Source organism: Bradyrhizobium sp. S3.7.6, from assembly GCF_054061875.1.
Genome location: NZ_JBSSEQ010000004.1, coordinates 548423 through 660575, shown reverse-complemented (window position 1 = coordinate 660575; position 112153 = coordinate 548423). Strand labels below are relative to the sequence as shown.

The window sequence follows — 112153 nt, the reverse complement described above, 5'->3', positions numbered from 1 at the left end:
AAGACCTGCGCCATTCTGCCGGCGCGAGAGACGGTCGCCGAATTCGTGCACGCCTTGCAAGCAGAGCGGCATTTGCGGGATGCCAGCGTTGTCCTGCCCCATTTCAGCAAAGAAGAGGACCACAAGAGCCTGAACGAGGTTGGTCATCACCCTCGGTTTGCGAACCTGCCGATCGACGGCGTCTACATTGAGCGAGCTTATGACTCGGTCGACGCAACAACGTTGGAAAAGGTACGGGGCAAAATACCCGATTGGGGCAAGCGACGGCGCGCAATATTGGCCACCGGTGACAATAGGAACGCTGACTGGAGTCGGCTTGGGGTCCACAATTGTTGGATCAAGCTTGGGGAGCATTCGATCGAGGCATTTCGTCAGGCGCTCTTGGCCGACGAGGCGCGGATCGCCTTCGAGCCGCCAACATCACCGACGGAACATCTGGTTGAGTTGCGCGTGAAAAGCACCCTAACTGGGCCAGCGCCGGTGAGGATTACCTTCAATGACGGCTTCAACGCCATCATCGGCGGGCGAGGTTCGGGGAAGAGCGCGCTGCTCGAGTACCTACGCTTCGGCCTGGGACGCACAGACAAAGACTTCGACGCCAAAATCGACCCGGAGTTCGACCGCGAAGCCAAGCTCATCAACGAAACCTTGGCGAGCGACGGCTTTGTGGAGGTCGTATTGGAGAGAGAAGGCGTTAGGGAGACCTGGAGAAGGATCATTGCAAATCGCGAAATGATAACGGTCAGCGCCGCTGGTCGGACGGTTGAGCTGACTGCAAGCGGCGCCCGCGAGCGGTTCAGGTCGCGCGCGTTCCGGCAGAAGGGCCTCTCGAGCACAATGAACGACCCGGCCACAGCGTCCGAGCAAATAACCGGCATTGCTGCCGCTGAAGAGGTTGATCGAGAAAGGGACGTCAAAAGAGCCATCGAAACCGCCCAGCGCAGCGTGGGCACGGCTCTCAATAACCTAGCAGCGCTTTGGCAGTCACGGTTTGATTGCAAGCAGACCGCAGAAAAGGTCGAGGATCTTCGAGAGCGTATCGCGGCACTTACCAAGCGCCTCGAAGAGGAGGGCCTTTCCCCAGAAGCACTGGCGACTATCGAAGAGGGACCGAAGTACGGTAGGGCCAACGAATTTATCTCGGCCGTAGGAGACCAGGCGGAAAACGCTAAGGCCGCCCTGGATCGTCTTGAAAACGCGACGTTGACCGTCGACCTGGTGGCCTATGAAGGTGCCGCTGATTTCAATGAGGTTGCCGAGCTGGCACGCGACCTGGTGGTGGCAAAGGGAGCCGTCAAAACGTCGATTGAGTCTGCCAAAAGTATGCTGGACTTGCTTTTGGGAAAGCAACATATCGCGAAAGATGCGTTTGCGATCAAGCGGGACGCGTTCGCTCTAGTTTATACCGCTGCGGTCGAGGAGCAAGGCAAACACAGCAACCTGATAGACGAGGTCGCACGGCTTAACGGGGAGTTGCAGACTGCTGAAGCTGCTCGAGCCCGCGCCCGGAGTGCGGAGCTGACACAAGCTAACGCGGAGAAGAGCTATACGGATGCGGTCGCACATCTAGACAACTTGGTGAGCCAGCGGTACGCGATCTTAAAGTCAGCAGCCGACGCCGTCGCGGGGAAGTCCAGCAATTTGCTCAAAGCGCGGGTCCGCAGAGATCGTCTGCCGCTACAGTACCGCCTTGCCTTGCATAAGCTTTTTGAAGCGTCGGGCACGCAATTGGTCGAGGAGAGCTGCACGGACTGGGTCAAATCGACCCTTGAGGCGGACGAGACCGAGGGATGGGCCAAGCTCCTCCAGCAGTTCGTCGCGCTATATGAGGCCAAGATCATGGCCGGATCACCGCCTGACGCAAGTGACGGCCTACTCAGTGCACTGCAGGCCGTTATCTTCAATGGAACGCGGCAGCTTACCGAGCGTCAACGCAAGCGCATCTATCAGAACCTTACGGATACGACGGTCGCTGCCATCGTCGCAGCGGTTCCGGCAGATGCCATTAACATGTCGTATCTGGACGACAATAGACCGATTGATTTTCGAATGGCGTCACCCGGTCAGCAGGCCTCTGCACTATTGGAGCTACTGCTGAAGCAGTCGGCCGGAACGTTGATCATAGACCAGCCTGAAGATGACTTGGACAACCGTGTCATCATGCGGATTGTCGAGCTTTTGCGGACGTCGAAGTCCACGCGACAGCTCGTATTCACTACACACAATGCGAACATCGTCGTAAACGGGGACGCCGATAAGATCATTGCGCTCAAATCGCCCGAGCCATCGTCGAACCCGAACAACAACTCGCCTCGTGTACAGCTCGATTGCGACGGCGCGATCGAAACGCCGGCCGTCAGCAGCACGATCACATCGATCATGGAAGGTGGCCGCGAAGCGTTCGACCTGCGCGGCCGCAAGTATCGATTCGATGTATGACCGTGGCATTGCCTATGGGGTAAAGCACTGTCTGTAATATTAACTCATTGCCATTGTTCATAATATCAATTGTGGAATTTGTGCCGCGGGGGCGGTTCAGCATGGTCATCATCCAAAGCAGATTCATCGGCGATTTTGTTATTGGAGACAACATCGTTCAAAATCTTAGAATCCTGGCGCTGCAGTACGAGCAGTTCAACGCAGGCAATGCCGCAACGAGGCGCTTGCTTTGCAAACCAATCGTGGTCGCTCTAGGTTCAATCGTCGAGGCCAGCCTGCATGATCTGCATACGAGGATCAGAACTTTCACCATAGAAGGCGTCAAAAATATCACGACATCGGCGGCCAAAGAAATACGGGACCTCAAAAAGCTCGATGACTTTGGCAAATACATCAATGCAGCGAAAACGCATGACCTTTTCGACGCTGCTGACAGCACCTTATATGCAGACCTCGATAAGCTGCGACTCCTCCGCAACCGGGTTCACATTCAAAATCTCAAAGACAAAACATTGCCGGCGAAAGAATATCATGTCTTCACAACCGCGCAGAAAGATTTCGCTGAGCGGGTAACGGAAAAAACTCTCAAGACGTTGTCGCGAAAATTTTCGCGGGAGCATGATCATGTCGATGAGCTCCGGCGACCGTGGAACGCGTATTTCGTTTGATCAGACGATTGCTGCCCAACGAGATCACGCAGACCGAGACCGAAGCTGGTCGAGATGAAGCAGCCGGACCTCCTCCAAGCTGTCCGGGGGCAGTTCAAGCTGGTTTCAGTGGAAAAGCTGGTTCGCATGCTCACAACTTTCGACCAACTGTGAAAATCACGGTAAAGCCGGATCGCCAACGGGGCGAAGCTGGCCGGATCACGTTTATTCCGGCAGCGTAGCGCTAGGAACCAGAGGGAGGACTCATGAGCTTCAAAGCAACCGCGGCCGGCGCCGCGCATGAGCCCACCCTTCAGTGCCCCAACTGTAACCATGAAATTCGACTGACTGAGTCATTGGCGGCTCCTCTCCTTGCGGAAACCCGGCAGCGGTTCCAGGAACAGCTGGCGGCTAAGGATGCGGAAGTTACCCGAAGGACCGAGGCCCTGCGGCAGGAGCGTGAGCAGGTCCTGAAGGACCGTGAGGCGATCGAAGACCAGGTCAAGCAGCGGCTTGCAGCCGAGCGGAGCCAGCTGGTCGTTACCGAAGGCAAGAAGGCGCGCGAGGCGGCCGCGGCCGAGCTGCAGGCCAAGGCTAACGAAGCGACCGAGCTGCGGCAGGCTTTGGCTGCCAACAACACCAAGCTCGCGGAGGCGCAGCAGCAACAGGCCGATTTGATGCGCAAACAGCGTGCGCTTGACGACGAGAAGCGCGAGCTAGACCTTACTGTTGAAAAGCGGGTGCAGGCCTCCGTTGAGCAGATCCATACGAAGGCACGCCAGGAGGCCGATGAAGCCTCGCGGTTGCGGGTAGCTGAGAAGGATCAGACTATCGAGTCGATGGCGCGGACGATCGAGGAGCTCAAGCGCAAGGCCGAGCAAGGCTCGCAGCAGTCCCAAGGCGAAGTGTTCGAGCTGGAGCTCGAGGAGCTGTTGCGCGGACGATTCCCGACCGACTCGATCGAACCTGTCGCTAAAGGCGAGCTCGGTGCCGACGTCATCCAGCAGGTCAATGGCGCGGTCGGCCAGCCCGCCGGCATCATCCTTTGGGAAACCAAGCGAACGAAGGCCTGGAGTGATGGATGGCTCGCCAAGTTGCGCGACGATCAACGCCGCTCCGGCGCCGATGTAGCCCTCATCATCTCACATGCCCTACCCAAGCAGATCGAGCAATTTGATCTGATGGACGGCATTTGGGTGGCTCATCCGCGCTGCGCGCTGCCAGTTGCGGTCGCGCTTCGCCAGGCGTTGATTGACGTCAGCAACTCCCGCTTGGTCCAGCAGGGTCAGCAAACCAAAATGGAGCAGGTCTACCACTACCTGACCGGCACCAAGTTCAGGCAGCGCGTGGAAGCGGTCGTCGAGAAGTTTAACGACATGCGCAAGGACCTCGATAGCGAGCGCAAGTTCATGGTCCGCCAGTGGGCCAAGCGCGAAACCCAAATCTTCTCGGTGATCGACTCGACCGTCGGTATGGTCGGCGACTTACAGGCCATCGCCGGCAAGGCCATGCCAGAGATTGCAAGCCTCGATATGCCGCTTCTCGAAGATGGGATCGAGCCTCGACAGAAAGTCGGGTGATTGACAGACGTCGATGCTGAGTTGTCCGCCCCCTATCCGACTTCAAGATCGTGGATAATCGGTTTCAGTCCGTCGAGCGTGACTTCCAGGCTCGCAAGCGTGATCGGTAGCCTGAAGCGCCGGCGCCCGGCACTGCCAGAATTTACGTAGAGCACGCCGTCGACGGTGTTCACCTTCGGCACGTGGGAGTGCCCGGAAACTACGACATCGACGCCCTCAGCTACGGGATCGATCTTAATGGCGTTGAGATCGTGGAGAACGTAGAACAGCCGTCCCGCGAGCCGCACGAACTCGGTTTCGGCAAATTCGGTGGCCCACGCGCCCGTATCCACGTTGCCTCTGATCGCCGTGACGGGAGCAATTCTCCGCAGCGCGGTAATGATCTCGGGATCGCCAATGTCGCCGCCATGAATGATGTGGTCGACATGGGCCAGCGCGCGCAGCGCCTCCGGCCTGAGCAGGCCGTGCGTATCCGAGATGATGCCAACTGTGCAGTTCATGGAGCTCCGGTTGAAGCAAGTGGGCCTCGGACTGATGCAACGCCGGTGCCCGGGAATCAACCGCCGAAGCCGACTTCCGCCGGTGGCCAGCCACCACCCCCGCGGCTTCCCGCGATTTGCGACTCGACTCAAATGTTCTTGTTATGTTCTAATGCCTCATGACCGACCGCCCTGCCAGCTGGCGCTTTCCCACCATGAAGCAAATCCAAAAACTCGCATCCAACCTCAGCGGCGATCAAAAACCCCCGCCAGCGCCCGCCCTAGGACCGGCAGACGACCTTCCAGTCGAGTACTGGCGGGCGCTATTGGACGATTCGGGCGCCGAGGCGCGACCAAGCGGCTCCGGAGCGGCGCTGCGGCTGAGCCAAATTCCTCAGCATATTCTTAGGGTCAACTGCCGCCGCTGCGGGCGGGCCGTCGAAATCCAAAAGGTCGATGCCGTCAGGCTGTACGGTCCCGACGCCATCTGGCGGGATGTCGGCCAGCGCCTGCTGAACAACACGTGCACGCAGCGGACCGGGCGCCATGAGGAAGACGGGTGCTGGCCGTCGTACGAAACCTGACGCTCCGGAGAGACCGGGCGATGGCGCCGAAGCACCACCCGACGCCCCTGTCCGGAGGCGATCGCAAGGCGCTCGCAAAGGAGCTTGGCAAGGCCCGAGCGATGACGACGATTCTGGCCGCGCAGTCCGCCGAGGCCCGGGCCAAAGGCGAGGCCCTGATCCGGACGGCGGACAAGCTGCTCGCGGAAAGCTGGAACGAACGCATGTGGTCAGTAGGCGAGCCGATCGACCCGTCGCCCACGATCGACCAGGCGATCAACGGCGGCTATGGCTGGCTCCAGATCGAGTGCTCACGCTGCAAGGCCGCCCGCGACGTCGATCTGGCGGCGCTTACCCACCCATCGACGACTTTCGTGCACGACTTGGCCAGCCGCTTGCGGTGCCGGAAGTGCGCCAAAGCCGGCAAGCGCCCGCCGGCGACCCTGCTGCAGCTCGCGCAGCGGGCCCGGCATCCGGATCCGGAGACCTGACCACCTTGTGCAACTTGTATTCGATCACCACGAACCAGGCCGCCATCGCCGCGCTGTTCCGGGTCGTCAACCGGTACGTCGGTAACCTCGCGCCGATGCCCGGCGTGTTTCCGGACTACAGGGCGCCGATCGTCCGAACGGGCGCCGAGGGCCGCGAGCTCGCGATGGCACGCTCGCGGATGCCGTCATCATCGATAGCTTTGATGGATGCGACGAAGAAGCGGGCGGGGAAGCTGCAAGGAAGGGCAAGACCGTCGACTTCAAGGAATTGCTCCAGCTGGAGCCGGATTCTGGAACCACCAACATCCGCAACGTGAAGAGCAAACACTGGACGAGGTGGCTCGCCCCCGAGAACCGCTGCGTGGTGCCGTTCAACAGCTTCAGCGAGTTCAACAAGGCCGAGGGCGGCGACATCTGGTTCGCGCTCGACGAGACCCGCCCGCTTCTCTGCTTCGCCGGCATCTGGACCAACTGGACGTCGGTCCGGAAGGTGAAGGAGGGCGAGACCACCAACGACCTCTACGCGTTCCTCACGACGGAGCCGAACGCCGAGGTCGGGGCCATCCACCCGAAGGCGATGCCCGCGATCCTGACAACGCCCGAAGAGGTCGAGACTTGGATGACCGCGCCCGCGGCGGAAGCCTTGAAGCTGCAGCGGCCGCTTCCGGACGGGGCGCTCCGGATCGTCGCCCGCGGCGTCAAGGAAGATATGGTTGGGTAGACGAGGCGCATGACCGACATACGCGAAATCCTCAGATCTCAACCGCTGCGAATAGGCATTTCGACTCGCTCCTCTTCAATCTCGAAGAAGAGCACGCCGTCTTCCTGAGCGAAGGGGCTCAGGCCTGCGCAGCGTTGCAGCTTAACCACAAGCCGTTCCAGCTCAGCGCTCCGGGACGATCGGCTGCTGCTGGCTGGACAAACCATCTGAAGATTAGCACTGCCCAGCCTGTCCAATCACTTGCGATACTGCTCGTCGCTCACCTTTTCCATCCAGGTCACCGGACTTCCGTTCAGGGATTCCTGGATTGCGATATGGGTCATCGCCGTTGTCGGCGAAGCGCCGTGCCAGTGCTTCAGGCCGGGCGGAAACCAAACCACGTCGCCGGGGCGCACTTCTTCGATAGGTCCTCCGTTCCTCTGCACCCATCCAAAGCCGGAGGTGATGATCAGTGTCTGGCCGAGCGGATGCGTGTGCCACGCCGTGCGAGCGCCCGGCTCGAACGTCACATGAGCGCCGCCCACCCGCGCAGGGTCGGGCGCCTGGAAAAGCGGATCCACACGCACCGCTCCGGTAAACCACTCAGCCGACCCCTTGGTGGAAGGCCGCGATCCGCTTCGCTTGATGTCGATGTCCATGTCCTCATTCCTCTGCTTCGCGATCGACAGCTCCGCACCGACTCTCCTTGCGGCGAGCGCGGCGAGGCCTGCAGCCGTGGCCACTATGATGCCGCGGACATGCCTCGCCTATTGTGGTCGCTTCGGAGGAAGCCTCCGCAGTGCCCGGTCAAGAGACCTCCGGTAACCTGTCGAGGTGTTTGTCCAAAGTGATGGGATAATTACGCACGCGCACGCCCGTCGCATTGTAGACGGCATTGGCGACGGCCGCCGCGACCCCGCATATGCCGAGCTCGGCCACGCCCTTCGCCTTCATCGGCGAGACCTTGTCGTCGGCCTCTTCGAGGAAGATCACTTCCTGATGTGGAATGTCGGCATGGACGGGCACCTCATAGCCGGCAAGGTCGTGATTGACGAAGAAACCGCGTCGCTTGTCGACCGCGAGCTCCTCCATCAACGCGGCTCCCGCGCCCATCGTCATGGCTCCGATTACTTGGCTCCGCGCGGTCGTGGGATTGAGGATGCGGCCGGCCGCGCACACGGCCAGCATGCGGCGGATCCGGACCTCACCGGTGAAGCTGTCAACGGCGGCTTCCACGAAGTGGGCTCCGAACGTGGATTGTTGGTAGCTCTTGTCCAGGCCTCCCCATTCGATCTTGTCCTCGGCGACGAGTTCGCCTTCGCGGACGGCGTCGGCAAGCTTCGCGGAACGGTTTCCACTCATCACCTGGCCGTCCGAGAACGTCGCCTCCGCCGAGTTGAAGCCGAGTCGCTGCGCAACGGCTTCCCGAAGCTTTACGCAGGCCGCGTAGACGCCCGATGTCGAACAGTTCGCGCCGAACTGCCCTCCGGATCCGGACGAGACGGGGAAGGCGGAATCGCCCAGGCGAACCACGACTTTTCCGATGTCGACGCCCATCATCTCGGCGGCGGTCTGTGCGATGATCGTATAGCTGCCGGTGCCGATGTCGGTCATATCGGTTTCGACGATGACGAGCCCATCTCTCCCCAGCCTGACGCGCGCGCCCGAAGGAACCAGCAGATTGTTTCGAAAGGCGGCCGCGGTGCCCATGCCGACGAGCCAGTGTCCGTCCCGCACGGCTCCCGGAGTCGCGCTCCGGCGCGTCCAACCGAAACGTTCGGCACCCTCGCGCAAACAACGCACCAGGTTGCGCTGGGAGAAAGGACGGTCCGGCTTCTCGGGGTCGACCTGGGTGTCGTTGCGCACGCGCAGCTCGACCGGATCCAGGCTCAGCCTCTCGGCCAGTTCGTCCATCGCGATCTCGAGCGCCATCATGCCAGGGGCCTCGCCGGGGGCGCGCATCGCATTCCCTTCCGGCAGGTCCATGACGGCGAGCCGCATCGAAGTGAGACGATTGGGGCCGGCATATAGCAGTCTCGTTTGATTGGTCGCCGTCTCCGGCTGACCATCGGGGAGATCGCCGGAGCCGCTTTCGTGCGCGATGGCAATGATGCGCCCATCCGCGCCCGCCCCGATCCGGATGCGCTGCCGCGTGGCGGGGCGGTGGGTCGTATTGTTCGGAATGAACGGCCGGGATAACGCGACTTTGACCGGCCGGCCGGCCGCCTTCGCCCCCAGCGCGGCCATCACCGCGTCGGAGCGCAGGAACAGCTTGCAGCCGAAGCCGCCCCCGATGTAGGGCGATACGAAGCGGACGTTCTCCTTAGGAACACCGAGCGTGGTTGCGAGATCCGTCCTGCCCCAGTCTATCATCTGGTTGGACGTCCACACCGTCAGCTTGTCGCCGTTCCAGGCTGCGATCGAAGCATGAGGCTCCATCATCGAGTGGCTCTGGTCCGGGGTCGTGTATAGCTCGTCGAGCTTCACCGGTGCCTGAGCGAAGGCCTGTTCGAAGTCCCCGGTACGACTTTCGGGAGGCGCATCCTTTTCGGGACTGTTGGGGTCCTTTGCAAGAGGAGCAGTTTTCAGCGCCTCCTCGAGATCGAACCTGCCATCGGCGGGCGCGTATTCGACGCGTATCAGCGCGGCCGCGGCCGTCGCCTCCTCGAAGGTCTCCGCTACGACCACCGCGATTGCCTGGTGATAGTGATCGATCTCAGGGCCGCCGAGCAGTTTGGCCGTGTTGAATTTGCCCTTGCCGAGCTTGCCGGCGTTCTCGGCGGTCACGACCGCCAGAACCCCAGGCGCGCGCTCCGCCTCCGCGAGATTCATGCTGGCGATGCGGCCCTTGCCGATCGCGGACCCGACGATGGCCCCGTAGGCCGGATTGGTCACAACGTCGTGGTGCTCATAGGCGTACGGCGCCCTTCCCGTCGTCTTCAAGGGGCCGTCGATGCGGGGATGTGCTCGTCCCACCACCTGCATGCGGTCGATGGGGTTGGCTTCGGCGGGTTTGTCGAATTTCATCGCTGCCTCGCATCGTTCAGAGCGGCGGCAACCGTCCGCTCGACCAGGGGTATCTTGAACGCGTTGTCGTTGGTCGTTTTCGCATCGGCGAGCAACCGTGCGGAGAAGGCCTTGGCACCTTTGGGCAGATCGGCTTCGGCGTCTTCGACCCGCCACGGCTTGTGGGCCACGCCGCCGACGGCCACACGTCCGGTCCCGTCGCGCTGCAGGACTGCCGCGACGGAGACCAGCGCGAACGCGTAGGACGCCCGATCACGGACCTTTCTGTAGACGTGCGTCCCGCCGATCGGGGGCGGCAGCGTCACCGCGGTGATCAGTTCGCCTGAGGCCAACGTCGTTTCGATGTGCGGGGTATCTCCCGGCAGGCGGTGGAATTCGGCGATCGGGATTTTACGCGTTCGACCCCCGTCGTCGACGGTCTCCACCTCAGCGTCAAGCGCGCGCATGGCGACGGCCATATCCGAGGGGTTGGTCGCGATGCACGATTCGCTGGTTCCGATCACGCCCAATTGTCGGCTGAAACCCTCGATAGCTGCGCAGCCGGAGCCCGGGCTTCGTTTGTTGCACGGCTGATTGGTGTCGTAGAAGTAGGGACAGCGCGTGCGCTGGAGCAGATTGCCGGCCGTCGTCGCCTTGTTGCGGAGCTGGCCGGAGGCGCCGGCGAGGAGCGCGCGGCTGAGCACGCCGTAATCTTTCCGGACGCGCAGGTCGGCGGCAAGCGCAGTGTTTCTGACCAACGCGCCGATGCGGAGCCCGCCGTCCTGGGTATTCTCGATCTTGTCAAGGCCGAGCCCGTTGACGTCGATGAGATGTCGCGGCGTCTCGATCTCAAGTTTCATCAGGTCGAGGAGGTTGGTGCCGCCGGCGATGAATTTCGCGCCTGGCGTTTCCTTCGCCTTGGCCGCGGCTTCTTGGGCCGATGCGGCGCGTTCGTAAGTGAATTCCTTCATGTGCTGCTCCCCGCAACCTCGGCGATGGCTTCGGCGATGTTGGAGTAGGCGCCGCAGCGGCAGATGTTGCCGCTCATGCGTTCGCGCAGCTCGATATTCGTCAAGTGAGGTGAAGCGGTCAGGTCGGCGCTGACATGGCTCGGGATCCCCGCCTTGATCTCGTCGAGCACCGCCACCGCCGAGCAGATCTGCCCAGGCGTGCAATAACCGCACTGATAGCCGTCATGTTTGATGAAGGACGCCTGCATGGGATGAAGCCGCTCGGGCTGGCCCAATCCCTCGACCGTGGTGATCCTGTCGCCTTCGTGCATGACGGCGAGCGTGAGACACGAATTGATGCGCGTTCCATTCACGATCACCGTGCAGGCCCCGCACTGACCGTGGTCGCATCCCTTCTTGGTGCCGGTCAGGCTGAGATTCTCCCGCAGGGCATCGAGAAGCGTCGTGCGGTTGTCGACTTGAAGGCTGCGCGGCTTTCCGTTCACCTCGAACGATACGCCGGTCGGACGCTGCGAGGGCTTTTGACTCGAGGGTTGCGATTGCGCCTGTGCGCCGGGGACGACCCCGACCATCGCCGTCGCTGTGCCGGCAGCCAGAAGGCGCCGCCTCGATACTTCCAGTTTGACCGGTTTTGGCATGTCGTCTCCTAGATTTCCGCCGATCTGGGGCATGTTCCGACGTTAATTCCCATGTCGGGCAGGGGTTCGAATGCGCAGCGTTTGATGAAACGATGAGCCTTCTCACGCATGGAACTTCGTCGTCCGATATCCTCGGGCATTCTCATTCGGCTCCTTCCGGAGCTGTCGGATGCGACAACAGCCACAAAGCTACAAGCGCAGCGCAGAGCACCGTGCCCGCACTGGCGAGAAACACGGTGTTCAGCCTCGCGTCGGCCGCGATCAGGCCGAGCGCAGGACTCGCGAGTCCTTGAGCGAGATCCAGGAACGCCGTGTAGGCTCCCATGGCAAGGCCACGGCTCTGCGCCGGCACCCGGCGTACCGCCTCCACGCCGAAGCCGGGATAAACCAGCGAGAAGCCGAAGCCGGTAAGCGCGGCGCCGGCGAGCGCCATCTCCGGACGGACGGCCAACCAGATCAGCGTCTGGCCGAGGGCTTCAACCACCGCGAAGATCAACGCGACTTTAGCGCCGCCGATCGCGTCGGCCAGATGACTCAGGAAAATCCGCGCCAGAATGAAGGCGAGGGCATAGGACGTGTAGGCCAGCCAACCGTTGGCCCAACCTTGGTTCGCGAACAGCAACGCGACGAACGTCGTCACTGCGCCGAAGCCTACGCTGCCCAGTGCAGAGCCCAATCCCGGCACCCAGACGGCCCCGAGAACTTCGGCGAAAGAAAAGCGGGCATGGACAGCCGGCGCAACCGTCCGGAGCGGAGCTACGATCAGCAGGGTCAGCAGCGGCGCTGCGGCCGTAGCCGCGCCGATCGCGACAAACCCGTGAGAGGCGTAGAGTGCAGCGCCGGCCGGCGCCCCGATCGCGAAGGCCGCGAACATCGCTGACCCCACCCAAGCGATGACCTTGCCCGTGCTGCGGGAATCCGCGAGCGCCAGTCCCCAGCTCACGGCAGCCGTGATGATGAAGCTTTCGGCGCCGCCGAGCAGCCCTCGTCCCAGCAGAAGGATCGCCACCGAGATCAGAGGGATCTCGGTAAAGCCGAGCGAAAGCAGGTAAAGCACGCCGGAAGCCGCAGCCGCCAGCAGGCCGACGACCACACCTCGCTTTGCGCCCCGGCCGTCGGAGAAGTTGCCCGCCCACGGTCGCGAGACTAGAGAAGCGGCGAACTGGCTGCCGGCGACGAGCCCGACCACGAAGGTGCCTTGGCCCAACCCATCGTGCACATGGAGCGGAAGAACAGGCATCGCGACGCCGACGACGAGAAAGGCGACGAAAACCACCGCCATGATCGGCCAAAGGATCGTTGCGAGGCTTTGCGCCGCAGCGGACTTTGGCATCACTGTATCCGACATCGCGATAGCGCCTCGGCCTTACACCGTGAGCATCGTCTTGATCGCTCGCCTTTCGTCCATCGCGCGATATCCTTCCGCGACTTCGGAGAGAGGTAGCGAGAGATCGAACACTTTCCCGGGCTTGATTCTGCCCTTGAGAACGCGGTCCATCAGATCAGGTAGGAAGCGACGGACTGGGGCCGGGCCACCGAGCATGCGCCGCTGCGCGAAGAACATCGCCTGCCCGTCGAAGGTGACGCCATGCGGCACCCCGACATAGCCGATCGATCCACCAGGACGGACGGAATCGATCGCCTGCGTCATGGATTCCTGCGTACCGACGCACTCCAGGACGGAGTCCGCACCGACCCCGGCCGTGAGCTCTTTCACGCGCTCTATCCCCAAGGCCCCTCGTTCGGCCACGATGTCGGTCGCGCCGAAGTCTCGCGCCAGCTCCTGCCGGCTCCTGCCGGCTCTTAAGGTTGCCCCACGGTGCGTAGTAACAGAGATCGCCCGGGGCCTCGTTCGAGAAGGGACCGCCTCTTTCTTCCGTAAGCCTGCGCGGCAGGTAGGCGATTTTCTCGTTGGTCGAATAGTCCTCGATACCGAGATCCAAAGGCAACATCGCCGCGAATTCGCGGGCGGACGGATTGTCCTCCAGCGTTACCGTGAAGGTCTGATCCGCGAAACTGCAACGGATACGCATGGTCGCCGTTCCTCCGGTTTGTGCCTCAACAGCCGTCGTTTCGGCGAACGCGGCCTGCGGCATTAGATCGGTCGAGATCATCGCGAATACGAGCCGCCGGCGAGACAGTCCATTCTCAGTAGTCGGCTTCATGGATTACGCCTCCACTGAGCAGCTGGCGCGGGCATCGAGAACGGCCAGCAACGCCGAAGCTCCAAGCAGCCCCGCACTCGCGAGGAATGTCGTTCGATAGCCCGCAGCGTCGAACAGGATCCCGCCGCCAGCGGCGCCGAGTGTGATCGCAAGTTGAACGACCGCCACCAACAGGCCCCCCGCAGATTCCGCGTCGTCGGGAAATCGGCGCGCGACCCACGTCCACCAGGCGACCGGCGCACCGGTTCCGATCATGCCCCAGAGGGTCAGCAGAGCCGTCGTCGGCCCGGCGAAGCTCCCCAGCGCCACCAGGCCGCAGGCGATCGCAGCGAGAGCCAAGGGAGCCAAGATGAGGGGCGTCGAAAGACTGCGCGCCGCCATGCGCCCGATCAGCCAAGTGCCGATCACGCCGGCGATGCCCATGACGAGCAGCACCCCGGAGAGCGCGGAAACATCGAGACGCGTGACGGTTTCGAGAAAGGGCCGCAGGTATGTGAACAGGGCGAACTGTCCGGCGAACAGCAGCGCGACCGCGGCCATGCCCAGGCGGGCGTTCGGACGGCGCAGGACGCCCAGCGCACTGCGTTGCTCCTTGGCCGCCTCGGACGGCATCGACGGCAGGGTCAGCCACTGCCAGACGAAGGTGACGACGGCGAGCGGAACCACGAGGAAGAACGCGCCGCGCCAGCCGATGTACTGACCGAGAAAGCTGCCAAGGGGCGCGGCGACGGTGGTCGCGACCGCGTTGCCGCCGTTGAGCATCGCAAGCGCGCGCGGCACCTGCCTCTCCGGAACCAGCCGCATGACGGTCGCGGCGGACATCGACCAGAAACCGCCGATCACAACCCCGAGCAGGGCGCGCCCCGCCATGAGCATCGCGAAGTTGGGCGCGAACGCGACCAAGAGACCTGACGCCAGCATGAGGGCGGTCAACGAGAGCAGCAGCGTCCGACGATCGATGCCGCGGGTCATCGTGGAGATGGAGAGGCTGGTCAGCACCGCGAACAGGCCGGACACCGAGATCGCCTGCCCGGCCGCGCCCTCGGTGAGATGGAGGTCGGATGCGATCGGGGTCAGGATGCTGACGGGCATGAACTCGGAGGCGATCAGCGTCGAGACGCACAGCGCCAGCGCGAGTACGGCCCCCCATCCCGTCCGATCCGAACTCTGCCCCCGTGCCGAGGTCTCGGGGCTGCCGAGGATAGCTTGTTCGGTCACTTGCTCGCTCCGTGCGATGATCTGTGCACGGAACATAGGCCGCGAGGCGGTCGGGGATTATCCCGAACCTATGCGATGAAGCGTTGAGTTGCGCTCATCGATCAGCCGGACCCATATGGCCCGAGCGGCTGCATCTCTCGGATCAGGTCGATCAGCAGGCGCAAGCCGGTCGGCAGTTGGCGACGGCCCGGGTAATAGATGTGGAACCCGGGTCCCATCGGTGCCCAGTCGTCAAGGACGCTGCGCAGCACTCCCCGCGAAATCAGCGGGGCCGCACACGGCTGCGGGAGGTAGGCCACCGCAGCCCCTGCCTGGACAAGGGCGAGCGCGAACTGAGTCTCGTCGATCGTGATCGCGCCCGGCACATCAACGGCGACCTCTTCGCCGTCTTTCTCGAATTCCCAGTGGTAGATGCTGTCATCGCCCAGGCGGATACGCAGACATCGATGGGCGTGCAGGTCGCTCGGGTGCGAGGGCACGCCATGCCGATCGAAATAGGCTGGCGAGCCGACCACGACCCAGCAGATTTCGCCGGACAGTCGCTGCGCGACCATGTCCTCCGGCACCGTGCCGCCGTATCGAATCCCGGCGTCGGCGCCCTGAGCGACCACATCGATCAGGTGATTTGAGACGGCGACATCGATCTCGATGCCGGGATAGCGCTCGACGAACACCGGGAGGACCGGAGCCAGCAGCAACGAGCTCGCGTGCTCAAGCACGTTGAGTCGAATCCGGCCCGTGGGCTCGTCCCGATAGCGGTTAAGCGCTTCTATTGCCGTCCCGATTGCATCGAACGGGGCGGCCAGCGCCGCCTGCAACTCCTCTCCGGCGGAGGTGAGGGTGACGCTCCGGCTCGTCCGATTGAACAGCCGCACGCCCAGCCGCGCCTCCAGCGCCTTGAGCGAATGGCTCAGCGCCGAGGCGCTCACGCCGAGCTCGAGGCCGGCCCGGCGAAAGCTGCGATGCTTCGCGAGCGCCAGGAAATAGGCAAAATCGGCGAAATCGGTGCGGTTGATACGCATGTTTCGGACTCTGCCCCTTGCGCGGTCATGGTGCAACGATGATGAGTCAAACTCAACGATGTCCGCACAGGTCCAAGCTTGGCTAAAGCGAGACGGATGGAAGATCGTGCTCTGCGGGTTCGCGCTCGACGAGACCCGCCCGCTCGCATGCTTCGCCGGCATCTGGACGAGCTGGACGTGGGTTCGGAAGGTCGAGGAAGGCGAGACCACCCACGACCTCTACGCGTTCCTGACGACGGACCCCAACGCTGAAGTGGGCGCCATCCACCCGAAGGCGATGCCGGTGATCGTGACCACGCCCGAAGAGGTCGAGACCTGGATGACCGCGCCAGCCGACGAGGCCCTGAAGCTGCAGCGGCCGCTTCTGGACGGGGCGTTGCGCATCGTTGCTCGCGGCGTGAAGGAAGACCAGCGCCTATTTTGCTTAGGGTTCTGCACAGGGCCGCGGAAACAGGTGGACAAGCCTGAGCCTCTGCATTTTGGAATCCCTGACCCGTGCTAACCGCCCGGAACGAGCCGGCGATCTCAAGGATTCGTCCCGGCAGGAGCCATATCGATGCTGATGACGAGGGAAAGACCGAAGGCGATCCGGACCCTGCGCGGTTGGGCGATCCACGTGCTGCAGGAAGCCGGCGCCATCCACGAATGCGAGGAGCACGGCTGGGCAAAGGACCGTGCCGATCCGCATGCGCGCGAGCACGCGTTGGGCATCGCCAGGCAGGACCCCCCGATCGGCTTGTCTCCGGAGCAGGCGGTCGCCGAGGTGCGCGAAGTGCTGAATTCGATCGGCGATACCTGTCCGGAGTGTCCGTCTGAACGCTGAGCATGGCCTGTTTGCGCCCGGATGCCTGACACCCGGCCGGATGGGTGCTTCGGGCCTGCGACACTCGCGGAGGCCGGACCGAGAAGTGTGCGACCGCGCGTTCTGCGGGCTTCAACCGGCTGCCGCTGGGCGGGCCCTAGTCCGAAGCGCCGTCGAGAACGTCGCGCACCTTCGCCCCCAGATCGCCGAAGCTGAACGGCTTGACGATCAGCTGCACGCCCTTGTCGAGCCGCCCGTGGTGGATGATGGCGTTGCGCGCGTATCCGGTCGTAAAGAGCACCTTTAATGCAGGCCGAAGCGTTTTCGCCTGGGTTGCGACCTGTGCGCCTGTCAAGCCGCCGGGCAAAACGACGTCAGTAAAGAGGAGGTCCACGCGAGGTTGGCGCTCGAGCAATCTCAGAGCCGAGGGCCCGTCGTGAGCCTCGATGACGCGGTAGCCGAGTTCGCGCAGGGTCTCGACCGAATATGCTCTCACCTCGTCGTCGTCCTCGAGGACCAGGATGGTCTCTTCCTGTCCCGCTTCGGGATTTGGAGTGGACTCGGCTTGCTCAACACCTGCCGCTTGCGCCGCGAGCCGCGGCAAGTACAGCTTCACCGTCGTCCCTTCTCCCACTTCCGAGTAGATCTTGACGTGACCACCGGACTGCTTGACGAAACCGTATACCTGGCTGAGCCCTAGACCGGTGCCCTTGCCGACAGCTTTGGTCGTGAAAAAGGGCTCGAAAGCCTGCGCCACCGTTTTCGAGTCCATGCCGGCGCCGGTGTCCGTGACCGCGATGGCGACGTACTGCCCGGCCACGACTTCGGTGTGCGAGGCGACGTACGCCTCGTCGATGTGCGCATTGCTGGTCTCGATCGTCAGCCGACCGCCGTTCGTCATCGCGTCGCGGGCGTTGACCGCGAGATTGATGATCGCGGCCTCCAGTTCGGCCGGGTCGGCTTCGACCCGCCACACGCCTGCACCGAGGACAGTTTCCACGTCGATCGTTTCGCCGAGCGTACGATGGATCATGTCCGACAATCCGTTGACAAGTGCGTTCACATCGAGCGGCTTGGGATCGAGAGGTTGACGACGCGAAAACGCCAGGAGACGCTGGGTTAGGGTGGCTGCCCGTTGCGCGCCCGTCATCGCATTTCGCGCCGCCCGCTGCAGCCGACCCGATTCGGACGGAAGATTGCGCTGCAGGGTGTCCAGATTGCCCATAATGATCTGCAGCAGATTGTTGAAATCGTGTGCCACGCCGCCCGTGAGCTGGCCTACGGCCTCCATCTTCTGCGACTGGCGCAAGGCCTCCTCGTTCTTGCGCAGCTGTTCGGTGCGCTCGGTCACTTGCCCTTCGAGCGTGGCGTTGAGCTCGACGAGTGCCTCTTGGGCCCGCTTCCGCTCCTCGATTTCGCGCTGCATCGCTTGCGAGAGGCGGACGTTGTCGATAGCGACGGCGGCCTCGGCGGCAAGCCCGGACAGGCCCCGCTCCGAGCGCTCGTTGAACACGCCAGTCCGCGCATGCCCGAAGAACAGACCGCCGAGCACTTCACCCGTCCGGGATATGACCGAGACGGCGAGGTAGCTTCGGACCGGTAGGTGACCTTCCGGCATTCCCTTGCGGGGCGAGTTTTTCCCGTAGCGCGGATCCTTGGTGATATCTTCCGAGCGAACGATGCCTTGCCCCAGGAAGGTAGGCGCGAACACCTCGGTATTTCGCGGCATCGGGAATTTCGAGAACGCCTCGATCGGCGCTCCGGAGAGCGTATAGAGCATGTAGCTCTCGCCCGCGTTGTTGATGACGTTGTAGAAGAAGGCGCCGAACTCGGCTCCTGTAAGCGCCACGCCCGCATCCGTGACGATCTGAACGAGGCGCTCGAGGTCCGTCTCCGCGGCGAGCGCCGAGCCGGCACGGTTGAGCACTTCGAGCGCGTGGCGTTCTTCTCGGATAGCTTCTTCGGCGTTGCGTTGCGCCGTGCGGTCCCTCAAGATCTTGAGGAATCCTACAACGTCAGATTTGTCCCGGATCGGGCTGAGCTCTCCGACGGCCCAAAACCGTGAGCCATCTTTGCGAAGGCGCCAGCCTTCTTCGCCGCCACCCTTGCCCTTCGACAGCGCGTCCTCAATTTCACGGCGAAGTTGGGCTTCCTGGTCCTGTTCGGGGAACACTCGGGACAGGGATTGCCCAAGCATCTCGGCCGGCTCCCATCCGAGGATCTTGGAAGCTCCGGTATTCCAACTCGTCACTCGCCCCTGGAGATCAGTCGTAATGATGGCAGTATCGGTGGCCCCATTGACGATCTGCCTCCACTGCCACGCCGCAATCTGCGGCTCCGATTTATCCGTAATTTGGGTCATGAGCCTCCAAGGCGGGTCGAGCGGAAACGCCGTCGATCGCAATTGCCGGCCGTTAATGCTGGGTTGGTGGTTGGAATGGCCCCCGTTGGCGCATAGGCAACGAACGTCAGATGCGCTGGTTCCGCGCTCAGCGTACCATGACACCTCCCGGGCGGCCGGGCTCTTATGGTGCCAGACCACTAGGGACGTAGTGCGCCTTCGCCTTGGAGGGGCATGCGGAAGGTGAACCTAGTCTCCGCTTCGGACGAGGCGACGTCGATCGAACCGCCGTGAGCCTTGGCAATCTCGGCAGCGATGTACAGCCCGAGTCCCAGGCCTTGAGATGGCCCGTGAGCCTTTCCCCGGTAGAACGGCTGAAACAGGCGTTTGCGGGCCTCCTCGGGAATGGCAGCGCCTGCGTTGGCCACCGAGAGTTCGAACATGTCTGTCTTGGCGCTCGCTTCGACCCGCACGGGCTCGTCCGGCGCGCCGTGGCTGATCGCATTGCCGAGCAGGTTCGAGAACAACTGGGCGACGCGGGCGGGATCGCAGAACACCGGGGTCTCGACCTCGAAATTGCTCTCAATGCTGCGATCCGGATGGGCTGCAGCCAGTTCCGCCACGACCTGATCGAGAACGGGCTCGATAGCGGTGATGGCCTTCGACAGCGAGATGCCTCCGCCAAGCCGACCTCGAGCCAGATCCATGACGCTTTCGATCATCTTGGCCATGCGGGCCACGCTGCTCTGCATCATGGCCTCGAGCCGCAGCGCGTCCTCCGGCGTCTTGGCCTTCAGCATCAGCCGCGCGCTGGCCGCGATCGATGCGAGCGGATTGCGCAGGTCATGGCCGAGGACGGCGATGAACTGCTCCCGCAGTTCGGCATTTTCGCGCTCCTGTCGCAGGCGCTCCTCTAGAGCGGTCTTGAGCTCGTCGCTTTCCTTGCGGGCGTCGATCAGCCCTCGCTCATAGCGGCGCCTGTCTGTGGCCCGCATGATCGTCAGGCGCGTGAACAGGAGCGCATCAGCGTCGGTCCGCCGCTCACGCGCGTTGGCGATCGCCGGCAGCCGCGTTCCGGTTTTGGTCAGGAGATCGAGCGCGAACTCGTCGAAGAAGCCCTGCATACGCAGCAGCGGTGCGACATGGGTCTCAAGGAATATGCGCCCCGCCATGTTGAGCAGATCGCTAAGCCGCATCCCGGGAAGGTCATCGGGCTGGTACCCCATCCAGCCCGCAAGGGTCCGATTGGCCCGATCGATACGACCGTCCGGACGAACGGACAGGTAGCCGCAGGGTGCGTTTTCGTAGAGGTCTTCGAAATCGCTGTCGGCAGGATGATTGTTGTTCACTCAGACGAAATCTCGAATTGCGGCGACGACTTCGTCCGGCGCGCTCAGGTTGGGACAATGGCCGGTTGCTTTCAGGACCACCATTTTGCTGTTCGGGATATTGCGCTGGACGAACGCACCTACCTGTTGCCCGGCGATGATGTCTTCGCTGCACTGGAGGATCAGCGTGCGAGCGTTGACCTTGGCCAGGTCCGCGCGGTTGTCGGACAGGAACGTGACCCGGGCGAACTCCTTGGCGATCGCGGGATCCGTACGGCAGAAGCTGTTGGTGAGCTCCTCGCCGAGTTCGGGACGATCCGGATTGCCCATGATGGCAGGCGCCATCTGCGCCGACCAGCCCATGTGGTTCTCTTCCAAGAAGGAAAGAAGCTCCTCGATCTGTTGAGCGCTGAAGCCGCCGACATAGTCACCATCGTCGATGTAGCGCGCCGAAGGCCCCACAAGGATGAGGCTTTCGAAGAGTGTCGGATCCTTGATCGCGGCAAGCACTCCAATCATCGCACTGACGGAATGCCCCACGAATACGGCATCCTTCAGGCGCAGTGAGCGGCCAATCTCGACAACATCGTCGGCGTAGCCGGATAATTTGGAATACTTCTGGCGATCGTAAGCGGCGAGGTCCGAGCGGCCCGCTCCGACGTGGTCGAACAGCACCGTGCTGAAATCGCGCTCGAAAGCCGGTGCCACGAAGCGCCACATATTCTGGTCGCATCCAAAGCCGTGGGCGAACATCATGGCCCGCTCACCCCGACCCCGGACCTGCACGTTGTTGCGGAATTCGACGGACACTTCGACCACCCTTTGCGCGTGAAGCACGGCTTGTTGTTTTGCAGGCAGCCTACGTCCAAATAGCCGCCGGCGCATTCGTTTTCTAGGACGGGAATGACCCTGAACGGGTGAGGAGACCGGATATCGCCTCCACCAATTGCGCGGGGGCAAAGGGCTTGGCCAAGAGGACACTTTGCGGCACGCCGTCAGCCGCCCAGCGATGCGCGCTATCGCCGGAGACGTAGAGGATCACGCAGCCTGGATCGTTCTGCCGCGCGAGACGGGCGAGCTCCCATCCGTCCATCCTGGCGCGGCCCAGATTGATGTCGGTCACGAGCGCCCGCGGCAAAGGGGGCATGCTGAGCAGATTGGTTGCCTCCTCGCCGGAAGCGGCGCTTACGACGCCGTAACCCGCTTCGACCAAGGTCTCTTCCAGCATCTCACGAAGGAGATCTTCATCCTCGACCAGAAGGATTGTCGGTCTTTCTGCGGGGGCTTGGGAATTGCTCAGGTGCATCTCGCATCTCTCATTAAAACGGGCACCCGCAGGCCTAGGAGCAAACGTGCCACGCGCTCCAACGTAGCAAAGGGCGAAGTGTTCACTTTTTCAGCCATCCGCGCCCGAGCGACGAGTCCTTGCAGGAGAATTGCCGGTGTGGGCTCGATAACCACAGCCTGTGGTCAGGCCGATTTCCGCTGCTTGGAGGTCGCGGGCTTCTTTGCCGCTGCTTCCTTCGCCGGTTTTTTGCCGGCGATCGGCATCAGCATTTCCTTCTGTCCGGCCCCCGCCTTCCGCGGCTTCTTGGCCGCCTTGCCCACTTTCGCCGGCGCCGCTTCTTGGTCGACGCTCCGACGCAGCGCCTCCATCAGATTGACGACGTTGGTCGCGGCCGGCTTGTCCTTCGGCGTGATCGGCTTGCCGGCCCGCTTCTGGTTGATGAGTTCGATCAGCGCGCTTTCATAGTGGTCCTCGAACTTCTCCGGCTCGAAGCTGCCCGCCTTCTGGTTCACGATGTGCCTGGCGAGGTCCAGCATATCCTTGGTCACTTTGACGTCCTGGATCTCGTCGAAGTATTCCTGCTCGCTGCGAACTTCGTACGGGTATCGCAGCAGCGTGCCGACTAGGCCCTTGTCCATCGGCTCGAGCGCGATGATGTGTTCGCGGTTGGTCAGCACCACCCGCCCGATAGCGACCTTGTTCATCTCGCGGATGGTCTCGCGGATGACCGCGAAGGCGTCGTGGCCGACTTTACCGTCGGGGCGGATGTAGTATGGGCGGTCAGATAACGCGGGTCGATATCGGACTTGTCGACGAACTCGTCGATCTCGATGGTGCGCGTGGATTCCAACGCGATCTCCTCGAGCTCCTCCTTGGACACCTCGATGTACTGGCCCTTCTCGAGCTCGTAACCCTTGACGATGTCTTCGTTCGGCACCTCGTCGCCGGTATCGGCGTCGACCTTGAGATACTTGATGCGGTGTCCGGTCTGCCGGTTGAGCTGGTTGAAGGAGATCTTCTCGCTTTCCGACGTCGCCGGGTACAGCGCGACCGGACAGATGACGAGGGACAGACGCAGGAAGCCTTTCCAGTTCGCTCGCGGGGCCATGGTTACGCAACGCTCCAAGTACGGGACTTGGACTCAAGACGAACGGGCACGGCCGGTTCCGACATGCCCGTTCGCATCCCCAAGATTCGCCCGGAGCCTCCCTGTTGCGCCACGGGAGGGGGAGGGTCTCTTGACTCTTGAGAACAGACAGGGAACATAATAGGATGAACGCTACCTTCGATCAGGCCGGTCCGGCCCCGACGACCTTGAGGCCGCCACCGACCAGGCGATCGCGGCGTGCGGCGGCCACGCCCGGGAGACCGTGAAGGTCCTGCTGATCGCGAACGAGTTTCTGGAGGAGCAGCTGGACCAGCTCCGCTCGACGGTGTCGACCCGGCTACGCCCGGGGACGGCTTCCCAGGGCCCGCGAACGCAAAGACGAGCCAGATGTCTGATGTGACCTACTATGTCGCTCTACCTTTCGTTTTCTCCGACGACGGCGTGGCCGCAGGCGAGGCGGCGGAATGCCTGAGCGCCAACGCCGCGGTCATGCGGGCCGAAGCGCTCTCCCGCAAGCCGGGTTACGCCGGCGCCATCGCTTTCTCCCGGACAGGAGATCCGTCGAGCGGCGACTTCAGCGACGCCAAGCTGATCCGGAAGTTCGGCGACGTGCCGGACGACCTCAGTACCCTATGAAACTCCACCGATCCGGAACGAGATCGCCGGATGCGGGCGAGATCCGCGCCCAAGAGCGCGAAATCCGGACGCTGCAGCGGGAGCGTCGCGACGGCGCCGGCCGGGTTCCTGCTCGAGACGAGCCAGGCCCCGAGTTTTGCCATGAGCTGGGCGGTCTCCGGAGCAGACCCCGGCCGGTTGACCAGGACCCTGCTTCCTACCCGTTTCGTTGCGCGGTCCAATATCCCGAGCAGCGCGCGCCTGCTGCGTGGCCACTCCAGCTCCCACGACCCGCGTCTCGCCTCAGCCTCCCGAACCCTGCTGCGTATTTGTCGTGGACCGTAACCGAGGCGTGAACCGCGCCCGAACGTCCGACGTGCCCGGCAAACTTAACCAGATTGGGATGCGTGACGAAGCCGTCGTTTATGTTCACGGTAAAGCTGTAGGTCGGATCACAGCTGCCGCGCTGCGTGACGAAAAGGAGATTCCAGGATCCATCGTAAAAGGTTCGGGCCTCGGCGGCCGTCGCCATGGTAAGGCACGCACAGCCGACGACGCTCGCGATTAGTCGCTTGTTCATGATCTTCTCTCCAGATGTTTGTTGATGTTGGGTACGAGGGGTCGCAGCTGGAGCACCGCCGCTTGATCTAGCGCAGGTGTTCGCGAGCAATTTTTTTGCGGTCCGCTTCTCAGTCACTCGGCTATGCGGCCGTCCAGCCGCCGTCGACGGAAAGGTTGGCGCCGGTGATCTGGGCGGCGTCCTGGCTGCACAGGAACAGCGCCAGCGAAGCTACCTGTTCCACGGTGACGAATTCCTTGGTGGGCTGGGCCGCGAGCAGGACCTCGCTGATAACCTCATCCCTCCTCATGTTGCGCGTCACCATCGTGTTCGGGATCTGCTTCTCCACCAGCGGCGTCCAGACGTATCCGGGGCTGATGCAGTTGCAGGTGATCTTGGACCGAGCGAGCTCCAGCGCCACCGTCTTGGTGAGTCCGACGATGCCGTGCTTGGCGGCGACGTAGGCCGACTTGAAGGGCGAAGCGACGATCGAATGCGCCGAGGCCGTGGTGATGATCCGGCCCCAGCCGCGCTTCTTCATGCCGGGCACGGCTGCACGGATGGCGTGGAAGGCGGACGACAGGTTGATCCCGATGATCGCATTCCACTTGTCGACCGGAAACTCCTCGACAGGGGCGACGTGCTGGACGCCGGCATTGTTCACGAGGACATCGACGCTGCCGAAGGTGCTTTCCGCCAGCGCGATGAGCTCGGCGATCTGGTCCGGGCTGTCCATGTCCGCAGCCGAATAGACCGCCTTGACGCCAAATTCCCTCTCGATCGCGGAGCGCTCGTTCTCGACATCGGCCCGCGCCCCCATTCCATTGAGCACGACGTTGGCCCCGGCGCCCGCGAAAGCACGAGCATACGCGAGACCGATGCCGCTGGTGGACCCGGTCACGACTGCGACTTTACCTTTCAGAATACTCATTTGGCCTTTCCTTGTTTGATGTGTGAGGGTGCGGCTCGCCGCCGCGGTGTTTCCGGACCTACGCAGCCCGTCGAGCACTTAGGTCAGGTAACCAGAGCTCTCTCGTAGCTCCCGACCGGACGTCGGACCGGCTGCTGCAGATAATCGTGAACGACCTTGCCCAATCCCAGCGTAAGGTCTGCGCGGATGTGAACCGCGGACACGATCTCGAGCACCGGCAAATCGGACACCGGAGCGAGGGCATGGGGCGTCAAGGAGAGAGCGGCGGGTCCGGTCCACGCGCCTTTCAAGACAAGCTGCTCGAGGTGATATTCGACGAGTTCGCAGATCCGCGGGCTGCCGTCGACGTGCGGAATGATCTTGAGCAGGAAGTTCGGCTCCTGCAGCGCGGCCTTCACCTGCGCCACGTCGGCTTCGCGGTGCTTGTATCCCATCGTGCCGGTCGCTACCCGCAGCGGACCGTAATCCAGCGTACCGATCAGCGTATCGAGCTCGGTCCGCAACGTCGGCTGGCCAAGCTTTTTCGGAAAGCCCCAGAGCTCCCGGCCGCCCGCGATCGGTCCCTCATCGTTCAGGAACATGCAGTGGGTGTAGGCGCCCTTGCGACCGCGGAACGACACGGGGATGACTTGGCCGCTCTCCGCATAGTCGCCGAAACCGTTGGAATCCGGCATGCGGATGAATTCGTACTTGACCAGCGCTTCGCGCTCGTCGAGTTCGAGCGGAGCCGGGACGACCGATCGCAGCTTCGCCGGATCGGTCCGATAGGTGATGATCAGGTATTCGCGGTCGACGAAACGATACGGTCCCGGCGGATAGGCCGGATTCGTCAGCGGCATGGCGAACGCACGCCTCACGACTTCACTCTCGCGCATTTGAATTCTCCTGTGACTGGGAAGAGCCGGCCGGCCTATTCGCGACCGTCGTGCTCAAGATCGAACGTGGCGACGCCGTCCGCAGTCGTCGGGCGGGCCAGCACCTCGGGATGCCGAAGGGTGCGCAAGGCATCGTGATAGCCGGCGCGCCAATGGTCCTGCATGGACAGACGGGAAAACTCGTAGTCCTTCGAGTGGCCTTCGTAGTCCCGCGCGCGATAGATCAGGTGGACCAGGCTGTGCACGTTGTTAGAGGCAGCAGTCCTGAGCAGCTTGACGTCTTCCTGCTCGCGCAGGTCTTTCGGCAGCCTGCTCAAAAGAGCCGCCAGGTCTCGCTGCAACCGGTGCAGGCTCTTGAACTGGTCCGTGCTCGCCCGCGTGCGACTGGAGTATTGGATTTCCTTCTGACGAGTGATCACTTCCGCCATGTTGCCCGGGATCTGGCCGCGCGCGCTCCAGAGGTCGACCTGAAACACAAGCGTGTCCTGACGGGCGCCGCACTCGATCACCCACTGCAACGGAGTGTTGGATACGAGGCCGCCATCCCAATATTGTTCGCCATCGATTTCGACCGCTGGAAACCCCGGCGGCAGCGCTCCACTCGCCAGGATGTGCTCCGGCCGGATGGTATGGGTGGCAGTGTCGAAATAGACCATATTGCCGGTCCTCACGTTCACGGCCCCTGCGCTGAACCGCGTCACACCGGCGTTGATGCGATCGAAATCCACGAGACGCTCCAGCGTCGTCTTCAGCGCGCTGGTGTCGTAGATGCTGGTGGCGGCAAGCGTTCCACCCGCTTGCAGCCACGGCGCGAACGGCCGCGCGGAAAAGAATCCGTTCGCCCCGAACACCGCAGCAAAGCCCGCATTCACCTGATTGAGAAAATTGCGAGTGTGATCGCCGTTCATCAGATCGGTGAACGGCGCGTCCAGCGTCACCTGCGTCCAAAACTCGCGGAGCCGATCGACCCGGACGTTCGGCGGATTGCCGGCGATGATCGCGGCATTGATCGCCCCGATCGAAATGCCCGCGATCCAGTCGGGATGGATATCGGCTTCGGCCAAGGCCTCATAGACGCCTCCCTGGTAGGCCCCCAAGGCGCCGCCGCCCTGCAGCAGCAGGGCGATGCAATCGAACGGCAGACGCCGGTCGGCGGTCGCGAGATTTTGTCGAGGCTGAAAGTTCATGGTTCTTGCCCTTGATTTTCGGTTGTTCAAGCCGGCGGCTCGTTCCGCCGGCCGGCCCGCATAGCCAATCATTTAATGAACTATACGGTATAGTTTATTAAATGGTCAAGACACTCGCGTTCACATGCGCGTGCTGGAGCTGATGTGTGCCGGGTGCGGAGTCGTCAGCCACGCCGATCTGTTCGGCGGGCCGACGCGCCCCCAAAGGACGGACTTTCGTGGTCGTCAGTCGCAGACCAGAACGCGACGGTGGCGCGTATAGGTGTAGTAGCAGTCGCTGTCGGACGAGTAGCCGCGTCCGTACGCGTAACCCGCAGCGGCTCCCGCGTAAGCGCTCGCCGCATACGCACCGCGATAGCCGTACCGCGATCCATCGTAACGGCCATAGCCGCCGAAGCGGCCGTAGCCGGCCGATGCGGCACGGGTGGCGTTCGCCGGTCCGCCCCTTCCGACGCCGGCGAGATCGCCGCGCGGCGGAGGTCCGGCACCGAGACGAGGCGCCCCGCCGGCGAGGCCGGCACGCGGCGCAACGCCAGGTCCCATCGGAGGACGAGCCGCAAAGGCCGGAGGGCCCCCGGCTGCCAGCGGCGGCGGACCGCCGGCTGCAATCGGCGGAGGTCCCGCCATCGGGGGCGGCGGCGGAAATTGCGCGAACGCGGCGTGCGTCGACAGCGTCGCTGTTGCGAGCGTCGCGGTGAGCGACAGCATCAGTGTCTTTCGTTTCATGGTGTTCTCTCTCTCAGGACTGGGTTTCGAGGACCGGCGTCGGCTTGGACGCGGGAACGGGTGCCGGCGTCGGCGCCTCCGGACGGGGGGCGTCGTGCGCAGGCACGGCAGGCTCCTCAGCCGAAGTTTCGTGGTCGAGATCGGGCTGAATGCGGAACCAGGCCACGTACAGTGCCGGCAGGAACAACAGCGTCAGCAGCGTGCCGACGATGATGCCGCCCATCATCGCGTAGGCCATCGGGCCCCAGAAGATCTCGCGCGCGATCGGAATGAGGGCGAGACTTGCGGCGGCGGCCGTCAGCAGAATCGGCCGCATGCGATGCTCGGTCGCCTCCACCACGGCGTTCCAGGCCGGGCGTCCCTCCTTCCTGAGGTCCTCGATCTGGACGATCAAGATCACGGAGTTCCGGACCAGGATGCCGATCAGGGCCAGCACGCCGAGGATGGCGACGAAGCCGAGGGGCGCTCCGCTCGGCAACAGAGCCATGACGACGCCGATCACGGCGAGCGGCGCGACAGCGAACACCAGGAACAGGCGATGGAAGCTCTGCAGCTGGATCATCAGCACCGTCGCCATGACGAATAGCATGAGCGGAACGATGGCCACGATCGGCGCCTGGCTCTTGGCGCTCTCCTCCACCGAGCCGCCGATATTCACCGAGTATCCCGCCGGCAGCTCCTTCGTGAACTCCGCCACCTTCGGCGCGAGCTGATCGACCACGGTCTTGGGCTGCGCGGTGCCGACGATGCCCGCCTTCAAGGTGATGGTCGGGATCCGCGCGCGCCGCCAGATCGTCGGCTGCTCGAGCTCGTAACGCAGGTTGGCCACGGCGCCGAGGGGCACGGACTGACCGCCGACGCCCGTCAACTGCAGATCGCGCAGAGTATCGATGGACGCACGTTCCGCCGCGGTCGCCCGTCCCGTGACATTGACCAGGTAGATGCTGTCGCGCACCTGGGTGATCGGCGTGCCCTCGAGCACCGAATTCAGGGTGGTGGCGATGTCCTCGGAGGTCACGCCGAGTTGGCGCGCCTTGTCCTGGAGAACGTCGACCTTGACGACCCGCGCCGGCTCCATCCAGTCGAACACGACGTTGCCCAAATCGGGGCTGCTCCGGACGATCCCGGCAAGCTTCTGCGAAAGATCCCGCAGCTTGCCGATGTCGGGCCCGCTCAAGCGGTACTGCACGGGACGCCCCACCGGAGGACCGACCTCGAGCAGCTTGACGTAGGTGTCGGTGCCGGGGAACGTCTTCTTCAGGTACGCCTCGAACTGCGCCTTGACCTGGTCACGCGCCTTGATGCCGCCCTTGGTCACGACCACCATCTGGCCGAACCAGGTGTTCGCCGTCTGCACGTCGAAAGACAGGACGAAACGCGGCGAGCCGGTCCCGACATAGGTCGACCAGTGATCGACCGAATTGTTGTCCTGAAGCTGTTCGCGCTCGAACCGCGCCATCTGGACGTTGGTGTCGGCGATGGAGGCGTTCTGCGGCAAGTTCCAGTCGATCACGAGTTCGGCGCGGTCCGAGGACGGGAAGAACTGCTGCTGCACGAATTGAAGACCGAACAAGGCGACCAGGAAGGCTGCGGCAGTCACCGAGATGGTCGTCCAGCGATGATGCATGCAGAACAGAAGCAGACGCGCAAACATCTGCGCCACGCGGCCCTTCTCTCCATGATGGCCCTTCATTTTGGCGGGCAGGATCGTGACGCCGAGCAGCGGCGTGAACAGCACCGCGACGATCCAGGACACGATCAGGGAGACGGCGATCACCACGAAAAGCGTGAAGGTGAACTCACCGGCATTGCTGTTGTTGAGCCCGATCGGGATGAACCCGGCCACCGTGACCAGCGTGCCCGTCAGCATCGGAAACGCGGTCGACGTATAGACGTGGGTTGCGGCCTTCTCCAGGGGCTCGCCGATCTCTAGCCGCGCCACCATCATTTCGACGGCGATCATGGCGTCGTCGACCAGCAGGCCCAGAGCGATGATCAGCGCGCCAAGCGAAATTCGCTGAAGCGAAATCCCGGCATAGGCCATCACGACGAAGGTGATGGCGAGCACCAGCGGGATCGCGACGGCGACCACCAGGCCTGCGCGCAAGCCCAGACTGAGAAAGCTGATGCCGAGCACGATGATCACGGCCTCGAACAGCGCTTCCGTGAAGCCGGAGACGGCATGCTCGACGATGACGGGCTGATCGGCGACCTGGTGAACGCCGACGCCGATCGGCAGGTCGGCGATGACCTTCGTCATTTCCTCCTTCAAGCCCTCGCCGAAGTGAAGCAGGTTGGCGCCGGACTTCATGCCGATGGCAAGCGCGATCGCGGGCTCGCCGTTGTACCTGAACAACGTCTTGGCCGGATCCTCATAGCCGCGCGTGATGGTTGCGACGTCTGTCAGGGGAAAGAAGCGGTCGTTGATGCGGAGGTTGACCGCCTTCAGGCTTGCCTCCGAGGTGAACTGGCCGTTCACCCGCACGCTGATCCGCTCCGGCCCTTCCTGGAACACACCGGAGGGCGCGACCGCATTCTGCCCCTGCAGCGAGGTCATGATGGCGTGGACGTCGAGTCCGAGGGCCGCGATCTTCCGGGTCGAGAATTCGAGATAGATCACCTCGTCCTGCGCGCCGAGAATGTCGACTTTGCCGACGTCCGGCACGGTCAGCACCTTGGCGCGGATGTCTTCGACGTGATCGCGCAGCTGACGCTGGCTCAAGCCGTCGCTGGTGAACGCGTAGATGTTGCCGAACACGTCGCCGAAGCGGTCGTTGAAGCCCGGCCCGATCACCCCTTGCGGAAACTCGCCCTTGATGTCCGCGATCATGTTGCGGACCCGGATCCAGGTCGGTTTCACGTCGGCGGCCTTGGTGGTGTCACGCTGATAGACGAAGACGGTGGTCTGGCCCGCGACGGTGACGCTCTTGGTGTAGTCGAGCGATTCCAGCTCTTCGAGCTTCTTCTCGATCCTGTCGGTGACCTGCCGGGTCATTTCCGCGGGCGAGGCGCCCGGCCACTGCGCCTGGATCACCATGGTTTTGATGGTGAAGTCGGGATCTTCCTGCCGGCCCAGCTGAAGGTAGGCAAACAGTCCCGCCGCCATGAAGGCGATCATGAAATACCAGACGAGCGAACGATGACTGAGCGCCCAGTCGGAGAGGTTGAACGACTTCATGGCTTCTGATCCTGTTCGATGCGGACTTGTTGTCCTTGCTTGAGGCTGTGGATTCCGGCGGTGACGACGCGGGCGCCGGAGGCAAGACCGCCGATGACCCGGAGACCCGCGGGATCGGCAACGACATCGACCTTTTGCAGCGAGGCGGTGTTGGCGGTCTGATCGACGACCCAGACGAAATTTGCGCCCTCCTTGGCGAGCAGCGCCGAGGCAGGAACGTGCAGGGCCCGGGGTTGAGCCCTGTCGAGCCTGGCGGTCACGGTCGCGCCAAGCCGAAAGCTGTCGGGGGGACTGTCGAGGGCAATCCGGACGCGCCGCAATCGGGTGACCGCATCGGCTTGGGGCGCAATCTCCCGGACGGTCCCCTGCACCTGAACAGCGGGAAGAAGCTGCAGGGAGACCGTGAACGGCAGCCCGATCTCCAGCGGCGGCGGAAAGTCCTCGCCGATATCGACGACGGCTTCGCGAACGTCCGGCCGTGCGATCGTCACCACCGTTTGACCAGGGGACACCACCTGGCCGACTTCTGCGCCGATCGCTGTGACCACGCCGGCGAAGTCGGCCTTGATCTGCGAATAGCCGAGTTGCTCCATCGCCTTCGTCAGATTTGCCTGTTCGCGCGCTACCGTTGCTTCGCCGCCGGCGCGCGCCTGCTCGGCATTGTCCAGAGTCTGCTTCGTGGTGGCGTCGGTGGTGATGAGCGTCCGCTGCCGTTCTTCCGTCGCTCGAACCGTCGCGAACTGCGCCTCGGCCTTGGCAAGCTGTCCTTTGGCGGCGCGAACGGCGAGTTCGAGGGCCGTCGCGTCGATGGTGCCGATCGTCTGTCCCTCATTGACGAGATCACCGACGTAGACGGGACGGCTCGTCAGGCGTCCCAGCACGCGGAAGCCGAGATTGGTCTTGTAGCGCGGCTCGATGACGCCCACCGCGACCGTATCGGCGGAATGATCGGCTTCGAGAAGCATCGATTGGACGGGACGCGTGGGCTCGGGCGCCTTCGCTTCCTGCTGACATCCGGCAACGGCAAGCGCGCATGCCAGTGCGCCCGCCATAGTCACGGGGCTCGTCATGAGTGATCTCCTTCGTAAGTCACGGGCTGGCCAACGCTCAGGAGCTTGCCGCCGTCCACCACGACTCGCTCGCCCGGCTCGAGACCCGCCTTGATCAACACTTCGCCGGCCTCGTAGCCACCGACGATCACCGGCTTCAGGGAGGCGATCCGCGTCGCCGGATCGACGGTCCAGACCGCAGGCCTGGTGCCCGCCGCCATCAAGGCGCTCCATGGCAGGGCGACCTGCCGCTCGGCCTTTACCTTCACCGTTCCCGCGACGGCGCTTCCAAGCGTCATCGTGACGGGCGGAGCTTTGATCGCCACCTTCACCCGAATGGTCGAACTCCTCGGATCGACGGCCGGAGAGATCTCTCGAACCTCGCCGTTCGCGGTCACGCCCGAGTCGGCCACCAGCCTCAACGAAACGTCGCCGCCGTCGGCATTTCCAAGGAACATCGACTCGTAGACATCGAAGACCGCGTCCCGTTCGCCATCCTGCGCCAACGAAAAGACCGGCTGCGCCGCCTGGACGACTTGACCGGTCTCTAGGTTGCGGGCGGTGACGACGCCGTCTGCCTCGGCCCGCAGCGCGGTGTAGCCGAGGGCGTCCTTCGACGTTCCCAGCAACGCTCGCGCCGATTCAAGCGCGCCCTCCGCGGTTCGCAGTCCTTCCTGCGCCTGGTCGTAGGCAGTCCGTGTGGTGAAGCCGCTTGCGATCAGCGACTTCTGGCGCTCGAAAGTCGTCTTCGCCACACGCAGCTGGGCTTCGGCCGCCAGCACCGCGGCCGTCGCGGCGTCGACATCGGCCTCCTGCTCGGCGGGATCAAGGAGCGCCAGCACTTCGCCCGCCTCGACGTGGGTCCCGACTTCGACGAAGCGCGCGATCACACGCCCGCTGACACGGAACGACAGATCGGCGCGGAAGCGAGACTGGACTTCCCCGGTCAAGGTGAGGGAGGCTTGCCGATCCTTCGGCTGCACGATTTCCGTGCGCACGAAGGCGGGGCGTGCGGCGGGAGCGGCCGCGTGATCGTCGCAGCCCGCGAGCGCGGCTGCGGCGAGCGCGAGCGTCAGTCCGCCGATGGGCTTCATCGAGCGCTTCTCACGGACGAATTTCGGACAGGGACGTTTCATAGCGCGACCATGCGGTTGGGGGGTGAGAACAGCTGACCCAAGGGATCGGACGGTTTCGGATCCGGCTTGGCTGCAACGGGATGATTGGCCTGGTGCGAGACCGCGGCAGACGGGGTAAGAGACGCGGTGTCGGCCGCCTCGGCCTTGAGGGACCGCGTCAGCCTCATGCGGCGCGTCGCCATCCCCCAATTCGTCTGCCGCTCTCGCTCGGTCAGCGGAAACGAGAGAACGACCGACGTGAACTCGGTGCCGAAACCCTGCTCGATCCGGCCGCCCAGGCTCCTGGCCAGGTCGTTGTCGATCCGAACGCGCCGTCCGGCATCCGACCGCACGGAACGCGAGCCGTTGTCCAGCACGACGCAGTTCACCAATGCGCCGCGACGGGTCAGCTTGACCTTGATCTCACCGGCACGCGCATCGAAACAGGCGTGTTTGGCCGCCGTCGCGATCAGGTCATGGACGATCAGACCCAGCCGCCAGCACCGCTCCGACTGAAGGGGGACGCACTCGGTGTCGAAGATCAGCTGAATCCTCATGCCGTCCAGTCGGGACCGGCGCATCGCGCAGCCCAACTTATGGACGTGCGCTGCGGCATCGACGAGGGCTTCGCCCTGAGGCCGCGCGAGCATCAGATGCACTTCGGCATGTCCGTGCAGCAGGGAGGCCACATCGTTCAAGACGGCCTTCGCTTCGGCCCCTTCGGCCCGGACGATCGCAGCCGAGACCAGATCGAGCGCCGTCCGCGACCCTGTGATGCGACTCCCGCAACAGGACGCCTTCCGGCAGACGATGCGAATCTTGGCTCAAAACCAGCACTGCGTTCTCCTGAAGTGGGATCGGATGATCGGCCTCGGCGCGAAGGCTCTTGCGGCCCCGATCACCCGAAGGCGCTGCAAAGCGTTAATCAAACTATACCGTATATTTTCTTTTTCTTGCCTTTCAGTGCCGCCTATGTCAAGTGGCTTCTGCGTACGCACAGACTCGTGATTGGGAGACCGTCGATGACGAAGAAGACCACCCCGAAACGGGGCCGGCCGGCGAAGGAATTCGCCGGCGATGTCCAGGCCCGGATCCTCGATGCGGCACAGCAGCTTTTTCTCGACAAGGGCTACCGCAGCGCCAGCATCGACGACATTTCCGAACTGGCCCCTGCGAGCAAGCCGACGATCTACGCGCATTTCCAGGGCAAGGAGGCGCTGTTCGCGGCGGTGGTGGCCCGGACCATCAGCGGCCTGTCGGATTTCGAAGGCTTCGAGCCGGAGGGCCGCACCCTGCAGGACAAGCTCATGAGCCTGGGCACCGCGATCGTGGAGAAGGTCATCGAAGAATCTCTGGGGATGGTTCGCGCCACCATCGCGGAAGCGCAGCGTTTCCCGGAGTTGAGCCGCAACGTCCACGACGCCGCGCGGGATCGTTCCGTCGGCGCCATTTCTCAGCTGCTGAACGAGACGACCCAGAAGGTCGCACGCGCACCGAAAGGTCCCTTCACGGGCAAGCGCAGCATCGCCACCGCTCAGATCTTCCTGGATCTGATCCTGCTCCCGATGCTTTTCCGTTCACTGGTGGGAGAAACGCCGAAAGACTTGCGACGGGAGTTGCCGTCTTTCGTGCGGGAACGCGTCCGGTTTTTCCTCTCGGCGTGCGAGGCGGATTGGACGCCTTGAACCGCACCTTCGCCAGCCCCTAGGCGCGGCACGTCGCGCGGTAGTGCAGCGGCTGGCTGGCGACCTGCGCCGGCGCGGCGCTGCGGAGCGCGCCCGAGCAGAAGCTCATCATCTCGTCGAAGGCCGCCCTACCAGCCATCGTTCTCATGCGCGACGGATCGAGGTACGCACCCATTGCCTCACACGTGCAGCGAGCCAGCGCCGTCGGGCTCCCTGCCCGAAACTCGCCACTCGCCTGCCCGGCCGCGATGATCGACCGGACCAGGCCGCGGACCGTGTCGGCATGGGACAACACGACCGGCCAATCCGCTTGTCCTGCTGCAATCACCAGCTCGTGCAGCCTCGCATCGTGCGCCAGCCTATGTTCATGCCGCTGGCAGATCGCCCAAAAAGCGGCCTCCAGGCGCTCTTCGCCCGAGACACCGCTGCGGGCCTCGATTCCCGCATCGGCGCACATCTCGCCGAGGAGTCCTGCCACCACGGCCTCCTCTACCGCCTGGCGGGAAGGAAAGAACCGATAGATATTTGCCGGGGACATGGAGGCGCTGCGAGCGATGTCCGCAACGGTCGTCTTCCGATAGCCGATGGCCCGGTACAGTCGAATGGCGGCCTGCACGATTCTTTCGCGAGGGCACGGCGATCCGCCCGGGGATGCCTGGCTGTTGTTCATCTTCGGGCTCAATGCGGCGGAATTGCCTGCACCTCGCGCCGGCAAGCCTCGCCGAATTCACGCAGCGGATCCATCTCCTCGAGGAAGCCCGGCAGGTCGACAAACGAGGTGTTCGGTGCCAGGTAGGTCTCGATGATCAGCCGTCCCGCCCGCTCTGCGGCATGGACCACCTCGTCGTCGGACAGTATCCGCATGCGCCCGATCAGCGCATAGAGATTCACCAGTGCCGGAATCTCGGATTTGTCGCTGGTCAGCGCGTCCGCATACAGCCGGGACGCCTCCTCGATGAAGCATCGATACAGCTTTTCACGTTTGACGAACGCGTGAGCATGATGGCGTTCGCGGACCCTCCGACGGCGGGTCGCCCACCCCGTGACGATCGTGGAAATCGCTCCGAAGGCCGAGCCTCCGAACGCGGCGAAAGCGGGGAAATAGATCGTGTTCATGCGATCAGTCCTCATCTTTTGCGCCGCGATGCCGACGCGCTTCCATCGTTCTGATCGAGGCTGCAGCGGCGGCTGCCTGGTCGAAGACGGCCCCGCAAGCTTCGCTCAGGTCCGACCTTCTTTGCCGAAGACAGGCTTCCACACCGGTGGGGTCGGGAATGTAGCCGATGCACAGGCGAAACGCGTCAGGCGCGCAGGCGGCCCTCTGCTCGGCCGTGCCCCGGCCCTCCTGCGCGAACGCCGCACTGGCCACTGAAACTAACGTCACACCGACGAGCGCTACTCGCTTCCTAAACATATCCGACCCTTTCACCGGTTGATTCATTCGACGGCGCAGCGTCGCTCGGCCCGAAGCCCCGCGGCCGAGCAGCGCGAACACGCGCTTGTGAGTCTCTGCACTTGACACTTTCGCGACCTATGCGAAATATACGGTATAGTTTATTTAATGGTGGAACGATGTCAAGCCTGCTGTTGACGCTCGCAAGGGAAAATCCCTGGCCCGGAATCGCACTCGCATCTCTCAATTTCATGGTCGCCTTGTCGCTCGTGGGCATGAGCCTGCTGCTGACGGTGACCATCGCGGCACTCGCCTGGCTTCACGAGCTTGCCGACCGGGAGCCCGCGCCCCTGCGATGTGGCGAGCCGACCGGGCTCCGGATGCCTTCGACGACGCTCGGTTGCACCCCACGACAATCCTGGCGGTATTTCTGACATGCTCGACGTGATCGAGGTCTTCGACGTCATGCGCCTGGATCCGGCCACCGGCCATCCGGTGTGGACCGGTCTCACGGGCACGCGGACGGCCCTCAAGCGGGACGGGCACGAGATCTATCCGAAGGCCACGGCCTATTGCCCGATCGAATGGATCGACGAGCGCGGCTATCTCGATGCCCAGCTCGCGCGACGGCATCCGCGGCCCTGGGGGATCTGACAATGAGAAGGTCTCGCGCCGTGTCCAGGATCGGGCTGCCATGAGCAGGAAATCCATGCTGTCCCGGAGTGCGAGCGGCCTCGTCGAACCGGAGCTACCCCTGCGGGGCTATTTCCTCTGGGTCGGAGGCGCGCTGCTCTTGCTGCTTCTGGCAGCCGGTTGGGCGCTGCCTGCTCCTGCGCCGAGCCCACTTACGGACGCGCATTCTGCGCTGCCGCCGATGCGGATCCGCTCAGACACAAAGGGACCGGAGGCGGTCGTCATCGATACCAGCGGGCTTGAACAGCGCGCGAGACCCGCCGAGCATGATATGGCCGCCGAAGCTCCATCCCGGCTGTCCGAAGCTCACCTCGAAAGTGGTGACGAGACTCCGACGCAGCCGACTGATCTGCGCCTTCGGCAAAGCCTGGCTCAATCGGAGCCTGACGTTCACGACCACGCAGGCGAAACCGCCATCGCGGCGCGAGAGCGCAAACGCGATCGAGCCCATCCCGTAAAACGGCGGCACGCTCCGCATCCTGCTTTCGCAAACGGCGACGGCGCCTGCGGTTCCTCGATCCGCGAGCGCCGCGACTGCCGGTACGCGTGGGCGCCGAACTAATCCCCAGCCATGAATGATAACCATAGGACTTATTCGATGCCAAAAATACAGTTGCTTGCCCTCCTGTTTTGCTCCGCGGTCGTGACCGGGACGGGGGCGATGGCCGACATCACTCGGGCTCCTTCCGACGCGGCACGGCAAAGCGCCGCCGCGCAGGACGATGTCGATGAAGCCACCATGCGCCGTGTGCTCGAGCAGTTCCATGCCACCCGCGTGCCGCTGGATCAGGCGATGACGATCGCCGAGCGCCTGCACGACGGCTCAAGGACCGCTGACGTCAACTTCGAGATATCCGGTCCGGCCGTCTACCGCGTGCGCACGATCAAGAACGAGCATATCTACGAGAATGTGATAGATGCCAGCACCGGAAGCGTGTCGCAGCGCGAGGTTGCGTCGTCCTTGAAGGAGCTCGATCGAGAAGATCTCGCCAACGTCGTCGCCCTGAAATGGATCAAGCAGGAGCTGTCCGACGCGGTACGGGTCGCGGAGAAAGCGGCGGAGGGAAAAGCGCTCGCTGGCGGGCTGATGAAACAGGACGACAAACTCAATTTCGTTGTCGTCGTCGCCACCGGTGACCGTTTGAAGGAAGTCCTGCTCGAGCCGCCCAAGGTCGGGCGGCAGCCAACGCACCGCTAGGCCGCTGCACCGGTGGTATGCGATCGTCGACGGCGCGCCTGTGCCGTTCGCCAATCCCCGTCGGCCGGAGCCGAGCTCATCCGCGTGTTCGAAGACGTGCCGGACGATCTGAGTGCGCTCAGAGCGCGAGGCCTACGGAGGAACCCGGTACGACCTACTTGCCGCTGAGGGATAGGCTCATGCGGGTGACGACGTCGTCCCAGGCATGCTCTTCCTCGGCGGGATAGTTGATCAACACGCAATGGACCAGCCGCCCGGAGAAGTTGCAGCGGTCGTAGAAAACCTTGTCCCCCTTGTAGCTGGAAACCGCGAAGAAGCGCGACGTCACGCGCTTGTACTGGATGCGGGAAGGTGGGTGCTTCTTGGCGAGAAAAGCGGCTGGTGAATCGTTCTCGAGGTTGGGCGCAGCCTGGATCGTGAGGTCGGCGCGGCCGTCTGCGGTTCGGAAGCGTTGGCCGTACCCGTCGGGTCGGCCGGCTTCTTCCGTGAAGATCGAGACAGGGAAATCTACCGCGGTGCCGGTCTGCGGAATGGTATACTTGGTCCATCTCACCGGTTGCGCCGAGACCGTCGATGTCGAGGCAGCGAGTGCCAAGGCAAGAGCCGCCATCGTTGCTTTCATTGCATTTCCCTCCGGGTCGCGTTCCGACCCCGTCCTATCCTTCCTTCAGCGCCGATTTGACCTCACCTATCGGCCAGCTTTTGCCCTCCGCGATCACCCGGACCTTTGCGTCTCCGCCGACCAGCATGTGAGAACCGAGATCATCATCAGTTTCCGTTTCGGGCTTCCAGTTCAGCGTCAGATCAAGATCGCCAGGGAACACCTGCCAGCGCGAGCCATCGTCGAGCTCTACGAGGTGGCTCTCGGAGTGCGATCTGATCCTCATCGCGCAGTCCGGGTGCCAGCGCGTTACTTCTGCCCCGATGGCGCTTGAGCGTTCGAGTTGTTCGGATTCTGCTTGTTCGCTTCGTGATGTCCGACCGCGCATCCCGCAGCAGCGCCGAGCTTGCCGTGGCCTGCCATGTGGCCGGCGACACCGCCGACGATGGCGCCCTTGATGCATCCTTTGGCTTCCGCCGGGGACGCCAAGGCGAGCACGGACAGACAGGTGATGGCCAAGATCGCTTTCATGGTCGTTCTCCGAGTTTAGACGCTTCGGGGATTCAAGTCGCATGGAGCATTGCCGTTCCGCTCGAGCGCGTGGTGCTCAAGCGAGACATGGTTCGCAGGAGGGAACACCGCGGATGTCTCTCGTCGCCGCAGCGCGGTCGCTCTGGACCGCCGATCGCTCGCTTGTTCCGGCGGACCTCGTCACGCCGTCCGGAGGACGGGCAGGCTTCTTGACTCCAGGAGCGCGGGCTACTCAACTCTCGGCAGTGATGATGAGGGGGTACGTCATGGAGCAGGAGTTCTATCTAGGTCTCGCGCAGCGGATCCGGGTCATCGCCGAAAAGGCCGATCCGTTCACCCGGCGTCGTCTGCTGGATCTCGCCAAGCGGTACGACGCCAAGGGTGGCCCCGCGCGCTCCGGAGCAACCGAACGACGGTTGCCCCTCCCGCGCACCACGCCACCGGCTTCGGTCTTCTCCGGACCGGGCGAGGTCTGACGCCCACGTCGGTCGTTTTTCAACCGTGCCGCAGCGCGCCACCGGTCGATCCTCGTCGGCTTCAAGAAACGCGCGAGAGCTGACGGACGCCCCTGAGAACGGACGTTACATGCCCAGCCGCTGGTTCTGGCCTCACCGGCGAGGATTTGACGCCGTAGACGCGAACGGCGGAGCAGTTTGTCCTAGCCGCCCAAGCTCGGCTCTTTAGGCGCGCTGTGTTCAAGTCCAGAGGGTGAGACTGCGAACTGAGCCGTTCGGCCGCCGCGGCTGCCAAGCGCGCAACACGCCCCAACCGCGTCAACATGCCCGAAAAGCCCGTGAATTGCCTGTTTTTCGGATACCTCCCGACCGGCGCGCCCGGTATCGTGGGCATCACGGCCAATCGGTAGGGACACCACGAGAAGAGATGTTTCAAGACGCTTCGGATCTGGCCGCGATGGCCGAGACCTTGAGCCAGTCGACGGACTACCGCGTGCTGCGGCGCCTCGTGCCGCGGCCGTCGTCCATCCCGGCCCGAGGACAGGAAACCCGGACCGGCATCCTGCTGGACACCGAGACGACCGGCCTCGATCACGCCAGGGACGAAATCATCGAGCTCGGGATGGTCAAATTCGACTACTCGGCTGATGGTCGGATCGTCAGCCTCCGCGACACATTCTCCGCCTTCAACGAGCCGTCCGCGCCGATCCCGCCCGAGGTGACGGCGCTCACCGGCATTACCGACGACATGGTCGCCGGCCACAAGATCGAGGAGGCCGCGGTGAACGCCTTCGTCGACGGCGCGGTGATCTCCATCGCGCACAACGCGGGCTTCGATCGCAAATTCGCCGAGCGGTACTGGCCGGTCTTCGAAGACATGGCCTGGGGTTGCAGCGCGACCGAGGTAGATTGGCGGAAGCACGGATTCGCAGGCGCGCAACTCGCGTACCTTCTGAACGGCGCCGGATTTTTCCACCAGGCCCACCGGGCGGTCGACGATTGCCACGCCCTGCTGGAGATCTTGGACTTCACGCTTCCTGCGACGGGAGCGCCGGCGCTCGCCGTCCTGCTCGAGACAGCACGAAAAACGACGACGCGTATCTGGGCCGAGCAGTCGCCGTTCGAGCTCAAGGATTCGCTGAAGAATCGGGGTACCGGTGGAACGACGGCAGCGACGGTCGGCCGAAGTCCTGGCACATAGACGTCTGCGAGACCGCTCTCGATGACGAGCTGACGTTCCTGCGGACCGAGATCTACCTGCGGAACGTCGAGCCCCGGCTGCAGACCTTGACCGCCTTCTCGCGCTTCTCGTGCAGGGTCTGATGGCCTAGCCGCCCCCACCTGGTTAGGAGGGCGAACCTGCCTCAGCGGCCGAGGCGCTTCTCGACGCTCTTGCGGGAGTTGCCGACTTTCTTCAAGGCCTTCTTGACGGCGGCGGCCGAGCGGCCGGTCTTCTTCGCCTCATAGCCGACTTCGTACTTCTGCCCGCCGGCCACACGAGCGCGTCGCGCACAAGAACATCTGGGTCGAGCCGAAGCTGCTTGCCGAGGTGGAGTACCGGGCCAAGTCGGCCGAGGGAAAGGTGCGGCACCCGTTCTTGAAGGGACTTCGAGAAATCGCGATGACGTGCGCCGACACCTCCACGGCTCCCGCACCCGATGCTCCCGATTTATTCCCACTTGGAACAATTGAAGCGAATGGGCCGACTGTTTGCAGCCATTCGATCATAATGTACGTCGGGAGGAGGAGCCCGCGAGCGACGCCTGCTGCAAGGGGTTTTCCGAAAAATGTCACGGGTAGCGGACAGCAGGTTCATGCGAGGGCGCGATGGTAAGCTTTGAATTGAACGGACGTGCCGTAAGCGTGGACGTCGATGGCGCAACGCCGCTTCTCTGGGTGTTGCGGGACGAACTCGGTCTTACAGGTACGAAGTTCGGATGCGGGGTCGCGCAGTGCGGCGCCTGCACTGTTCACGTGAACGGACAAGCGACCCGGTGCTGCGTTCTTCCGATTGATTCGATCGCGGACGCGAAGATCACGACCATCGAGGGCATATCGACCCACAGCGATCATGCGGTGCAGACGGCATGGGTCGAAGCCCAGGTACCGCAATGCGGCTATTGCCAGTCGGGGATGATCATGGCGACGGCGGCGTTGCTCGCCGAGAACCCGTCGCCGAGCGACGAGGATATCGATACGGCAATAACCAACATCTGCCGATGCGGGACATATCCGCGTATCCGGGCGGCCATTCATGCGGCCAGCAAGACGATGAAGGTCGGAGCCACGAAATGAGCTTCATCTCGAGCAGCCGCAGATCCTTTCTTAAGGCGTCCGCCGCCGTCATCGCCTCGAACGCCTTTGTTCTGCCGTTCGCCCACGCCGCGGGCGGGCCTGCGAGTGCCAATTCTTTCGAACAAGGATACCTGCGCATCGACCAGGCCGGTACGATCACCGTGGTCTCTCCGGTTGCGGAAGTGGGGCAGGGAACGACGACGACCCTCGCCATGATCCTGGGCGATGCGCTTGACGCCGATTGGTCCACGATCGAGTTCGAACTAGCGGGCGTCGGTCCGCAATTCGTCAAGCCCACATACGGAATGCAACTGACGGGGGCCAGCACTGGGGTAAGCGGCTTCCACGACACGTTTCGTAGGTCCGGCGCTACCGCACGCGCGATGCTCATGGGAGCCGCAGCGAAGCGCTGGTCCGTCACTCCAGACGAATGCGAAACGGCTGCAGGCCGCGTCGTGCTCAAATCCGGCGGAAAGAGCCTGTCCTACGGAGAACTCGCCGCGGCAGCTTCGACGCTGGCCGTGCCGTCGCCGGAGAGCGTCGAGGGCGCGGCCAGCCGGTTCGTCGGCAAGCGCGTGGCCCGCCTCGACATCCCCTCCAAAGTGAACGGATCGGCCAAGTACGCCATCGACGTGCGCATGCCGGACCTCCTGTACGCGACCGCCGTGATGGCGCCGGTCTTCGGGGCGAAGCCCGCCAAATACGATCGTGCAAAGGTCATGGGTCGCAACGGCGTGCATTCGGTGTTGGAGCTTCAGGATGGCGTCGCCATCGTCGCCAACCGCTGGTGGACGGCCCATTCGGCCGTCGACGATTTGAATGTCGAATGGACGGCGACTGGCAACGATAAGACCTCCGACGAGACGATCAGCGCGCAGCTTTGGCGGGACCTCAAGGAGCAGAAGCCTTTCCTCGCCAACAAGGCAGGAAAGCCGGACGAAATCTTCACCGGCGCCAAGAGCGTCATGACGCGGGGCTACGAAGTGCCGTTCCTGGCGCATACGACCATGGAGCCGATGGCGTGCGTAGCCAAGGTCGATGCCTCTTCCTGCGAAGTATGGTTCGCTTCGCAACGGCCGGACCACGCGCGCGAGGTCGCCGCGAAATACCTGGGGCTTCCGGAGACCGCGGTGACCGTCCATCCGACGCTGGGGGGCGGCGGCTTCGGCCGACGTCAGGAGTCCGACGTCGTCCTTCAGGCCGTCACGATCGCGAAGTCGGTACCCGGACGGCCGGTCAAGCTTCTTTGGCCGCGCGAGGAGGATGTGCAGCACGACTTCTACCGGCCTGCCGGCGTGTCCGAGCTATCCGCGGTGATCTCCGGGGGCAGGTCGAAGCCTTGCGGCATCGCCAGGCGAGCCCTTCCGTATTGCCTCGCGCGTTCCCCGCGGTCTTCTCTCTCGTCCCATACGACCTGTCCGTCGCCGACGGCGTCTACCCGATCTATGGCTTTCCGAACCAGGATGCCACATGGGTCCGGAGCGACACGCACGTGCCGGCGGGGATGTGGCGGACGGTCGGTGCGTCGCAAAACATATTCGCCATCGAAAGCTTCATCGACGAACTCGCCGCGGAAACCGGGCAGGATGCATTCGCCTTCCGCAGGGAACATCTGAAGCACGACGCGCGCGCCCTCGCGGCGTTCGACCGGCTCGGCGAGCTGTGCGATTGGCCTTCGGTGTCGAGCAAGGGCCGGGCGGTTGGACTTGCGATCAGTCACAAGAACGACGACTGCCTGGTCGCCCAGGCGGCCGAGATCTCGATGGACAAGGGCAAGCTTCGAGTCCGGAAGATCTGGTCGGTTGCTGACTCCGGGAAGGTGTTCGCTCCGGATATCGCCCGCGGCCAGATCGAGGGTGCAGCCATCTGGGCGCTCACTGCGGCGCTCTACGGCAAGATCACCATTGCCGACGGACGCGTTCAGGAAAGCAACTTCGACGGCTACCAGATGGTCCGTCTCGACGAGACGCCGGAATTCGTGACCGAGTTCATCGAAAGCGGGGCGAAGGTCGAGGGCATGGGTGAGGGCGGCGGCCCCGGAGTGGCTCCCGCGGTATGCAACGCCTTGTTCAAACTCACCGGCAAGCGGATACGGAGGCTGCCGATCATGTCGCAGCTCGGCTGACCCGCGCTAAACCGGATGGGCATGATCCATTCGATGCCACGGAAACCCAGATCGAGACAACGCGAAGGTGTCGGCATTCCACGGCGTGCGCACAGTTCTTCTCAAGTGACGCCCCAGCCGAGGCGCCGCCGGCCGTCCAGGTCTATCTGTCCGCTGTACGGCGGCTGCGACCACGTTTCGTCTCGAGGGCGGCAGGTGTCCGGATCCTGAGCATCGATTTCGGAGTGCGACGTAGCTCGATACCGAGCTCCTCGTCCCACGGCGGGGGAGTACGGAACGCCTCGAACAGCAGTGACATGAAGGCTTTGACGTTGGGGTTTCCGCGTCTGCTCTCGGGCCAGACCGCCGATATGTTGGATCGTTCGTAAGTGTAGTCGATGAGCACCGGCACGAGCAGACCGCGTTTGACGTAGCCCGCCGCGACGTAGGTCGGCGAAATACCGATGCCGCCGCCGGCGATCAGAATTGCCGCTACCGCATCGCTTGCGTCGGCGACGATCTTCGCTTCGGGTATGAATTCGAGGACCCGCTCGCCGTCCTTGAAGGGCCAGCGCAGCGATTGTCCCGAACTCTGATAGCGGAAGTTGATGCAATCGTGCTCGACCAGTTCGTCGGGATGCACTGGCGTTCCCCGCCGCTTCAGATACTCCGGTGAGGCGAACGCGCAGACGCGGTGCGGCGCCAAATGCTTCGAGATCAGACGCGAATCTCCGAGGTCACCGACGCGGATCGCGATGTCGATGCCCTCTTCGATGAGGTCGATGAAGCGATCGCCGAGCCTCAGGTCGATCGATACCTTCGGAAAGCGATCCCGAAATCGCGGGAGAAGGGGCGCGATGAGATGTACCCCCACCGGAACCGACGCCGTGATCTTGAGCGTGCCGGATGGCTCGGATCTCGCCGCGACCGCCGCCTGGTGGATGTCCTCGACTTCCTTCAGGAGCCGCAGCGCCCGCTCGTGCAGGTTACTGCCTTCTGGCGTCAGTACCAGCGAGCGTGTCGTTCGGCTGAACAGCCGAAGACCCAACTGCTGCTCCAGTCTCTGAACGCTCTTGCTCACGGCCGACGGGGAAATTCCCAAGGATCTTGCCGCGGCCGTGTAGCTTCCCAAGGACGCCGCCCGAGCGAACGCCACAATCCCGGTCAGACGGTCCAAGCCGATATGTTCTGTCATGGAACAAGTGTAGTGCTTAACGGCATGATTTTCAAATCGGCGGAATGAACTACTCTGACGGCATCGTTAACGCAACGGAGGAAGCCATGCCCGATGCCATCTCACCGGTTCGGCTCGAAGCCAATCTCAATGGGAAGGTCGTGGTCGTTTTCGGCGGTACGTCGGGAATCGGGCTGTCGGCAGCCATTCGCGCAAAGGCGGCGGGAGCCGGAGTGTTTGTGATCGGTATGGACGCGGAGAAGGCCAAGAAGACCGCGGCGCAGTACGGTTTTGTTGGTTGGCGCGCGGTCGATGTCACCAAAGGGGACGCCGTGAAGGCAGCCTTGGCTGACATTCCCCATGTCGACCATCTGGTCCTGCTTGCAGGCTCGTTCGTGGCGGGCAAGGTCGTGGACGCTGATATCGAATACCTGCGCAAAGCCTTTGACGAGCGAATCTGGGCAGCCTCCTATGCGATCCAGTCGCTTGGCACCCGCCTCTCTTCCGATGCCTCGGTCACGCTGATCTCGGGCATCTTGGCGGATAGGCCAAATACCTTCGGCACGGCCATTTTGGCCGCCGCATCTGCGGCCATGGAGGCGTTCGCGCGCGGACTGGCGCTCGAACTTGCCCCTCGTAGGGTGAATGCCATCTCTCCCGGCACAGTCGACACGCCCTTGCTCGGAAAGGTCCTCGGGGAGGGTCGCGATGGATACGTCGCAGCGCTCGCGGAGAAGCTCCCCTTGAAGCGTATCGGCACTGCGGACGAAGTCGGCGCGGCGGTCGTCTTCCTGATGAGCAACGGCTTCATGACCGGGGAGACGCTGCACATCGACGGCGGCGCCCGCCTGGTCTGATCCGCCGACGAGGATGAGCATGCCGAGTCTCCTGGATCCGATAAAGATCGGTGCGATCGAGGCACCCAACCGTATCATCATGGCGCCCATGACCCGGGCCCGGGGCACGCGCGGGCATGTGCCGACGCCCATCATGGCGACCTACTATTCCCAGCGGGCATCGGCCGGCCTGATCATCACCGAAGCGATCGGGGTCAGCCGAGAGGGACTAGGTTGGCCCTTCGCGACCGGCCTTTGGACGGCCGAGCAGGTCGCCGGCTGGGCGATGGTCACCGACGCCGTGCACGAAGCCGGCGGACGGATCATCGCGCAGCTTTGGCATATGGGCCGTGTCGTGCACCCGAGTTTCCTGGAGGATGCCCAACCGGTATCCGCTTCGGTGACGAAGGCGCCGGGTCATGCCCACACCTACGCGGGTACTCAACCGTACACGGCTGCGCGCTCTCTGCGCGCGGACGAGATCCCCAGACTGCTGCAGGATTTCCGCGCGGGCGCGCGCAACGCGATCGAGGCCGGGTTCGACGGCATCCAGCTTCACGCCTCGAATGGCTATCTGATCGACCAATTCCTGCGGGACAGCGCCAACTTCCGGAGCGACGGCTACGGAGGGCCGATCCAAAACAGGATCCGCCTGCTGCGCGAAGTGACCGAAGCCGTCGCCCACGAAGTCGGCGTAGAGCGCACGGGGGTACGCCTTTCTCCGAACGGAGAGACGCAGGGTGTGCGGGACAGCGATCCCCTTCCGCTCTTCTGCTCCGCAGCAGAAGTTCTGTCGTCCATCGGAATTGCACATCTCGAACTCCGGGAACCACCATTGGACGGCACCTTCGGCGTCGGCTATCTGCACCCGCTGGCCGCCCAGATACGCCCGCATTTCAAAGGAACGCTCATCCTCAACTCCGACTTCGACCCCGTCCGCGCTCAAGCCGAAATCGATGCCGGCGCCGGCGACGCCATAGCTTTCGGTCGGCCCTTCATTTCAAACCCGGATCTCGTCGAGCGCATCGCAAGCGGACTCCCCCTTTCTCCGGATGACCGTGAAACGTGGTTTACGCAAGATACGAAGGGCTACACGGATTATCCGGCTGCCGGCCAGGATTTGGCGGCGCCAGCTGCGAAGGGCAACGCATGAAAGACGTCTCTCGAAACTGCGCGTTTCCCGGCTCCTGGCGGTGATCCGGAAGATGGACGTTGCCGCGCGGACGATCGCGAGGGGGGGCGGCCTTGCGGGGCTCTTCGCGACGGCATGCGCCGTCGAACTCATCAGCGAGTGGACTCCGCTGGCGCGGCGCTCTCTTTCGTTCCCACCTCGCTCTATCGCGCCGAAACTTTCAAAGCCGCTGCGGCCCCAACCGCTATCGAAAGGATACGAAAATGACGGAACTCGACTACGACCACTTGTTGCGACCGAATCTCGAGCACGTGTTCAACGAGCGCGACTCCGGCAAGCGAAAGGCGGCGATAGCTGACCTCTACGTGGAGGAGCCCGTGATGTACGAGCCGACAGCAATCGTGCGCGGGAGAAACGAGATCGCGCGGATCGCAGGCGAACTTCTCGAGCGGTTCGGACCGACCTTCACGTTCGTGCCCGATGGAATTGCCGTCGGTCACCACGATATCGGGTGTCTTCACTGGCACGCCGGCCCGAAGGACGGCCCCGTCGCCGTCACGGGAATGGACGTCGCCGAAATCGTCGAAGGCCGCATCTCGCGCCTCTGGGTCATGCTGAATCCGTCGTCCTGAACCTGCTCGGATGTCGTCGTTCCGGCGAAGCATTCGCTCTTCGGGACGCAGGGGACGAAAGCACCGTCCCAGCTTTTCTGAGAAGGTGCCGTCCGGATCCCGATGGATTTACGAAATCATATTCGAAGGGTCTTTAAGGGCTGCGCGAGGACGTGTGATTCACGCGTGCTGCTGAGCATGGCGACATTCGTCCTGCTGGTGCGTTACAAGCTGCCCGGCGCGGGTTGATCGACGACCTGGTCGAACGTCAACACACGAGCGTGCGTTCGAACGTTCAGTAACGGCCGCGTCGTCCGCCCCGACCGCCTTCAGACACTCGAAATCAATCGAGTTTGACCGCCGAATCGGCCGCGCGAGTGGTACACAGAGGTGGTCACAAAACTCGGCCGGGCTTTTTAGGAATCCTTGTTTACCGCGGGTTTTCGCGCGTTTCTGGCATCGGGGGTGAGATTCCCACTCTCTCCGCCAGTAAATTGTTCTCCTCTGTTCGTAGTCATTCGGACTCCACAGCAAAATCAGTGACTTGCGCCGAAAAGCTGTACTTCGCAGTTCGTCGGTGTTCTTCCTAATCTGCTCACTAACCGTAGTTTTTACCCGTGGGTTCGGAGGACGGTTTTCCTGGAGGAACAATGGCTGGAAGGCTCAAACCACTCGACATAGAACGCCAAACCAAGCCCGGACGCTGATGGTGCTGGGCTCTACTTGATCATCACCGGCCCAACATCGAAGAGCTGGTCATACAGATATTGGAAAGACGGCAAAGAGCGCTGGCACGGCCTGGGCTCGTTGAAGGACGTGTCGCTCAAGGACGCACGTCTTGCGCGCGATGCGGCTCGGCTGCGCGTAAAGGGCGATCGCAGCACCGCCGGCGTGGATATCGTGCAGGAGAGGCGAAAAGCACGCGACGAAATGAAAGCCGTCGAGGCAAAGGTTGTGTTGCCGACGTTCGAAGAATGCGCGGAAGCCTACATCCGGGCGAACTGGTCGAGCTGGAGCGAGAAGCATCGCGATCAGTGGCCGTCCTCGCTCAAGCGCTACGCATACGGACGTGTAACGGTGCACGGATTCCGGTCGACCTTCGCAACTTGGGCCGAGGAATGCACCGACTATCCGGATGGCGTACGCGAAGCTGCACTGGCCCACAAATACAAGAGCGAGACGACCGCAGCCTATCAACGAGATCAAAAGCTCGAAAAGCGCCGGGCGCTAATGAAGGATTGGGCCGTATTCCTGACCGGCGCCAATGTGACCCAATTTGAGGACCGGAGGACAGGATAGGCCGTCGAGCCAACAGTGAGGGTCAAAAGCGTTGGTTGCGTCCGATCCAAGGCTCCCGGTCTGCCCCAAGAGTAGCAGGGCGCTCGGCAAACGGCTGGCTCAAGGCCAGAAGCGGAATTGGTGTCGGTCTCTATCCACCGCAAAGCCAGACAAGCCGAGACTGGATTGCATGTGAGCGAGGGGCTGCGGTTCCCGGGCTCGCAGGCACCGAAGTAGCTCGCACAACAAAGAAGGACCGCTGTCGTCCACAGCGGCCCCTCACGCTTTCCGGGTTTCAATAATTCCGAAATGAAATGGCTTAACCAGCCCCGGAATGCCACTTTGTCCCGGTTAATAAATCCTTTCCATAACCTATGTGAATCGCGCGCCCCTAATTCTTGAGTGGAGGCCGCCTTGTTCGGATTAGCCACCGGCGGCACTGGATCCTGAGGCGGCCGGTGCACGACGTAAGGATTGCTCGGCGGTGTGGGGCTATCCGTAAGCGAGGCCACCTCCTGGAGCTCCGGCGCAGCAAGATTCGGGGAGCGATCCACCATCAACGTGGTGGCTTGGAGAGCGGGAGGTCCCTAGGAACTTTCGGAGGTGCAGCCCATTGAGCGGTCATTCAAGTAGAGGACAGCTCTTGAACCACATCGCAGTTATCTTGATCTTGCTCGTTGGCGGCTCTTCGCTCGCTTCGGCCCAGAGTGCGAGTGGATCGAGCAGCAGCGGCTCGGCGGCGAGTGGAACTGCGACCACCGGCTCGAAAGGTTATGCGGGCGGCAATGGGCGCCGGGGCCGGTCGTGTTCACAATTTTGAGCCCGGTCGAGCCTGTGGCCGTGCCGCCGTTGATGACCAGCCTATCGGACGGCGCGCCGTCGTTCCCTAGATAGGTATTCATCGTGATGGTGCCGCCGGTGCCACCGTAGCTATTCGCTGTCAGCGTCTTGTAGCTCGACAGCTGTGTTGGATCGCTGGTTGGCGCAGCGTAGATGATCTGGCTGTTGTTGTTGGTGACGTTGGTGGCGATCGAATTACCCGTCATCGTCCAGACGGTCCCTTGCGTGAGATTAACCGTGGCGACGCTGGGATCTGTTGTGATCACCCCCCTCAAGGTCGATGCCGCCGCGTTGAAGGTACTGTTGCCCGACGACAGCGTCTCAAGCAGGGTATTGTTGTTCGCGACCGCAATCGTATTGGTGAGACTGATGTTAGCCGTAGAGCCTTGCACCGAGAAGGACGCGCCGCTGGCCGTAATGGTGCCATTGCTGTAGGTCAGCGTGTTCGCGTTGCCGCCGCTGTTGAACAGAAAGCCGAAGCCGCCGCTACCCGAAGCGGTCACATTGGTGCCGACCATTGTTGCAGTGCCACCGCCTTGCAACAGCCCGCCCGCCCCGTTGACGACGGACACAGAGCCGCCGCTCGTCGTGACGGCTCCGCCTGTCTGTGCATTCACTCCGGCATCCCCAGCGGCGCCTGAGACCTGGATTGTCACATTGGTCGCCGTGGCCGAGCTGCCAGCGCCGATGGCCGCCAGTCCCGCCTCGCCGCCGCCGACACCCGGAACGGTAATGGTGCCACCCGTCAAGGTTACCCGGCCGCCGGCGGTAGCGAGTGCGCCGGCGTCACCGCCGCCGGTGCCGTCCTGTATGACCAAATTGTTGGCCGAGATTGAGCTGCCTGTTCCGGTAGCCAACAAACCCGTATTACCACCTCCCTGGAGCATCGTGACGCTGCCACCGTCGCGAATTTCGACTGTTCCGCCGGCCTGTGCCCTGACTGCGCTGTTTCCATTGCCCAGTCCCAGTCCCGTGATGGGACCCGCCGCTCCGATCTGGATAGTCAGCGAATTATTGGCGATGATCCGACTTCCGGTGCCGTCGGCATTCAGTACGCTGGGCACGGTGCCGCTTGGAATGTTGATCGACGAATTGGTGAGTTGGATAAGTCCGCCGTTCGTCGCCTGCACCAGAGGTTGGCCAAAGCCGTTGGGCCAGGTCATGGTGACGTTGTTCAGGAAGATCGACGCATTGTTGGAGATCACGGCCCTCGCGCCGCCGCCGGTGTTCCCCAGCGCGATATTGTTGGCAGTGATGGTGGCACCACTGACTGCGGTGAGGGCGGTATCGGCGGCGTTGACGTTGCCGTTCGCCGTGACCATTGCGCCCGTGCTGGCGCTAATGCCTGTTCCGCCGCCATTGGCCGTCACGGGGGCGTTTGTCGTGAGCGTAACATTGGCGTTGCTAGTCGCGCTGACCGCTGTCCCAAAGCCGGTGTTCACAGGGCTGTTGACCGTGCAGGGCGGCCCACCGCTCTGAAGAATACCGCCAGGGGGATTGTTGGTTGTGTTGCACGCCTGCGCGCGAGCGGCTTGCGGCGTGCCGGCGAGAAAACCACAAGCCAAGAAAACGGCAAGGTGAGGGGTCCAACTTGACGCTAGGGCCGCGAGCAATTCGCACGACCTGCGCAGTTTCAAGTTTACCTCCGTCCTAGTTGCGTGTCTGCGCGCCGTCGCGGAAAAGGTGACAAAGCGCGACGATCACTGCGCGAAACGCCGCAACTGTGACAAGCACACTGACAATGCCATTAATGTTGGCCGCTGTGGCAAGCGGGCAACGCAGGGGACAGCGATGCTGACCGATTGCGTTTCGCGAATTAAAGAAATCGTAGTCCGGCTATTTGAGGAACTTTCGCCGCGCGCCGACCGACAGCTGAATAGAATCAATATTTCCGGCTAACCCATTTTGTCATGGATTAGGCCGGGCGTCGCTGCGCCTCAGGTTGGCGCTTCCGGCCTTTCTTGCTGCTAGCTCTTCGGCGCTGAGGCGATGTCGGCAGCGGCGCACGCTCGCTCGTCGCCTCTATCAATTCGCCACGACGTCCTCGGCAACCACAGGTGCCGACTGCTCAAGTGACGTCAGCAGCGCGCGGCCCTCATCGGCAATGCGCTCCCAGCTCGCGGAGCACGAGCTTTTGGCCAAAGATATCGAGGCGCTCGGCCCAGCGTTTTGCGCTTGCTCAGTCAGCCGCCGCATTGCGAGATGCAATTTTCTTGTTGTCGTTTGCCCGATGTGTTGGGCTCCATCTGCAGGGAAGCGAGGAGGTGGCCTTGACCTTCACGATCCACTCGTCAAAGGACGGAAACGTCCAACAGACGTTGAGAATTAATTCTCGTTCAGCAGTCGAGCGCGCGCTCGCGCTTCACGACGCGGGTTGGGACGTGTACATAACTGACGCGGCTGGTCGTCAATATCAGCCCGAGACCTTTGAAACTCTTGCTGCGCATGGTCCGGCGCTCACGATTGCAGATCAGATGATCCCGCGCGCCAATTTGGAAATGCGCATCTCGCGCCGCGAAGTTCCGTAAATCGACGATTGCACAACTGGACATCAACGGTTGGGCGTGGTGGCTTGCGGCCGACGCGCGTCGTCGTCGACAATCGCACGAACCCCGACAAAGGTCTCTCCCGCCAACCGCCTGTAGCTCCGGCCGGGTCAGTAATCGCCGACTGCCTTGGCTCGCTCCGGTAAGGTGGCTAGATATTGAGGCGATAAGCGCGTTGAGAACGTGGTGTACAACGGCGGTCCGTATAATGCCGCATCTATGCAGATGGTGGCGGCGCGGCGTTCGACATCAACGTCAAATTCAAGAAAGTGTTCTTTGTCGGCCAGGGTTTTTCTAGCCGCCAGCGCCATTGCGCCAATAGCGCTTACCAAAATCTTCTTCATTGCTTTCCTCAAATCCGCTTCCGTTGTCCCCGAAGGGGCTAGGCAGGAATGCCTGCGACTCCAACTGTATTGGTAGATGAGACAAGGCGGAGCGGCCGTAGCGTGGAAACCACACTCGCTAACCAAAACTCGGGCAAAGTCTTAATTCCGCTTAAGAGTTCCATGCGACCGTTTCGTGACACGCGCTGGTATCGACTGCCGGAAACTTAAAGTAACGAGCTGCACGCTGGAAAAGCGGACTTCGCGCAAGAGGGCCGTTCGTGAAAGCATCGTTGTCTTCATCGCGTTAGCGCTGCTTCCATAATTTCATGCACTTGCGCCCATGCCAGGATGGCGTGCCTGGTGCGAATTTTTACAGTTACGATAGATTTGCGTGCAGGGGAGTGAGCGGCCCCGCGCGAAGGCCAGCCCCCGCCGGGGCCGCTTTCATTCCTTCTGATCGGGCGGGGGCGTTTCCGTCGTGCCCTTGAGCAGCTCAACTCCTACACAATCACCGGCCCATAGCTTTGTGCCTCGGACCGTTCCAACGAGTTTGCAGCCGGTCTGCTCTTTCGGCTTTGCCTGAACCGCCGGCCTGTTGCCTACCTTTGGGGACGCGCTCTGAGCGAGCGCTGTTGTCGAAAAGCAGATGGCGACGAGAATGAGCAACGACCTGAACGTCATTTTTTGCCTCTCCGACTACCGGAATTCCCGCAGAGCATTCGCGCCCTGCGGGATTGCCGGGCTCCTCAGTATTGATTGCTTGCTCAATCGGCCCGCCCGGTCCATCGCAAAGCTTGCACCGAGCAAATCGGAGCGCGAGTCCAAAGTATGCTCCTCCGAATGAAACAAAAGAGGTGTTGCGACGAAGACACTGTAACATTCGCGACGGGTAGCAAAGGTGCCAGTGAACAACCGGTGAAGCAAAGCCTGAAGCCGAAGACCCCCGACCGGGATGGGTCAAGTAGGCAGGGCATGTACTCAATGCGCAGATTGGAGTCCGCTTTCGGAGGATATTGTTGCAAAACTCTTTTTGGTGCGTCGAACAAAAATTCTTAGAACCACTAATTCGTTTTGCGGGCGCCGACGTGAGGGATCATATCGACTGATCCAAAATCGATCCCCGATCTCCATAATGGCACTGACAACCGATGCAGCAGCGGAGAGGCCTTGAGATTAGCTTTCGCGATTTTTACGGTTGTTCGATTTTCGACTTGTGCAACAACGTCGATCGATAATTCGGATCAATCAGAAAGACCGTGTTGTTTCAATTGGTTATCGCATTTCTCAAGCGACGTTTCTCGACGGCGAGGCCGCCAGCGATATACGTTCCAGACAACAGCGCGCACGGCTTTGCACAGGAAAGATCGCAGGGCTTCTGGCTGTGGTTGCAACCTCCCGATCTTCAGGCACTGATCCCTCTCAGGGACGCGATCTAACGCGTTTGGGACGCGCTCTGGTGCGTCTGCGGGCCGTGCGCGTCTTCACATGTGCGACGGGACAGACGCCCACCAGGGCGTCCCCTGCGAGTCCGCGCATGCGATCGACCGGATTGCCCTCTTGGGCGCTGGCGGGGTTGTTCGGGCCGTCCTGTGACCTTGGTGTCTGACGAATCCGCTTTCTTCGGTTCACTTTTATACTTTCGCTGCGGAACGGAAACTCAGGCTGCAGCGTTAGTGCGCCAAACTTTGGGGCTGGCGAACCTTGTCCAAAAACCACTACCACGCGCGCGAAGCGGCAGCGGCGCTGCTGAAAATGGCAAAGGCCACCTCCGATCCGGCTGTTGCTGTCGGGCTTATTGAAGCCGCCTCCAAACTTAAAGACGAAGCTGGCGAGCTATCCCCGCCAGTGACCGTCCAACCGCCAGACGTGTACCCCGACGACGTGCAGCCAAAGGAAGATTGAGACAGTGATGACGACGGCGCGAACCTCCCGTGGTCCCATGGTGGGTGGCGGGACGCCCGTTATCGTCGCCTGCCGCTCTTCGGACGTTGTCCTTCGGGACATCTTTCCCGTGGCCTTGTTTCCTGAGTTGATGGCTCAACTGCTTCGCCGTTCCCGGTCCCATCCGGCCCCATGAGGTGCATCATGCCACGCGCTCAGTTCTTGCGGATCAATGCTCTGATCTGGGCAATCGCCGCTCTTGGTGTGGTTGCGATAACCTCCACGATCTGGCGATGACGCTGGGCGCGATCTTGGCCAACTAAGTCGTCGGTTGGACACGGTTGTGGTCGCTCAAAATGCCGACCCGCTCGGCCAGCGAAACAAGCTCCGCCAAGCTCTGAGCCTGCATCTTCTCCATCACCATGTGGCGATGGGCCTTGATGGTCCGCTCGGTCGCTCCCAGCGTGTGGGCGATCTGCTTGTTGAGTTTGCCGCGAATGACCAGTTCGAAAACCTGCCGCTCGCGCGGGGTCAGCGTCGCGAGACGGCCGCGAGCTGCCTCTAGTTTGCTCCGTCGCTCGTTGAGCGTCTGGTGATGTGCAAGCGCACGTTCAATGGCCGGGAGAAGGTCGTCGGATGAAACCGGCTTCGTAAAAAAATCCTCTGCACCCGCCTTGATGGCGCGCACCGTCGCCGGGATGTCGGCATAGCCAGTGAGAAATATGATCGGTAATGTGGAGTCGACTTCGCCTAATCTTCTTTGCAGTCCCGGACCGTCCAAGTCGGGGATTTGCACGTCGAGAAGGATGCACCCCGGAATGCTGTCGCTGGGCAAGCGATCCAGTAACTCTTGCGCCGTCGCATAGACCGCGACGTCGTACCCGGCGAGTCTCAGCCGTCTTTCCATCGCTTTCGCGAATGCCGCATCGTCGTCAACAATATGCACCCACCCCGCCAACCCAGCCACTTCCTCTGTCACAGGTGGAGCGTATCGACCAAGTCACGCTGAGTAAGTTACCTTTGTTGGTTCTCTAGGGCATGGCTGGTCTGCTCCACTGAGAGGGGTATATGCACTTTGTGCCAGACCTGGGATGGCGGCCATGAATGAGCGCGACCAAGCGCGCTTCGTGGAGATGATCACCCGGTTCGTCGACGCACGATGTCGAACGCATCAGAGCGGACGCGAAAGGCATCAGGTTGAACATGCTTCGCCGTTTTCGCAGGACGGCGTCGTCAAGTCGGCGCGGATCACGGTCGTGGTGGCTCGGACCGTGTCGCAATGATGACGTGATGGCCGCTCCAAAAGTGGGGTCATACCCGCGACGAGTGATCGGCGATCAGAACGGCGGAAGACCCGGTGCACGAGCCGCTCCAGAGACGCCTCTAGCGCGCCGGGAAACTTCGGACGCTTATTTGAGCGGTGCTTCGCGCGCCGACTTCATGAGCAGCGCAACGTCGGCCTTCGAAATTGCGAAGCGGGCCGGATCGACCGGCGGGGCGAGCGGTGGTTCGATCAGCCGGCGCATGAGCCATTCGCGGAATTCCTGGCGCTCAAGGCGCAGCGCCGCCTTCAGGCCCGCCTGGAAGAACCGCTCGCGCTGCGCTGGGTTGAGCCGCGCCCATCTCTGCATCGTGGCCTCGAACAGATCACGCGCCATCTCGCGAGCCTTTGAAAGGCAGATGCGGCAAACAAACATCGAAAAACGAAAAACGCAAATATGCTGAAGGGGCGCGGTCACGCGGTCCCGGCACCAATACGCCTTATCGGAAGGACCCTAACGACCTGGGGAGGGTCCGCCTTCTCTCGATGCTCCCCGCCAACGTCATCTCGACGCGGCGGCGCATGGGTGCCGAGAACACGGCGTTGGCGCGCGCGTCACGTCGCGTGGGCCACGCCACAATCAGCCCAAGCGTTGATCTAACGCAAGCACCTCCAAATTGGGTTCCGATCCCATGGATCCTATCTGCTCGCCTACATCGAGAGGAGAACGCAAATGAAGTGGATCATCCTGTTGTGGACGTCCTTCGTTTCTGTCTTGATCGCGATTTATGCCTATGCTTGGCGCGACATGCTCAAGACCAAGCGGGTTGTGCGACCGTACATCGACGACATTCCGTTTCGGCCTAATCGCTATCGTCAGAGCGACTGACTTAAAGCGAACCAACCGGGCGCGGACAGGCGATCGATCGCGGAGGGCAACCAACGGAGCATGGCTGATGATGGATAAAACCCAACGCGCCATTCTAGAAAATCAAGTCATCCTTGCCGAAGCGCTGTGGATGCTCCTGCATTCGCAAGGTATCAGTTCGGACGCAACGCTTCAGAACGTCTCCGCCCGCATCAAGGCTACGCGGAAGCTGCTCGAAGAACACAGCGAGGAGAACCCTTAGCGCGGCGTCGCCTCATCACCCGTCGAGCGCGGCAGCACGTCACCGCAACGGCGACAGGCGGCCAACGGCACCGCCAAGGCCCGGCAAAGGCCGTCCAGTGCGCCGCCAGCGCCGGGCCATAGGACGGACACCGGGAGGGGCAACAGTGCACAGACCCTCCGTTGATCTACGTCAACGTTAGCGATCCTTTAGCGCTCACGCTATGTTCAGCCGCACCTGAGGCGGCTCCCGTCACCTTTCAGTGACGCAAGCGCGAAGAGGGAGGTCCAACATGCATCCGGAGAAGCGTCTTTCGATCAAGTCAGCGACTGTTGCCGGGATTGCTGCTAGCGCCCTGTTGGGGCTTGCAGGTGTCACTCTCAATCCAGCGCCAGCCCAGGCGGTCGTGTACTGCCAGTACGTTGAATATCCGGTGGGTTGCGTTTCCCGGACAGGCGTCGTGCTGAGGCCTCGTCCGGTGGCGCGCGCTGCGGTCCGTCATAACGCCGGTGGCAATGCAAATGGCGGCGTCAATCGCGTTGGGGCGGGGCGGTAAAGGCTTGTTCGCGGTCACGAGCGAGAAAGAAGCCGTCACCGCTTCGTCCCGGTGGCGGCTTTTTTATCGTCCCGACGCGGACAGGCGACCGAATAGCGAACGGGCGGGACATCACAGCCACGTGGCGGCGACTTTTTGGAACCAAGTCAATACATGCGCAGGAGCTGCGGCGCACGTGCGCCGCAAGGCTATGCCGATGGCCACAGGCAACAGACCCAATGTCCGGCGCGGGCAGCACTTCAGGATGAGATCACGAGGTTGACCGCCTTGGGGCCTTTGCCCTTCTTGTCCGGTTCGACCTCGAATGTAATGCGCTGTCCTTCAGTCAAGTCCTTCAGTCCGGCCCGCTCGACTGCGGTGATATGAACGAACAGATCACGGCCGCCGTCATCCGGCTTGATGAAGCCATAGCCACGCTCTCCATCGAAGAACTTGACCGTACCAACCATGGACATCGCGAAACCCCTCCCCCGTATTGTAGGCTCGCCCTGAAAGCAGACGACCTATTCTTCGCCGAGCCAAACCGAAACGCCTTCTAGGACAGGCCGCCTGACCGGAAAATTGGCCCTTTGGGACAATTGTACGCTTCGGTGTTGTCGCCTTTTATGGACGCGGGAATGGCGTCGCACAAGGACAGGGAGGCGCTCATGGGATCGATGGAAGAGTTCATCCACTATGCGAACTTGATCATCGCCAAGCGGCAGCTTGCTGATCCGAGCATCACGGACAGACAGCGGCGGATGCTCGCAAGGCTGGTCGCGCAGGAGGAAGCGAAACGCTTTCACGAAGAGGACGGCGGTCACGCTGAATGCTAGTCCGTTGCCTTTCCCAAATTTGCTGGCTATCGCGTCAATTTTCGCTCATCAGGAGTTTTAGCATCGCATCGCAGGCAGCTTCGGCCTCGTCGAAAGTTTTAAAGGGCGAGCCGGTGATCCTGATCGCGCTGCGGCCTTCATAAACAGGACGCCACGACGCCAGATAACCGGCGCGTCCGTGAAAGCCGGGACGGCAGGGCTTTCATAGCTGATCACGAAAGAATAGCCGTCGCTGTTCGCGCTCCATATTTCCATCTTCTCGACGGCACGCTCGAACTGCAGGGGCATGGCTGTTCACGAGTATTCAAGCAATTCCCGAAGGATCCAAGTCTTTAAAAATTCCCTCCCGGCGTGGTCTGAAGAAGTCGTGCCGCACCGATGGCAATTCAGCTTGCCTATTCACTACAGGGCTTGATCTGGATCAAGCTGCGAGCACCTGCAGACGCTCGTGCCTGTTGGGCCGTCACGCTATCCACCGCAATCTGTGGCGGCTTGCCTGCCCATCGTGTCCGGGCGGAGTTGCTTGCTATCTCTGCGCCCCGCGATATTCTCGATGTGTATCTGAACACTAAGCGTGATCTGTTGGTTGTGCGCAATGGTCTGCCAATTCCTGACGCGTCAGGTAGATGGCGTAAGAAGAAAAAAGTAGCGAGCGTTAGCGAGGACATTAAGCTCGCCGTTGAGAGGCAGGGCTACTACATGCGGAAGCTAACGGACTTCAACAAGTGTTAGTCCGCAAAGCGCATGTGCAACCTCTTGTCTGATTGCGGTTGCTGGCACAAGGGTTCAGCTCGTTACCGACAGCCTGCGAGGCTCGCTCTTGTCTACGAGGTCGACGTTCATAGCCGCCTCACGATGGTAGTCCGAAGATCGGGAGCTGCTATCTATTAGGCGCGTGCTGCAGGCACAGAGGTTGCAGCGCAGTCACCCCGACCTCGTCCTCGCAGGACGTCGTCCCGCCTTTTCGGCGGATCCGCTGAATTGCTAATTGATCATGCGGTCGCCTCCTCGCGGGTCCATCGGAACTCGCTTCCATCTGCCCAGATCCGATGCATCACGATCGCTAATTTTCGTGCGACTGCTACGACCGCTCGGCGAAGGCCGCGTCGCTTGGCCACCCTTACACCCCAAGCTTTCAATGCGGACCAACGCTTGGTGCGGGTTAGAAGTGCAAGCGCGGCCTGATAAAGTATGGTGCTGAGCATCACATCGCCACACCTCGAAATAGCGCCATTCCGATCGGTTTCCCCAGATGCGTATTTGCGTGGCGTAAGGCCAAGATGCGCGCCAACATCGCGGGAGCGTTGAAAGCGATCCGGGTCATCAATGGTTGTTAGAAACGTGATTGCCGTCAGTGCACCTACGCCCGGTATCGTCATGAGCCGCTGACATGTCGGTTCGCGGCGTACTATTTCAAGTACCATCTTGTGCAGGACGCCGTACTGTTCACGCAGCGCGGCTCGAGCCACAAGCATTGGGCGCAGCATCGCCGCGAGTCGTGGATGGCCATCTGTGAGTTCATTAGTCTGCTGCTCAAACGTCGCTTGAGGTATACGACCAGATAGCTTTAAGCCGAAGACGCGTAAGACGCCGCGAATTTCGTTCTCGATATCGATCTGCTTGATCAAAAGCGTCTTGCGATTGTTGAGAAGCATTCGTAGCTCCTGGCTCACGTCACCCTTGATATGAACAACGGTGTACCAGCCGACCCGCATTACCTGTGCAATGGCGCGAGCGTCGTTTCGATCGGTCTTAATCGGCATCGTCTTAGTCACGCCACGCAGTCTTCGGGGATCGATGCAGACTGCGTGTAAGCCGGCAGCACGCAGTTCGCTGTACAGCCAACGAGCGAGACCACCAATCTCAATCCCGATCTTGACAATGGGCAATCCGCTTTCGTTGAGCCAGGCAACAATAGCCTCCGGTTCCGAAAGTGCCTTGCCCTCGCGAATGACGACGCCATTCTCGTCCACAACACAGATAGCCGTCTCCTTTAGCGAAACATCCAGACCGACATAGTGCTTCATGTTCCCGCTCCTGCTGCCACCGGCTCGCCGGCTTCCCTTCCAGGCTGAGCCTTTCGAGCAGCAACCGCAATCACCCCATCTACAGCATCACCACAAACCAAGCCGCGATCATCGCCCTATTCCGCGTCGTCAACCGCTATGTCGGCAACCTCGCGCCGATGCCGGTCGTGTTTCCGGATCACCCGGTGGTGCGCAACACCGACACGGGCCGCGAGCCGGCCATGATGCGCTGGGGCATGCCGCCGCCACCAAAGTTCGGCGGGCCACCGGTCACCAACATCCGCAATGCCGTCACCGCACTGGCCAGGCTGCCTGAAGCCGGAGAACCGCCGCCTTGTCCCGGCTAACAGCTTCTCCGAGCAACGTCCGCTGCCGGATGACGCGCTGAGGATCGTGGCGCGTGGCGCCGAAGGAGAACTAAGGCCGTCAAGTGAAAGTCGCCGTCGATCGACCTTACCGATCCCCAAGAGCTGCCCGCAAAAGTCTTGAGATCGCTACGCAGTCCAGCTCGGCGAGCGCGCGGCATCGCCGATTAGTTTCTTGAAAGCCGAGCATTTCAGGCGCTCTAGGTCCCGTTCTCCGTCCGCCGCACGCGCCAGAAGATGTTCAGCAATTTCAAGCGCCGAAGCCGACTTCCGCTGATGGAAACGGGCGTCAAGCAGCACCTCGTCCAACGCGCGGCGCAATGTGGCTATCGTGGATGGATCGTAGCTCATGTCGGTCGTGTAGCCGACGCTGACAACAGTGAGATGACTGCCAAAGGACGCTGGGTCCGTTTGGCCTCTTTACGGCCGCGGTCACACTGAAGATCAAGAATTGTCCGGATTTCATACCCGTTCAGTCGTTTGGTTGTCGCAGATCGATGCACCTACAGCGCCGCAGGCCTCCAATCAGCGGATTTTCGCTTCAGCGCCAGCGTATGCGGCTCGTGCGAGATCGGATCGAGGGGCGGGCCTCTCCGGGGGCGTCGGCCGCCTCAACCCGAGTCGTCGCGCCCCTGTCCGATTTAGTAGGCGCGACGAGGCCGTCGATAGGCTGGTTCCCGTGGCACTTGTGCGTTCGCAAAATATGGATTGGTAACGCACATGGCGGAGAGGCCCGATGCATTGGCGTGGCACTGCGCCATCGAGCTATAGCCGCAGTAGAAAGTTTCGCCTCCGCCCCAGTACCAACGTTGTAGGCAGATCGGTGCATTCCCGCCATATGTTTGGGCCTGAGTTGGTGCGGCGGTCAAAACCGCGATCGTTGCCCAGATCGCCAAAGCTGGAATGCGCATCAGAATTTCCTTACGGATCGACGCCATCGCATCAGCACCTCGAACCAGACAAAGCCTATTGCTTCAGATCAATTCACATTCGCGCCGACAACATTGCTGGGCCGGAGAAACTCGCAATGCAGGATGATGCTTACTGTCAGTCAATCGGTGCTGCCAAAGGCACCCCACAATATACGAATTGTCGACTGACGGTAACTCAGCAGCGCGAAGACAAACATAATACAGCGTGGGCAGCAGCAGCAATCATATCGGAAGGGAACAATTCCGACGGGAAGCATGCTTTTTGTTGGGGGGGCGGGTGTCAAACCATGCCGCGATTTACGTGCCAACCGGTCTTGTCGTGATGGCGCTGCGAAATGCGAGAGGCGAATTAACGGTGGAAATGGTTTGCGTACCCTCGCCGACGCCCTGAATGGTGAGGTCGCCATAGTTCAAAAGGCGGCCAAGAACGCTTTGATTGACATCGACGCTCTCAACTTTGTCGAGGCTCATCTCAAAGGTCCGCCTCTTGATGAAACCGGTCTTGTGGACGACCCGCATGTTGGTAACGTCGGTCTCGGTGGTCCAGCGGTGGAACCAAGCCGTCGCCGTCCAGTACAATGCCGCAAGCCCAGCGACCGCCGCCAATACCAACCAAACCAACGTCAGCGCGTCGGCGGCGGCCAGGCGCCACAGCACCAGAAATGCGACCGCCGCGATCCACGCCCCGATTGCAGGCAGAAAGTACACCCAGTGTTCGTTGGTCGAATACAGCACCCTTTCGCCAGGCTGTAGGATTTCGTCAATATAGCGCCCCATACGCCTACCCTGAGTTTACCTATCACCGCAGTAATATGCGCCATTTTAAACCGAGACAGACCTTGATCTATCTCAAGCCTTCCAACGGCCAGCGCCGGAAACTCGCGTTGCTTTCACACGAGAGCCGGACCCATCTCCTGCCGTGAGAAGTCGGGAGGTTAGGGACGGTTAAGGGAGGTGCAGAATGATTAGGTTGATTGCTATTGCTGGCTTCGCCTTATCGGTCGCAGTATCGGCGCAAGCCATGACACCTGCGCCGATTACTCCTCCGCCCAACGGCATGATCACGGAAGTCGCTGCTGCCTGCGGCGCGGGTAGGACACGAGTTAACGGTGTGTGCGTCGCAAGAACGACCGTCCGCCATACCCGTCGAGCCGTCCGTAGATGTGCGACCGGAATGACTTGCTAGCGCGCTGATGGCTTAAGCGGTGCAACCATGAGGGCTGAGACGACCCGAAACTGTCCCTAGCGGCATTCTGCGCTCAATGTTGCCCGAAGCCGCTGAAGGAGCGGCTGCTGGGTGCGATGGTCGCCGCACATGATCCAGATCAACGCTGTCGCTCGACTGCCACCAAAAATGGCGCATGGCATTTAACCCAAGACGGGTATTCACCGTCGAAGCGGCGGGGATCGCCACCCTCGTTCCCAGCGTGGCTGCGCTCTCCGTCGTCCTGTTTTGGTAGGTTCAGCCAAGAGGAAGTCTGATCCGGAACATCGCGCCGCCGTGATCCCGTTTTTCTGCTCATACTGCCCGCTGTGCGCTTCAAAACAATAGTGCGCGGCGATCGACAACCCCATGCCCATGCCCTCCGTCTTGCTGATGAAAAACGGCTCAAACACCGCTTTCATTTGTCTTGGGAATGCCCGAGCTGCGATCCGAGACAGATAGCTCGGCAATGTTATCGACGCGCGAAGTCCGGATGCTGATGATGGTTTTCGGTAGGCGTCCTTCATCGCGTCCATCCCGTTCACAACAAGGTTCAGAATGACTTGTTGAAGTTGAATATGGTCGCCAAGGATCGGAAGCGCATCCCGCGTGATCATGTTCGCCATTTTGAAGTTCCGGCTAACAGCCAACGCGGAAAAAAATCTGATCGTCTCTTCCACAACTTCATTGAGGTCGAAGTTTTTCAGTTCGAATGGTGCCTTTTTCAGCAGGCTGCGCATTCTACGGACAACTTCGGTAGCGCGCTGGTCATCCTTTAGAATGTCTCCCAAAATTTCGCTTAGTTCGTTGATGTCTGGATTGGGAGACTTCAAGATCGCCTGCGCAGTCTCGGTATTCGTCAGAATAGAGCCGAGCGGCTGGTTGATTTCGTGGGCAATTGACGCGGTCAATTCGCCAGCCGTTGAGAAGCGGTTGACATGCGCCAGTTCCGTCATGCGCTGCCGCGACTGCACTTCGGCAAGTTGACGCCGACGATGTTCGCGCAGCAGACCGGCGATCAGCGCGGTTTGCGATAGAATAATCGTGGCTGTGAGTGCGACTTGCCACCAATACCGTTCCCAGACGGTTGGTTCTCGGAAATAGACGGTGCTGCCGGGCGGCAGATTGCTCTCGGCAATTCCCCACCGCTGCATTTGCCGCCAGTCGAACATAGGCGCGGCCAGTTGAACAAACGTCGGCTTGATGTCGGCAACATTTTCGCCGTCAAGGATGCGGAGCGCGACTTCCGCCGCCTGCTTGCTTTGTCTGGCGACGATCTGCATTGGCCCACCAACGATGCCCTCTCCAAAAAAGGCTTCGTCGTGAAAAAAGATGGGTGCGTTGGCTGTCCGGTAAAACCGGGCGAACGCACTGTTACCCTCATGCGCCACTCCCGCCGCATCGACATTCAACCCAATCCAGAAAATCGCACTGTGTGGCGGAAGGTTGGCCGCATCCTTGAGCATCTCTTCAAAGGAAAGTTCATTGTACCATCGAAATCGCACACGATCCGCGAACCGCGCAGTGGACTTGGCGACCTCGTTGCGCCACCAGGTTTCGCTCGGCGAAGCACCGACAACGATGGCGATGGTCGTTGTTCGAGGCAGGACGTGCAGGATATTTTCAAAGAAAACAGGATCGTCGTTCGTGATCGCCACGACAGTATCGTACTTGGTCAATTTATCGAAGTCCACGCGGCGTCGCTCTACCAGAGTGTACAGCATGGGCGTCGTTGGAAAGAGGTCTTTGCGGTGGGCCTGCACGAAATTGGCCGCAGGCGCGCCGATGGCGATGATCAGATCGGGCGACTGGTCAATATTAAGAGTGCGAAGATACTCGACGAATGGAGCGTCTGATTTGTCGCTGCTTCGCCGGGCATTCAATAGCGAGTGATCTTGAAACTCAATGGATGCCCGTCGGCTTAACTCGGCGCGAAGGGCTTCGGAATAATCAGTCCACGGCCTAAAGCGAAGACCGAATGAATGCAGCATCATTACCCGCTTGGGTTCTGGATCAGCCGCCTGACTTTGGCCCTGCATCGCCAGCAATAATGCGACGGCCAGCACAGCGATGAGGGTCCGCGCGCAAAAAGATCGCCAAGATAGAGCAGCAGTCCAGAAAAGCATTCCCGTCCTACTCCGAAGTCCGCAGTCCGAATACCGTAGCGGCTCGACCAAACGATTAATAGGCAAAACCGGCGCTGTGAGCCGTGCTGCGGCTGCTAGGGATCACAAGGCTCCTGTCCTTTGGACCGCGTGCGGGCCGCGCGGGCCAGGCAAGCCGCTACAGATTGCGTGGATGACGAGACGGGCACAACGGAGGCGGCGACGCGGCCAAGGTCTCACGGCAAGAAGCGGACATTCGGGCTGGCTTCAGCAGGTCCCCCTTGGGCAAATGAGCGACATCCCAGTTTTGCCCCCGAACATGAAAGAGGCCGCCAACTGAGGCGGCTGTCAGGCACAGCGTAATGGCCAAAAGCGACCGCGCGGCGTGCAAAGAGTTCCAAGCCGTCGGAATCGAAACTGATGGTCCATTTGGACGTTGGCACACCGAGGAAAAAGTACGTCTGTGGCGGGAACCATGAAAATGGAGCAAACGCATGTCGCAGGAAAACTGTGTTTACGTCGTTGATGACGACGTCACGCTATTGCAAAGCTTGGGGCGACTGCTGCGGTCCCTCGGCTATACCAGTTTATTGTTTCCCTCGGCGGAAACTTTCACCAAGCACGACGATTTTGACAAAGCCGCCTGCATCCTGCTGGACATCAATATCGGCGAGGTTTCCGGCATCGAGGTCGCTCACCGTCTCAAGGCGGCAAACGTCTCGGTGCCTATCATCTTCATGACGGGAAACGACCAACCCGTCCTTCGCGAGGCAGCGCATCGATCCGGCTGCCTCGCGTTTCTCACCAAGCCATTCTCCGCTACGGCACTGGCGCAGTACCTACAGAGGACACATGATCGCGTGAGCCGTGGCCGGTGCGATGGTGAGTGCCAACATACGCCGGATGGCCGTTGATCGTCCGGGGGGCTCTCCGTGCGTTACTTACTAGATTGAGGACGTTGGCCTATGATCTTTGGCCGCCTCATGCTTTCCCGTCTAAGCTCGCTTTCAAAATGATCAGCCCAACCTTACCCAGGCGCGTGCGGATGGTTGTGGATGCAGCCGTCGTGACGGCCGTCTGTGGCTCGTCCTCGATCAGTTCGTTCGCGAGGAGTTTCCAGAGCACGCGCGGCGAGACGCCATTGCGCTCGCTCTTCCAAGCGCTGCCGTTCGGCCCATAAGTGCGAAACACTTTCTGGTCATTGGTCGCGATCATCGCGCGACGAACCGCAGGCGTGAGCTTGAATCTCTTGTGCTCTGACTGCCCCATCAGGCAAGCAAGAAAGGAGATGCCAGTTAGTTTGTGTTGATTCAAATCAAACGACCGCTTGGGGTCAAGATCGGACGACCCGGCCTTGCGGCGGATGTCTGCTTTGCCCCGGTGAGCGACGTAATGGCATGACTGTCTAGGTGATGACACGCTGGCGCGGACTGTCGCGCCCCCGGCCGGATTTCCTCCACCAGTGCCGCCGGTCGTCAACGATCAGCATCTTTGCAATTCTCGATTTTTGAGTTTCATTTGCTGAATTCTCGTTTTTGAAAGGCCGCGAGATGCCGCGTGATCTGTTCGAGGCAACGATGCGGGGCTGGGCGCGGCTCAACCCATCCCAGCGCGAACGGTTTTTCCAAGCGGGCTTGCGGGCGGCGCTGCGCCTTGAGCGGCAGCAATTCCGCGAAATGGCTCATGCGGCGGCTGATCGAGCCCCGCTCGCCGCGCCGGTCGATCCGAACAGCTTCGCAATTTCGAAGTACGACATTGCGGTTCTCATGAGGTCAGCGCGCGAAACACCGGGCAAATCGTCTCCGAAACGCAACTCGGAAAACCAAAAATGCTAATGTCTTCAAATGCTGCCGTCGCGCGGTCCCCCCACATACACACGCCCCTCAGAGGACCCCAGTGCTGAATTGCGCGAATGCGGGACCCAAACGCAACGGAGGCCAGCCGCTGGGGTACACAGCCTGTAACTCCGGTCTGGGCAAGGTTGCCGGCAGCATCGCCGGGTCATTGTCATCACGTCAGGCGACGGGACGGCAGTCAGCGAGGCATCGGGTTGGCACAAACTGCATAGTCGCGTTCGGACTGACAGATCAGCCATGCCCCAAATGAGCGTTAAACGATACTTACACACTTTGAATTGCCCGGTACCCTCTTTGCAACGAAAGGGGACCGGTGCAGGGGCTTGTGCATATTGTTGACGACGATCCGTCCTTTCTGACGGCGATGGAGCGTCATTTGAAGCACGCCGGTTATGAGGTCGCGGTCTATGCGTCAGCACAGGCGTTGCTGGACCGACTGCCGAGCGACAGTGTTCCGAGCTGCATCCTCCTCGACGTACGGATACCTGGCATCGACGGTCCAGCACTGCAAAAGCGATTAAACGAACTCGGTTCGACGCTGCCGATCATATTCGTCAGCGGTCATGTCGATATTCCGCTCACGGTGCGCGCCCTAAAGGAGGGCGCGGAGGATTTCCTGACAAAGCCGGTAACGTCCGACGGCCTTCTTACTGCAATTGAACGGGCGTTCGCACGCCACCGAGGCTTCCGCGAGCAACAGTCCAGGCTGGATGTTGTTCGCGCCCTCATCGCCAAACTAACGCCGAGGGAGCGGCAAGTATTTGAACTCATCGTTGCCGGTAAGACCAATAAGCAGATCGGCAGCATCTTGGGTACGACCGAACGCACCATCAAGGCCCACCGCCAGCAGGTCATGGAGAAAATGCAGGTTCGGACCTTGGCTGAACTTGTGGCGGTTGCTGAACGAGTCGGTGTCATTGGCGATAAGCCTAATAGCGGACCTATGGCCTAGGCCAATTCTCAACCATTTTTCAAGTTATTGGCCTATGGGACACTTGTGTCAGACTCCCGAATGCCTATTGGTTCTCGTCATCACTGGGTCGCCAGCGGCTACCATCGGTGACTGAGAGAGCCGGTGCGCTCCCGCTTGTCATCGGAGCGCAATCCAATGGGTAGAAGCGACCCTGTTTTGGTGGTCGATGACGATCCCGGAATGCTGCGAGCCTTCAATCGGCTGCTATGCCAGCATGGCTTCAAACCAATCCTCTTCTCGTCTGCCGAAGAGCTGGAGCAGCACGCCGACATCGCCAACGCACTCTGCATCATCTTGGACATCAACCTCAACGGGGGGTCGGGGATCGACCTCCGGCATCAACTCAAAGCCAACGGCGTTGCGGTCCCCGTCATTTTCATCACCGGCAATGAGATTCCTTCCGTTCGCGAGGCCGCACTGCGGTCCGGATGCGTCGCATTTCTAACTAAGCCGTTCTCAGCGCACGAGCTGATCGAGCCGCTCAAACAGGCTGCGGCAGGCCACTAACCCATTCACTGAGCGCGCCTGGGCTTGCTCCCGTTCCCTTGATCTAGGTCAACGAGACTGAACTTTCGTCCTGAATTGTACAAAGGTGCAGCGCTGCGGTCAGCGCCAGGCCTTAGGAACATCGATGAAGACGCCCGTAAGCGAGCTGCGCCGTTTGCGCGGAGAACGCATTGACTGGCTGCTCTCGGTGCTCACGGGAGTGCTGGCATTACTGATTTTTGTCTTCGCCCCGCTACAAGCAATGGGCATTACCGCCTTTCACCTGTTTGCGGATGGCCTGTTGCTAGCGATCATCGTCAGCATGGTGATCATCTCCAACAATCCGACTGCTCTCGTTCTGATGTCGCTCGCGCTCGTTTTCAACGTCGCCGTATTCTTCCTGCGCATTTACTACCCAGTACCGTACCACCTTCACATTTTGGCCGGCGCATGGCTGGTCATCGCCTGCACGTTAGGTGTTGTCGTGCTTCAGGCCGTATTCAGGCGAGGTCTCGTTACATATCACCGAATTATCGGAGCGATCCTTCTGTACCTTTTAATTGCGGTGGCCTTTGCAACGCTGTTCCTGTTTGTAGGGCTGGCGGCTCCCGACGCAATCAAGGGAATAGCTTTCGAGGACGATCATTCGGTCGCCGCATCGCTTTTTTACATGAGCTTTGTCACACTTACATCAACCGGGTATGGAGACATCGTTCCGGTACATCCCTTGGCACGAAGTCTCTGCAACATCGAGAGCGTGATCGGTCAGCTTTATCCGGCGACCCTTCTGGCGAGGCTCGTTACCCTCGAGCTCAGCAGCACCGGCTCGGCGCGTAAGCCCACCCCTACCGCCTGAGCCGCAGGAGCTGCACCGACACGTGTGCGCTGCACTCGCGTCCTGTGAGGTTCCCCGCGTCGCTAGGCAAACACTCGATTGATCTATGTCAACGCCGGCGCTCCTTTGGCGGACACGCTGCGTGCAGCCGCACCGGAGATGGCGTCCGTGCATCTGTTGCGCAGGCACGAAAAAGGAAGACCCGCACCATGCATTCCAAGAAGCGTCTTTCGATCAAGTCAGCGACTGTTAGCGGGATTGCTGCTAGCGCCCTCCTGGGCCTTGCCGGTCTCACGCTCAATCCAGCGCCCGCCAGTGCAGTGGTCTACTGTCAATACACTGAGTACCCAGCTGGTTGTGTTGCCCGGGCGGGCGTCGTACTCAGGCCTCGCCCGGTGGCGCGCGCTGCGGTCCGTCACAACGCTGGTGGCAATATGAATGGTGGAGTCAATCGCGTGGGGGCGAGGCGGTAAAGGTCTTGCCTGTGGACGCTTGGTCACCCAGGCCGGCGCTCTTGTTCCCATAGTCCCGACTCTGCACCAAACGACACGCGTATCGGCAGCCAGATCAGTGTTTGAGGCTATCCGCCAAGCTGGTTGCCGGCCCATTTGCGGAAATCGCGTGACTCAGAACGCACCTCGCGCCCCTTTGGCTTAGGTGCGGACATCAAGTTGCAGCAGAATTGCGGTCGAACAATTCAGCGGTTGCGCAGCAGCGTCGCCTTGTTGGCGGGTCGCGTCGCTGCATCAATGCGTTACCACGACAAAATCCGTATCTTTTCCCGTCTCGTGGCTAATTCCGTAGTCGGAAACAATCAACGAAGAGGCCGGCGTCAGGAGTTCAGAGATCTTCTCAACCGTATCCTGTGGCATTTCGATGCGGTTGAGCGCAGCGTTGGCTTTGTCGGGTAACGGTCCCGACACGGGTTGCTTCGCGGGCGCTTCTCGCCCTTTTGTGGCAGCCTCGGATCTACGGGGCAATTCCTCTGGAATCGACACGACGCTCCAGCGCATAGCCGTTCCCTCCTTCTGGAATTCCATTGCGGTAAACACGTGCGTTCCCAGCGGCTCCTCCGGATTTTCGATCTTGACCGGGACATCAAACAAGGGCGTGAAGCCCTGACGCACGAACAGCTTGCTCAACTTACGACTGACGAAGATGGAGATCGGGACAATCTTTTTAGGCGCGCTTGCGGCGGGAGCCGAGCCCGGCACCTGGAGATTGGCGGCTTCTGGAGTCTCGGCGTTTGACACCAGCGTTCCCTGCGTTGCCGCGGCTGCACCGATGCTCTTGGTTGCGACGGTGGCACTCTGGAGTTCGGACGAACCGGACGCGGCTTTCGGTTGAAATAGATGCGGATTGGTTATCTCGACCGGCTGGACATCACCATGCGCAATGATCACGCGCGTGCCGCGCTTCGTGAGGTGCCAGAGTCGAACGGCGAAATCGTTGTTCAAACGGATGCAGCCGTGTGACGCTGGATGCCCAGGCACGACACCGGCGTGCAACGCTATCCCTGACCAGGTGATGCGTTGCATGTAGGGCATGGGGGCGGCGCTATAAATATTTGAACGGTGCCATCGTTGTTTGCTGATGACGCTGAACACACCGAGGGGCGTCGGATGCCCCTCCATTCCCGTGGACACCGAAGAGCGTGCAATCAGCACCCCGTTGTCAAAAAGCGAGACCCGTTGGTCTGCTATCGAGATGATGATCTGGAGCGGGCCCTTCGGAAGGGGCTCCGGCCGAGCGCTCTTTGGCGTTTCAGAGTTTCTCTGCCGGTGGTGGTGCTTGTGCTTGTACGGAGCGTATTGGCTTCGCCAGAACGTGTGTTGGGGTCCAAACAGAAATTGAGCGTGTGCGATCCCCGGAGGGAGCATGGAAATGGCGAATACAGCAGTTGCTATCGTGCGCCGCATTGCTGGTAATTTCTTAACGAGCATCGCCCGGTCCCAATAGGCGCAATTCCTCTTTTCGAGACGATGCGCGAAGCCGACGCCTGATGCGTCATCCTGACAGCGCATCAAGCCTCTCCTCCAAATCTGGTCGCAGTGGGTCGAAAATGGGACCGTACTCACGATTACAGTGCGAGTTGCCGTTGAGGCGGGCACAATGGCTTGCGGTCGACGCGTCGCAATCGGGCAACATGCTTTGGAAATATCGACGAGCGGCCGTTTCCGCCATTGCGCAACGCACATTGATCCCAAGAATGAGGCTCTTCGCATGCTTGGCTTTTCTACACGGCTCCGGCGGAGCCTATGGAGGCGACAGCATCATGAACCCGCGGCGATTTACGATAGTGGCGCCGGCCTTTTGCGGAACGGTCGTTCTCGCGGGGTGGATCGTTGGCTGGCTGGCTTCGATTCGACCGTCACCGAGAACGCCCGCGCGGTGCCAATCCAGGACCGCGCAGCATCTCTCGACGCCAACGCCAAGCCCGCGGATGAACCACAGGCAATCGCAATGGGCAACACCGGCCCCGCGAACCCCGCTGTCGCTAGCGCCGACGTGGCGACGGCCGCTGAGCCCGTGGCGGGGACGGCCACCGACACGACGGTGGCCTCGGATAAGTCGGAATCGATTGTCGTGGCCGCGTTGCCCGATCCGTCGCAGACGCTGTCGGCCGATTTACCGCCTATGCACAAATCCGCTGATCCCGGCCACCGTGATCCGGCGCAGCTGGTGCCAACAACGTGCGGTGCATCCGGCGGTGTGTCCAAGTCGGGGTCGCAGGATTTCAGGTACCTCATTTGTTATGTCTGGTCCGAACTGCCGCCTGCCGAGAAGGCGGCTGCGATCGTCCTGCGTTCGTTCAAGGACATCCCGGTCGGAACGCCGATGGAAGAGATCAAGCGCGCGTCCGACGCGTTCGGTCTGGAGTTCACTTTCATGAAGGCGGTGGCCAAGGTCGAGTCCGGTTTCGACCCCAAGCAACGCACCGGGTCATATATCGGGCTGTTCCAGCTGAGCAAATACGAGTTCGGCAAATTCGGCTCCGGAGACATTCTCAATCCCCGCGATAATGCTGTTGCGGCAGCCTACAAGATCATTACTGAAGGCATTCTGTTCGAGTGGGTGACGCACAGGAAGCCGGACCTGAACGATCTCTACCTGATCCATCAGCAGGGCTGGGAAGGCGCCGCGGAACACCTCAGTCAACCCAATCGCATTGCCTGGAAATCGATGTGCGCCACCAGCGAAGGCAGAGAGAAGGGCGAAAAATGGTGCAGGCGCGCGATTTGGGGCAATACGCTTCCGGCCGTCAAAGGGGCGTGGAAATCGGTGGAGAAGCTGACGTCGGAGGCGTTCGTCGGAATGTGGCGCGAGCGGGTTGCTCATTTCCAATCGAAATACATGGGGACCGCGACCGCCGAGGCCGAGCGGGTGCAGGCACCACTGAATTTCCGTTGAGTGGCTGGCAGGAGTTGCCGCACCCGTGGGCCGAGGGGGGTTCACCGCCGCTGGTCGCGTTCAGGAAAAGCGCGCTGCAGCCGACCATGTACGGGAGGCATTTGAGCAGCATCAGCATCCAGGCTTGTATGCCTGCGCCAACTGTCTGACCTGTGCCCGCCCGTGGTGCGACCATGGCCACGATCAGGTGCGTCCAACTCGGGTGCTCCAGTCCGGCGGAAATGTACCTGAAACCGGAAAAGTCGTGGGTCTGCGAATCTCACTCCGTCGGTGATCATTCCCTGAGATGAGAGACACTAGGCAACCCACGCGCTAGCCGGCACCGACGAAGTTGCCGACCGCGCCGCGGCCGTCGACGTTCTCGCCAATTGTGGAAGCTTGGGGAACTTGAAGAACTGACAAGGCGCGCTTTGCACAGACAGACGTCAGTGTTTGCCTAGTTGCCAATGCCGCACGACCGCATGCGTGAAGTCTGGCGCGATGTTGCGATGAGGCCGGCTGACGATTCCTACAGCGGGTTTGCCGATAGCCTAAATCTACTGATTACTTCCCAGCGTGCGCCCTAGTCGTTCGAGTTCCAGCGTTACGCAGAATAGGGCGAACAACGACGCGAGGAGTTGCAGCCCACGACGGAGCATGAGCCAAAGATCGGCGCCTTGATTGATCTCCGGCAAATGTCTGAAGAATACGACACCGAACAGGCGAGCCGCCGAAAATAAAGGCGAGACGCCCCAGAAACAGAAACAGGTGACTCAGGATCGGATTCGAGCGCGGAGGTGGGAGCGGAACGCGTCGCAGGCGATACCAATAGGCGACCTGCATCGCAATGATAATGACGGGCCTAGCAAGATTATCGGACCGTTCGAACGGCAGCTGCTCACCGGGATGGATTATCAAGTGCCTAAATTCGGGCAGGCCGTCCAAGATTATGAAGAGTGCTCCTGTCAGTTGAACCACGAGAAGAACCAAATAAACGGCTCTGGATTTTAGGTTCGTCATCTCGAACACCCGTCAACTCCGCTGCGGCCGGCCGCACTTAGCCTGCTTCGAGGGCACTCAGCTTCGTCCTGAACTGGACCTAATCTGGTGGATCGAGGTTTGCCAGCCGCTCTCGGTCGAGAAGTACGATTTCCCGGTGACTACCAGCGGTGAAATCAAGTACGCCCGCTCCATGCAGCCTGGATAGAACACGACACACCGTTTCGAGTGCTAAGCCGAGGTAGTCAGCTATATCGCGACGGTACATGGGGAGTGCCATTGAGTTAGTGGCGGTCAGGCGCTTGTCCATCTCCAGCAAGAACGCGGCAACTCTCTCCGATGACGATTTACGGCCAAGCAGCAGCATATGATTTTCCGCGTGCTCGAGGTTGCTGGTAGTCATACGGAGTAGGTTGCGCGAGACAGCTGGATCGGTTTCGGCGACCATTTCTAGAGTTTGCCGTCTGATCAGGCGAAGCGTCGTCTCGACCACCGCCTGGGTCGTAAATCGATGCGTCCCACTGTTCTCCAGCCCGAAAATATCTCCGGCCAAATGGAATGCGCCAATCTGGCGTCGACCGTCAGAGAGCAGTTTGTAACTGCGCGCCGCTCCCCTGATTACTTGATAGACGTATTCGGCAGGTTCCTTCTCACTGAAAATTGCTTTCCCCTTTTTGTAGATCAATACACTCGAACTGACGCCCGGATTTGATTCGCTCGTGATGCCAAGGTCAGTGAGCGAATTAGGGCAGAGGGACCGCCCCGTAGTATTACGCACAAACATGCGGGCTACTCTTTTATTGATTTTTAGCCAATCGAATACGTCTCGGTGCGCGGAACGATAAGCTCCACCCCAAGGTGGAGTGAAGCATAGTATTTGGCGACTGACGCGATGGTACTGTACCAAGGGACAGTGGAGCATTGTCACTGTTGCCGTCAGCGCGGTTGTGCTCGCTGGCGTCGTGTATCGGTCTGGTGACGGGCCGCCGCATCGTGGGGCACGGCAAAGCCCCATAGCTGCATCGCGGCTTCTCCTGATTGTGTCGGCTTCCTTGCAATGGTGATGATCGTCTCATCGCCATCGGTCACACGACAGTGACACTGATGCGCACAAGGGGACAACGTGCCTACAGCTGAACAATGCCGCGCTTATGCCGCCGAGTACAAACTACGTGCCGCTGATCCGAGGAATTCACCCCGCCGAGCGACCGTGCTGACGAACATCTCACGGAGCTGGGCAGCGCTTGGGAGCCAGCTTGAGAACCTTGCAGAGATCGCGAAGTCGGAAGGCAAGTGAGATCGCCTCCCGTCAAAGTGGGCTGGCCCGTGCGTCCTCATCCGCACTTGGCGGCTATCGCTTCGTGACCCGCTTGTTGAGTGCTTTGCGCATCGCCGTTTCGTCCGCGATGAATTTCGAGACCTGATGCTGCTCAGCCTGGGTCAGCCACCGGGTCAGCTTGTCGGCGATCATGGCCCTCTCGCTGAAGCTTGCGTCCCGAGCCGGGTGGGCCACCGTCCATGCGATTAATGCCAGCTGGCGTTTGGTCGGACGCTGGCGTGATCGCGAGCTTATATTTGTTGACCGTTCTGCGGTCATTGGTCTCCCGAGGGCGTAGACCCTTCTAGTCGCGCAGCTTTTTGCCGAATTCCTCTTACTGTTTCGGTCAAGCTGGCACGAACTGCAGCCCCCTTGGGGCGCGGCCCGTTACGATTACCCATGTGGCGGGAAGTCTCCTTCGGATCGCAGTCATTGCTGTCGGCATGCTGCCGGTGGCGCTGCTCTCTTTCGCGCTTTTTAGAATGTGATTAACGACGTTCATTGATCTGGCTCAATGGCGCAGCTGCCTATCGAGCGGCCTCCTCATGCGAGGAAGGCGCGTCATGAAATCGCCGTCGGTACTGGATTTACCAATCACTGGTCTGGGCATCAGCCGCGTTTGGTCTCGCGTTGATCGCATCGTTGACGTTGTGAAGCCGAATTGCAACCTCCGGAATAAAGCGTAAGATTCAAGTGATTTGCGAAATCGTGGAGGGCATCGTGGCAGCGCCAGACCTCGTTTTCAAAGTCGCCATTATTGGGCTGAGCGTTCTTTCAGCATCTTTCGCGTATACGCTGGTGCTGGGTCTGTAACGGCGTCCCAGAGGCCGGCCTCGCAGAGGGCAATCTTTGTCCTTCAGAACGGTAACTTTGCGGGTTGCCAAGCCTCGATGTCACGTCCATCGCCGGTCAATGCAGCGCCAAGATAGTCGGCGGCGTTGAACTGGAGGACCCAGCCGTCAGCGCTGGCGTCGACATGCTGGCAGCAGCCATAGTCGCGGTGTAGTTCAGGACGTCGCGGGCGCCGGAGGCGCGCATCTCACCGAAGGTGATCTTTTGAAGGCAGGTTCGTCACGGTTCCCGCTCGCGCTTTTCTTCGACGTCATGAGCGCCATTGGTCGAGGAGCGATAAGGTAGTCGGGAGCTCTTATGCCGATCTGCGCGTTCGTGCGACCCGGCGTTGGATGCCGCGGCGACGCTTGTGCTCTTCTAGACGACGTTGCGGGGGCGGGGGCGGCGAGGCAAACTCGCTGGCCGGCAGATTCTCGATCAGCTCGCCGAGCGTAAGATCTTTAGATACGGTCGTAGGTGGCTGCTCAACCGCCGAGAGCAAGTCCCGGCCCGCGTCCGTGATACGCCACTCGCCTGGCTCGCGCGCGATCAGCTTTTGGCCGAAGATATCGAGGTCTGGTGCCCGCGCAGCCAGAAGCTTCATGCGACCGGTCCACTCGGGTCCGCTGGTGTAGAAAAGAGCCAGGTGTTGCTTGACGACGTCAAGACTGGCCCGGCCATCGGGCTGGCCGGCGAGGATTTTGAGTATCGACATCTGAAAGCTCACGTCCGCCACCAGTACGCGACTACCAAACTATCGGACTAACGTAGCGTGTGCATCGGTCGTGTCTAGCGCCATCTTCTTTATGAACGGAGCGACCGAAACTCGGCGGGGTAAAGTAAAAGCGGGGCCTGATTGCTAGCCATTCTTAGATTTTCCGCAGAGGACTTGCCTCGGTTTTCCTTCTCTTTGTAGCTGACATTGGTCCCTTCGTTGAGGGTATTTCGCTCCGCAGTGAGGGCGTCCGCCAACAATCTGTCGAGCACCCGCCGGTCCTCGGCGTCGGCCTGGTGTGAGCCGCCGGTGATGCCGGCGCGCCTGGCCCGGCGCTGTGCGCCGACAGCCTCGATGAGGCGATCGCCTGGCTCAGAGGACACTGGCGAGGGCCTCGCGCAGCCGAGAAAAAACCCCGGCCTTGGGTTTGGGGCAGGCCGGGGCTTGGAGGTTGTTAAGGCCAGGCCTCGGGCTGAGGCTCGAACGCGCATCGACCATCGATGACCTTGCGGCGCCTTTCAATTGCCCTTATGGGCAGGCTTTCCCGCGCCATGCAAATCGCGATCTTGATCCTCAATGAGGCAGATGCTCGGCGTTATCGGCGTCTGCACCGCCTGAGTGGTCCTACCGGCTTTTTCCTAAGCGGGACCGCCGCGTTGTCGAGAGATAAAGAAAAGCCCCGGACGACGCCGGGGCTTAAGTTCGCTGGAGGAAATCAGTAACGCGCTGCGATCGGGGCGCCATAACCGCCGAAGCGGTAATTGAAGCGCAGCGTGACCATGTCCACGTCCTGCGTGATCCGGTCGTTCACAAAGGCGGCAAGTCGCGGATCAGCGACCGTGAACGAATTATTCCGGTGCCCCATGAACAAATGGTCGTATTCGACACCCACCGACCAATTCGGGGTGAAGCCATACTCGTATCCAACACCAATGACACCACCCCAGCGGGTAGCGCTTTGCGCGGCGAGCTCGGTGCCGAAGGCATTATCGATGACGCTTAGGCGGTTGTCTGTCACCGCCGCGCCGCCCTTCACGTAGAACAGTGACGCATTCCAGGCGTAGCCGATCTGGCCGGTGAAGAGGCCGATGGCACTGGTTTTGGTGCGAGTGGAGAGCGAAGCATCGATCAGGCTGACGCGCTGGTTGCTGAGATCCGCCCAATCGCCCTGAGCTTCCAAGCCAAACACCCACTGGCTGGCCTGCCAGCGATAACCGAGCTGGCCGCCGATGACGCCACCGGACCGATCGCGGCAGCCGGAAGCGACGGCTACGCCAGCCGCGTCAAGGAAATCCACGCAGTTGTGGTTCTGCGCCCAGCCACCGTTGCCGCCGATATAGAAGCCGGTCCAATCGTAAATCGGAGCCACCACCGGCGGCGGGGCCTTAGTGTACGGACGCGCCGCCAAGTCAGCCGCCGACGCCGGAGCGGACAATCCAGCGGCCATCATCCCGACCGCAGCAACCAGAATCTTTTTCATACGAGTAATCTCCCCAGAAAGCAGTTCGTTAAGGCGATAAGCCCACCCGACGAATCAACAGTAGTTCGTTCACCCCGTGGTTGCTGTAGCCGGGCTGCAACACTTGCTTCGGATCACATCTTCAAATTGTTTATGTCCGTTAAGGACTTAGCGGAACCAAAAGCCCTCTGGCGTGCATAACCCCGATTGACCCGAGACGCGCAAAATCACTCAGTGCACTGGTGGGAGCGACCGCCGCCAGCCTTCACCGCCATCCACAGGGGTTCATAGGCATTCATATATATTTTCGCGTCCGAACCGTCACCGGATCGCGACACAAATGTAGACACAACAGCCACATGGCATTGATTTACCTACATTTTTTGCGCATGAATTCTTCCCTGCGCATGAACAGATGATCGTACTCGATGCCGGCCGACCAGTTCGGTGCGAACCCATACTCCCAGCCGACACCGACGGTCCCACCCCAGCGGGTTGAGCTTGCAGCTGCCAGCTCAATTCCGGTGAGCGTGTCAAGGAAATGCTGAAGCGGTTGCTCGTCACGGCTGCGCCGCCTTTGACGTACAGCAAGGAAGCATTCCAAGAATAGCCGATCTGGCCGGTGAACAGCCCGATGCCGTCCGTTTTCGTGCGAGTCGAGAACGCGGGGTTAATCAAGCTGACACGCTGGCTGCTTAGGTCCGCCCAGTCACCTTGAGCTTCCAAGCCGAACACCCACTGGCTTGCCTGCCAACGATATCCGACCTGACCGCCAATAAGCCCGCCAGAGCGCTCGCGACAACCCAGCGAATACCACGCCGGCCGCGCCGACGAAATCCCAGCAATTGCGGCTCTGACCCCAGCCACCGTTCGCACCGATGTAGAACCCGGTCCAGTCGTAGATCGGAGCCGCCAGCGGCGGCGGGGCCTTGGTGTACGGACGTGCCGCCATGTCGGCAGTGGAAGCGGGGGCGGCGAGCCCCAAAGCAAACAACGCAACGGTACCAAGCAGAAACGTCTTCATCAGAGTTCTCCATCCCCATGGGCCTGCGATTGCCGACGCTGTCGCAAGTTGTAGCAGTAGAACTATACGACTCGTGGCAAGCGGGAACCAAACGCACTCTACCGAGCTTAGGAACTCGTTAACTTATCCGACAACGCACGTGTAGAAAATAAGACGGGCGTAGCCCGGATGACTGAGGCGGTGGGGCGTCGACGTACCTTCGGGGTCGGTACTCTTCAATCTCGATAGACCATTTGAGTGTGGCCCTCGCGACGGACGGTCGCGGAGTTTCTCGGTTGGGGCCTCGTCCGTACAAAGACTTAAGATAGGTCAAGCTATCTCAGAGCCGTCTACGTGAAGCAGCCAGACTGCACTCGGGAGTGAGACGCCGGTAGCGGTTGGCGCTCAAAAGCAAATCATTGGCTTTCTAGAACAAGCGCTCACCCGCACTGCTTGCTATGGCGCTCGCCGGTAGGAACGTTGAAGTTCCTGTCAGCGCTGGCTGCCGGCCAAGGGTTTTGTGAGCAAGGTCGTTTCCATTATGTCCCTATCACGGTCTAGCAGAATCGCAGCTTTCATCGACGGTCCTAACCTCTACGCTACAGCGAAGGCCCTCAATTTTGATCTCGACTACAAGCGGCTACTGAATGAGCTTCGCAGCCGCGGGACGTTGGCCCGAGCCTTCTACTACACAGCGATCATCGAAGATCAGGAATACACGTCCATCCGCCCGCTAGTCGATTGGCTCGATTACAACGGCTTCACCGTGATCACAAAAGCCAGCAAAGAATTCTTCGACGCCAATGGCCGCCGCAAGATCAAGGGCGACATGGCTATTGAGCTCGCGGTGCATGCGATGGAATTGGCCCAGCAAGTTGATGAGATCATTCTGTTCTCGGGAGACGGAGATTTCCGTACGTTGGTCCAGGCATTGCAGCGGAGTGGGGTGCGAGTGACGGTCGTCTCGACGGTTTCGAGCCAGCCGCCCATGATCGCAGATGAGCTGCGGCGCCAAGCAGATGTTTTCACCGATCTCTTAGAATTGCGAAATAAGATTGGCCGCGATCCGTCAATTCGTCCGAGGCCGCGATCTGCTGAACGTCCTGCGTCGGACGGGATCGCGTGAACACTACTTAAAGCCTGCATTTGGGTTGGTTCAGTTCAGTCTTGTCCCGCTTGTGTAGTGCCTGGCGCGGAGGAGAGGATTGGGAGCCGCCAGTGATGGACTACAACCGCAGGAAAACTGCAGCGTCCAAATAGCAGCGCGCAAATATTGTCTGCAACTGGGCCCCACGGAGGAAGATTGTGTTAGGCGACAATCCACCTCGCGCTGAGATCCAACTCCGAACTGGAGCCGGGTACATCGAAAAGATCATCCGTGTAGCTTCTCGATTCGTAATATGACGTCCGCCAGCGCCGAGATCCCAAGCTGCGTGGAAAGCAAGATTTGCCCTTTCAGTCACGCAAACTCTATCTGATGGAATCTTCGCTAATACGATCGTACAGGCGGACGCGCAAAGGCCATCGATTACCACGGTTTGGCCCGTGCCCTTCAACTCATCATAACGATCCAGGTAACGTTGGATCAAGCCACCTCGATCGTTGGCAATTCTCACTACCGCGTGGCTATCGCAGGCGCATGCGAGCAAAAATGCCGAAGCGAGCGACAGTGTAAGGAGTTTCATTTGCCTCTCCGACTGAGACATCGACTAGCAACGATCATGACGGCTCTTGACTGGCGCGAGAAGGACCGCTCTAGCAGCAAATCGTCGCGTCCTGCCTTCCCGATTTCCGCTCACAGTGGGAATCCCGAACGAGTTTGCCTGCGGGTCGGGAGAGAAGTTGATCTAAGTCAATAAATCGGCGAAGCGGGAAAGCGACTGACGTCTGGATCGTCGGAAGCTTCATTGCATCTGATCCAGCGCGTCCGCAAGAAAGTGGTCGAACGTTTCTATGCGGATAAGACCGAGGCGCGGGTACTCCATGTCGATGACGATGTAGAGTGCCACTGTAAGTGTCCCCGCGAATAGGAGCATGTGTAACCAGCTTCGCGCACGGCTGGCGGACATGCCAAAACCAGCGAGGAGAGAACATCCAAGACCGAGACCAAACAGCATAACGTGAACAATTTGGGGGGATGCTTTTCAGCCGCACCAGCCCGGTTCCGCGAGACCTCAAACAGGGTGTTCAGAGCTGGTAGTGTCACTCCGCATGCTGGTTGATACGCGCTCTTAGGGCAGGCCGCGAGTGCTGCATCCCACAGATGGCCCTTGTGGTTTACGAGCTGGGTTTGCTGCTCGCGGGAAAAATCCTCCATTCTGTGCCATAGCAGGAAGTCGTGCTGCATCCGGTACAGCTCTACCCGCGCGCGGACGTATTCCTTGAGCTTGTTGCGGAGGTCTCGACCGGTCTTGACCTGCCCCTGCCGATTTCCTCCAGTTGAAGTTAGAGTCCGGCCTTCTGAAGGACGGACAGATGAAGCGAGCCAGGTTTACGGAAGAGCAGATTATTGGCGTGCTGCGTGAGCATGAGGCGGGTGCGAAGGCTGCCGATTTGGCGCGGAAGCATGGCGTCTCTGAAGCGACGCTGTACAATTGGAAGGCGAAGTTCGGCGGTCTGGACGTCTCCGATGCCAAGCGGTTGCGGCAACTCGAGGACGAGAACGCCAAGCTGAAGAAGCTGCTGGCCGAGCAGATGCTGGATGCTGCAGCGCTACGCGAGCTTTTGTCAAAAAAATGGTAGGGCCCGTCGCCAAGCGCGAAGCCGTCGCGCACCTGCAGGCCGTCATGGGTCTGGCGGAGCGGCGGGCCTGCGGCATCGTCGGCGCTGACCGCAAGATGGTTCGGTACCGATCGTGCCGACCGCCGGACACCGAACTACGCGGCCACTTGCGCGAGCTTGCTAATGCCCGTCGGCGGTTCGGCTACCGCCGGCTGTTCGTGCTGCTTCGCCAGCAGGGCGAGCCGTCCGGGCGGAACCGGATCTACCGTCTGTATCGAGAGGAAGGCCTCAGCGTGCGCAAGCGCCGGGCCCGCCGCCGCGCCGTGGGCACCCGAGCGCCGATACTGGTCGAGGCTCGGCCGAACGCCCGGTGGTCGCTGGATTTTGTCCACGACCAGTTCGCCAGCGGCCGTCGCTTCCGGGTCCTGAATATCGTCGATGACGTGACCCGGGAATGTCTGGCGGCCATCCCCGACACCTCGATCCAGGGGCGGCGGGTGGCACGCGAACTGACGGCGCTGATCAATCAGCGCGGCAAGCCGGGCATGATCGTCTCCGACAACGGCACCGAGTTCACCTGCAATGCCATGCTGGCCTGGTCGGAGGAGAACAAGATCGACTGGCACTTCATTGCGCCGGGCAAGCCGATGCAGAACGGCTTCTGTGAAAGCTTCAACGGCCGGATGCGGGACGAGCTTCTCAACGAAACCTTGTTCTTCGGCCTCGATCACGCCCGCGCCAAGATTGCGGATTGGGTCGGCGACTACAACGGCCAACGCCCGCATTCCTCGCTCGGCTATCTGACCCCTGCGGCCTATGCCGCCTACCTCACCGCAACGTGCGATCGGCTGCGCAACCCCGACCAGCTCCGCCGATCGCACGTTGCTCACACCGCGCCAAACGGCGTAACATCCGCCGAGACTCTAACCGCTACTGGGTGAAACTTCAGGGGCAGGTCAGTCTCACCCTCGAACAAACCGAGCCGGTCGAAAGCGGTCGCCGCTGCAGCCGCCTCCTGGAGGACCAGTTGTCGACGGTCGTCGAACCGCTGCAAGGCACCCGAGATGGTGAATGCCAGAAGCAAGCCCATGATGCCGAAGATCGCCCCTTCGACCGTGCCAAGCCCAGCCATGCTGTCGCTGCCGACTTCGTGCTTTCGGTAGCGCAGTCCCAGAGCCGGCCGTAGTGCAATGCAAGCAGGGAAGTGACAAAGAAGATCGTAGAAATCCCGGCTGCGAAAAACAGGAAGACCATCGGCACAGAGTCCCAAGCTGCCATGATCGGCGCACTCCGGAACAACACTTGCGAGCCAAAGGTGTTTCTCAACTTACTCGCTTGTAGGCCGGAACCCGATCCTATGTGGTCGGTTACCTGCCTTTGACATGAAGCCGGTCTTCAATGCTAGCTCCACGGCAGCCGCCAGCGTGTTGAGATGTTCCGCAATCATGGCGAAAAGTTCTCGCTTCTGTGGCGATGTCGCAAGCGCGCTGATCAGCGCAGCCTCTGCTGGCAATTGTGAAGGAGCGCTTGCAACTGGATGTTTCTATTATGAAGTGCGGGGATCGCCCTATGATGGCTCGCCATAGATGTGGGCTTTGACGTCTTGAGCGGGGCAGGAGCGAGCTATGGAGTCGGCGGGACAACTGAGTGCGATACCTAGCGCGACGGGCGGTATTGCTCGGCTGGCCTGCGCGCGCGTCGCTGCCTCTGGCCAAGACACAGCTGCGCTACTGTCCAAGGCGGGATTGACGCTGAACGACTTCCGCGACCCTGCGGTCCGGCTCGAAGTGCGAACCCAGATCAAGATTCTGGAATTGGCTGCCCAAGAGTTGGAGGACGACATCTTGGGCTTCCGTCTCGCCCGGAGCTTTGATCTACGTGAGATCGGCCTTGTCTACTACGTTATGGCTTCGTCGGAGAATGTCGCCGATGCGCTTCGTGCCGCCGAACGGTACAGCCGGATCATGAATGATGGCATCCAATTGCGTTTCGAGATGGTCGGGCTTACTGCGACCCTTGCGCTCGAATATGTTGGTGTCGATCGACGGAGCGACCGGCATCAGATCGAATTCTGGCTGGTGACGCTGGTTCGGATCTGCAGGCAGGTGACCGCCGGTCGTCTGGTGCCGTCGCGGCTGCAGATGAGGCATCTGCGAGGCGGGACGCCCGCAGAGTTCCGGACGTTCTTTGGCCGTGACGTCGAGTTCGGCGCGGATGGCGATGCGATCTCCTTTCCGGTACCAGTGGCACTCCTCCCGCTAGTCGGCCGCGACGGCTATCTGCACGATTTGTTGCGACGCTATGCGGATGAAGCGCTGATACGGAAAGCGCCGCACGGTGCGACGGTCCGTTCAAGAGTCGAGAAGACGCTTACCACACTGCTGCCTCACGGTAGAGGCGTCGCGAAGGAAGTCGCGCGGCAGATGGGACTGAGTACCCGCACGTTGTCGCGCAAGCTTGGTGAAGAGAAGACGTCCTTCGCTGAAATCCTTGACCAGTTGCGGGCCGCGCTCGCCAAGCGCTATCTCGAAGAGGAGCAGCTACCCGTTTCCGAAGTTGCTTGGCTGCTTGGTTATCGCGAACTGAGTTCACTCACACACGCGTTCAAGCGATGGACGGGAATGACACCACGACAGTTCCGATCCACGCGGTCTCAACCAAGCTGAGCAAACTCATCGCTTGACGCTATGTGTGCTGCTAAACGCACAAATGCACAGGGTGACAGGCCAGAGGACTTCAACCGGCTCGTGCGGGGCTGCCCATGCCTCGACATCATGGTCGGCTATACAGATTTCGGCCATCTGTCGGCGCTAAAGGCAACGCTCTGGCTGCAGCGATAATCCACGCAAAACGCCGCGCACGCCGGCGCTGCGCATATCGCCGAAAGGTAATCGTCTGAGGCCGCATGCCGCCATTGAACCGCGCCGGGTTTGCCGGAGGCTCCAACTCCTGAGAGGATGGAGCCATGACGAGCAAGACGACGAACAAGTTCTCGCGTGAGGTCCGGGCCCGTGCGGTTCGGATGGTTCTGGATCACGCCGGCGAGCACCCTTCGCGCTGGGCGGCGGTGACATCGATTGCGGCCAAGATCGGCTGCACACCGCAGACGCTTCATGACTGGGTCAAGAAGGCCGAGATCGACAGCGGGCAGCGGACCGGCGTTCCGACTGAGATGGCCGAGAAGCTGAAGGTCCTGGAGCGGGAGAACCGGGAGCTTCGGCAGGCCAACGAGATCCTGCGCAAGGCGAGCGCTTATTTTGCGATGGCGGAGCTCGACCGCCGGTCCAAGCCATGATCGCCTTCATCGATGATCATCGTGGGGCGCATGGGGTCGAGCCGATCTGCAAGGTCTTGCCGATCGCCCCCTCCACCTACCACGCCCATGTGGCCAAGCGGCGCGATCCGGCCAAGCGGTCGGCGCGCGCCAGGCAGGATGCCGCTCTGAAGGTCGAGGTTCGTCGCGTCTTCGATCAGAACTTCTCCGTCTACGGTGTGCGCAAGGTCTGGCGCCAGCTCAAACGCGAAGGCTTCGATGAGCCCGTTGCACAGTATCGCGATTGATGCGGGATATGGGTTTGCAAGGGGTCATCCGCGGCAAATCCGTCAAGACCACGATCAGCGACAAGGCGGCGCCATGCCCGCTGGATCACGTCAACCGCTAGTTCAAGGCGCCACGGCCGAACGTCCTTTGGCTCTCCGACTTCACCTATGTCGCGACCTGGACCGGCTTCGTCTACGTCGCCTTCGTCATCGATGCCTATGCCCGCAGGATCGTCGGCTGGCGGGCCTCGCGCACGGCGCATGCAGGCTTCGTGCTCGATGCGCTGGAGCAGGCACTACATGATCGACGGTCGGTCCATCGTGGCGGGCTCGTGCACCACAGCGACAGAGGCAGCCAAGGCGGATTCAAACGATCGTCGCAACACTCGGAGGTTGGAGGTTGCGATGAACGTTGTAAGGCGCCGATCGGCGCGGTCGGGACGAGCCCCATTGCCATCGCCAGGACGGCCGTCTGTTGCAGGACGCGATGAACAGAATAGATTTTGGCTGGCGATTGCCGCGGGGCTAAGCAGCGAGGATGCTGCGCTGGAAGCCGGATTGTCACAACCTGTCGGAAGCAGATTATTCCGAAAGGCGGGCGGCATGCCACCAGCGATGTTCAGATCTTCGGCAAAGGTACTCTCCGGGCGGTACCTCTCATTGGTAGAGCGCGAGGAGATCGCACTCCTCAAGGTGCAGGGCCATTCCAGGCAAGAGATTGGACGTCGCCTGGGGCGGGCTGCTTCGACAATATCCCGTGAACTGCGACGCAACGCGGCTACCCGCGGCGGCGGGTTGGAGTATCGGGCAACAACTGCCCAATGGCATGCGAATCGATCCGCCCGCCGACCCAAGCCGACCAAGCTTGCGCTCAATGCAACCTTGCGCACTTATGTGGAGGAGAGACTTGCTGGCGGCGTCGTAGCCCCGAGCGGCGCGCTCGTTCCTGGTCCCGCCGTTCTGTGGAAGGGCCGCCGGCATGGCCCACGCAAGGATCGGCGATGGGCCAAAGCCTGGAGTCCCGAGCAGATTGCCCGACGCTTGCCGATCGACTTCCCGGACGACAAGACGATGCGCATCAGCCACGAAGCTATCTATCAAGCTCTCTTCGTTCAGGGCCGTGGGGCGCTGCGCCGCGAGCTGACGGCCTGCTTGCGAACCGGGCGTGTATTACGGATGCCCAGGGCGCGCGTACGCAGGCGAGGCAAGGGGTTTGTCTCGCCGGAGATCATGATCAGTGAGCGCCCTGCTGAAGCTGCCGATCGAGCAGTGCCGGGACATTGGGAGGGAGACCTCATCCTCGGTCTTGGCAGCTCGGCAATCGGCACGCTGGTCGAGCGCACGACGCGCTTCACGATGCTATTGCACCTTCCCCGGTTGGCGGGGCACGGCGAAGCTCCGCGCGCGAAGAACGGACCTGCGCTCGCGGGACACGGGGCCGAGGCCGTGCGCGACGCGATCACGCGCACCGTCATCACCTTGCCCGAAGAACTGCGTCGCTCGCTGACCTGGGATCAGGGAGCCGAAATGGCTCAGCACGATCGTCTCAAGATCGATGCGGGTATCCAGGTCTACTTCTGCGACCCGCAAAGCCCTTGGCAGCGCGGTACTAACGAGAACACCAACGGGTTGCTGCGACAGTACTTCCCGAAAGGCACAGACCTCAGCATCCATAGCGCCGACGAGATATCCGCTGTGGCAGCGGCCCTCAATGCCCGTCCGAGAAAGACACTAGGCTGGAAAACGCCGGCGGAGGCGCTTGACGAATTGCTGTTATGAGTGAAAACAACTGGTGTTGCGACGACCGTTTGAATCCGCCCAATACGTCTCCATTAAGTACACCGAGCGCCTGGCTGAGGCTGGCGTCGAGCCTTCTGTCGGCAGCGTCGGAGATTCCTTTGACAATGCTCTCGCCGAAACCATCAACGGTCTCTACAAGGCCGAGGTGATCCATCGGCGCGGGCCATGGCGCAGCTTCGAGGCCGTCGAGTTCGCCACTCTCGAATGGGTCGACTGGTTCAACAACCGGCGGCTCCTGGAGCCCATCGGAAACATCCCGCCGGCCGAAGCCGAGCAACGCTACTACGCCATGCTGGAACAATCGGCCATGGCGGCATAACTTAAACCAAATGGCCTCCGGCAAACCCGGCGCGGTTCAGACTGTTCATTTGCGGGCATATCGGCACTCCGATGGGTTGGAACCGAAGGCATTCCGCAACCGGAGGGCGAGCGCAAGGGGCTTCGCCTTCAACGAGCAGTGGATTGACACCATTGATCCTTTGACCCGCCCCGACTCAGGCGCCCTTCCTACCCAGCGCAATTCTGGATCAGGGCCTCGCAAGAGCCTGAAGGCCGTACTCGCGCCATTCTTTCACCAACGACGCAATAGGTGGGACCGACGAGCGGCAAAGCTCTGTCAGCTTGTCGCTGAGGCGCCCCACCAACAGGATTAGATCCCGCATCTCGCCGTATTTGATCGATTTCCAGTTCTTGCGATCGAGAAGATGGACCACTCCGAAGTTGCGGAAGTGAATGAGCGTGGAATGGATGCCCCAATCGATCTCTTGATAGATCGAAAGAAAATCAGCAACCATCTGCGTTGGTGACGAGCCGAACATCGATTGAAACTCTTCGTACTCGCCGAAGACCTTCTGAATGAGAGCGCGTTGCGTCTCAGGCTCTTTAAGTCGCTTGTAGACGCCTTGGAAGCTCACGGTCTTTTCATCGCTGTCAAGCAGGATGCATGTCCGAACCACGGCCATCATGAGCGTGCCGTCCTGAAAACCTAGCGCGGCCTGGTGCCATTCTTGGGGATACTTAGCGTTGCCTTGTGCGTGTCTGATGGCCTCACTCGCTCCCTCGCCAAGCCCAAAGGACATTGAGGCCAATGTAGCGATCGAAGATAACCGCGGAGCAGCCTGGATTATGAACTCGGCATCGGCCGCCGTTTGATCGCTCGTCACCTAGTGTGTCCAATAATAGAGAGCCCAGCCAGCAAGTGCGAACCATTCAATGCGGTGGCTTTAAGTACGCCACAATTGCAACCACGGCCTGAGCAATTGCCCCCAGTGCAGATAGGCCTGCTGCAACTGCCGCCCAGATAGTTGCCCATTTCATTGCGTTGTCACGGCGTTGCTCGGCGACGGCCTTTTGTTGATCAGTCCATGCTAACCATTCTTGAGCGAAACCGACCGTGAAAGCCGATTCAGTTCCGATCGGAATAGCGGCGCCTGATCCAATCCGCCCGTCGAGGTTAGCTAATTTGCCTCGGACGTTCTCTGGTCCGGTGCGCTCTAGTATTTTGACCCACGCAGACGCGGCGCCCACGGTGGGAGGCCGGAACAGCTATAGTCAAATTGGTTTGTCGGCTTAGGTTGCACGCGACTTTTTCTCCCGAATCGGGAGTGAATTCTAAACCAAATCAGTGATGGAATGTCCGTGGGTGTCAGAACCCGGACCAGAGCTATAGCCGCATCATGCCTGGTCCGCATACCGTCCCGATTGGCGTTGGGAGGATCGCGGCCGAATGCAAGCGCGTTAGGACCCGCCCCGACTCAGGCCGCGCTGGTTCGCGGCAGGCTTTTCGCTATTGTGGCTCGCTCGGCTTATCTCGTTCATGGCTTTCGGCTTCGGCGGCCGCGCACGCGTCCATGCCATGGCACTTGCTTAGATAATACTGGGCACTCGCGGCGATCGAGCAAACTATCATCACGGAAACCAGCAGGAAGATCACCCACCGTCGGTTCGACATGACTATGCCTTCTGGGGAAAGAGGTGGAGTTAACTCAATCCTTCGGCTTCGCCTTCAGTCGAGCCTCGCGCTCGAGCCGTTCGGCTTTTAGGCGCTTGAGATTTTCTTGAAACTCTGGAGCGGCCTGACTGTCCGCTATGGTCTGTCTCGACCCCACCGGGTTGAGGGCCCTTCGATCGGCATCGTCCGCAACCTATTGCTTGGCGGACCGCGTGGGCTTGATCATTTGCTTTTTGCCTTCTGGCCGATATCCACCAACAATCGTGGCCTCCGTTAGTTCATTTTCGATTTGGCCGGTCGCGTCGGATGTTTTGGAATTCCTCGGGCCCTTTGACGAGCCGTCGCTTGCGGCTGACCTGGTCATCCGGACTGGCCTTGGCGTCTTTGAGCTTGTCGATCGTGTTACCTGCCATCTCCCGAGCTCTGTCTGATGAGGCTTTGGCCGTGGGCGTAACCGCGCTGGCGCGAGCGGATTTGCCCAAGCCAAGCTCGACGAGGCGGCGGATTGCTTCGGAGCGAGGAGGTTCGTCCCTCTGTTCCTTCGCCCAGGCGTCGATGGCTGCAACCGTACCCTCAGGCCAACGCGTGCCAATCTGAACGCCTTGACCGGTAGCAGGTCTGCCTCGTCTTTTTTTGGTACCATTTTTTCTCGTGGGCTTCATTTAATTCTGGTACCAGAAAAACAGGCCGAGGGGAAGCAGCAACTTCCGCCTCGACCCTAACCTCGATCACAGAAGGGTATTCAATATGACCGAAGCTGACAGCGTGCATAGCACGCCACCCTTAAACTCGCCCTCAATTCCGGACGGCAATCCCACGCTGGAGCCGCGAGCGGAGTCCGTGGATTCGTTTTCGCCCGTCACCACTGAAGGTCAGCGGGAAACCGGAAAACGCACCAGCGAGTCCCGCAGGCCCGTTACGAGCCAATCCAACGTCGTCACGTTCCCGGGCAACCGTCCCGCGACCAACGTCCGCGAACTGCGCAACCCCTTGTTCCAATTTCCGACCGAGGATGTCGTCGAGCCGACGCTCCGCGATGCGCGGCGGCAATGTAGGCGTCAATCCGAGTCGCAGACTGAGACCGGCAAGAATGCCAAGCTCCGCCGGCAGCGGCGTGAGGCGTGGTGACAATCCGAGCGGCGGGTGGAATACTGGAAGGCCTGCATGAAGATGCACAGTGCCCACCCGTAGCGCCCAACTTGCCGGCTTGCCCGAGGGGGGGCAACCATCAAAGGGCCGAGAATTGGCATTGGCATCCGATTATCGACAGCTATCGAAAGGCGATCGCCGAGCTATTGCTAACCCCGGCTTCCACGCTCTTGAACGTGGCTTGGAAGCAAAAGGCGCTCGCGGCTGAAGAGCATAAATACACCGACCTATCGTCCGAACGAGTCGAGGCCGCCATCGCCCGGGATCTTAAATTCTTTGCAGACCACCCGACCCGTCGTAAGCGCAAGGAACGCTCAGCATGAAGCGCGGCGCGGAGCCGACAGGAAGCGCGACCGGCAGCGGCTGACGGCTCATGCGAGGAGGCGAAGGAAACAGAGTTAGGACAAATACGCCGCCGGGCTCAAATACATTGTCCCGGCGGCGGTGTTCATTCCAGCCCCGAGATGGGATAGCAAAAATCCCGGATACAGATAGGTACGCACAGAACCTGCGAAGGTTTCAGTTTGTGGGGATGCCAATTCAAAGGCCGCCGGGTCACGCTCGCGAGGCTATCACGTCGTACTAAAACGCCACGCCTTTGACGGTCATTGGTCCCTCTCCGGCCTTGGGAGTCAGACTTGCGATTGATAGCCGCCGCCCTTGCACCAGCCATTTCATTTGCCGTCCCGACCGCGGTCCAGCGCCGCGTGGGGAGGCGGGGACTGGCACTAGGGAAATAACCGTTCCGCCGTTGGAACCGCTCCACCGCAATATCGTTTCCCCAAAAACATTGGAGGAACATCATGATTTCCAAATATCTCGCAATAGCCTTCCTGGCCACCGCGTCGATGACCGGCGCGGCGGCGGCTCAAACAGCTACAAACCAAGCGGCCTCGGCAACCAGTGCTACCACGCACAAGGAGGGTGAATGGCGCGCTTCCAAGCTCGCCGGCATCGATGTGTACAATGAAGCAAACGAGAAGATCGGCGACATCCACGACGTGATTGTGGATAGGTCAGGCAGGGTGGCCAATGTCATTCTGGGTGTGGGCGGCGTTCTCGGCCTGGGCGAGCATTACGTGGCGGTCGCCTTCGATAAGCTGAAGTGGGTTGACCAGCCGGTGACCTCGACAACTGCGTCAACCACGTCCCCACAGGGGAATGCGCCTGCAACTACTTCCGCTCCAGACAGCACCACGCGAACCACCACCGGTGCCGCAACTACCACCACTACAACCATCACAACCAGCGCCAGTGCGCGTTGGTATCCCGATCACGCGGTGTATAACGCCACCAAGGACGAATTGAAGGCAATGCCGGAGTTTAAGTACTAACTTTGGTGCGGGAATGCGCCTGATACGGCTACTGATCGCCCGTTACTGAGAAAGGGCCCGCCGGTTCACGCTGGCGGGCCGTTCTGGCCGGGCTCGTGCGTTTATGGGCGCCGATAGTTCCCGAGTGCGCCCAAGAGGATGATCAAAATTGCCCAGACTTGGTCTGCCACAAGTGTTAACAACCTTTATCACCGTCCGGCTCATGGCTTCTATCGGTGACGAGAACGCCAGTTGCGCTCCCGCCCATCCGAACAGGGAGCACCCATGTTCAAGCAATCATCGATATTTCAATACCGCTTAGAGGACGAGGCAATTGACTTGCGCAAGCAGGCTGAGGGTATGCCTCATGGCATTCGACGCGACGAACTTCTACGGATGGCCAGCCGGATCGATAACTCGGTTACCGTCACTAAGTGGCTGGATTCACCCGGTCTGCGCGCTCCGACATAAGCCTCCCAGCGCAGAGAGGCCGCCTCAGTGATTGCAAGCCGTGAGTTGCCCCGATCGAAGTTGGGTCGGACGTCGGCACCTCGGCTCCCGCACCCTGACAGACGAACTGTGGCTCGAGATCGGAGAGCCTTACGCTGTCAGGCCAAAGGTCGGCGTCCAGAGCGATGTGATGGCCACAATGGCAATAGACCAAGACGCCGCGCACGCCCATCTCGCGCATCTCGCCGAAGGTGATCTTGAGCGGTCGACCGTCAGCGTGCGTGGGCGTGGCGGCGGGCAGGGCGAGGCATGCCGCGATCAAAGCGGGCAGGCCCTCGCCTTTCCGGTAAGACGGGCATAGTCCTTGGGGCAGGGGCTCTCGCGAGTCAGGTAAAAGTACTCTTAGACGGGTCGAGGCGCTTCATCACGCTGCATGCTCGCTATGTCGAGTTGACTGGAAGTTCGTCGTCCTAGTTAGGCTCTGGAAAATCTACGGGTACTCAGCAGTCGATTCCGCTGGGGGCGTGCGTTGTAACTGGTTGTGTGATAACAAGGCTCAATCGAAAATTGTGATTGGAGGCCACATGATTTCTGCCGCCCAATGCAGAGACATTGCTAAGCAGTACAAGATACTTTCGTCAGTCCCCAACATTTCTGAAGATCGAGCTTTTTTATTGAGGAACATCGCGAGGACTTTTGCCGGTGCAGCTGGTCAACTGGATAGACTTGAAGCTCTAACAAGGGGCGAGCAGGCCCCGATGCAAGTAGGCAAAGCAGGCAAACGCTGACTTATCGCGTCCGCCGGTTCACAGGGCAGCTGAACAAGACGAAGGCCGCAGCGAGAACATCGCTGCGGCCCGCGCGTGGTCAAAAAGAAACCGGGTGAGAACATTTAAGTGAAATATGCAGCCAGCCCCGGCCAAGGGATTTTAAATCGGGCTCTATGGGCAGCGCGAGTCTTTTATAGAGTTGGAGAACTCCAAAATCCGGAGTTCCTTAACGTACGATAGGCGGCTGAAGGAAGGCCCGCCGGGGCTGGCTGAGCTGGCGGGCCCTCGCCTCAAGCACGAGACCGTGCATTCTCCCCACAGGGCCCGTCCCAAAAGCCAGACTGCAGGTGTTTACTTAACGAACAGCTAAGAACCGGCCCCAGAAACCTTCTCGGGTATGCAGCATTTTCGAGTCGCTTCTGGCCTATCTGCAATCCCCGTAGGTCGGAAGCTATGTGACAGCGCAGCCCCAGCTTGCCAATGGCTGGGGTCGTGGCTCACTTCGAGAGTGCAAACCGCGGCTTGCCGCTTTCGCGAAATCTGGCCGAACCTCCGCACCGCGCTGGCCGCAAGCACCCGTAGTCCGCGCAATAGACCAGGATGCCGCGCAATCCCATCTCGCGCATCTTACCGAAGGTGATCTTTTGAGGCCGCATGCCTGCATCAAAGCGGCGCGCGAGGCGATCGGCGGCGTAGGAGCCGGTCAGCGTGCCCAGCGACACGAAGATGACGCTGGAGGGATGCCGTCCGAGCAGCAGGAAGCCGCCGAGCAGCAGCGCGAAGGTGAGGCCGATGATCGTGCCGGCAGGGAGCACGAGGAAGCGATATTGCATGTACCTCGCAAATTATCGGTTCCTAGCGTCCCGCGACGCGCTCGAGCTACTCCCGGTCGTGGCTGTGGAAAAGGTGTCGCTTTAGTCTGCCTATCGTCGGAATCGCTTAGGTTGCCTACGGCGACGGAATCCAGCCGGGACTGGACAGTTGCACCCGAGGGCGGCGCGGCTTAGATCCCGCGTGCTCTCGGGCAAGAGATGTGATGTGGGGATTCAGCCACAGCAGCAGAGATTAAGACTTTGACTGGGGAACGTCCGGACGGTGCCCGGCTTATGTTCCGCGGTCACGGTCTCTGTCCACAAGACAAGAGACTGTCCGGTGGCCCCAGCATCATCATGCCCCCCGGCTCGACGCTGGGGCCGCCACGGAATACGAGGCGCCGATTGGATGAGACTTGGAGAGTTGTGTTCGCGCTTAGTGCGACGGCTATTGTCGCCGCCGGCTCCTTCTTTGCCATCCGGTTTATCGTCGGATTTAACCTCTGATCAGCGTGCCACGATGGCAACCCGCTAATCGCTACGCTCGAAGTCGAGTCGAATCGCGGCTAAGCCGCTGAGCCGACTCCGCTTTAGCCTGAAATGACGCAAAACGAATCGCGACTAAGGCCCGCCGGTCACGCTGGCGGAGGGGGACTGAGGAACGGTCCAGCCCGCCAGCCGTTGGATCGACTTCGGGCTGGTTCTGCGGTTAGGCCCGAAGCATCGTGGGAAGATAATCCTCGGCCTCAGGGAGTCTCTGCTTCCTGGGGCCGCTTTTTATGCCCCTAGACGTTACCGTGAATTGGCTCAGCTTCTTTAGGAACGACCTGCTTTCCTCTCTGTTTCCGCTTTTTCCCGGTCGAGCGCGGGGTGGCGTAAATGGCATTAGAGCGGATCGGCGAGGAAGCGCCGGAAGCATCAACGAAGGACAGATACACGGACATAGCCATCGGCCTAACTTTCGGGTGCAGTATCCTTATTGTTATGGCGGCCTGGCTGTACATTTTGGGGTGCCTGCTTGTGCGGGCGATAGTTTGGGCTATGTCCTAGCAAGCGCCGCCTTGCGGTAGTTCTCGGCAACTCCCAGAAGCGCAGCTCGACTGGGCTCGTGCTGAACGATCTCTGCCCATTCGCGGCAGATCTGCTGCGTCTGATAATGGCTCCGGACCCGAGATTGCGGGGGCCCGACCACAGTTCGCGTCCGATGATCCCCAGCATCATGCCGAGTACGATCCCGAGGAGCGCGGTCGAAGTTTCGCTCCCGTGTGCATGGCGTGTGCACAAAGGAATTTGAGGACGAGGTTGGTGGGTAAGCGCTGTTTCGGTCCCACCTTCCATTGAAGGCGTCGAGCGAGGAATGATCGATCTCTGATTGGAGATCGGCTTGTGTCTAAGCTTGAACATATGCTTGAGCCCAGGACCTCGGTTCGTCTGGTCGAGGTCATCACGGAGAGCGGCCGACGCCGGCAGTTCTCGGCCGACGACAAGGCGCGGTTCGTCGAGGAGACGCTGGCCCCGGGAGCCGTGGTATCGGAGGTCGCGCGGCGGCACGGATTGTCGCCGCAACAGCTGTTTACGTGGCGCCGGCAAATGCGACAGCCGGTTGCGATCCCTGTGGCTCCCGAGCCGCAGACGTTCGTGCCCGCTGTCGTTACCCCATCGTCCACGCCGCCGGAGCGCTCACCGCGGCAGCGCCGACGCCTCCGGAAGGCGCTCGAGGGCGCCGAGAACAGCAGCATCATCGAGCTCGAGATCAACGGCGTCGCGGTCCGGGTCGGCCGCGGCGCGGATGCCGCGACGATTGCGGCCGTGATCCATGCGCTGAAGACCTGCACGTGATCGGTCCGACGGGCGCGGTGCGGGTGATGGTGGCGACCAGGCCGGTCGACTTCCGCAAGGGTGCCGAAGGGCTCGCGGCCCTGGTGCGTGAGAGCATCCAGGCCGATCCGTTCTCCGGCGCCGTGTATGTGTTCCGCGCCAAGCGCGCCGACCGGGTAAAGCTGATCTATTGGGACGGCACGGGTGTGTGCCTGTTCGCCAAGCGGCTTGAGACCGGTTCGTTCTGCTGGCCCAACGTGCAGGACGGCGTCATTCGCCTGACCGCGGCGCAGCTGTCAGCCTTGCTCGAAGGACTAGACTGGAAGCGCGTCCACGCCGCGCGCGAGACACCGTCGCCGATCCAAGCGAGTTGAACTGCGGCACAGTGAATCAGTATGCATGTCGCGCTCGCGGGATGCCGCGACGCATGGTGTAATCGCATCATGGCGACGACGGCCGACACGCTTCCGGACGATCCCGGCACGCTCAAGGCGATGCTGCTGGCCGAACGGGCGCGCGCCGCGCGGCTCGAGCAGATCATCAAGGAGTTGCAGCGTCATCGCTTCGGCCGCCGGGCCGAGACGCTGCCGGAGGACCAGTTGCTGCTCGGCCTGGAGGAGGTCGAGCAGGTCGAGGCGAGCAGTGATGCGGCGACCGATGCAGCCAATGCTGCCGAGCGATCGAGCCGAGCCGCACGGCGCCGCAGGAACAGAGGAGCGTTGCCGGCGCATCTGCCGCGGGTCGAGATGCTGGTCGACCTCGACGATCACGCCTGCCCGTGCTGTCAGCAGGCGCTGCACCGGATCGGCGAGGATGTGAGCGAACGACTGGATATCGTCCCGGCCCAGTTCCGGGTCCTAGTCGTAAGGCGGCCGAAGTATGCCTGCCGGGCCTGCGAGACCATGGTACAGGCACCGGCGCCAGCGCGGCTGATCGAGGGCGGGCTACCGACCGAAGCCACCGTGGCGCAGGTACTCGTCGCCAAATATGCCGACCATCTGCCGCTGTATCGGCAGGCTCAAATTTACGCCCGCCAGGGCCTCGAGCTGGATCGCTCGACCCTGGCCGATTGGGTCGGGCGGGCAGCCTTCCTGTTGCGGCCGGTGCATGAGCGACTGCTCGCGAGGCTGAAGCAGTCGCCAAAACTGTTTGCCGACGAGACCACCGCCCCGGTGCTCGATCCCGGACGCGGCCGCACCAAGACCGGCCAGCTCTGGGCCTATGCCCGCGACGACCGGCCCTGGGGCGGCACGGACCCGCCCGCCGTCGCCTATGTCTACGCTCCCGATCGCAAGGCCGAACGGCCGATCGTCCACCTCGCGGGTTTTGCCGGCATCCTCCAGGTCGACGGCTATGCCGGCTATCGGGTCATGGCCGAGCGCGGTGACGTAGAACTGGCGTTCTGCTGGTCCCATGTGCGCCGGCGCTTCTACGAACTCGCCGCGGCCGGTCCCGCACCGATCGCCAGCGAGGCACTCGAACGTATCGCCGGGCTCTACGTCATCGAAGCCGAGATCCGCGGCCGCACCGCCGACGAGCGTCGCGCCGTCCGCCAAGAGAAGAGCCGGCCGATCGCCGACGAGTTCGAACCCTGGATGCGCGCCAAGCTTGGTCTGATTAGCCAGAAGACCAAACTCGCGGAGGCCGTCCGATATGCGCTGTCGCGTTGGGACGGGCTGACGCGCTTCATTGCCGACGGCCGCGTCGAGATCGATTCCAACGTCGTCGAGCGCGCTATCCGCCCAATCGCGCTCAACCGCAAGAACGCCCTGTTCGCTGGCTCGGACGGCGGCGGCGAACACTGGGCCGTCATCGCCTCACTGATCGAAACCTGCAAGCTCATCGGCGTCGAACCCCACGCCTATCTCGCCGACGTCATCACCCGCATCGTCAACGACCACCCGAACAGCCAGATCGACGAACTGCTACCCTGGGCCTATCTCGCTACCCAAGAACGCTGGCGCGTGGCCTGAGAACATCGCTTACGTTGGTGGTGACTATTCGGCTATAAGTCTTTGATTTGGCTTGGTGAGCGCGCTGGGGCTCGAACCCAGGACCCCGTGATTAAAAGTTTTAATTGACCTATTTTTATAGCCATTCCTGACGTTGGATGAAGCTCAATAAACCTCTGTAAATCCAACGTAATCCAACCGATGCCCACTTGATTTTTTCTCGCCAATAGCGAGATTGCTGGCTATATAGTGGCTATAAATTGGGGTGGGCATGGCAAGCGTCAAGATCACGACCGACAACGTGGCGGCACTGATGAGGTCGGCAATCCCGAGCAAGACCGCGTATTATTTCGACGACGACCTAGCTGGCTTTGGCCTGTATCGAACCACGACCGGGACCGGGACCTACTTCGCGGAATTCCGGCCTGTTGCAGGCGGCTCCAAGAAGCGCCTGAAACTCGGACGCGTTGGTGTCCTGAAGGCGAACGAGGCTCGCGAGGCGGCCCGCAAGGCCATCGCTAACGCCACGCTTGGGACCGACCTCGCGAAGTCCCGCGCCGACGAGCGGGCTGGAGTGACGGTGGCTGAGCTGATGAAATTATACATCGCGCGCACACGCGATAAGCGCAAGGCCTCGACTGCAGACAGCTATCAGGGAATTGCCGACGTCAACATCATTCCGCACATCGGCACACACAAGGCCGCTACGGTAGCCCTTAGCGACGTGCAGCGCATGCATAGCAAGCTCGGCGCGGCCCGCGGGGAGTATGCGGCAAACCGTGCGGTGGCTGTTCTCAAGGCCGCTTACGCCTGGGGTGGCAGGCACGGCCCACCGAAGTCGAGGGGCGCGACCTACGTACCTAAGGGCATCAATCCAGCATCAGGTATTGACCGCTATGAAGAGCACGCGCGCGACAGGCCGCTAACTGCTGCCGAACTGCTTGCCATCGGCAATGCCATGATAGAGGCGGAGACCATCGGCCTGCCCGTGGACGCCGGCACGGCGAAGCACGCGCCGAGGGGGCAGAGGGTTGTCATGTCACCCTACGTCACTGCCGCGATCCGCTTGCTGATGCTGACCGGCGCTCGCCTGCGGGAGATACTTCATTTGCGGTGGGATGAGATCGACCTCGTGCATGGGGTACTTCGGCTGCCGGATTCCAAGACCGGCAAAAAGATCATCTTTTTGCCGACCGCCGCTACCGACATCATCAACGGCCTAACAAGACTGGGCGCATTCGTTATCGCGGGAGAATCTGCCGGTGCGAAGTACGAAAGGCCTCGCTCCGATTTAAAGAAGCCGTGGGCCTCGATCCTTAAGCATGCTGGCGTGAGTGGAGTCAGAATCCACGATCTAAGGCATGCGTTCGGCGCGGCCGGCGTCGGTGAGCAAATGGGCCTCCCCGTCATCGGCGCGCTGCTCGGGCACCGCAACGCCTCGACCACGAAACGCTATGCCAATGCGGCTGACGACGTTCGTAGGCGCGCAGTTGAGCAGATCGGCGGGAAGATCGCTGCCGCGTTGGGAGGCGGGTGATGGCGCCGCCGGACGATGATGGTTTCGATCCGGTAGGAGAAGCGCTGTCGCGATCGCCCATTCGCGTTGACGACTCCACCACCCCGGAATCGCTAGAGCTTGAATTGCAGGAACGTCTTGACGCGCTGCTTGCACATCACAACGGGTTGGAGCCAACCCTTGAGGGCTGGCGCGATTTAGCCTTGGCCTTGGCGCTTCGATATGAGCCGGCCTTCCAGATCGAGACGCCGGTTGATCGCGACAGTATGGGCGGTCGCCCGGCGGGTTGGGCGGGGTTTACCATCCGCTCAGCTACGAAGGCCGAACTGCGAAGGGGCGCCAAGAGCCAGCGCGCGGCGGCTAAGGTGGTGGCGGAGAGGTTCGGCCTGTCGCTGAGCCGAGTTCAGAACATAATGTCAGACCCGCCGTCGCCCCCTGATGTACTCCGGCGGCGCAAGTATGAACTGGTGGTCGAGAAGGCCTGTGGCATGGCCGCCAAGAAAGTGTCCCGAGAATAGGGGAGTTTTATCGGGACACCGCGATGCGTAGTTTGCCTCCATGGCAATCCAATGGAGGCAACCGTGGCGAACATCAGGACGGCGGAGGCGGCCAAGTATCTCGGCCTCAGCAAGAGTTTTCTCGACAAGGCCCGCATCTACGGCGGCGGCCCGGCCTTCATGAAGTTCGGGACCGCGGTGGTTTATTCGACCGACGACCTCGACGCCTGGGCGGTTTCGCGCAAGGTCGCGAACGACAACACCAAGGCAGGCGAGGTGGCGGCGTGAGCGAGACGGCAATCAGCACACCAAGCATCAGCGAACTGCGCGCTCGGGCTGCTGGCCTTGGCTATTCCAAGATCGACAAGCACGGCGACGAATATTGGCTCATCGGTGCAGACGGTGAGCGCTGCTGCGTCGTGGGGCTGGATGGTGTTGCGAGCCACCTTGATGACGTGGAGGCAATCCGGGGCGGCGCGGTCAGGGTGGTCACCACGGCCTGCGGCACGCCCACGTATGCGCATGATAAGGACGGCGAGGTGCCGCTTGATGATCCGTGGGTGGTGGAGGCGCTCGGCGCTGAGGGCGGGACCGAGAAGCCCGATTTCGACGCGATGAGCGATGAGGATCTGGCGCGACATGATCAGCGTATAGGCAACGTTGGCATGAACGCCGACCAACACAAGCGGCTGGAACGTGCCTATGCGTCACTTCGCAAGAAGGCGGAAGGTGCAGAGATATTTTCTCCATCGCGCCGCCGCCCTGCGAAGGAGACATTATCTAGCCAGGCAATCGACGACATCCACATCCCTCCAGGCCGCCGTGCGCTGGACGAGAACACCGTAGTCAACTTGATGCGGTCGATTGAACGCCTCGGATTACAGTCACCGCCGTCCATCCGCTTCGCAACCGTGATGATTGACGCCGAGGAGTGTGACGGTTGGCCGGTTCTCGTCGCCGGCCGCCACCGACTTGAGGCAATGCGCCGCCTCGGACATATGTGGATCACATGCATCGCGCTCAACATCAGCGACGTTGACGCCGAGCTTACCGAGATATCCGAGAACCTACATCGCGCAGAACTGACCGTCCTCCAGCGAGACGAGCAGATCGCTCGTTGGATCGAGTTGACCACCATCAAGCCCGATATCTCGGATGACGATGCTAAACCTGCGCAAGCTGCACAGGTTTCTGGCGGTCGCGGCAAGAAGGGCGGCCTCAGCGAGGCGTCTCGCGAACTTGGCATTGAGCGCACCGATGCTATCCGCGCCGCCAAGGTCGCGGCGCTCTCGCCAGAGGCTAAGGCCGCTGCCGTAGACGCCGGTCTCGATGATAACAGGTCGGCGCTCCTAGAGGCGGCTAAGCAGACTGAGCCGGAGAAACAGGTAGAGGTGATCCGGGAGTTGTTTGAGGCCAGGGCGGTGAGGGCCGCAGCCAGCGCAAGCCGCGCCTTGGACAAGCTGGCGTCGCGAGAGCGAGACAAGGCGGAGTGCGTACATCTCTATAGGAATGTACAGGATGCTGAGGCGGCGGCGGATCGAGGCAAGCTGGCCGACGACGAGGACGTTGGTCAAGCAAACCTCCGCAACATCCTGCTCATGAACATCGCGGCGGCGATCCAGGCGGCATCATATCAGGGACCGGTAGATGACGAGCTTGTCGCCAAATGCGGTCGCGTCGCGTCTGCCTGGCTTGATCTCGCGGATGAACTGCGAACGCGCCTTACCGGCGAAGACCAGCAGCAAGCGGCCTAAAGCTCGATCGGCCCTTCTGCCGAGAGCATCGCCCAATAGGGCAACCCCATAGAGGGGACCCCCGTGAAAATCCTAAACATCCGCCCGGCACCGCCTGGCTCAACGACGATTGCGCACGTCGACATCGAATTAATCGACGGCGTCAAACTTTACGGGCTTCGCATCTCGCGGGCCGATGACGGCGCGTATCGCGCATTCGGCCAGAACTCCGAGCGCGGACGAACCTGCGCATTCTCACGCGATATCGTCGCGCAGATCGCCGAAGCAACTCTTTCAGAACTCTCATTGACGGGCCATAGCACACATGACCGCACTCGCCCTTAACAACGACGACACCAACGACATCGCCGACCTTCGCCGCAAACTGATTGAGAACGGCTATCCGCACATTCCCGTTCTCGATAAAGGCCCGCGCATTCCAGGCTGGGCGAAGAAGCGCATTACCGCCGGTCAGGTGGACGGATATCTTCGCCAATACCCGGACCACACCCGAACTGGCATCCTCTGCGGCAACGATCTAGTTGCAATCGACATCGATACTCCGTCGGAGGCAGTCAGCGAAAAGCTGATTGAACGGATGACCGAGATTGTGCCGGTGGCTGCGCGGGCGCCGCGCCGTACTGATAAGGCGCCGAAATGCTTATTTCTGTTTCGTGCCACTGAGCCCGGCGACAAGAGCGTCACGCCGGAGTTCATGATCGAGGGCGCTAAGCACCAGGTCGAGGTTCTGCGCGACGGCCAACAGTTTGTTGCGATGTGAGGTCAGACGAGTTGCCCGCCATAACCAACAGTGAGATCGCCGCGTTTCTTTCCGAGGCCGAAACTATTCTCGCTGGCCTTGGCGAGCGGGTGAAGGAGAAGCCTAAGACGAAGCGCGCGTCGGCTGGAGATTCGTTCTGGCAGCAGGTCAACACCGCGGCTATTGCGTCGCCAGACCGATGGGTGAAAACGCTATTTCCTGGCGCACAGTACCAACCTGGCACGGGAGCGTGGCGAGTTTCCAGCCAAGAGCTTGGCCGGAAACTTGAGGAGGATATCTCAATCCATCCCGAAGGGATTCAAGACTTCGGCCGCGAACATGGTGCCACGCCCATTGAACTCGTGAAGGAGTTTGGTGGTGCGCCCACCACCAAGGATGCCGCATTCTGGCTATGCGAACAGGTTGGCGTCGATCCCGCCGATCTTGGATGGCAGCGGCGCCAGGCTGTCGCGATCATCACTGGCCCAGTCGCGCTGCCGACGCCCGCCAACGATGACACCAGATCGCCTGCGAACCGTCGTCATGACGAGGACCCTTTCACGCCTGAAGCGTGCGGTGGTCTCATGGCAGACATCTCACAGTGGATTCTCGATACGTCTCGGCGCAAGTCACCCGAGTTTGCGGTCATGTCGGCAATCGCCTTCATGTCAGTGTTCTATGGGCGGCGCGTTATTGGCCCGACCACTTGTGGGGTGAACCTCTATCTCGCCGGCATCGCCGGTCCGGGGTTCGGTAAAGAGGCGCCGCTGCAGCGGTTGGTGAAGTTGCTGCAGGAGACCGATATGGCGTTCCTCGTGGGAGCCGGTGAAGTATCCAGCGCCAGTGCGATCGAGAAAATCCTCCGTCGTAAGCCCGTCGTCATAATGCCTTGGGACGAAGTTGGTGACGTTCTGGAGTCGATCAACGCAAAAGGAAATGGGAACTGGGCGTCGACAATTCGCAAAGCTATGTTGGAGCTATACTCGAAATCGACCGGTGTCTGGTTCGGCAAGGAAACCATGGATGACGATCGGATCGGGGCGCCGATCCATTGCCCGTCGTTGACAGTCATCGGCACGTCGACACCAACACGATTTTACGGTGGTTTGTCGGATAAAAACCTGTCGGACGGCTTCGCCGCCCGCATGGTCTTTATTGCCCCAACCAAGCGACCGGAGCGCGGCAATCCTCGCGACGGCGGGCTGGTGGTGCCGGAGCCATTGCGGGAGGCGATCAAGGAAGCGCAAAAGAAGTTCCCGTGGCCATCCATGAACTCGCAGGGGAATTGGCGGACGCCCGATGTTCAGCCCCATCTGTACGAAGTCCCGTGGGCTGATGAGGCGGCCGAAGCCGCGTGGTTGGCAATCGAAGATTGGCAGGAATCTGAAATCGAGCGTGACGAAACCAGGGATGGTCTCGTTGGACGATTGGCAGAGAACGCAATCCGGTTGGCCACTTTACGCGCGCTCAGCCGCAGCCCCTCGCGGCCTTCAGTCAGTGTCGAGGATGTGCGGTGGGCACACGCGATCATGTTGGCCTCCGTCCGGTCGCTCGATGATGGCGTCGACAAGTATATGTCTAGCAGCCAGTTTGAGCAGCTCTGCCAGGCCATTCTGTCTTCGCTCCGCTCCAGTCGCGGCGGCTCTATGTATCGAGCTGAATTGCTGAAGCGCCGCGGCATCAGTGGCTCAGATACCAGGACGTTTGATGCTGCGATCCTCCGGCTTCAGGAAACCCGCCAGATCGAGAAGACGGACGGCAAGCGGTTCGTTCTCTCACCCGCCAGTGGTGGGTGAGGGACTTGCAGAATTCTTGCAGAAGAACGGCAATTGCAACGAGGTGGTACTGGAAATTGTGCCACGGTGTTGCAAATGGCAAGAGTTTGGCGAGTGGTGTGGTAGGTCTAAGTATATGATATATATAAATATTATCTATTCACTTGCAGAATTGCAGCATTTGCAATCACTCCCGCTTTTTTCGGATCACTCCGAGAATCCCTATGGGTTGCAAATCTGCAAGTCGGTCTCGGAGGATGGGGTGTGATGATCGATCCAGACACAATTGAAGATGCCGACGAATGCGATGGCGAGTTGCTCCACGCCTACGGGCGCGACACCTCGACTGGCGAGTGGCAATGGCAGTGGGTGCCCGTTGATGTGCTGATCGAGGCAGGTCGCGGCGACTTGGTGCCGTGGTTAGGGTAGGGGGCCATTCCGAAGTTGCCAGCCCACCCCCTTGCCTACCGGCCCCACAGTCAGACGCGCGACGCCGCAGATATGCGGCTTATTTTAGCCCGGTGACACAAACAGAAAACCTGCGGCGTCGCGTCCGCAGGTGCGGCCCGCAAGAGATTATCGGCTTTGAAAAAACGGACACCCCTCCACCGCAGCCCAATCGGCTTAGCGCCGAATAGACCGCTTGCCGGCAAGGCAGGAGGCGAGAGGGATGCTGCTTAGGGGCGGCCGCCCATTGATGCGGCCTTACTTTTCACCCAGCTTCGGTCCACTAGTGAACACAGGCTATCAGCAAGACACTGAATACTAATCGCAGCGAGCGGTAAACGATCGTCCAACTTACAAGCGGTTGTAGGAGGACGAATGGCTGCCATAATTTGCCTCACAGCGTCCACTTGGACAATCTAAAGAAGTGGTGGGGGAAATGGTCCGTACCGGGGCTTCTAAAACTTCGACAATTTGGTCCGCAGAGGACGAAGAACAGCTTTTACAGATGAAGGCAAACGGGGCGTCATTCAAAGACATTGCAGCTGCACTCGGCCGGAGCCAGGCGTCAGTCGAGTCTCGCTTTTCGGTATTGAAAAAGCGCGACTCTAACGAGGCCGTCTGAATTATATGGCCGGTCGCTAGACGAATTGCAGAAGCCTTCTCCTTCCTGATGCGGCAGGAGTCACTCCGGACTTGGACGAGGACAATGTCCTCGATCTGGCTGTTGCGTTTGCCTCTGACACCGAACTGCACAACACGGTACCGGCGTCGGAGCGCCTCCATGTGATGGCTCGTTGGCCCTATGGCCGTGGGGCGGGTCGGTTTTCTTCCACAATCCGCCCGTGGCAACCGGCCGCCCCCGAAAATTCGCGCAGCTGCAATTCAGAATATGAGGGGTAGTAAGAGTATGGACAACCTCCTGAGAGACCAAAGCTAACCAACATCCCACAGCTGATCTTCAACTTGAGACGCGAAATCGATGAGCTCTGAACTGTCGGAAAGTTGATTGCGCGCGCCGACCAGGTGCTTTGAATAACTTGCACGCCATCTCGACTTTCTGCCCCATCCGCATGTGCCGCATGCTCCGTCAAAGTCTGTTGAAGGGGATTTAGCGAACTAGATTTTCGCTCATGGAAAGATCCTGCGCCCGGTTGTGTAGGTCAGTCAGCTGGTCGCCAACAGCATCTTAGTTGCTTGCACGTACGCTGTCCGGCTCGATCCACACCCAGCCAGCGAGACCGGCCAGTGCGGCACAACTCGCGGGCACCAGCATTGTCGCATGTAGCGCGCGCTCGAATGCAGCAATCGCTTCCGTGCTAGCGCCGGGCTGCCCTGACATCACGACGTTTAACGCTTCGATGGCTTGCGCATTCGTCGTTCCGGCAAGATGATGCGAAAAATCATCAAAGAACACCGCCCCGAGCGCGGCAATCGCAAGCAATCCAGCTACCCGAGCGACCGCGTTGTTAACGCCCGACGCAATGCCGGCGTGGGCTTTACCGGCGGCGCCCATCACGGTTGACGTCAGCGGCGGAACCGTGATTGCCATCCCCGCGCCCAGCAAGAGCATCGACGGAAAAACGCCGACCCAGTAAGATTGTTGCCTGAGATCGATAAACGCGAGCATCGCTAGCCCGCAGGACGCAACGACGGGCCCAACAGTCAGCAGTAGGCGCGCTCCCAAACGGTCAGCAATCGCTCCAGCGAACAATGACCCGAATCCCATTATCAGGGCAGAAGGCAGCAACGCCGCGCCGGCTTGTGTCGCCGAGTAGCTACCAAGGCGGATCAAGCCGAACGGCAGATAAAAGAGCGCGCCTCCGAGCGCGAAGTAGAGCAACAGCGTCAATACATTCGTTGCTGCAAAATTGCGTGATCGATAGAGCGACAACGGCATCATCGCCTGCTTTTGGAGATGAGCTTCGATTGCGACGAATGATGTTAGGAAAGCGCTTCCTACTCCCAGGGCGGCCAGCACTGTTTTGTGCTGAAATCCCGCCGCTGGGATGGCGCTCAAACCCCATGTAATCGCAGCAAGGCCAAGCGCCACAGAGGCGGCACCGCCCCAGTCGAGCTGGTTCGCCCTGGGATCTTTGCTTTCGCAGCCGAAACGAAGCGCAAGCCCAGCTGCGGCAATGGCGAGCGGGACATTGAGGAGGAAGATCGCCCGCCAGGATACCTGATCGACCAACCAGCCTCCCAACAACGGACCCGCTGCCATCATCAATGCTGCTGCGCCCGCCCATATCCCGATTGCCTGACTCCGCTCTTGCTCGCCGAAGGTTGCCCCTAGCATCGCCAAGCTAGCCGGCACCAACAGTGCGGCCCCCAAACCTTGAACGGCGCGGCTGACGACAAGCACCACATTGTTCGGTGAGAGCCCGCATGCGATCGAGGCGACGATGAATACCGCAACGCCCAGAACAAAAACTCGACGTCGGCCATAAAGATCTGCCGCCGAGCCACCGATAAGCACAAACGCGCCGAGCAAGAGCAGGTAGGCGTTGACAATCCACTGCGTCGCGGTCGCATCAGCATGCAGCGCCTGCTGGATTGCCGGTAACGCGACGTTCACTACTGAGCCGTCGAGCAACGCCATGCTAGACCCGATTATCGTGGCGATCAGCGTCAACCACTTGCGTCTCTGTGATAAGGCTGCACCAAAAGCCGGTGTCGTCTTGATAACACCGGCGTCGCAGGGCGCTCGTATGAATCCAACCATTGGACGCTCGAGAAGGAGGTTATCGCCGGCTAGCGTGCACTTGGCGTAGACTATCCGCACCTGTTGGTCGTTGCCGCCATGTCTGACAAACAACCCACTCAGTTCAGCTCTTAAATGTCGCCTTTTAGCACTGAGCTGAACAACGCTAAAGCCGTTGCAACGCCCGCTCTCGGCGGCAGAGCCTGTCAAATAGATGCACCCCTGCTGACCAGTTCCTGACATGTACCGGTGGACGTTCACACCGACGGTTGACACCGTCCAAAGGCACCACCTTGATGTAGGCCCGGTAGAGGGCGGCCGATCATGACCGGTCGCCTTGATTTCGTGCGCGGTGTCCATGTTGAGAACCACCTTCCAGGCGGGGCTCGTCGGCCCTCTAACATCATGTGCGCGTCTCGCGTATCGCTGAGAGGCAGGACTGCACCTACGCATGTATTCACTTCGCCACTATCAATGAGTCTCGGCGATTACGCGCCGCCGCTCTGTGGTCACATCCTCCCTGGGCGACGCTCGACGTCGCCGCCCACTCTGATCATGCCTAGCCCCGTGCACTTGGCTTGGCATCTCCAGCCTTGCAGAGAGACCTCAGGGTTTTCGCGTCGGATCGTCGGCCGGCTTTTCGTATACTGTATCGGTTGGCCCGGTACCCGTGAGCATGACGATCACGGGCTCATTGCCGGTCATCGCGAAATGCGGCTCGTTCGCGGGCTCGGTATAGACCGAGCCGACGGGCAACGTCTTTAGCTTGGTCTTATCAAATTCAGAGCCATAGCCGAAGTGCCAGGTGCCCTGAAGCACGGTTCCGACACGATCTCCGGCATGATGGTGCGCCGGGATTTGCGCTCCTGGACCGACCTTGAGTAGCTGGGTGTAGATCCCCGGTTTGGAGGCATCGCCCAGGATAGTGACCACCTCGACCTTGGCATTGCCGGATCCACCCGCACCGCCGGTCGCCGGCGTAGCCGATAGCTCCGCTGGTGTCTTTGCGTAATCGGGAAGCTTGACGCCGGCGTTCTCAGCTGACGCGGCCGTCGCAGCCAGTGCAATCGCCACGCTGGCCATGAATTGCGAGATCTTCATTACTTATCCTTTCTACTCTGGTTGAAGCGAGATGTGGACTCGTGCTGTTGCTCATCCTCTTCCGGCATGTTGGGCTTTCGTCTTCCTATTTTGGCGCGTCATCTGGAAGCTGAAGAAATTCGAGCGTGACCCCGTCGGGTCCTCTCACGTAGATCAGGCGAAGTCCCTTCCGTTCGCCGGCCTCAACGGTCTGGACCTCGCCCACCGGCCGCCATCCAAAGCTTGCGATCCGTGCAAGGAGCGCATCGATGTTCTCGACGTAAAAGGCCAAATGGACGGAGCCGACGTCCGACGATCTCGGCCTATAGGTAGGCCGGTCAGGGGGCGAGGTATATTCTAGCAACTCGATGCTGTGGCCCGGTCCCTCGACCATCGCGAGCCGCGTTGCCGCGCCCGGCACACCGACCAGCTGCTCAATGAACGGTCCGGTTTCGAACGTCCAGGTGTAGAGGTGACGGAAGCCCATCACATCGACCCAGAATCTCAGCGACTCGTCCAGCGACGAGACCGTGAATCCAGTATGGTCTATGCTCTTTATCCTGAACGCCTGGCCGCCCGCCGACAGGTCGGCCATGGATGCACCGATTGTCTGGCTGCTGTTCATGGCGATCAGCCATCATATTTCGGCCAGAACTCCTTTAACTGGCTGACGACAAACTCCGGATTCTCCTCGAAGACCCAGTGTCCGCACTGTTCGATGACGCCGCCCTGCACGCTGTTGGCGATCGCCTTGGCGCATTCGAAGCAGTGATCGCCGAACGATCGCCGGCCACCCCACGACAGCATCGGCACGGTAAGCTTGCTGCGGGTCAACTCCTTCGTCTGTTCGGCCATCTGCGGAATGTAGCCATAGTGATTGAGACTCGCGCGAAGATTGCCCGGCTGCCGCATCTGCATGACGTAGAACCGGACTTCGTCCTCGGACACCGCATTCGGGTTGTAGGCGAAGTCGCGGAAGAAATGCCGCAGATACTGCTCTTCGCGTCCCTCAATCAGGAACCTCGTGATATCCATGTTCATGTGCATGCCGAGGTGCCAGTAGGGCACACGCGGATCCACGTATCCGGGGTGGCTTAGTCCGAAGAACGGGGTTTCGATCGTGGCGAGCGACAAGGCTCGGTCTGAGGCCAGATACGCCAATGCCACGGACGGCGGGCCGCCCAGATCGTGACTGAGAATGTGAAATCGCTTCACGTTCTCCGCATTCAAGAGCCCGATCATATCTTCGGCGATGGTCTTCGGCTCATAGCCCTCATTCGGCTTGTCGCTGTCACCGTAGCCGCGAAGATCCGGCGCGATGAACGAATATCTGTCACCAAGCCGCTCGATGATCGGAAGGAACTCGCGGTGGTTCTGCGGCCAGCCATGCATGCAAAGCACAACCGGGCCGTGGCCCGCCGTGACGTAGTGAAGCGTGACACCATTGGTCTTGGCGCGCTTGTGCGCCAACTCGACCGGGCCGCTGCCGGATTTCTGCATTGTCGAACCTCGTTGCTGGATTTGCTCAGAGCGCGAACTACTTGGCTTTCGCATTGGTGATTGCCGGTTGCGGATGGAGCGCGAACGCCGCGATCAGCAATGCGCCGGCCGCCATCGCGATTGATGCGTAGGGCGTAGCCAGCAGGCCTGCGTCCCTCAATAGCAGTCCCCCCAGGAAGGACCCGCTCGAGATCCCGAGATTGAAGGCTGCGATGTTGAGACCTGACGCCGTTGCGAGCGCATTGGGCGCGACCTGCTCAGCCGTGGCGACGACGCCAGCTTGCATGACAGGCGGGATGGCGAATGCAAACACGCCCCACACGGTGATTGCCGCGAAGATGGCGGCCTCGTTGTGGACGGCCACCGGAATCAGGGCAAAGGAGACAATCAGCCCGCACAGCAGCAGCAACATCGCCTTGCGGGTGCCGAGAGCGTCGCTGAGCATGCCACCCGAAAGATTTCCAACAACCGTCGCTGCGCCAAAGAGCAGCAGCGCGATGTTGACTGTCTCCTTCCGCACGCCAGTGACATTGGTCAGCAACGGCGACAGGAAGGTGAAGACCACAAACGTGCTGCCGAATCCGATTGCCGTCAGCAGGTACATGGTTGCGAGCCGCCGATTGCCGAGGAGGCTCAATTGCGTGAGGAACGGCGCGGGGGGCTGATAGTGGATCTCGTGCGGCAACAGCCAGATCAGACCGATCACGGCTACGGTGCCCATGCCGGCGACGACGAAAAAGGGCGTCCGCCAGTTGAATAATTGACCGATCCAAGACCCCAGTGGCACGCCGATGACCATCGCAATCGTCAATCCTCCCATCATCACGGCAATGGCGCCACCGGATCGTGACCTTGACACCAGGGAGGTGGCACACGCCGCTCCGACACCGAAGAAGACGCCGTGAGCGACCGCCATCACGATGCGCGACAAGAGCAACGTGCCGTAGCCAGGAGCAAGTGCCGCAGACAGATTGCAAGCCGTGAACACCACCATGAGTGCAATTGCCAGCTCGCGCCGCGCAAGCGAGCCCGTCAATGCGGAGAAAATCGGCGTACCAAGCGTGATCGACAGGGCATAAAGGCTGACCAGGAGCCCGGCACTCGGGAGTGACACGCTCAGATCGGCCGCGATCCCCGGAATAAGACCCACAACGACGAATTCCGTGGTGCCGATAGCAAAGGTTGCAACGGCAAGAGCATAGAGAGCAAGAGGCATGACGCTTGTCCTCATGCGAGTGCGCGATGCCGGAAGCTTCCGACGGTACGGCAACACTCATTCACGAACGCGATCGCATCTGGCGAACGCTGTGAACCCACCGGCGCTGCCTTCAAGCTGACCCGCGCTAGTGTTGAATTGGCATTCCAAAAGACAGCACCCCGATTCTAGTCGACCCTCGTCGGAAGTCTTTCGGAATCGCACTCAATCCGGAGATTGGAGTCGCATCGCATCAGGATCGCGCATCACGGCTCGTTGCCTTACTTGCCCTGGATAAAAAATGGCCTGTTGAGGTTGCTCCTCCATGATGAAGTGTCCAGCATTTGTTATGACAGCGCCCTTGACGTTGCTCGCCACAGCAGGAGAGCTGGGACGTCGCCAACCTGTTCGTCATGGGTGCCACGGCCTTCCCGCAGAACCCCGGGTATAATCCCACGGATACTGTGGCCGCGCTGGCCTATTGGGTGGCAGACGCGATCGTAAACCGCTACCTGAAGAGTCCCGGCCCACTCGTGCAGATTTGACAGCCAGCACCGCTGAAGTATCGGCATAAGAATGCGCAATCTGATGACACTTGCGCTCGCGGCGGATCGGCCTAGCTGCGGCGCGCGCGGCGGAAGACAACCAGGGGTTCGAGAAGATCGAGCGGGGGTGGTATCTAGCGGTGCTCGGCGATTGCGTCGGCTGCCACACAGCGCCGGGTGGTAAGCCTTTTGCTGGCGGCGCTGCGCTGGAGACGCCTTTCGGGAAGGTGGTCGGTCCAATTATTACTCCCGATGTTGGGACCGGGATCGGTGACTGGACCGAATCGGATCTTTGGCGAGCGATGCACGAGGGGATCGGCAGGGATGGGGTTCGCCTGTATTCGGCAATGCCGTATCCTGCCTATACGAAGGTCACCCGCGAGGACCTCTCGGCCATCTGGGCCTTTCTGCGCACCCTCGAACCGGTGCACAACGAGGTTCGGACCAACCAGCTTGTGTTTCCGTTCAATGTCCGCCGGCCAGCAACATCCGCCTGGGATTTGATCAATTTCAAACCCGGCTGTTCCGATCCGGCAAAGTCGAATGTGTGGAACCGGGGGGCCTATCTGGTCGAAGGACTTGCCATTGCGGTACCTGTTATACGCCTAAGAGTCTCACGGGTGGTGAACGGGGTGGAGAAGCCCTGCAGGGGGCATTGTTGCAGGATTGGTTTGCGCGAGATCTGACACCGCGGATTCTCGTACGGGCATCGGGGATTGGTCTACGGAAGACATCGTCCGCTATCTCAAAACCGGTGCCAACGCTTTCGACCTTGCATCCGTCCCGTCAATTGCATCCGTCGCGTCAATGAACGCGTCGAAGTGTCCGGACTTTGGACTTTTCGCAACCTTCCCGCGTAGCCTTGCCCGCCGCCTTCCCGCGCCCGTAGTCTCCGCGCGGCCCTTGGCGCGCTGGCTAGGCGCGGTCAGAGATTAGGAACATAGCCCGGTTGACAAGCTTCTCCACGTTAGGGGTACAGATTGCGGAGTTCCATTCCATGGCTACCCAGATCGTATTGGATCACACAGGCGACAGCAGGCATTTTTTTGAACAAGACCCGAAGGGGCTGGCCCAGGCTGAGCAGCGCTTCAAGAAGCTGACGGGCAAAGGATTCACCGCTGCCACTCGGACGGCGGCCGGCGATCTAAAGGTCGCACGGATGTTTGACCCGACTGCGGACGAGACGCTGTTCTACCCCCGCCTGGTCGGCGGCTAGAGACTGTTCGCGGCGGCAAAATGTTTTTGTTCAGACGAAGAGGCGTCGATAGAACGCGTTTGCGCATTGTGCG

At 61.1% G+C, this 112153-nt stretch carries 106 protein-coding genes, 15 pseudogenes and 1 other annotated feature (2 of these 122 cut by a window edge); of the genes and pseudogenes, 63 read left to right on the top strand and 58 right to left on the bottom strand.

All coding sequences use genetic code 11. The features are described 5' to 3' along the window. The 3 genes from ACVJ5M_RS48985 to ACVJ5M_RS48975 all read left to right on the top strand — a co-directional run. A protein-coding gene (locus ACVJ5M_RS48985; protein WP_354100335.1) for a TrlF family AAA-like ATPase crosses the window boundary here: on the top strand, positions 1–2439 show its 3' portion. 408 nt of this gene lie to the left of the window's left edge; the window shows 2439 of its 2847 coding nt (coding positions 409–2847); its start codon lies off the left edge, out of view; its stop codon occupies positions 2437–2439. Positions 2440–2540: 101 nt separating this feature from the next. After that, the gene (locus tag ACVJ5M_RS48980; RefSeq protein WP_354100336.1) at positions 2541–3107 is read left to right on the top strand and encodes a hypothetical protein; all 567 of its coding nucleotides are present in this window, start codon (positions 2541–2543) and stop codon (positions 3105–3107) included. 245 nt (positions 3108–3352) lie between these two features. Continuing rightward, a complete protein-coding gene (locus ACVJ5M_RS48975; RefSeq protein WP_354100337.1) occupies positions 3353–4666 on the top strand; it encodes a DUF2130 domain-containing protein in 1314 nt (437 codons plus the stop codon). A gap of 32 nt (positions 4667–4698) precedes the next feature. Here the strand turns inward: ACVJ5M_RS48975 and ACVJ5M_RS48970 are convergent, their stop codons facing one another. After that, on the bottom strand, positions 4699–5166 hold the full coding sequence (locus ACVJ5M_RS48970; RefSeq protein ID WP_354100338.1) for a metallophosphoesterase family protein: 468 nt from the start codon (positions 5164–5166) through the stop codon (positions 4699–4701). 158 nt (positions 5167–5324) lie between these two features. Here ACVJ5M_RS48970 and ACVJ5M_RS48965 point away from each other — a divergent pair, with 158 nt between their 5' ends. The 3 genes and pseudogenes from ACVJ5M_RS48965 to ACVJ5M_RS48955 all read left to right on the top strand — a co-directional run bounded on the left by ACVJ5M_RS48965 (position 5325) and on the right by ACVJ5M_RS48955 (position 6920). Continuing rightward, positions 5325–5729, top strand: a complete 405-nt coding sequence (locus tag ACVJ5M_RS48965; protein WP_162479020.1) for a hypothetical protein — start codon at positions 5325–5327, stop codon at positions 5727–5729. 20 nt (positions 5730–5749) lie between these two features. Then, the gene (locus ACVJ5M_RS48960; protein WP_354100339.1) at positions 5750–6199 is read left to right on the top strand and encodes a hypothetical protein; all 450 of its coding nucleotides are present in this window, start codon (positions 5750–5752) and stop codon (positions 6197–6199) included. Between the two features lie 5 nt (positions 6200–6204). Continuing rightward, positions 6205–6920: pseudogene (locus ACVJ5M_RS48955) on the top strand (SOS response-associated peptidase). Positions 6921–7156: 236 nt separating this feature from the next. On the opposite strand, the gene ACVJ5M_RS48950 reads toward ACVJ5M_RS48955, so the two are convergent. From ACVJ5M_RS48950 to ACVJ5M_RS48910, 9 genes and pseudogenes are all read right to left on the bottom strand, one after another. Further along, positions 7157–7552, bottom strand: a complete 396-nt coding sequence (locus ACVJ5M_RS48950) for a (R)-mandelonitrile lyase (RefSeq protein WP_210168713.1) — start codon at positions 7550–7552, stop codon at positions 7157–7159. 154 nt (positions 7553–7706) lie between these two features. Beyond that, a complete protein-coding gene (gene paoC / locus ACVJ5M_RS48945; protein ID WP_162479021.1) occupies positions 7707–9926 on the bottom strand; it encodes an aldehyde oxidoreductase molybdenum-binding subunit PaoC in 2220 nt (739 codons plus the stop codon). Beyond that, positions 9923–10876 carry an FAD binding domain-containing protein gene (locus tag ACVJ5M_RS48940; RefSeq protein WP_231145657.1) on the bottom strand — a complete coding sequence of 318 codons (954 nt, stop codon included), beginning with the start codon at positions 10874–10876 and terminating at the stop codon, positions 9923–9925. The genes paoC and ACVJ5M_RS48940 overlap by 4 nt, the downstream gene beginning before the upstream one ends. Beyond that, positions 10873–11514 (bottom strand): aldehyde dehydrogenase iron-sulfur subunit PaoA, encoded by a 642-nt coding sequence (gene paoA / locus ACVJ5M_RS48935; RefSeq protein ID WP_354100359.1) that lies wholly within the window; start codon positions 11512–11514, stop codon positions 10873–10875. The genes ACVJ5M_RS48940 and paoA overlap by 4 nt, the downstream gene beginning before the upstream one ends. Positions 11515–11656: 142 nt before the next feature. Beyond that, positions 11657–12862, bottom strand: coding sequence for an arabinose transporter (locus ACVJ5M_RS48930; RefSeq protein WP_456679813.1), 1206 nt, complete (start codon positions 12860–12862; stop codon positions 11657–11659). Positions 12863–12880: 18 nt separating this feature from the next. Further along, a pseudogene (locus ACVJ5M_RS48925) lies at positions 12881–13306 on the bottom strand (zinc-binding dehydrogenase); the annotation flags it as partial. A gap of 13 nt (positions 13307–13319) precedes the next feature. Then, a pseudogene (locus ACVJ5M_RS48920) lies at positions 13320–13547 on the bottom strand (cyclophilin-like fold protein); the annotation flags it as partial. A 135-nt stretch (positions 13548–13682) separates the two neighbouring features. Further along, the gene (locus tag ACVJ5M_RS48915) at positions 13683–14897 is read right to left on the bottom strand and encodes an MFS transporter (RefSeq protein ID WP_231145659.1); all 1215 of its coding nucleotides are present in this window, start codon (positions 14895–14897) and stop codon (positions 13683–13685) included. A 101-nt stretch (positions 14898–14998) separates the two neighbouring features. Then, positions 14999–15919, bottom strand: coding sequence for a LysR family transcriptional regulator (locus ACVJ5M_RS48910; protein ID WP_162479026.1), 921 nt, complete (start codon positions 15917–15919; stop codon positions 14999–15001). Positions 15920–16037: 118 nt separating this feature from the next. Here ACVJ5M_RS48910 and ACVJ5M_RS48905 point away from each other — a divergent pair. Beyond that, positions 16038–16421, top strand: a pseudogene (locus ACVJ5M_RS48905) (SOS response-associated peptidase family protein); the annotation flags it as partial. A 54-nt stretch (positions 16422–16475) separates the two neighbouring features. After that, positions 16476–16742, top strand: a complete 267-nt coding sequence (locus ACVJ5M_RS48900; protein ID WP_354100340.1) for a hypothetical protein — start codon at positions 16476–16478, stop codon at positions 16740–16742. Between the two features lie 136 nt (positions 16743–16878). Here the strand turns inward: ACVJ5M_RS48900 and ACVJ5M_RS48895 are convergent, their stop codons facing one another. The 5 genes and pseudogenes from ACVJ5M_RS48895 to ku all read right to left on the bottom strand — a co-directional run bounded on the left by ACVJ5M_RS48895 (position 16879) and on the right by ku (position 22786). Then, on the bottom strand, positions 16879–19083 hold the full coding sequence (locus ACVJ5M_RS48895) for a PAS domain S-box protein (RefSeq protein ID WP_354100341.1): 2205 nt from the start codon (positions 19081–19083) through the stop codon (positions 16879–16881). 179 nt (positions 19084–19262) lie between these two features. Beyond that, a complete protein-coding gene (locus ACVJ5M_RS48890) occupies positions 19263–20411 on the bottom strand; it encodes a PAS domain-containing sensor histidine kinase (RefSeq protein WP_354100342.1) in 1149 nt (382 codons plus the stop codon). Next, positions 20412–21200 carry an alpha/beta fold hydrolase gene (locus ACVJ5M_RS48885; RefSeq protein WP_162479159.1) on the bottom strand — a complete coding sequence of 263 codons (789 nt, stop codon included), beginning with the start codon at positions 21198–21200 and terminating at the stop codon, positions 20412–20414. A gap of 82 nt (positions 21201–21282) precedes the next feature. Then, a complete protein-coding gene (locus ACVJ5M_RS48880) occupies positions 21283–21696 on the bottom strand; it encodes a response regulator (RefSeq protein ID WP_162479031.1) in 414 nt (137 codons plus the stop codon). Positions 21697–21860: 164 nt separating this feature from the next. Continuing rightward, positions 21861–22786, bottom strand: a pseudogene (gene ku / locus ACVJ5M_RS48875) (non-homologous end joining protein Ku). A 387-nt stretch (positions 22787–23173) separates the two neighbouring features. Between ku and ACVJ5M_RS48870 the strand changes: the two are divergent. Continuing rightward, positions 23174–23422, top strand: coding sequence for a hypothetical protein (locus ACVJ5M_RS48870; RefSeq protein ID WP_354098432.1), 249 nt, complete (start codon positions 23174–23176; stop codon positions 23420–23422). A gap of 680 nt (positions 23423–24102) precedes the next feature. Here ACVJ5M_RS48870 and ACVJ5M_RS48865 read toward each other — a convergent pair. The 8 genes from ACVJ5M_RS48865 to ACVJ5M_RS48830 form a co-directional block, all read right to left on the bottom strand. Then, on the bottom strand, positions 24103–24891 hold the full coding sequence (locus tag ACVJ5M_RS48865) for a 3-hydroxybutyrate dehydrogenase (RefSeq protein WP_231145663.1): 789 nt from the start codon (positions 24889–24891) through the stop codon (positions 24103–24105). Positions 24892–24974: 83 nt separating this feature from the next. Next, on the bottom strand, positions 24975–25766 hold the full coding sequence (locus tag ACVJ5M_RS48860) for an acetoacetate decarboxylase (protein WP_231145664.1): 792 nt from the start codon (positions 25764–25766) through the stop codon (positions 24975–24977). Positions 25767–25801: 35 nt separating this feature from the next. Beyond that, a complete protein-coding gene (locus ACVJ5M_RS48855) occupies positions 25802–26953 on the bottom strand; it encodes a DUF3734 domain-containing protein (RefSeq protein ID WP_162479036.1) in 1152 nt (383 codons plus the stop codon). A gap of 225 nt (positions 26954–27178) precedes the next feature. Beyond that, complete coding sequence (locus ACVJ5M_RS48850; RefSeq protein WP_162479037.1) at positions 27179–27679, bottom strand: hypothetical protein; 501 nt, start codon at positions 27677–27679, stop codon at positions 27179–27181. Positions 27680–27692: 13 nt separating this feature from the next. Next, positions 27693–30857, bottom strand: a complete 3165-nt coding sequence (locus ACVJ5M_RS48845; RefSeq protein WP_354100343.1) for an efflux RND transporter permease subunit — start codon at positions 30855–30857, stop codon at positions 27693–27695. Then, positions 30854–31927 (bottom strand): efflux RND transporter periplasmic adaptor subunit, encoded by a 1074-nt coding sequence (locus ACVJ5M_RS48840; protein ID WP_231145666.1) that lies wholly within the window; start codon positions 31925–31927, stop codon positions 30854–30856. The genes ACVJ5M_RS48845 and ACVJ5M_RS48840 overlap by 4 nt, the downstream gene beginning before the upstream one ends. After that, complete coding sequence (locus ACVJ5M_RS48835; RefSeq protein WP_354098436.1) at positions 31924–33000, bottom strand: efflux RND transporter periplasmic adaptor subunit; 1077 nt, start codon at positions 32998–33000, stop codon at positions 31924–31926. The genes ACVJ5M_RS48840 and ACVJ5M_RS48835 overlap by 4 nt, the downstream gene beginning before the upstream one ends. A gap of 38 nt (positions 33001–33038) precedes the next feature. After that, positions 33039–33719 (bottom strand): sensor histidine kinase, encoded by a 681-nt coding sequence (locus ACVJ5M_RS48830; RefSeq protein WP_456679812.1) that lies wholly within the window; start codon positions 33717–33719, stop codon positions 33039–33041. Positions 33720–34043: 324 nt separating this feature from the next. Between ACVJ5M_RS48830 and ACVJ5M_RS48825 the strand changes: the two genes are divergently transcribed. After that, entirely contained in the window at positions 34044–34706 is a 663-nt protein-coding gene (locus ACVJ5M_RS48825) for a TetR/AcrR family transcriptional regulator (protein WP_162479041.1), read from the top strand. 19 nt (positions 34707–34725) lie between these two features. Here the strand turns inward: ACVJ5M_RS48825 and ACVJ5M_RS48820 are convergent, their stop codons facing one another. The 3 genes from ACVJ5M_RS48820 to ACVJ5M_RS48810 are packed head-to-tail and all read right to left on the bottom strand — an operon-like array spanning position 34726 to position 36201. Continuing rightward, entirely contained in the window at positions 34726–35376 is a 651-nt protein-coding gene (locus ACVJ5M_RS48820; RefSeq protein ID WP_162479042.1) for a TetR/AcrR family transcriptional regulator, read from the bottom strand. 8 nt (positions 35377–35384) lie between these two features. Then, complete coding sequence (locus ACVJ5M_RS48815; RefSeq protein WP_245289054.1) at positions 35385–35822, bottom strand: hypothetical protein; 438 nt, start codon at positions 35820–35822, stop codon at positions 35385–35387. A gap of 4 nt (positions 35823–35826) precedes the next feature. Continuing rightward, positions 35827–36201, bottom strand: coding sequence for a hypothetical protein (locus ACVJ5M_RS48810; protein ID WP_354100344.1), 375 nt, complete (start codon positions 36199–36201; stop codon positions 35827–35829). A gap of 77 nt (positions 36202–36278) precedes the next feature. Between ACVJ5M_RS48810 and ACVJ5M_RS48805 the strand changes: the two genes are divergently transcribed. Both ACVJ5M_RS48805 and ACVJ5M_RS48800 read left to right on the top strand, forming a co-directional pair. Next, on the top strand, positions 36279–36533 hold the full coding sequence (locus ACVJ5M_RS48805) for a hypothetical protein (protein WP_162479044.1): 255 nt from the start codon (positions 36279–36281) through the stop codon (positions 36531–36533). A gap of 1 nt (position 36534) precedes the next feature. Beyond that, entirely contained in the window at positions 36535–36753 is a 219-nt protein-coding gene (locus ACVJ5M_RS48800) for a hypothetical protein (RefSeq protein ID WP_162479045.1), read from the top strand. 232 nt (positions 36754–36985) lie between these two features. On the opposite strand, the gene ACVJ5M_RS48795 is transcribed toward ACVJ5M_RS48800, so the two are convergent. Beyond that, complete coding sequence (locus ACVJ5M_RS48795) at positions 36986–37261, bottom strand: hypothetical protein (RefSeq protein WP_162479046.1); 276 nt, start codon at positions 37259–37261, stop codon at positions 36986–36988. 192 nt (positions 37262–37453) lie between these two features. On the opposite strand from ACVJ5M_RS48795, the gene ACVJ5M_RS48790 reads away from it, so the two are divergent. Continuing rightward, positions 37454–37990: a PepSY domain-containing protein gene (locus tag ACVJ5M_RS48790; protein WP_354100346.1), complete on the top strand. Its 537-nt coding sequence runs from the start codon at positions 37454–37456 to the stop codon at positions 37988–37990. A 154-nt stretch (positions 37991–38144) separates the two neighbouring features. Here the strand turns inward: ACVJ5M_RS48790 and ACVJ5M_RS48785 are convergent, their stop codons facing one another. From ACVJ5M_RS48785 to ACVJ5M_RS48775, 3 genes are read right to left on the bottom strand one after another with little or no spacing between them, the layout of a single operon-like run. Continuing rightward, entirely contained in the window at positions 38145–38612 is a 468-nt protein-coding gene (locus ACVJ5M_RS48785) for a hypothetical protein (RefSeq protein ID WP_162479047.1), read from the bottom strand. 34 nt (positions 38613–38646) lie between these two features. Beyond that, the gene (locus tag ACVJ5M_RS48780) at positions 38647–38877 is read right to left on the bottom strand and encodes a hypothetical protein (protein WP_162479048.1); all 231 of its coding nucleotides are present in this window, start codon (positions 38875–38877) and stop codon (positions 38647–38649) included. 23 nt (positions 38878–38900) lie between these two features. After that, the gene (locus ACVJ5M_RS48775) at positions 38901–39122 is read right to left on the bottom strand and encodes a hypothetical protein (RefSeq protein WP_162479049.1); all 222 of its coding nucleotides are present in this window, start codon (positions 39120–39122) and stop codon (positions 38901–38903) included. A 266-nt stretch (positions 39123–39388) separates the two neighbouring features. Here ACVJ5M_RS48775 and ACVJ5M_RS48770 point away from each other — a divergent pair, with 266 nt between their 5' ends. Next, complete coding sequence (locus ACVJ5M_RS48770; protein WP_162479050.1) at positions 39389–39598, top strand: hypothetical protein; 210 nt, start codon at positions 39389–39391, stop codon at positions 39596–39598. 406 nt (positions 39599–40004) lie between these two features. Then, positions 40005–40900, top strand: a pseudogene (locus tag ACVJ5M_RS48765) (3'-5' exonuclease). 41 nt (positions 40901–40941) lie between these two features. On the opposite strand, the gene ACVJ5M_RS48760 reads toward ACVJ5M_RS48765, so the two are convergent. Continuing rightward, on the bottom strand, positions 40942–41073 hold the full coding sequence (locus ACVJ5M_RS48760; protein WP_162479052.1) for a DUF3606 domain-containing protein: 132 nt from the start codon (positions 41071–41073) through the stop codon (positions 40942–40944). A gap of 2 nt (positions 41074–41075) precedes the next feature. On the opposite strand from ACVJ5M_RS48760, the pseudogene ACVJ5M_RS48755 reads away from it, so the two are divergent. The 4 genes and pseudogenes from ACVJ5M_RS48755 to ACVJ5M_RS48740 all read left to right on the top strand — a co-directional run. Further along, positions 41076–41192 (top strand): annotated as a pseudogene (locus tag ACVJ5M_RS48755) (ATP dependent DNA ligase); the annotation flags it as partial. A gap of 212 nt (positions 41193–41404) precedes the next feature. Further along, a complete protein-coding gene (locus tag ACVJ5M_RS48750; RefSeq protein ID WP_085350938.1) occupies positions 41405–41872 on the top strand; it encodes a (2Fe-2S)-binding protein in 468 nt (155 codons plus the stop codon). After that, positions 41797–43488 (top strand): molybdopterin cofactor-binding domain-containing protein, encoded by a 1692-nt coding sequence (locus ACVJ5M_RS48745; protein WP_456679823.1) that lies wholly within the window; start codon positions 41797–41799, stop codon positions 43486–43488. The genes ACVJ5M_RS48750 and ACVJ5M_RS48745 overlap by 76 nt, the downstream gene beginning before the upstream one ends. A gap of 62 nt (positions 43489–43550) precedes the next feature. Further along, complete coding sequence (locus ACVJ5M_RS48740) at positions 43551–43997, top strand: molybdopterin cofactor-binding domain-containing protein (RefSeq protein ID WP_354100347.1); 447 nt, start codon at positions 43551–43553, stop codon at positions 43995–43997. A 142-nt stretch (positions 43998–44139) separates the two neighbouring features. Here ACVJ5M_RS48740 and ACVJ5M_RS48735 read toward each other — a convergent pair whose 3' ends face one another. Next, positions 44140–45171 (bottom strand): LysR family transcriptional regulator, encoded by a 1032-nt coding sequence (locus ACVJ5M_RS48735; protein ID WP_162479054.1) that lies wholly within the window; start codon positions 45169–45171, stop codon positions 44140–44142. An 86-nt stretch (positions 45172–45257) separates the two neighbouring features. Between ACVJ5M_RS48735 and ACVJ5M_RS48730 the strand changes: the two genes are divergently transcribed. From ACVJ5M_RS48730 to ACVJ5M_RS48715, 4 genes are all read left to right on the top strand, one after another. Further along, positions 45258–46007 (top strand): SDR family oxidoreductase, encoded by a 750-nt coding sequence (locus tag ACVJ5M_RS48730; protein ID WP_162479055.1) that lies wholly within the window; start codon positions 45258–45260, stop codon positions 46005–46007. 19 nt (positions 46008–46026) lie between these two features. Further along, a complete protein-coding gene (locus ACVJ5M_RS48725) occupies positions 46027–47139 on the top strand; it encodes an alkene reductase (RefSeq protein WP_162479056.1) in 1113 nt (370 codons plus the stop codon). Between the two features lie 242 nt (positions 47140–47381). Then, positions 47382–47750 carry a nuclear transport factor 2 family protein gene (locus ACVJ5M_RS48720; RefSeq protein ID WP_162479057.1) on the top strand — a complete coding sequence of 123 codons (369 nt, stop codon included), beginning with the start codon at positions 47382–47384 and terminating at the stop codon, positions 47748–47750. 702 nt (positions 47751–48452) lie between these two features. Continuing rightward, complete coding sequence (locus ACVJ5M_RS48715) at positions 48453–49028, top strand: integrase family protein (protein WP_354100348.1); 576 nt, start codon at positions 48453–48455, stop codon at positions 49026–49028. 638 nt (positions 49029–49666) lie between these two features. Here ACVJ5M_RS48715 and ACVJ5M_RS48710 read toward each other — a convergent pair. After that, positions 49667–51484 (bottom strand): hypothetical protein, encoded by a 1818-nt coding sequence (locus tag ACVJ5M_RS48710; protein ID WP_354100349.1) that lies wholly within the window; start codon positions 51482–51484, stop codon positions 49667–49669. Between the two features lie 633 nt (positions 51485–52117). On the opposite strand from ACVJ5M_RS48710, the gene ACVJ5M_RS48705 reads away from it, so the two are divergent. Further along, complete coding sequence (locus ACVJ5M_RS48705; protein WP_135217021.1) at positions 52118–52375, top strand: hypothetical protein; 258 nt, start codon at positions 52118–52120, stop codon at positions 52373–52375. A gap of 128 nt (positions 52376–52503) precedes the next feature. Here the strand turns inward: ACVJ5M_RS48705 and ACVJ5M_RS48700 are convergent, their stop codons facing one another. Continuing rightward, on the bottom strand, positions 52504–52737 hold the full coding sequence (locus ACVJ5M_RS48700; RefSeq protein ID WP_354100350.1) for a hypothetical protein: 234 nt from the start codon (positions 52735–52737) through the stop codon (positions 52504–52506). A gap of 1683 nt (positions 52738–54420) precedes the next feature. Between ACVJ5M_RS48700 and ACVJ5M_RS48695 the strand changes: the two genes are divergently transcribed. Beyond that, a complete protein-coding gene (locus tag ACVJ5M_RS48695) occupies positions 54421–54621 on the top strand; it encodes a hypothetical protein (protein ID WP_283017265.1) in 201 nt (66 codons plus the stop codon). Positions 54622–54919: 298 nt separating this feature from the next. On the opposite strand, the gene ACVJ5M_RS48690 is transcribed toward ACVJ5M_RS48695, so the two are convergent. Continuing rightward, positions 54920–55558, bottom strand: coding sequence for a response regulator transcription factor (locus ACVJ5M_RS48690; protein ID WP_354100351.1), 639 nt, complete (start codon positions 55556–55558; stop codon positions 54920–54922). Between the two features lie 142 nt (positions 55559–55700). Between ACVJ5M_RS48690 and ACVJ5M_RS48685 the strand changes: the two genes are divergently transcribed. Next, positions 55701–55883, top strand: coding sequence for a hypothetical protein (locus tag ACVJ5M_RS48685; protein ID WP_354100352.1), 183 nt, complete (start codon positions 55701–55703; stop codon positions 55881–55883). 126 nt (positions 55884–56009) lie between these two features. On the opposite strand, the gene ACVJ5M_RS48680 is transcribed toward ACVJ5M_RS48685, so the two are convergent. Beyond that, entirely contained in the window at positions 56010–56339 is a 330-nt protein-coding gene (locus ACVJ5M_RS48680; protein WP_354100353.1) for a hypothetical protein, read from the bottom strand. A gap of 255 nt (positions 56340–56594) precedes the next feature. Between ACVJ5M_RS48680 and ACVJ5M_RS48675 the strand changes: the two genes are divergently transcribed. The 3 genes from ACVJ5M_RS48675 to ACVJ5M_RS48665 all read left to right on the top strand — a co-directional run bounded on the left by ACVJ5M_RS48675 (position 56595) and on the right by ACVJ5M_RS48665 (position 57526). After that, on the top strand, positions 56595–56750 hold the full coding sequence (locus ACVJ5M_RS48675) for a hypothetical protein (RefSeq protein WP_167768323.1): 156 nt from the start codon (positions 56595–56597) through the stop codon (positions 56748–56750). Positions 56751–56817: 67 nt separating this feature from the next. Further along, the gene (locus ACVJ5M_RS48670; RefSeq protein ID WP_354100354.1) at positions 56818–56991 is read left to right on the top strand and encodes a hypothetical protein; all 174 of its coding nucleotides are present in this window, start codon (positions 56818–56820) and stop codon (positions 56989–56991) included. 271 nt (positions 56992–57262) lie between these two features. Continuing rightward, positions 57263–57526 carry a hypothetical protein gene (locus ACVJ5M_RS48665; RefSeq protein WP_354100355.1) on the top strand — a complete coding sequence of 88 codons (264 nt, stop codon included), beginning with the start codon at positions 57263–57265 and terminating at the stop codon, positions 57524–57526. 239 nt (positions 57527–57765) lie between these two features. Here ACVJ5M_RS48665 and ACVJ5M_RS48660 read toward each other — a convergent pair whose 3' ends face one another. Continuing rightward, a complete protein-coding gene (locus ACVJ5M_RS48660; protein WP_354100356.1) occupies positions 57766–57981 on the bottom strand; it encodes a cold-shock protein in 216 nt (71 codons plus the stop codon). A 162-nt stretch (positions 57982–58143) separates the two neighbouring features. Here ACVJ5M_RS48660 and ACVJ5M_RS48655 point away from each other — a divergent pair, with 162 nt between their 5' ends. Beyond that, complete coding sequence (locus ACVJ5M_RS48655; RefSeq protein WP_135217163.1) at positions 58144–58341, top strand: hypothetical protein; 198 nt, start codon at positions 58144–58146, stop codon at positions 58339–58341. Between the two features lie 992 nt (positions 58342–59333). Here the strand turns inward: ACVJ5M_RS48655 and ACVJ5M_RS48650 are convergent. Continuing rightward, a complete protein-coding gene (locus tag ACVJ5M_RS48650) occupies positions 59334–60368 on the bottom strand; it encodes an IS110 family RNA-guided transposase (RefSeq protein ID WP_456679811.1) in 1035 nt (344 codons plus the stop codon). A 158-nt stretch (positions 60369–60526) separates the two neighbouring features. Between ACVJ5M_RS48650 and ACVJ5M_RS48645 the strand changes: the two are divergent. Then, positions 60527–60746: pseudogene (locus tag ACVJ5M_RS48645) on the top strand (SOS response-associated peptidase); the annotation flags it as partial. 116 nt (positions 60747–60862) lie between these two features. Here the strand turns inward: ACVJ5M_RS48645 and ACVJ5M_RS48640 are convergent. The 4 genes from ACVJ5M_RS48640 to ACVJ5M_RS48625 form a co-directional block, all read right to left on the bottom strand. Then, the gene (locus ACVJ5M_RS48640) at positions 60863–61084 is read right to left on the bottom strand and encodes a hypothetical protein (protein ID WP_456679810.1); all 222 of its coding nucleotides are present in this window, start codon (positions 61082–61084) and stop codon (positions 60863–60865) included. A 290-nt stretch (positions 61085–61374) separates the two neighbouring features. Then, positions 61375–61644 (bottom strand): DUF3551 domain-containing protein, encoded by a 270-nt coding sequence (locus tag ACVJ5M_RS48635; RefSeq protein ID WP_283018916.1) that lies wholly within the window; start codon positions 61642–61644, stop codon positions 61375–61377. Positions 61645–61962: 318 nt separating this feature from the next. Next, positions 61963–62442 carry a PH domain-containing protein gene (locus tag ACVJ5M_RS48630; RefSeq protein WP_354076562.1) on the bottom strand — a complete coding sequence of 160 codons (480 nt, stop codon included), beginning with the start codon at positions 62440–62442 and terminating at the stop codon, positions 61963–61965. A 609-nt stretch (positions 62443–63051) separates the two neighbouring features. Continuing rightward, positions 63052–64995: a sensor histidine kinase gene (locus ACVJ5M_RS48625; protein ID WP_354100691.1), complete on the bottom strand. Its 1944-nt coding sequence runs from the start codon at positions 64993–64995 to the stop codon at positions 63052–63054. A gap of 473 nt (positions 64996–65468) precedes the next feature. Here ACVJ5M_RS48625 and ACVJ5M_RS48620 point away from each other — a divergent pair, with 473 nt between their 5' ends. After that, a complete protein-coding gene (locus tag ACVJ5M_RS48620; protein ID WP_354100692.1) occupies positions 65469–65888 on the top strand; it encodes a response regulator transcription factor in 420 nt (139 codons plus the stop codon). 67 nt (positions 65889–65955) lie between these two features. Here the strand turns inward: ACVJ5M_RS48620 and ACVJ5M_RS48615 are convergent, their stop codons facing one another. Next, positions 65956–66453 carry a hypothetical protein gene (locus ACVJ5M_RS48615; protein WP_354100693.1) on the bottom strand — a complete coding sequence of 166 codons (498 nt, stop codon included), beginning with the start codon at positions 66451–66453 and terminating at the stop codon, positions 65956–65958. A 71-nt stretch (positions 66454–66524) separates the two neighbouring features. On the opposite strand from ACVJ5M_RS48615, the gene ACVJ5M_RS48610 reads away from it, so the two are divergent. The 5 genes from ACVJ5M_RS48610 (at position 66525) to ACVJ5M_RS48590 (ending at position 69597) form a co-directional block, all read left to right on the top strand. Continuing rightward, on the top strand, positions 66525–66809 hold the full coding sequence (locus ACVJ5M_RS48610; RefSeq protein ID WP_135217041.1) for a hypothetical protein: 285 nt from the start codon (positions 66525–66527) through the stop codon (positions 66807–66809). 334 nt (positions 66810–67143) lie between these two features. After that, positions 67144–67782 (top strand): response regulator transcription factor, encoded by a 639-nt coding sequence (locus ACVJ5M_RS48605; RefSeq protein ID WP_063981920.1) that lies wholly within the window; start codon positions 67144–67146, stop codon positions 67780–67782. Between the two features lie 156 nt (positions 67783–67938). After that, complete coding sequence (locus ACVJ5M_RS48600; protein WP_354100694.1) at positions 67939–68310, top strand: response regulator transcription factor; 372 nt, start codon at positions 67939–67941, stop codon at positions 68308–68310. Between the two features lie 124 nt (positions 68311–68434). After that, positions 68435–69145 carry a potassium channel family protein gene (locus ACVJ5M_RS48595; RefSeq protein WP_135217039.1) on the top strand — a complete coding sequence of 237 codons (711 nt, stop codon included), beginning with the start codon at positions 68435–68437 and terminating at the stop codon, positions 69143–69145. Positions 69146–69333: 188 nt separating this feature from the next. Next, on the top strand, positions 69334–69597 hold the full coding sequence (locus tag ACVJ5M_RS48590; RefSeq protein WP_084795033.1) for a hypothetical protein: 264 nt from the start codon (positions 69334–69336) through the stop codon (positions 69595–69597). A 273-nt stretch (positions 69598–69870) separates the two neighbouring features. Here the strand turns inward: ACVJ5M_RS48590 and ACVJ5M_RS48585 are convergent, their stop codons facing one another. Beyond that, complete coding sequence (locus ACVJ5M_RS48585; protein WP_354100695.1) at positions 69871–71148, bottom strand: L,D-transpeptidase; 1278 nt, start codon at positions 71146–71148, stop codon at positions 69871–69873. Between the two features lie 313 nt (positions 71149–71461). Between ACVJ5M_RS48585 and ACVJ5M_RS48580 the strand changes: the two genes are divergently transcribed. Beyond that, the gene (locus tag ACVJ5M_RS48580) at positions 71462–72535 is read left to right on the top strand and encodes a lysozyme family protein (RefSeq protein ID WP_354100696.1); all 1074 of its coding nucleotides are present in this window, start codon (positions 71462–71464) and stop codon (positions 72533–72535) included. A gap of 1078 nt (positions 72536–73613) precedes the next feature. On the opposite strand, the gene ACVJ5M_RS48575 is transcribed toward ACVJ5M_RS48580, so the two are convergent. The 4 genes and pseudogenes from ACVJ5M_RS48575 to ACVJ5M_RS48560 form a co-directional block, all read right to left on the bottom strand. Beyond that, a complete protein-coding gene (locus tag ACVJ5M_RS48575; protein ID WP_063981927.1) occupies positions 73614–74297 on the bottom strand; it encodes a helix-turn-helix domain-containing protein in 684 nt (227 codons plus the stop codon). 1681 nt (positions 74298–75978) lie between these two features. Further along, positions 75979–76377: a hypothetical protein gene (locus ACVJ5M_RS48570; protein ID WP_244623476.1), complete on the bottom strand. Its 399-nt coding sequence runs from the start codon at positions 76375–76377 to the stop codon at positions 75979–75981. A gap of 715 nt (positions 76378–77092) precedes the next feature. Beyond that, positions 77093–77857 (bottom strand): outer membrane protein, encoded by a 765-nt coding sequence (locus tag ACVJ5M_RS48565; protein WP_354096853.1) that lies wholly within the window; start codon positions 77855–77857, stop codon positions 77093–77095. Positions 77858–78242: 385 nt separating this feature from the next. Next, positions 78243–78860: pseudogene (locus ACVJ5M_RS48560) on the bottom strand (outer membrane protein); the annotation flags it as partial. A 520-nt stretch (positions 78861–79380) separates the two neighbouring features. On the opposite strand from ACVJ5M_RS48560, the gene ACVJ5M_RS48555 reads away from it, so the two are divergent. Next, a complete protein-coding gene (locus ACVJ5M_RS48555; protein ID WP_354100697.1) occupies positions 79381–79965 on the top strand; it encodes a LabA-like NYN domain-containing protein in 585 nt (194 codons plus the stop codon). Between the two features lie 100 nt (positions 79966–80065). Here ACVJ5M_RS48555 and ACVJ5M_RS48550 read toward each other — a convergent pair whose 3' ends face one another. Then, entirely contained in the window at positions 80066–80524 is a 459-nt protein-coding gene (locus tag ACVJ5M_RS48550) for a hypothetical protein (protein ID WP_231145685.1), read from the bottom strand. Positions 80525–81314: 790 nt separating this feature from the next. Between ACVJ5M_RS48550 and ACVJ5M_RS48545 the strand changes: the two are divergent. From ACVJ5M_RS48545 to ACVJ5M_RS48515, 7 genes and pseudogenes are all read left to right on the top strand, one after another. Then, positions 81315–81467: pseudogene (locus ACVJ5M_RS48545) on the top strand (transposase); the annotation flags it as partial. After that, complete coding sequence (locus tag ACVJ5M_RS48540; protein WP_231142186.1) at positions 81434–82501, top strand: IS3 family transposase; 1068 nt, start codon at positions 81434–81436, stop codon at positions 82499–82501. The pseudogene ACVJ5M_RS48545 and the gene ACVJ5M_RS48540, both read left to right, overlap by 34 nt. An 86-nt stretch (positions 82502–82587) precedes the next feature. Beyond that, a complete protein-coding gene (locus ACVJ5M_RS48535; RefSeq protein ID WP_456679809.1) occupies positions 82588–82746 on the top strand; it encodes a hypothetical protein in 159 nt (52 codons plus the stop codon). Between the two features lie 559 nt (positions 82747–83305). Then, complete coding sequence (locus ACVJ5M_RS48530; protein WP_231145687.1) at positions 83306–84226, top strand: AraC family transcriptional regulator; 921 nt, start codon at positions 83306–83308, stop codon at positions 84224–84226. Positions 84227–84525: 299 nt separating this feature from the next. Continuing rightward, positions 84526–85546: pseudogene (locus tag ACVJ5M_RS48525) on the top strand (IS3 family transposase); the annotation flags it as partial. Continuing rightward, positions 84810–84926, top strand: a sequence feature (AL1L pseudoknot). It overlaps the preceding pseudogene by 117 nt. Further along, positions 85506–86879 (top strand): IS30 family transposase, encoded by a 1374-nt coding sequence (locus tag ACVJ5M_RS48520; protein WP_210168703.1) that lies wholly within the window; start codon positions 85506–85508, stop codon positions 86877–86879. The pseudogene ACVJ5M_RS48525 and the gene ACVJ5M_RS48520, both read left to right, overlap by 41 nt. A gap of 37 nt (positions 86880–86916) precedes the next feature. Continuing rightward, positions 86917–87219: pseudogene (locus ACVJ5M_RS48515) on the top strand (integrase core domain-containing protein); the annotation flags it as partial. Between the two features lie 208 nt (positions 87220–87427). Here ACVJ5M_RS48515 and ACVJ5M_RS48510 read toward each other — a convergent pair. Beyond that, complete coding sequence (locus tag ACVJ5M_RS48510) at positions 87428–88063, bottom strand: hypothetical protein (RefSeq protein ID WP_162479088.1); 636 nt, start codon at positions 88061–88063, stop codon at positions 87428–87430. A gap of 1066 nt (positions 88064–89129) precedes the next feature. Then, positions 89130–89513 (bottom strand): hypothetical protein, encoded by a 384-nt coding sequence (locus ACVJ5M_RS48505; protein ID WP_063979746.1) that lies wholly within the window; start codon positions 89511–89513, stop codon positions 89130–89132. 85 nt (positions 89514–89598) lie between these two features. Between ACVJ5M_RS48505 and ACVJ5M_RS48500 the strand changes: the two genes are divergently transcribed. Together ACVJ5M_RS48500 and ACVJ5M_RS48495 are read left to right on the top strand one after the other, a co-directional pair. Beyond that, on the top strand, positions 89599–89979 hold the full coding sequence (locus tag ACVJ5M_RS48500) for a hypothetical protein (RefSeq protein WP_187387665.1): 381 nt from the start codon (positions 89599–89601) through the stop codon (positions 89977–89979). An 824-nt stretch (positions 89980–90803) separates the two neighbouring features. After that, complete coding sequence (locus tag ACVJ5M_RS48495; protein ID WP_063979749.1) at positions 90804–91334, top strand: PRC-barrel domain-containing protein; 531 nt, start codon at positions 90804–90806, stop codon at positions 91332–91334. Positions 91335–91837: 503 nt separating this feature from the next. On the opposite strand, the pseudogene ACVJ5M_RS48490 reads toward ACVJ5M_RS48495, so the two are convergent. Together ACVJ5M_RS48490 and ACVJ5M_RS48485 are read right to left on the bottom strand one after the other, a co-directional pair. Then, a pseudogene (locus tag ACVJ5M_RS48490) lies at positions 91838–92074 on the bottom strand (hypothetical protein); the annotation flags it as partial. 1130 nt (positions 92075–93204) lie between these two features. After that, a pseudogene (locus tag ACVJ5M_RS48485) lies at positions 93205–93354 on the bottom strand (branched-chain amino acid ABC transporter permease); the annotation flags it as partial. A gap of 1377 nt (positions 93355–94731) precedes the next feature. Between ACVJ5M_RS48485 and tnpA the strand changes: the two are divergent. From tnpA to ACVJ5M_RS48430, 11 genes are all read left to right on the top strand, one after another. Further along, positions 94732–95184, top strand: a complete 453-nt coding sequence (tnpA, locus tag ACVJ5M_RS48480; RefSeq protein WP_144030647.1) for an IS66-like element accessory protein TnpA — start codon at positions 94732–94734, stop codon at positions 95182–95184. Continuing rightward, the gene (tnpB, locus tag ACVJ5M_RS48475) at positions 95181–95537 is read left to right on the top strand and encodes an IS66 family insertion sequence element accessory protein TnpB (RefSeq protein ID WP_007606730.1); all 357 of its coding nucleotides are present in this window, start codon (positions 95181–95183) and stop codon (positions 95535–95537) included. The genes tnpA and tnpB overlap by 4 nt, the downstream gene beginning before the upstream one ends. A gap of 69 nt (positions 95538–95606) precedes the next feature. Further along, positions 95607–97136, top strand: coding sequence for an IS66 family transposase (gene tnpC, locus ACVJ5M_RS48470; RefSeq protein ID WP_354132706.1), 1530 nt, complete (start codon positions 95607–95609; stop codon positions 97134–97136). A gap of 250 nt (positions 97137–97386) precedes the next feature. After that, positions 97387–98652, top strand: a complete 1266-nt coding sequence (locus ACVJ5M_RS48465) for a tyrosine-type recombinase/integrase (protein WP_354100564.1) — start codon at positions 97387–97389, stop codon at positions 98650–98652. Further along, positions 98652–99149 (top strand): hypothetical protein, encoded by a 498-nt coding sequence (locus ACVJ5M_RS48460; protein WP_354100563.1) that lies wholly within the window; start codon positions 98652–98654, stop codon positions 99147–99149. Before ACVJ5M_RS48465 ends, ACVJ5M_RS48460 begins: the two co-directional genes overlap by 1 nt. Positions 99150–99212: 63 nt before the next feature. Then, on the top strand, positions 99213–99416 hold the full coding sequence (locus ACVJ5M_RS48455; protein WP_354100562.1) for a helix-turn-helix transcriptional regulator: 204 nt from the start codon (positions 99213–99215) through the stop codon (positions 99414–99416). Beyond that, entirely contained in the window at positions 99413–100882 is a 1470-nt protein-coding gene (locus ACVJ5M_RS48450; protein WP_354100561.1) for a ParB/RepB/Spo0J family partition protein, read from the top strand. Before ACVJ5M_RS48455 ends, ACVJ5M_RS48450 begins: the two co-directional genes overlap by 4 nt. 63 nt (positions 100883–100945) lie before the next feature. Beyond that, positions 100946–101206 carry a hypothetical protein gene (locus tag ACVJ5M_RS48445; RefSeq protein ID WP_354100560.1) on the top strand — a complete coding sequence of 87 codons (261 nt, stop codon included), beginning with the start codon at positions 100946–100948 and terminating at the stop codon, positions 101204–101206. Beyond that, complete coding sequence (locus ACVJ5M_RS48440; RefSeq protein WP_354100559.1) at positions 101187–101642, top strand: bifunctional DNA primase/polymerase; 456 nt, start codon at positions 101187–101189, stop codon at positions 101640–101642. The genes ACVJ5M_RS48445 and ACVJ5M_RS48440 overlap by 20 nt, the downstream gene beginning before the upstream one ends. Before the next feature lie 11 nt (positions 101643–101653). After that, the gene (locus ACVJ5M_RS48435; RefSeq protein WP_354100558.1) at positions 101654–103417 is read left to right on the top strand and encodes a DUF3987 domain-containing protein; all 1764 of its coding nucleotides are present in this window, start codon (positions 101654–101656) and stop codon (positions 103415–103417) included. A gap of 246 nt (positions 103418–103663) precedes the next feature. Further along, positions 103664–103825, top strand: coding sequence for a hypothetical protein (locus tag ACVJ5M_RS48430; RefSeq protein ID WP_161495836.1), 162 nt, complete (start codon positions 103664–103666; stop codon positions 103823–103825). Between the two features lie 1204 nt (positions 103826–105029). Here the strand turns inward: ACVJ5M_RS48430 and ACVJ5M_RS48425 are convergent. From ACVJ5M_RS48425 to ACVJ5M_RS48405, 5 genes are all read right to left on the bottom strand, one after another. Next, positions 105030–106565 (bottom strand): MFS transporter, encoded by a 1536-nt coding sequence (locus tag ACVJ5M_RS48425; RefSeq protein ID WP_354100557.1) that lies wholly within the window; start codon positions 106563–106565, stop codon positions 105030–105032. A gap of 585 nt (positions 106566–107150) precedes the next feature. Beyond that, positions 107151–107627 (bottom strand): cupin domain-containing protein, encoded by a 477-nt coding sequence (locus tag ACVJ5M_RS48420; protein WP_354098408.1) that lies wholly within the window; start codon positions 107625–107627, stop codon positions 107151–107153. A 103-nt stretch (positions 107628–107730) separates the two neighbouring features. Continuing rightward, positions 107731–108249 carry a VOC family protein gene (locus ACVJ5M_RS48415; protein ID WP_354098407.1) on the bottom strand — a complete coding sequence of 173 codons (519 nt, stop codon included), beginning with the start codon at positions 108247–108249 and terminating at the stop codon, positions 107731–107733. Between the two features lie 5 nt (positions 108250–108254). Next, positions 108255–109124, bottom strand: a complete 870-nt coding sequence (locus ACVJ5M_RS48410; protein ID WP_354098406.1) for an alpha/beta fold hydrolase — start codon at positions 109122–109124, stop codon at positions 108255–108257. 37 nt (positions 109125–109161) lie between these two features. Continuing rightward, the gene (locus ACVJ5M_RS48405) at positions 109162–110340 is read right to left on the bottom strand and encodes an MFS transporter (protein ID WP_354098405.1); all 1179 of its coding nucleotides are present in this window, start codon (positions 110338–110340) and stop codon (positions 109162–109164) included. A gap of 365 nt (positions 110341–110705) precedes the next feature. Between ACVJ5M_RS48405 and ACVJ5M_RS48400 the strand changes: the two are divergent. The 4 genes and pseudogenes from ACVJ5M_RS48400 to ACVJ5M_RS48385 all read left to right on the top strand — a co-directional run. Continuing rightward, positions 110706–110864, top strand: a pseudogene (locus ACVJ5M_RS48400) (GMC oxidoreductase); the annotation flags it as partial. A gap of 50 nt (positions 110865–110914) precedes the next feature. Further along, positions 110915–111550, top strand: a complete 636-nt coding sequence (locus ACVJ5M_RS48395) for a c-type cytochrome (RefSeq protein WP_354098404.1) — start codon at positions 110915–110917, stop codon at positions 111548–111550. Positions 111551–111861: 311 nt separating this feature from the next. After that, positions 111862–112080, top strand: coding sequence for a hypothetical protein (locus tag ACVJ5M_RS48390; protein WP_085401417.1), 219 nt, complete (start codon positions 111862–111864; stop codon positions 112078–112080). A 20-nt stretch (positions 112081–112100) separates the two neighbouring features. Next, positions 112101–112153, top strand: the 5' end (the start) of a protein-coding gene (locus ACVJ5M_RS48385; RefSeq protein WP_085401418.1) for a hypothetical protein. Its footprint extends 370 nt past the window's final position; 53 of the gene's 423 nt are visible here — the first part of the coding sequence; the start codon lies at positions 112101–112103; its stop codon lies off the right edge, out of view.

Excerpts from the sequence above, each read along its gene's own strand:
- ACVJ5M_RS48625 (WP_354100691.1), bottom strand. The coding sequence starts at position 64,995 with ATGCTTTTCTGGACTGCTGCTCTATCTTGGCGATCTTTTTGCGCGCGG.
- ACVJ5M_RS48895 (WP_354100341.1), bottom strand. The coding sequence starts at position 19,083 with ATGACCCAAATTACGGATAAATCGGAGCCGCAGATTGCGGCGTGGCAG.
- ACVJ5M_RS48460 (WP_354100563.1), top strand. The coding sequence starts at position 98,652 with ATGGCGCCGCCGGACGATGATGGTTTCGATCCGGTAGGAGAAGCGCTG.
- ACVJ5M_RS48880 (WP_162479031.1), bottom strand. The coding sequence starts at position 21,696 with ATGCACCTGAGCAATTCCCAAGCCCCCGCAGAAAGACCGACAATCCTT.
- ACVJ5M_RS48845 (WP_354100343.1), bottom strand. The coding sequence starts at position 30,857 with ATGAAGTCGTTCAACCTCTCCGACTGGGCGCTCAGTCATCGTTCGCTC.
- ACVJ5M_RS48440 (WP_354100559.1), top strand. The coding sequence starts at position 101,187 with ATGACCGCACTCGCCCTTAACAACGACGACACCAACGACATCGCCGAC.
- ACVJ5M_RS48725 (WP_162479056.1), top strand. The coding sequence starts at position 46,027 with ATGCCGAGTCTCCTGGATCCGATAAAGATCGGTGCGATCGAGGCACCC.
- ACVJ5M_RS48775 (WP_162479049.1), bottom strand. The coding sequence starts at position 39,122 with ATGAAAGCGATCTTGGCCATCACCTGTCTGTCCGTGCTCGCCTTGGCG.
- ACVJ5M_RS48650 (WP_456679811.1), bottom strand. The coding sequence starts at position 60,368 with ATGAAGCACTATGTCGGTCTGGATGTTTCGCTAAAGGAGACGGCTATC.
- ACVJ5M_RS48465 (WP_354100564.1), top strand. The coding sequence starts at position 97,387 with ATGGCAAGCGTCAAGATCACGACCGACAACGTGGCGGCACTGATGAGG.
- ACVJ5M_RS48595 (WP_135217039.1), top strand. The coding sequence starts at position 68,435 with ATGAAGACGCCCGTAAGCGAGCTGCGCCGTTTGCGCGGAGAACGCATT.
- ACVJ5M_RS48430 (WP_161495836.1), top strand. The coding sequence starts at position 103,664 with ATGATCGATCCAGACACAATTGAAGATGCCGACGAATGCGATGGCGAG.
- ACVJ5M_RS48585 (WP_354100695.1), bottom strand. The coding sequence starts at position 71,148 with ATGCGCTGTCAGGATGACGCATCAGGCGTCGGCTTCGCGCATCGTCTC.
- paoC (WP_162479021.1), bottom strand. The coding sequence starts at position 9,926 with ATGAAATTCGACAAACCCGCCGAAGCCAACCCCATCGACCGCATGCAG.
- ACVJ5M_RS48670 (WP_354100354.1), top strand. The coding sequence starts at position 56,818 with ATGATGGATAAAACCCAACGCGCCATTCTAGAAAATCAAGTCATCCTT.
- ACVJ5M_RS48390 (WP_085401417.1), top strand. The coding sequence starts at position 111,862 with ATGGCTACCCAGATCGTATTGGATCACACAGGCGACAGCAGGCATTTT.
- ACVJ5M_RS48930 (WP_456679813.1), bottom strand. The coding sequence starts at position 12,862 with ATGTCGGATACAGTGATGCCAAAGTCCGCTGCGGCGCAAAGCCTCGCA.
- ACVJ5M_RS48770 (WP_162479050.1), top strand. The coding sequence starts at position 39,389 with ATGGAGCAGGAGTTCTATCTAGGTCTCGCGCAGCGGATCCGGGTCATC.
- ACVJ5M_RS48415 (WP_354098407.1), bottom strand. The coding sequence starts at position 108,249 with ATGAACAGCAGCCAGACAATCGGTGCATCCATGGCCGACCTGTCGGCG.
- ACVJ5M_RS48975 (WP_354100337.1), top strand. The coding sequence starts at position 3,353 with ATGAGCTTCAAAGCAACCGCGGCCGGCGCCGCGCATGAGCCCACCCTT.
- ACVJ5M_RS48575 (WP_063981927.1), bottom strand. The coding sequence starts at position 74,297 with ATGTTTGTGCGTAATACTACGGGGCGGTCCCTCTGCCCTAATTCGCTC.
- ACVJ5M_RS48675 (WP_167768323.1), top strand. The coding sequence starts at position 56,595 with ATGAAGTGGATCATCCTGTTGTGGACGTCCTTCGTTTCTGTCTTGATC.
- ACVJ5M_RS48820 (WP_162479042.1), bottom strand. The coding sequence starts at position 35,376 with ATGAACAACAGCCAGGCATCCCCGGGCGGATCGCCGTGCCCTCGCGAA.
- ACVJ5M_RS48655 (WP_135217163.1), top strand. The coding sequence starts at position 58,144 with ATGGCGTCGCACAAGGACAGGGAGGCGCTCATGGGATCGATGGAAGAG.
- ACVJ5M_RS48750 (WP_085350938.1), top strand. The coding sequence starts at position 41,405 with ATGGTAAGCTTTGAATTGAACGGACGTGCCGTAAGCGTGGACGTCGAT.
- ACVJ5M_RS48940 (WP_231145657.1), bottom strand. The coding sequence starts at position 10,876 with ATGAAGGAATTCACTTACGAACGCGCCGCATCGGCCCAAGAAGCCGCG.
- ACVJ5M_RS48800 (WP_162479045.1), top strand. The coding sequence starts at position 36,535 with ATGCTCGACGTGATCGAGGTCTTCGACGTCATGCGCCTGGATCCGGCC.
- ACVJ5M_RS48550 (WP_231145685.1), bottom strand. The coding sequence starts at position 80,524 with ATGAAACTCCTTACACTGTCGCTCGCTTCGGCATTTTTGCTCGCATGC.
- ACVJ5M_RS48720 (WP_162479057.1), top strand. The coding sequence starts at position 47,382 with ATGACGGAACTCGACTACGACCACTTGTTGCGACCGAATCTCGAGCAC.
- ACVJ5M_RS48410 (WP_354098406.1), bottom strand. The coding sequence starts at position 109,124 with ATGCAGAAATCCGGCAGCGGCCCGGTCGAGTTGGCGCACAAGCGCGCC.
- ACVJ5M_RS48870 (WP_354098432.1), top strand. The coding sequence starts at position 23,174 with ATGTCTGATGTGACCTACTATGTCGCTCTACCTTTCGTTTTCTCCGAC.
- ACVJ5M_RS48495 (WP_063979749.1), top strand. The coding sequence starts at position 90,804 with ATGATTTCCAAATATCTCGCAATAGCCTTCCTGGCCACCGCGTCGATG.
- ACVJ5M_RS48745 (WP_456679823.1), top strand. The coding sequence starts at position 41,797 with ATGCGGGACATATCCGCGTATCCGGGCGGCCATTCATGCGGCCAGCAA.
- ACVJ5M_RS48805 (WP_162479044.1), top strand. The coding sequence starts at position 36,279 with ATGTCAAGCCTGCTGTTGACGCTCGCAAGGGAAAATCCCTGGCCCGGA.
- ACVJ5M_RS48785 (WP_162479047.1), bottom strand. The coding sequence starts at position 38,612 with ATGAAAGCAACGATGGCGGCTCTTGCCTTGGCACTCGCTGCCTCGACA.
- ACVJ5M_RS48665 (WP_354100355.1), top strand. The coding sequence starts at position 57,263 with ATGCATCCGGAGAAGCGTCTTTCGATCAAGTCAGCGACTGTTGCCGGG.
- ACVJ5M_RS48965 (WP_162479020.1), top strand. The coding sequence starts at position 5,325 with ATGACCGACCGCCCTGCCAGCTGGCGCTTTCCCACCATGAAGCAAATC.
- ACVJ5M_RS48640 (WP_456679810.1), bottom strand. The coding sequence starts at position 61,084 with ATGAGCTACGATCCATCCACGATAGCCACATTGCGCCGCGCGTTGGAC.
- ACVJ5M_RS48635 (WP_283018916.1), bottom strand. The coding sequence starts at position 61,644 with ATGCGCATTCCAGCTTTGGCGATCTGGGCAACGATCGCGGTTTTGACC.
- ACVJ5M_RS48840 (WP_231145666.1), bottom strand. The coding sequence starts at position 31,927 with ATGACGAGCCCCGTGACTATGGCGGGCGCACTGGCATGCGCGCTTGCC.
- tnpC (WP_354132706.1), top strand. The coding sequence starts at position 95,607 with ATGGCGACGACGGCCGACACGCTTCCGGACGATCCCGGCACGCTCAAG.
- ACVJ5M_RS48610 (WP_135217041.1), top strand. The coding sequence starts at position 66,525 with ATGCCGCGTGATCTGTTCGAGGCAACGATGCGGGGCTGGGCGCGGCTC.
- ACVJ5M_RS48565 (WP_354096853.1), bottom strand. The coding sequence starts at position 77,857 with ATGAAAAAGATTCTGGTTGCTGCGGTCGGGATGATGGCCGCTGGATTG.
- ACVJ5M_RS48630 (WP_354076562.1), bottom strand. The coding sequence starts at position 62,442 with ATGGGGCGCTATATTGACGAAATCCTACAGCCTGGCGAAAGGGTGCTG.
- ACVJ5M_RS48865 (WP_231145663.1), bottom strand. The coding sequence starts at position 24,891 with ATGAGTATTCTGAAAGGTAAAGTCGCAGTCGTGACCGGGTCCACCAGC.
- ACVJ5M_RS48735 (WP_162479054.1), bottom strand. The coding sequence starts at position 45,171 with ATGACAGAACATATCGGCTTGGACCGTCTGACCGGGATTGTGGCGTTC.
- ACVJ5M_RS48600 (WP_354100694.1), top strand. The coding sequence starts at position 67,939 with ATGGGTAGAAGCGACCCTGTTTTGGTGGTCGATGACGATCCCGGAATG.
- ACVJ5M_RS48815 (WP_245289054.1), bottom strand. The coding sequence starts at position 35,822 with ATGAACACGATCTATTTCCCCGCTTTCGCCGCGTTCGGAGGCTCGGCC.
- ACVJ5M_RS48505 (WP_063979746.1), bottom strand. The coding sequence starts at position 89,513 with ATGAAGCCCACGAGAAAAAATGGTACCAAAAAAAGACGAGGCAGACCT.
- ACVJ5M_RS48660 (WP_354100356.1), bottom strand. The coding sequence starts at position 57,981 with ATGTCCATGGTTGGTACGGTCAAGTTCTTCGATGGAGAGCGTGGCTAT.
- ACVJ5M_RS48850 (WP_162479037.1), bottom strand. The coding sequence starts at position 27,679 with ATGAAACGAAAGACACTGATGCTGTCGCTCACCGCGACGCTCGCAACA.
- ACVJ5M_RS48425 (WP_354100557.1), bottom strand. The coding sequence starts at position 106,565 with ATGGTTGGATTCATACGAGCGCCCTGCGACGCCGGTGTTATCAAGACG.
- ACVJ5M_RS48500 (WP_187387665.1), top strand. The coding sequence starts at position 89,599 with ATGACCGAAGCTGACAGCGTGCATAGCACGCCACCCTTAAACTCGCCC.
- ACVJ5M_RS48855 (WP_162479036.1), bottom strand. The coding sequence starts at position 26,953 with ATGAACTTTCAGCCTCGACAAAATCTCGCGACCGCCGACCGGCGTCTG.
- paoA (WP_354100359.1), bottom strand. The coding sequence starts at position 11,514 with ATGCCAAAACCGGTCAAACTGGAAGTATCGAGGCGGCGCCTTCTGGCT.
- ACVJ5M_RS48620 (WP_354100692.1), top strand. The coding sequence starts at position 65,469 with ATGTCGCAGGAAAACTGTGTTTACGTCGTTGATGACGACGTCACGCTA.
- ACVJ5M_RS48555 (WP_354100697.1), top strand. The coding sequence starts at position 79,381 with ATGTCCCTATCACGGTCTAGCAGAATCGCAGCTTTCATCGACGGTCCT.
- ACVJ5M_RS48835 (WP_354098436.1), bottom strand. The coding sequence starts at position 33,000 with ATGAAGCCCATCGGCGGACTGACGCTCGCGCTCGCCGCAGCCGCGCTC.
- ACVJ5M_RS48910 (WP_162479026.1), bottom strand. The coding sequence starts at position 15,919 with ATGCGTATCAACCGCACCGATTTCGCCGATTTTGCCTATTTCCTGGCG.
- ACVJ5M_RS48970 (WP_354100338.1), bottom strand. The coding sequence starts at position 5,166 with ATGAACTGCACAGTTGGCATCATCTCGGATACGCACGGCCTGCTCAGG.
- ACVJ5M_RS48790 (WP_354100346.1), top strand. The coding sequence starts at position 37,454 with ATGGCCGACATCACTCGGGCTCCTTCCGACGCGGCACGGCAAAGCGCC.
- ACVJ5M_RS48980 (WP_354100336.1), top strand. The coding sequence starts at position 2,541 with ATGGTCATCATCCAAAGCAGATTCATCGGCGATTTTGTTATTGGAGAC.
- ACVJ5M_RS48780 (WP_162479048.1), bottom strand. The coding sequence starts at position 38,877 with ATGAGGATCAGATCGCACTCCGAGAGCCACCTCGTAGAGCTCGACGAT.
- ACVJ5M_RS48685 (WP_354100352.1), top strand. The coding sequence starts at position 55,701 with ATGAATGAGCGCGACCAAGCGCGCTTCGTGGAGATGATCACCCGGTTC.
- ACVJ5M_RS48420 (WP_354098408.1), bottom strand. The coding sequence starts at position 107,627 with ATGGCCAGCGTGGCGATTGCACTGGCTGCGACGGCCGCGTCAGCTGAG.
- ACVJ5M_RS48900 (WP_354100340.1), top strand. The coding sequence starts at position 16,476 with ATGCTGATGACGAGGGAAAGACCGAAGGCGATCCGGACCCTGCGCGGT.
- ACVJ5M_RS48860 (WP_231145664.1), bottom strand. The coding sequence starts at position 25,766 with ATGCGCGAGAGTGAAGTCGTGAGGCGTGCGTTCGCCATGCCGCTGACG.
- ACVJ5M_RS48700 (WP_354100350.1), bottom strand. The coding sequence starts at position 52,737 with ATGAAGAAGATTTTGGTAAGCGCTATTGGCGCAATGGCGCTGGCGGCT.
- ACVJ5M_RS48570 (WP_244623476.1), bottom strand. The coding sequence starts at position 76,377 with ATGTCGATACTCAAAATCCTCGCCGGCCAGCCCGATGGCCGGGCCAGT.
- ACVJ5M_RS48405 (WP_354098405.1), bottom strand. The coding sequence starts at position 110,340 with ATGCCTCTTGCTCTCTATGCTCTTGCCGTTGCAACCTTTGCTATCGGC.
- ACVJ5M_RS48960 (WP_354100339.1), top strand. The coding sequence starts at position 5,750 with ATGGCGCCGAAGCACCACCCGACGCCCCTGTCCGGAGGCGATCGCAAG.
- ACVJ5M_RS48590 (WP_084795033.1), top strand. The coding sequence starts at position 69,334 with ATGCATTCCAAGAAGCGTCTTTCGATCAAGTCAGCGACTGTTAGCGGG.
- ACVJ5M_RS48730 (WP_162479055.1), top strand. The coding sequence starts at position 45,258 with ATGCCCGATGCCATCTCACCGGTTCGGCTCGAAGCCAATCTCAATGGG.
- ACVJ5M_RS48825 (WP_162479041.1), top strand. The coding sequence starts at position 34,044 with ATGACGAAGAAGACCACCCCGAAACGGGGCCGGCCGGCGAAGGAATTC.
- ACVJ5M_RS48520 (WP_210168703.1), top strand. The coding sequence starts at position 85,506 with ATGAACGTTGTAAGGCGCCGATCGGCGCGGTCGGGACGAGCCCCATTG.